Genomic DNA, 115,343 nt, shown 5'->3' with positions numbered 1-115,343 from the left:
TGACATGCTAGTGCCTCCTTAAGAGGTGGATTCAAGTCTTCATTAATCTTATTGATTTCTCTTGTTTTTGTCAATCAAGAATGAATATACCATACAGTGCCAATCTACCATTTGTCAATAATTGTTTAATAAAAACATAAAAATATAAGGTTAATTTAAAATCTCTTCCAAGATATCTTCTGCATTTCTTACTAGTTTTGCTCCTTGCTGAATAAGATGATTCGTTCCCGATGCCCCCTCTATAAATATAGGTCCAGGAAGCGCAAATACCTCTCTACTTTGCTCTAACGCAAGGTCCGCAGTAATAAGTGTTCCACTTCTCGATTTCGCTTCTACAACTAAAACACCTTTACTTATACCACTAATAATCCGGTTTCTTTTTGGAAAATACCATTTTTTCGGTGCATAGTGCGGCGGATACTCTGTCAATAACAATATATATTCCTTCCACATTTCATATAAAGGTCTATTTTCTTTCGGATACATAAAAGACAATCCATGCCCTAATATCGCAATAGTCGGGCAATGATGTCTTACTGTAATCTCATGAGACATTGTATCTATCCCTTTTGCAAACCCACTGACAATAAGCCACTCTCTTTCTAATAAAGGGTGTAAAATAAACTTCAAACTCTCATGACCATATAATGATGGTTCTCTCGTTCCAACAACTGCTAATTTATTTACTTTATTCAGGAAATCTTTCTCTCCTTTTCCATATAAAACGAAGGGAGGGTCTTGTATTTCACGTAATAATTGCGGATAATTTTCATCCCATATCGTTATATAAAAAATACGATTTTTCTCTAAATAAGATATATATTGCGGAAGATTTGAACTTTGAAGAAATTTTACTAGTTCTGAAGATTTTTTCGAGGATATTCCAGTGTAGTGTTCCATTTGTTTTTCGTTAAAATTATATATGTTCTCTAATTCTGGATCGACATATAGTAGCCTCTCCATCGCTTTCCAATAATCTGCTAGCAAGTAATGAAGATGTAATAATCTCTCTCTTTTCATCTTGATTCTCCTTACCCATAATTTTTATTATGTAAACAGAAAAAGTCTAAAAAGACACCCTCAAGTAAGAAGGTGTCTTTCAACAGATTAATAGTTTTTACAAGTCTCAAATAAACCTTTTTCTTTTAAAACAGAGATTAGCGTTTCTCCCATAACTGCTGGAGTTTCAGCTACTTTAATGCCACAAGCTTCCATTGTTTTAATCTTTTCAGCAGCAGTTCCTTTACCGCCAGAAATGATTGCACCAGCATGGCCCATACGTTTGCCAGCAGGCGCTGTTTGACCACCAATGAAGCCTACAACAGGTTTTGTCATATTAGCTTTTACCCATTCAGCTGCCTCTTCTTCTGCTGTACCGCCGATTTCACCAATCATAATTACAGCATGTGTTTCTTCATCTTCATTAAATGCTTTTAAAGCATCAATAAAGTCTGTACCGTTAACAGGGTCTCCGCCGATACCTACAGCAGTAGATTGGCCAATACCTTCTTGTGTTAACTGATGTACAGCTTCATACGTTAATGTACCAGAGCGAGATACGATACCAACATGACCTTTTTTATGAATATATCCTGGCATAATACCAATCTTACATTCATCCGGTGTGATTACACCTGGGCAGTTTGGTCCAAGTAAACGTGTATGTTTACCCGCCATATATCTCTTTACGTTTACCATATCTAATACAGGAATCCCTTCAGTAATACATACTACTAAATCAATTTCTGCATCAACAGCTTCCATAATTGCATCTGCCGCAAAAGCGGGTGGAACGTATACAACTGAAGCGTTTGCGCCTGTTGCTTTCACTGCATCTTCTACTGTATCAAATACTGGTACACCTTCAATATCAGTGCCGCCCTTACCTGGTGTTACACCACCGACAATTTTCGTACCGTATTCAATCATTTGTTTTGTATGGAATAAACCTTGAGAACCTGTAATACCTTGAACAATAACTTTTGTATCTTTATTAACTAATACGCTCATTTTTCTCCCCCGCTTTCTATTAGCCCACTAGTGAAACAATTTTTTGTGCACCGTCTGCCATAGATTCTGCTGCAACAATATTTAAGCCAGACTCATTTAAAATTTTCTTACCTAGTTCTACGTTTGTACCTTCAAGACGTACAACTAAAGGTAACTCAAGACCTACTTGTTTCGTTGCTTCAATAACACCTTCTGCAATAACATCACACTTCATAATGCCACCAAAAATGTTAACAAAGATACCTTTTACATTTTTGTCAGAAAGGATAATTTTGAATGCTTCTGTAACTTTTTCTGCAGTTGCACCGCCACCAACATCTAAGAAGTTAGCTGGGTCACCGTGGTAATGTTTAATGATATCCATTGTAGCCATCGCTAAACCTGCACCATTAACCATACAACCGATATTTCCATCTAAAGGAATGTAGTTTAAGTCGTATTTTGAAGCTTCAATTTCTTTTGAATCCTCTTCATCAAGATCACGAAGCTCTAAAATGTCTTTATGGCGATATAATGCATTAGAATCAAAGTTTAATTTTGCATCTAATGCCATAACTTTACCTTCACCTGTTGTAACAAGTGGGTTAATCTCAGCAATAGAGCAATCTTTTTCGATAAACGCACGGTATAAGCCCATCATAAACTTCACAGCTTGTCCTACAAGCTCTTTTGGAATATTGATGTTAAATGCGATTCGGCGCGCTTGGAAACCTTGTAAGCCTACTGCTGGATCAATATATTCTTTAAAGATTTTTTCAGGTGTTTTTTCTGCTACTTCTTCAATTTCTGTTCCGCCTTCTTCAGACGCCATTAAAACAACTTGAGAAGTTGCACGATCTAAAACTAGACCTACATAATATTCTTTTTTAATATCGCAACCTTCTTCGATAAGTAAGCGTTTTACTTCCTTACCTTCAGGACCTGTTTGATGTGTCACAAGTGTAGTTCCTAAAATGCTTTCTGCATATGTACGAACTTCATCTAAATTTTTTGCAACTTTTACTCCGCCAGCTTTGCCGCGTCCACCAGCGTGAATTTGTGCTTTCACTACACATACATCTGTTCCTAATTCTTTCGCCGCTTCTACAGCTTCTTCTACTGTAAATGCAACCTTCCCGTTCGGAACGCTAACCCCATAGCTTCTAAGGACTGCCTTACCTTGGTACTCATGGATATTCATGGTCCCATCCTCCCCTGTTTTCCTGTTTTACTCGAAAAGTTTTTTAATGTTTAAAAAACATTACATTGCCATTGTATAAGATGATTGGCACGCTGTCTACAATAAAGTGTCAGAAAACTGAAATCGCTTTATTCTTTTTCGGAAATAGTAATGTTTATATGCCAAAATAAAAAAATAAGCTGTATATTTACAACTTATTTTTGAATCATATCTTTAATTGGCGCGAATGACTTTCGGTGTTCATCTAATACTCCATGCACTTGAATTGCCTCTAAATGTTGCTTTGTGCCATATCCCATATGTTGCTCAAATCCATATTGAGGATACTTCTCTCCCAGTTCTTTCATCATACGATCTCTCGTTACTTTTGCGATAATGGATGCGGCTGAAATCGAAACACTTTTCGCATCACCTTTAATAATTGATGTTTGCGGAATTGGTGTAGGAAGTTTCATCGCATCAATTAATAAATGTTGGGGTGTACAAGATAAATTCGCAACTGCATCTAACATCGCTTGTTTCGTTGCTTGGTAAATATTAATGTCATCAATAACTTGCGGCGATACAATTCCTACTCCAATTGCAATTGCTTGTACTTTTATTTCATCATAAAAACGCTCACGTTTCGCTTCACTCAATTTTTTCGAATCATTTAACCCTGGAATATAAAAATCCTCAGGAAGAACGACAGCTGCCGTCACAACAGGCCCAGCCAATGGCCCACGCCCTACTTCATCAATACCCGCGATATATGTGACCCCTTTTTCACGCAAAGCATTTTCATACTTGGACATCTCAAAAAACTTCTCTTTTTCTTTCTGTTCTAACTCTTTTTGTTTATACCACTTCAAAACGAGCTTTTGAACACCTTTTCGATCATCTTTCATTAACAGTTGAAAGCGATCATCTTCTTCATTCATAATTTCTTTCAATACATTTTCTGCTTCTTTTATCGTTATAGTTTGCATTGATACAAGCTCCTTTTTAAACATATCCAAAAAGAAAAGACGCACAAACGCACGTCTTATACTTCTTCTATTTTTTCCACATCTTCTACTTGCTCTGCAAACTCTTCCGGTGTTTCAAACGTCATTTTTCCAAGTTTGCCACCACGAAGCTCCCGAAGCACAAGCTCAGATGTCTTATCATAATCAATCATTCCGCCGCCCATTAAGCAGCCTCTATTTTTTCCAATTGCATCGAATAATTCCACAATATCTTCTGGAATCTCATTTAAATTATAGCGTTCTTTCAAGCGTTCTGGATAATGTTTCTCCATAAAACGTAATGCGTAAACAGCTACATCTTGTAAATTTAAAATTGAATCTTTAATTGCACCCGTTGTCGCTAAGCGAAGACCCACTAATTGATCTTCAAATTTAGGCCACAGAATACCTGGTGTATCTAACAATTCCATTTCCTTCCCAACTTTAATCCATTGTTGAGCTGTTGTCACACCTGGACGATCTCCTGTTTTAGCAATATTTTTCTTTGCCAATTTATTAATCAATGTAGATTTACCAACATTTGGTATACCTACAATTAATGCACGAATCGCTCTCGGTCTAATACCTTTTGCAACCATTTTATCAAATTTTTCTTTAACAAGCACTTTACAAGCTGCTGCAATTTCCTTCATACCTTGTCCAGCTTGCGCGTTAATTGAAATTGCCATATGGCCTTTTTCTTTAAAATATGCGATCCATTGTTTTGTTAAACGATCATCTGCCATATCCGCTTTATTTAAAACAACAAGCCTTGGCTTATGTGTAATGATTTCATCAATCATTGGGTTTCGAGATGATAATGGTAATCGAGCATCTACAAGTTCAATTACAACATCAATTAATTTTAATTTCTCCGTTACTTGGCGTCTAGCCTTCGCCATATGCCCTGGAAACCATTGAATTACCATGTTGCCACCTTCTTTTTCATTTATTTCACAATACGTGCGTCTTCTAACGGCCAATATAACATATTAGCTTTACCAATTACTTGATCCATTGAAATCGTACCGATTGAACGGCTATCTTTACTAAAACGACGATTATCACCTAAAACAAATAATTGATCTTTTGGAACGGTTTTCTTGCCTGTCATTTCTTCAAGATTAAAATCATATGTAAGCGGTCCGTCAGCAATTTGCTTTTTCTGCTTGTCTAAATACGGCTCCTCATAAGCCTTTCCGTTAATATACAGTTTATCATTACGATACTCTATTTCATCGCCTGGCAGGCCTATAATGCGCTTAATGTAATCTTTATCTTCTGTTGCTCGAAATACGATAATATCAAAGCGTTTTGGATCTCCAATGTGATAACCAATTTTATTCACAATCATTCGATCACGATCATGTAAAGTAGGTGCCATCGATACCCCGTCTACGAGAATTGGCGCAAAGAAAAACTGTCTAATAACACCAGCTAATACAACAGCAATCAAAATTGCTTTAATCCATTCCCAAAGTGAACTCTTCTCTTTTTTCATGCATTTCCCCTCCACGGTTATGTAAACTGCTCGTATTATACCAAAATTTCATATAGATTGGAAAAAGGGAGCTTGTGCATTTACAAGCTCCCATACATGTCTTATCGAATTTCTTTAATACGTGCTTTTTTACCGCGAAGGTTACGTAAGTAGTATAACTTAGCACGACGTACTTTACCACGGCGAAGTACTTCGATTTTCGCGATTCTTGGCGTGTGAACTGGGAATGTACGCTCAACACCTACACCGTAAGAAATCTTACGAACTGTGAATGTTTCACTGATTCCGCCACCACGACGTTTAATTACAACACCTTCGAAAAGCTGAATTCTTTCACGAGTTCCCTCAACAACTTTTACGTGTACACGTAAAGTGTCACCAGGACGGAATGAAGGAAGGTCAGTTTTTAATTGGCCTTTTGTAATTTCTGCGATTAATTGTTGCATATTAAATTCTCTCCTTTAAACAGATGCTCTTATAAAGTCTTAATAAATTACAGCGGAACATCGTTAATACGGCTACTGATTTCAGTAGCACAAATGTTATAATAGCATATTACTAGGCCTGTTGCAATAGCAAATATATGAAGTTATTACTGCTCTCGCTTTATTTCCTCAAGCCATTTTTTCTCTTGTTTAGATAGCTCTCTCTCATCTAATAAATCAGGTCTACGCGTATACGTTCGGCGCAAAGATTCCTTATGTCGCCATTCATCAATGTTTTTATGATTCCCTGACATTAATACATCCGGTACCTTCATACCACGAAAATCAGCTGGACGTGTATAATGAGGATGCTCTAATAAACCTGTACTAAACGAATCCTCTACTTGTGAAGCATGATTTCCTAGCACACCTGGCAAGAGACGTACCACACTATCAGTAATAACCATAGAGGCTAATTCTCCGCCCGTTAATACATAGTCACCAATAGAAATCTCATCCGTTACGAGATGCTCACGAATTCGTTCGTCATATCCTTCATAATGCCCACATACGAAGATTAAATGTTCTTCCCCTGCAAGCTCTTCCGCTTTCTTCTGCGTAAATCTTTCGCCCTGCGGACACATTAAGACAACTCTCGGCTTACGCTCTGTCTCTTTCGTCAAATCCTCTACAGCATCAAAAATAGGCTGAGGAGTAAGCACCATACCAGCTCCTCCGCCGTAAGGATAATCGTCTACGCTATTATGCTTACTTGTTGTATAATCACGAAAGTTAACAACACGAAGGTTTACCGCTTCTTTTTCTTGCGCCTTCTTTAATATAGAAGATCCAAATACACCGGTAAACATGTCTGGGAACAACGTTAAAATATCAATTTTCATTATAGCAGCCCTTCCATTACATGAATGGTTACTAATTTATTTTCAATATTAACTTGAAGTACAACATCATCGATATAAGGAATTAAGAGATCTTGACCCTTCGGGCGTTTAATTACCCAAACATCATTTGCACCAGGAGATAGAATCTCTTTGATTGTCCCTAGCGCTTCTCCTTCTTCCGTTACAACACTGCAACCAATAATTTCATGATAGTAGTATTCACCTTCAGCAAGTTCGCCTAACTGCTCTTCTGGTACTTTTATTAAAGAACCTTTAAACTTCTCTACTTCATCTACATTGTTATATCCTTCAAATGTTAATAAATCGAATGTCTTATGTTGGCGATGAGAAGTTACCTTCACCGGAAGATAGTCTGTGCCTTTCTCATTCGATATGTATAGCGTGTTTCCTACTTTATATCGCTCTTCTGGAAAATCAGTACGAGAAATAACACGGATTTCTCCTCTTACGCCATGAGTATTTACAATTTTCCCTACGTTAAACCATTTTGTCATAAATAGTATGTCACCCCTGGTTTCTATATAAATTAAGCATCTCCATTTCGCAGATGGAACATGCAATCTCTATTTAAATGTTAAAAAAGGGAGAGGAATAACTCCTCGCCCTTTTTACGTTTATTGAATTTCCAGTGTTACTTTTTCATCATTATGATGTCCCACTGAATACAAGAGCATTCGAATCGCTTTCGCAACTCTCCCTTGCTTTCCAATGACTTTTCCAACATCCTCAGGATGTACAGTTAATCGATACTTTATCTCTCCGTTGCAAAGTTCCTGTGTAACTTTTACATCTTCAGGATAATCGACAAGAGGCTTGACAATCGTCTCGACTAACTTCTTCATAGTCATTGCCTCAATTACTTACCTTGTTTAGATAAGTGGAATTTCTCCATGATACCTTGGTTAGAGAATAAGTTACGAACTGTATCAGATGGTTTAGCACCATTTCCTAACCATTTTAATGCTGCTTCTTCGTTGATCTTAACTTCAGCTGGTTGAGCAACTGGATTGTAAGTTCCGATTTCCTCAATGAAACGTCCGTCACGAGGAGAACGAGAATCTGCAACAACTACACGATAGAAAGGAGTTTTTTTAGCTCCCATACGTTTTAAACGAATTTTAACTGCCATTTATAAAGCACCTCCGAATTTATTTCACACAGATAATTATATTAGCAAAAAGACTATTGCTTTGTAAAGTATTTTTTCTTAACAGAGCCATCTTTTTTTCCTTACATGAATGGAAACTTCAATCCACCTAGTCCTTTTTTCTTACCTTTTTGCATTCCCGTCATCGTCTTCATCATTTTTTTCATGTCATCGAATTGCTTAATTAGACGATTGATTTCTTGTACAGTTGTACCGCTACCTTTGGCAATGCGCTTTTTGCGACTAGCATTGATTATTTCCGGTTGTTCTCGTTCTAATTTAGTCATAGAACGAATAATTGCCTCAATATGCCCAATTTGTTTTTCATCAACTTGCGCATTTTTCAGCCCTTTAATTTTATTTGCACCAGGAAGCATTCCTAACAATTCATCAAGCGGCCCAAGTTGGCGCACTTGTCCAAGTTGTTCTAGGAAATCGTCAAGCGTAAACGAAAGCGTACGCATTTTTTGCTCAAGTTCTTTTGCTTTCTCTTCATCAACTGTAGCTTGCGCTTTTTCAATTAACGTTAAGACATCGCCCATCCCTAAAATACGGGATGCCATACGCTCTGGATGGAACGCTTCAATTGCATCTAGTTTTTCACCCATACCAGCAAATTTAATCGGCGTGTTTGTTACAGCCTTAATAGATAATGCAGCACCACCGCGCGTATCACCATCTAATTTCGTTAATACAACACCTGTTAAACCTAACTGTTCATGGAAACTTTGTGCAACATTTACCGCGTCTTGCCCCGTCATCGCATCGACAACAAGGAAAATTTCATCCGGTTTCGCAACTTCTTTCACTTTCGCTAATTCATCCATTAATTCTTCATCAATATGCAGGCGACCCGCTGTATCGATTAAAACATAATCGTGATGATCTTCTTTTGCTTTTGCAATCGCTTGTTTCGCAATTTCAACAGGACTTACTTGATCTCCTAAAGAAAATACAGGCATGTCCAATTGCTTCCCTAATGTTTCAAGCTGTTTAATCGCTGCTGGACGGTAAATATCCGCTGCAACAAGCATCGGTTTACGATTATGCTTTTTACGAAGCAAATTCGCAAGCTTACCTGTCGTCGTTGTTTTACCCGCACCTTGCAGACCAACCATCATAATAACAGTCGGTGGCTTATTAGCAACAGCAATTTTGCTTTGCTCTCCGCCCATAAGTTCTGTAAGTTCTTCCTGTACAACTTTAATTACTTGTTGTCCAGGTGTCAAACTTTTCATTACATCTTGTCCGACAGCACGTTCAGACACACGCTTCACAAAATCTTTTACTACTTTAAAGTTAACATCCGCTTCTAAAAGAGCTAGACGAACTTCTCTCATCATTTCTTTCACATCGGCTTCAGAAACTTTTCCTTTGCCGCGGATTTTTTGCATTGTCTGTTGAAGTCGGTCGGCTAATCCTTCAAATGCCATATTGCCGCCCTCCTAATCTAATTTTTCGATAGCTTCAACAACTTGTTTCATTTCTTCATTCACATGCTCTTCTTCGCTGATTAGCTGTTTTAGCTTTGCAACAAGTCGCTGTCGCTCTTGAAACTTTTGAAGTAATACTAATTTTTCTTCATATTCTTCAAGCATCGCTTCAGTCCGTTTAATGTTATCATACACGGCTTGGCGACTTACATCAAATTCTTCCGCAATTTCACCAAGAGATAAATCATCTAGATAATAAAGCGACATATAACTTCTTTGTTTTTGCGTTAACAACGATTGATAAAAATCAAATAAATAGTTCATTCTCGTTGTTTTTTCGAGCATGTTGGATCATCCTTTGTTAAGTGATTTCCCTTTACATGAATTAGTTTACATGTAGTCCAAAAGAGTGTCAAGTTTTTTTCTTAACATCATATATTTTTTATAGAAAAAGAAGCGGAAATACCGCTTCTTTCGCTTATACTTCTTCTGTTTCTACTAAGTTCGCAAATAAACCATACACATATTGTTCTGGATCAAACTGCTGCAAGTCATCCATTTGCTCTCCTAATCCAACAAACTTCACCGGTACATCCATTTCGTTACGAATCGCTAATACAATACCACCTTTAGCAGTTCCATCTAACTTCGTTAAAACAATACCAGTTACATTCGTTGCTTCACGGAATGTTTTCGCTTGGCTTAAACCGTTTTGTCCTGTTGTTGCATCAATAACAAGCAATACTTCATGAGGAGCACCTGGTACTTCACGCTCAATTACACGCTTCACCTTCTCTAACTCTTTCATTAAGTTCACTTTATTTTGCAAGCGTCCTGCTGTGTCACATAGTAATACATCTACCTTACGTGCTTTCGCTGCTTGTACAGCGTCATACATAACCGCCGCTGGATCAGATCCAGATCCTTGTTTAATCACTTCTACACCAACGCGATCGCCCCATACTTCTAATTGTTCAATCGCTCCAGCACGGAATGTGTCTCCTGCCGCCAATAGGACTGACTTACCTTCTGATTTAAACTTATGCGCCAGTTTACCAATTGTCGTCGTTTTTCCTACACCATTAACACCAACAAATAAAACGACCGTTAATTGGTCCTCTTGCATATTAATTTCGTTACTAAAATCGCTGTCACCTTTGTAAATTCCTACTAGTTTTTCTGAAATAACAGCTTGTACTTCTTTTGGATCTTGAATGTTACGACGTTGTACTTCTTCTTTCAATTGGTCAATTAATTCCATTACCGTCGCAACGCCAACGTCTGCACCGATTAAAATTTCTTCTAACTCTTCGAAGAAATCTTCGTCCACTTTACGGTAACGATACACTAAATCATTCACTTTATCCGCAAATGAATTTCTCGTTTTTTCTAATCCTTGTTTAAATTTCTCTGTAACTGTATCCGTTTGTTTTGAAATTTTTTCTTTTAGTTTTTTAAAAAAACTCATACTTTCCCATCCTTCCTATTCACTTGCAATAAGTTCTTCTCCGGCGTCTAAACGAACCGAAACAAGTTTAGATACCCCCGATTCTTGCATTGTTACACCGTACAACACATCAGACTCTTCCATTGTACCTTTTCTATGTGTAATTACAATAAACTGCGTCTCATCACTGAATTTCTTTAAATACTGTGCAAAACGAGCTACATTCGCCTCATCAAGGGCTGCCTCTACCTCATCTAGTACACAGAACGGTACTGGGCGTACTTTTAAAATACCAAATAAAAGCGCAATTGCTGTTAAAGCACGCTCTCCACCTGAAAGTAAACCTAAGTTCTGCAGTTTCTTCCCTGGCGGTTGTGCTACAATATCAATACCCGTATTTAGTAAATCCTCTGGATTAGTCATTACTAAATCCGCTCTACCGCCTCCAAATAATTCAGAGAATACCGATTGAAACTCCATTCTAATGCCTTCAAACGTAGTAGAAAAGCGTTTTTTCATTTCTTCATCCATTTCGGTAATAAGCTGGTGCAATGTCGCTTTCGCTTCTTCTAAGTCGTCTCTCTGCTCTAGTAAGAATGTATGACGCTCCGCTACACGTTCATATTCATCAATTGCCCCTAGGTTCACTGTACCTAACTCTTCTATGGATAATTTGATTAATTTTACTTTCTTACGCGCATCTTCTGCAGGCATTGTCATTGTATATTTTAGTTTTGCCGCTTCAAATGAAATCGTATATGTTTCACGTAAATGTTGTAATCTATTTTCCAACTCTACATCCAGTCGATTTATTCTCACTTCTTGATCTTTCAACATTTCAAGAACATATTTATGTTTACCTGTCGTTTCTTTCAAATTGCGCTCTAAATGTTCTACTCTCTCTTGCAACGATACACGTTGTTCACGACGAGAGCGAATTAATTCTGAAGTTTGATTACGATCATATGCTTTCTTCTCAATCATATTCGTAATTTGCTCTTCACCACTTGAATTAGATGTCATTTCTTGTTTTAAGAACGCTAAATCCTCTTTCGTTTTTACAAGTGTCGCATCCGTTTCTTCTTTTTCCTTCGTCAATCGTTCAACTTTTTCTTTTTGATTAGATAAGCGTTGTTGCTTTTCAGCTGCCAGCACTTTTAACTCAGTCATTTCTTTTTGAACTTTTTCTTTCGAAGAATGTTGCTCACTTTTTTGTTTTGTTAAAGCTACAATTTTACTATCTAACTTAGTGATTTCAGCTTGAAGATTCGTTAAAACCCCTTCTAACTCCTCTTTACGCCCTTGCATTTTTACTCGATCTTGTAAAAACCCTTCAATCTCTAAATCATAAATAGACAACCGATCATTAATACGATGTTCTTCTAATTCTAAACGATTAATCTCTTCTCTTAATTTCTGCTCATCTACACGATCTGCTTCTACAGTTTGCCTTAGTTCGCGTATTTTCACTTCTTTTTCTTGAATCTCTTGTTTTACTGCTTTAACAAAGTTTTCTAACTTCGTTGTTTTTTCTTCCATATCAGTTAACTTGCGAGTCCACTCTTCCAGTTCACGTTGGCGTCCTAATAAAGAAGATTTCGCTTGCTTTACCGCCCCACCAGTCATAGAACCGCCAGGATTCACTACGTCGCCTTCGATTGTTACAATGCGATAACGGTATTGCAGTTGTTTCGCCAACTCATTTGCTCCACGTAAATCTTTCGCAACAATAACAGTACCTAATAAATTTGAAACTACATTTTCATATTTATTGTTGTACTGCACAAGTTCTGCCGCCACACCTACAAACGATGGGTGTTGATTTGCAATGCGTAATTGCTCAAATGATAACGATCTGCTTTTAATAACAGCTTGCGGTAAAAACGTTGCACGTCCATGTTTATTTTGCTTTAGAAATGCAATCGCATTACGAGCATGTTCCTCTGTTTGTACAACAATATGCTGCATCGCTGCACCTAGAGCGATTTCCATTGCAACTTCGTATTCTTTCGGTACCGTTAACAGTTCCGCAACAGCACCCTCGATACCTTGCAACCTATTTTCTCTAGCTTTCAATACTTCACGTACACCTTGATAGAATCCAGAATAATCTTCTTGCATCTCTTCAAGCATTTCTTTTCGAGAACGTGCCTGTTGCACAAATTGATATGCTTGATACAGTTTTGTTTCATTTTCACTATACTGCGTCTTACATTTCCCAAGCGCCGCCTCTGTCTTCTGTATATTTGAGAGAATGCCAGCTACTTTTTCTTTCGCTTGTTCGTAACTTTCTACAAGTTTCGTCTTTTTCGCTGTAATTTCCATACGCATTTCTACATATTTCGCATTCTCTTCATCTAGACGCTCGTTTTTAGACGTTTGCTGTTTCGATTGTTCTTCAATCATAGATAATTCATTACGATGACTAGCTTGTTGATTTAAAAGCTCAATATAGTCACCTTTTAAATTCTCAATCTGTTCCTCTAAATTGTCAGCAAAAGTAGCAAGCAGTTGCTCATTATCATGCAATTTTTGCTCCAACTCTTTTACTTCATTCACAAATTGCATTAAAGATTCTGTACTTGACTCAATCTCACCATCGTAACTTTTAGCTTTCTCAGTTAATTCAACAATTAACTGCTCAAGTTGCGCACAATGCGTCGTAGCATTTTGCTTTCTTTCTTTTAACAACTCACGCTGCCCTTCTAGTTTTTCTAGCTCTTTACTAGAAAGAAGAAGTACTTCTTGCAACGAGTCTACAGACTCGTCTACCGCTTGTAATTGTCCTCGTAATTCCTCAAGCTCTTCTTCACTTTTTTGTAAATTCGTTGACATTTTAGCTTCTTCGTTTTTATTATGCCCAAACTGATTTCGAAGCGCTTCCCATTTCTCATGCAATTCTTCAATTTCATGAACAATAAGCGCAGCTTCTACTTTCTCTAATTCTTCTTTATTCTCAAGATAATCTTTCGCAATAGAAGCTTGTCTTTCTAAAGGTTCTACTTGACTACTTAATTCATGAATTATATCTTGTACACGATTTAAGTTTTCTTGTGTTTCTGCTAGTTTCCCTTCAGCTTTCTTTTTGCGAAGTTTGTATTTTAGTACGCCTGCCGCTTCTTCAAATACACCTCGACGCTCTTCTGACTTACTACTTAAAATCTCTTCCACTTTCCCCTGGCTAATAATTGAAAAAGCTTCTCTTCCCATACCAGAGTCCATAAATAAATCGATAATATCTTTCAATCTACATGATTGTTTATTAATATAAAAATCACTATCACCTGAACGAGATACACGACGTGTTACACACACCTCATTGTATTCAATTGGTAAACGTTGATCTTCATTATTTAAAGTTATTGTTACTTCAGCAACATTAACCGCTCTCCTCGTATCACTGCCTGCAAAAATAATATCCTCCATCTTTGCACCACGTAATGATTTTGCAGATTGTTCACCAAGTACCCAGCGAATTGCATCAGTAATATTACTTTTCCCGCTTCCATTAGGTCCTACTACAGAAGTTACACCTGGGACAAAATCAACAGATACACGCTCAGCAAAAGACTTAAACCCTGCTATTTCTAATCTTTTTAAAAACACGAAAGGCCTTCCTCCTATTCTCCGCCGTTATAAATGTTCTCTATATAAAAACAAGTATTATACGGATTTACCTTCTTTTTCTTTATAAACAAAAAGAAAGTTTCATTCTATGCATAAGGAATCCCCCTCATTCAAAGGGGGATTCCTTATAGTTGTTCTTTTAATTTTTTCAATGCTTCTGCAGCAGCTTGTTGCTCTGCTTCTTTTTTCGACTTACCACTACCAAGACCTAAAGCTACGTTATTTAACGTAACACGTGACACAAATTCTCGATTGTGAGCTGGTCCTTTTTCTTGCAAAATTTGATACTCAACATTGCCACTGCCATCACGCTGAATCAATTCTTGCAACTGACTCTTATAATCCATCACATGAGAAAAAGCACCCTCATTAATTTTCGGATATACAATTTCTTTTAAGAATTCCCAAACTGTTTCTAGCCCTTGATCAAGATAAAGGGCACCAATAAACGCTTCAAAGACATCCGCTAATAAAGCTGGTCGTTCACGTCCACCTGTCATTTCTTCACCTTTTCCTAATAAAACAAGGCTGCCAAATGACAATTCGTTCGCAAAACGAACAAGAGATGGCTCACATACAATAGCTGCACGTAGTTTTGTTAACTCTCCTTCGCTCATTGTCGGATATTTTTGAAACAGATACTGTGATACAGTCAGTTCCAATACTGCATCTCCAAGAAATTCAAGACGCTCATTATCTTCATGCGGTTTTTTTCGATGCTCATTCACATACGATGAATGCGTAAATGCTTGAATCAATAATTTTTCATCTGTAAACGTAATACCTATCTTTTCTTGAAACACTTTAAATGCTTCACGATATTTTGTTTCGTATTTTTTTTCTCTATATTTTCGGTACGGCATAGGTCCCTCCAGATATAAGCCAGAAAGCCCCGCTAAAAAACGGGACTTCACTTAAGCATTATAGATGACTCTCTATGTAAGTCACAGCATCGCCAACAGTAGCAATCTTTTCAGCATCTTCATCAGAAATTTCCATTTCGAATTCATCTTCTAATTGCATTACAAGTTCTACTACATCTAGGGAGTCTGCTCCTAAATCTTCCTTGAAGCTTGCAGCTGGTACTACCTCAGTCTCTTCTACTCCTAAACGATCAACGATGATTTTTGTTACGCGCTCTAAAACATCTGCCATTCCATTCACCTCCCCTCAAATATTATATTAAATATTGACCAAAAAAACTAGGTGAAATCGATTCTTTTATTACATTACCATACCGCCATCAACATTTAACGTTTGACCTGTAACATATTTGCTTTGATCAGAAGCAAAAAACGTTACAGCATTCGCGATATCTTTCGCTTCACCAAATTGAGCAGCTGGAATAACTTTTAACATTTCAGCTTTAATATTCTCATCTAGTACATCCGTCATATCAGTCGCAATAAAGCCCGGCGCAATTGCATTCACAGTAATATTTCGACTTGCTAACTCTTTTGCAGATGTTTTTGTTAATCCAATAACACCCGCTTTAGCAGCAACATAATTAGCTTGCCCTGGGTTTCCTATAACACCCACAACAGAAGCGATATTTATAATTCTACCGTGACGTTGACGCATCATATAACGAGATACTGCTTTTGTACATAAGAATACACCTTTTAAGTTTGTATTAATAACTGTATCCCATTCTTCTTCTTTCATACGCATTAATAAATTATCTTTTGTTACACCAGCATTATTTACAAGAATATCAACTTGTCCAAATGTATCTACTGTTTGTTTCACCATATTTGTAACATCATCAGCATTTGCAACATCTGCTTTTACCGCAATTGCATCAGAACCTAATTTCTTAATTTCATCTACTACTTCATTTGCTTTTTGTTCATTACCTGCATAATTTACTACTACATTTGCCCCTTGTTTCGCTAAATCGATCGCAATCGCGCGACCAATTCCACGTGAAGCGCCAGTTACTAATGCTACCTTCCCTTTTAACATCAGTTTTCTCCTCTCAAATTTGAAATGGTATCTTTTAATGTCTCTTCATCATATATCGCATATGCTTTCGCTGATGAATCAATTGACTTCATAAGTCCAGCAAGTACTTTTCCAGGCCCAATTTCAATAAATGTATCTACTCCCTGCTTCACCATACATTCAATAGACGGGTACCATAATACAGGCGAATAAAGCTGTTCGATTAACTTTTCTTGAATGTCGGCACCACGTGTAATAACATCCGCCGTAACATTTGCAATAACAGGAATGTTCGTATCATGAATTGTAATTTCATTCAAAACACTTTGAAACTTCTCAGCTGCCGGCTTCATAAGTGAAGAATGGAATGGCCCACTTACTTTTAGTGGAATTGCTCTCTTTGCACCATTTTCTTTCGCTCTTTGAGAAGCAACCTCTACGCCTTGCTTCGTTCCAGAAATTACAATTTGCTTCGTACTATTCATATTAGCGATTTGCACTGCATATCCTTCACTTGTTACTTCTTCTGTAACTTGTTTCAGCATATGTGGGTCAGCACCTAATATAGCTGCCATTGCACCTTCCCTGCCCGGAACAGCTTCTTCCATATATTCCCCGCGTTTCCTTACAGCATATACCGCATCTTCAAAAGTTAATGCACCAGCTGCTACAAGAGCGCTATATTCACCTAAACTATGACCAGCGACAAAGTCAGGTGTAATGTCATACTCTTTCAAAGCTGTCAAAATAGCAAAACTCGTTGTTAATAATGCAGGCTGCGCATTTGTTGTTAATGTAAGCTTTTCCTGCGGTCCTTCAAAAATCACTTCTGAAAGTGAATCTTGCAACACCTCATCTGCTTTTGCAAACACTTTTGCAACCTCTTTATTATTCTCTGCTAATTGTTTACCCATTCCAACTGCCTGTGAACCTTGGCCCGGAAAAAGAAATGCTATTTTTCCCATTTCAAATCCTCCTCTTATTGGAGTGACTCTTTCTCCATTACGCTTGAAATCGTAGGAATTACTTCTTTCGCTACCATTTCTCTCGTTTGACGAATCGCACTAAATATCGACTGGTCATTAGAAGAACCGTGAGCCTTAATGACAGGTGCTTTCAATCCAAATAATGCAGCTCCTCCATACTCCGAATAATCCATTTTATCTTTTAATACCATAAGTTTTGGCTTTAATACCGCCGCTGCTAATTTACTCGTAAATGAACTCATTAATTGTTCTTTCAACATAGAGAATAGCGCAAGTGCTGTTCCCTCTAATGATTTCAACGCTACATTCCCTGTAAAACCATCACATACAACAACATCTGCTACACCTTGCAATAAATCTCTTGATTCAATGTTCCCAACGAAATTAATTGGCGCATCTTTAAGCATTGCAAATACTTGCTTTGAAAGCTCGTTTCCTTTTCCATCCTCTGTTCCAACGTTTAATAGTCCAACGCGAGGATTTTCAATTCCTCTTACCTTCTCAGCATAAACAGATCCCATTACTGCATATTGATATAAATGAATTGGTTTTGCATCAACATTTGCTCCAACATCTAACATAACAAAACCTTTTCCATCTACAGTTGGCATTGTAGGCGATAAAGCTGGTCGCTCAATTCCTTCCATACGACCGACAACAAATAATCCAGCTGCCATTAAAGCTCCTGTACTACCTGCGGATATACAAGCGTCTGCTTCTCCATCCTTTACTTGTTGTGCCGCAAGCACCATTGAAGCTTGTTTTTTTCGACGAACCGCTCTTACTGGTTCCTCCGTTGATTCTATTTTTTCGTCTGTATGAAGAATAGTAATTCGTTCATCACTCGTTAAGTATTGACGAATTTCCTCTTCTTTCCCTACTAACGTAATATGTAAATCAGAATATTCCTTAATAGCTTTCATTGCCCCTAATACTACAGCCTTTGGAGCGTGATCTCCGCCCATTGCATCTATTGCGATTTTCATAAGTTGTTACCTTCCTCACTATAATTACTAGATCGATACATTTCAAAAGTGCCTGTAAAAACAAGTTCTTCTCCAACGAAGCTACGCACTTTGACAACCGTCCGTCCCTTATCATTCTCTACATCTTCAACGCGCGCTTTTGCAACAACACGCTCTCCTAATTTTACAGGGCGAATGTATCGAATGGTAGACTTTGCAGTTAAAGCTAATTCTTCATCAATAACTGCAACAGCTAGTGAGTTTGCTTGCGCAAACAGATGATGCCCACGGGCAATTTGATTTCTTTTAAATACATGTTCTACCTTTACTTCAAAGATAGAGATTGCATGTCTATCTAATTCAATATCAATAATTTCTCCAACAACCTCTTCTAACGGTAAAGATTTCACATCTTCTTCATGTTGCTTTGTAGCTACATGTTTAATTCTCTCTCTTAATTCAGGAATAGACAATTCCATACGATCAAGTCGTACTGTTTGTATACTCACTTGAAATTTTTCCGCTAAATCTTCATCCGTAATAAAAGGATTTGATTCGATTGTTTGTTGTAATAACTCTTGTCTTTCTTTTTTACTTCTTCTTTTTTTCATACCGCACCATCCATTTTTATGACCAGGTACTAACAGTAGTATATAATCATTAAAAGTAGAATGCAACAAAAACTTTTGTTGACTCCCTTTAATCGAGCTTCTCTCCTTGGAACACCCCTGTCCCATCAAGATACGTACGCAAGGCAGCGTACTGATCATTGTGCCAAAACGCTTCTGAATCTACTAGTATCGCCGCATCTTGCCTTGCTGTTTCTAACGCTCGATAATCATGTACCATGTCAGCAACCTTAAATTCTGGTAAGCCACTTTGCTTACTCCCAAAGAAATCTCCAGGACCTCGTAATTCTAAATCTTTTTCTGACAATACAAATCCATCATTTGTTTCAGTCATTATGCGCATTCTTTCTTTCCCTGTTTCTGATTTAGGGTCTGCTATTAATAAACAATATGATTGCTCACTACCACGGCCGACACGCCCTCTAAGCTGATGAAGCTGCGATAAACCGAAACGTTCTGCATCATAAATAACCATTACAGTCGCATTCGGTACGTTCACACCTACTTCAACAACTGTTGTCGATACAAGAATTTGCACTTTATTTTCACTAAACTGTCCCATTATCTCTTCTTTTTCCTGAGACGATAATCTCCCATGCATCAATCCAACTTGGCATTTCCCTTGGTAATGATGCGTCAGCATACTATGTAAGTCGATAGCATTTTGCACATCAAGTTTCTCAGATTCTTCAATTAGAGGACAAATAACGTATGCCTGTCTTCCTTTTTTTATCTCCTTTTCAACAAAACCGAGAACGCGATCTAACATATCATGTTTTGCCCAATATGTTTCAATCACCTTTCTACCTGCTGGCATCTCATCGATTATCGAAACATCCATCTCTCCAAATGCAGTAATTGCAAGCGTACGCGGAATTGGTGTCGCTGTCATAAATAATACATCTGGACTTTCACCTTTCTCCCGTAAAACTCGGCGCTGCGCTACACCAAATCGATGCTGTTCATCTGTAATAACGAGACCCAACCTATGAAATATAACTTCATCTTGAATTAAGGCATGCGTTCCAACAAGAATATCTATTTCTCCTTGTTCTAACTTCGCTAAAATTTCTCGACGTCTCGCACCTTTAACAGAACTTGTTAACAGTTCCACCTTCATACCAAAATGCGAAAACGTTTCAGCAAGCGACTGATAATGTTGCTCAGCTAAAATTTCTGTAGGAACCATTAAAGCACCTTGATAATGAGCTAATTTCGATGCATAAAGGCCAATCGCAGCAACAACTGTTTTCCCAGAACCAACGTCACCTTGCAATAGTCGGTTCATCCGATAAGGAGATGTCATATCTTTCAAAATTTCATCTACAACTCGGTGCTGCGCACCCGTTAATGGAAACGGCAGTGCATCGATAAATTCTTGTAATTCTACTGACGGAATCTCTTTCTTCGTCCCTTTTGAATTTTCCCTCTCCATTTTCCGGAGCGTTTGCATTTTCAGCTGAAATAAGAAAAATTCTTCATATACAAAACGGCGACGCGCTTGCTTCAAATCTTCCTGTCCTACCGGAAAATGCAATGCCCTAAGCGCTTCATATCTTGGTAATAATTTATATCGCCCTAACAAACCATCCGGTAACACTTCGACTATAGAATCTCCATATTCCTTTAACGCTTGAGCAATAAAACGACGCATCTGTTTTACTGTAAGTTTCCCCTTTACTGAATAAACAGGTTCCACTTCTTGTTGACGTACAACCGGCCCAAAATGAAGTTCTGATACAGCAATTGTTTGACGATGTTGATCCCATTTACCAGTAATCGTTACCGTTTCATCTAACTTTAATTTTTGCTTATAGTAAGGCCTATTAAAACATACCGCCGTAATTAAATAACGACCGACGAGAACACGAACTGTTAAACGCGATTTCTTCTTACCATAATATTGCAGCAAAGGAGCACTATGAATCTTCCCTTCAACCGTTACACGTTCATCATGCTTTACTTCAGCAAGATCTTTCATCGCATAATCTTCATAACGGTACGGAAAATGTTCTAATAGATGAGAAACTGTATAAATACCCATCTCATGTAGTAACTCAGATGTTTCTCCTCCTATCCCCTTTACATCCGTAACAGGAACTTGTACAACATCATTCAAGATTCTCACACCCCGTCACATTATTTTCTTTATTGCATTTTATTTGAGTACCAATTAGCATCTGTAATCGCTCTCTTTCACCTTATATATTCTATCATAGGCATTCTAAGAGAAACTACTCAAATCCCTTATATAAAACAAGTAAAAAAGAGCCTCACTATTAGCAGCAAGGCTCTTTTCTCTCTTCAATATGCTAGCCTTTTGAATAAAAACTAGTAATAACCTTCATATTACTACTTCTTATCCATTAGCAAGTAAGTAATCCATTTATTTTCAAAACGAATCTTATCTTATTCTACAGAGAAGATGAAAGAATACACTGGTTGGTTTCCAGCATGCACTTCTACTTCTGCATCTTCAAATTTCTCTTCTACAAATTCAACTAACTCCGCTACTTCTTCGTCAGTTGCATCTTCACCTTGTAGAATCGTTACGATTTCAGAATCTTCATCAATAAGCGCTTCTAGTAATTGCTTCGCAGCTCCTACTTTTTCAGCATTTGTAGATACAATTTTCCCATCTGCAATACACATGAAATCATCTTTTTGAATTGCTACACCATCAATTTCCGTATCACGTACAGCATACGTAATTTGACCTGTTTTCACATGAGATAAAGCTTCTTGCATGTTTTCTTCATTCTCTTCTAACGTTCCAACTGGGTTAAATGCTAACATTGCTGCCATACCTTGAGGAACTGTTTTCGAACGAACAACAATAACTTCTTGATCTACAACTGATGCCGCTTGTTCTGCTGCCATTACAATATTTCCGTTATTCGGTAAAATAATGATTTTTTCAGCATTTGCTTCTTCAATTGCCTTCACGATATCCTCCGTACTTGGATTCATCGTTTGACCACCTTCGATAACTTTCGTTGCGCCGATGCTCTCAAATAAAGTTTTAATACCAGACCCCATAGCTACAGTTACGATACCATATGGTTGTTTTTCTTTCGATTGAGCTGGTTGTTCAGGAACCATAGTAGGTTCATCTAATAAAGCAGTATGCTGTTCACGCATATTTTCTACTTTAATCTTAATTAAACTACCGTATTTTTGCCCGTAGTTCATAGCGTCTCCAGGATGTTCTGCATGGATATGAACTTTTACAATTTCATCATCAGACACAACTAGTAGAGAATCACCATATACACTAATATCTTCACGGAATTTTTGTTCAGAGAAATTATGCTCTTTCACCTTTTCAGCCTCTAATTTCACCATGAACTCCGTACAATATCCATACTTAATATCTTCTGTACTCAATTGGCTTTGTACACTACGGTGATGTTCTGCGCGTACCATTTCATTCATAGATGGTTGCGTCGGTGCATCAGAAGAAATCGTTTCTCCTTTTAAGTCAGCTAAAAATCCTTCGTATACCACTACAAGACCTTTACCACCGCTATCTACAACGCCAACTTGTTTTAATACAGGTAATAAATCTGGCGTACGATTTAACGATGCGTTTGCTTCTTTCACAACGTCTTCCATAAACAAAACAAAGTCGCGCTGTTTTTTCGCAACTGTTACTGCATATTTACCCGTTTCTCTTGCAACCGTTAAAATCGTTCCTTCAATCGGTTTCATAACCGCTTTATAAGCCGCCTCTACTCCAGCTTCTAGTGCTGCAGCAAAATCAACTGTTGTTAATTCTTCTTTTTGTTCAATGGATTTAGAGAAACCACGGAACAACTGAGATAAAATAACTCCAGAGTTACCACGAGCTCCCATTAATAATCCTTTGGCTAAACTTACGCCGACTTTACCAGCATGCTGTGAAGGGTTTGCTTTCACTTCACGCGCACCTGAAGTCATAGATAAGTTCATGTTTGTACCGGTATCGCCATCTGGAACTGGAAATACGTTTAATGCATCAACAAGCTGAACATTGTTTGTTAAATTATTCGCTCCTTGCATGATCATTTGTGATAAACGTTTTCCATCAATTTTTTGAATTGACACAGATTTTCCTCCTTAATGCACATTACAAGTTTATTACTTTAACTCCTTGTACGTAGATGTTTACAGAATCTACTGCTAGTCCTACAGTTTGATCTAATGTATATTTCACTTTCGTCTGCACATTATGTGCCACTTCTGAAATTTTCGTACCATAGCTCACAATAATATACATATCAATATGTACTTCATCTTCATCTTTACGAACAATAACACCTCTAGTGAAGTTTTCTTTTCGTAAAATGTCTGTTAATCCATCTTTTAACTGATTTTTTGATGCCATACCTACGATACCGTAGCAATCTACCGCGGCACCTCCAGCAATTGTTGCAATTACATCTGTACTAATATCAATTTGACCGTACTTCGTTTTAATTTCAATTGACATCTCGTTTCCCCCTTCATAAATGGTGAAAGTGAGCTAGACTACTTTAGTTACTATCATATAATCTTTTTAAAGAAAATTCCATCGTTCTTTCTTTTCACTCTCATATTTTATGTTTTAAATTACACTTTTTTATGATGAGCAAAATAGTCCATTGTTATTATACAACATGTACCACTATAATATGTCAAGCAATTTTTATGGATTTCAACTTTTCTTCATTGACATATAGTGTCAAGTAAATTTTCTTGATTTCTTTTTTCTACGGTGTTGCATTCTCTTTTTAGTTGTGTTAAATTATAGTAGTGTTTTTAGCATCGCATAAAAGACTAACATTGAAAAATTACGTATGGTAAGGTATCAAGGGAGGGAAATATAAATGGCTCGTGTTTGTGCTATTACTGGAAGAAAAGCTCGTTCTGGTAACTCTCGTTCTCACGCAATGAACGCTACAAAACGTAAGTGGGGCGCTAACCTTCAAAAAGTTCGCGTACGCATCGACGGAAAAGTTCAACGTGTTTACGTTTCTGCTAGAGCATTAAAATCTGGCAAAATCGAACGTGTTTAATAATAAAAAAAAGAGCCGATAGGCTCTTTTTTTACTATAACAATGGAAAAAGCACCGGTGATAGGTGCTTTTTTTAATCTTTTTTGAAGGTATTTAACATTGCACGAACTATTCCACCAAGAAATTTAGGTAACTTAATTGTATAAAATCTCATGGTTTCCCTCCTAATCCCCATTACTCCACTTGGTCACTATATGATGTAAGGAGCAAAATTGTTTCTTCAATCAGTGCTTCTTATCAACATTAATATGCCAGAAGTAAATGAAAAAGTACCTTTTTCCTCAACGAGTTCGTTACTAATACAAAGTGTTGATCCCCACTCTATTGTTTTATTAGTAAGAGGGTACTTAAAACCAAACAATGTAATCCCTTCCACTATTTCAGTAACTGGTACAAAAGATACATAAGGAAAATTTTTATTTTCTTCAATTATATGTGTACCCATTTTTTTAACTGTTATTTCATTTTTATTGTCCACAATACACATTTCTATCTCTACTTCTAACCCTTTTAAAAGCATCTGTATATTTGCCAAACCGTGATCAAGCCTTCCACCAGTAGCACCAAAAATACGAATTAGTGCCGGCTTCTGTTCTAATGCCCAGTTGATTGCAATTTCTAAATCCGTTTGATCTTTTTCCCGCGGAACAATATGTAATTCGTTCGTTTGCTGTCCCATCCATACTAATTCTTCTTCAGTAACTGAATCGTAATCTCCAAACGCAACAGCCGGGGTAATCCCTTTCTTTAATAGACGGTATACTCCCCTATCAACCGCTGCCCACACTACTTCCTCATTCTCGTATCGAGCAAAATCTGCGCAATATTCCGAAGGTCCTCCTGCCAAAATATGAATAATCATTTTTTCTTCTCCTTCCATTGTAAAAAGGCAATCTGCCATTCGGTAGATTGCCTTTTTACATATTTTTATCCTATCCTATAAATGCCTTACTAGGATAAAAGTTCATCACTACCCACGAATTACGCGAATTGCTTCACCGCGGTCTTTTTGATTGTATACTGCTGACCCAGCTACAAGTACATTTGCTCCTGCTTCCACACAAAGTCTTGCTGTTTCAGCATTTACACCACCATCAACTTCAATTTCCACTTCTAGATTGCGCTCTTTCACCATGTCTGCAACTTGTTTAATTTTCGGTAATACAGAATGGATAAACTTCTGTCCACCAAATCCAGGGTTTACTGTCATAAGTAATACCATATCTATATCTTCTAATACATGCTCAATCACTGAAACTGGCGTATGTGGATTTAATACAACGCCCGCTTTAATACCATGAGATTTAATTAACTGAATTGTACGATGTAGATGCGGACACGCCTCTACGTGAACAGTAATAATATCCGCTCCCGCTTGTGCGAAAGTCGGGATATAGTTATCAGGATTTTCAATCATTAAATGTACATCTAATGGTAATGATGTAATCGGACGGATTGCTTCTACAATTAACGGTCCAATCGTAATATTTGGTACGAAATGTCCATCCATTACGTCAACGTGAATGTAATCCGCTCCGCCCTTTTCTACATCTTTAATCTCTTCCCCTAATTTTGAAAAATCTGCTGATAAAATCGATGGTGCAATTTTAATCATAACTAATACCTCGGCTTTCTCTCTCTAATTTCTTCTACGAATTGTTTATAGTTCTTATAGCGATATTCTGTAATCTTCCCTTCTTCAACCGCAGCTTTCACCGCACATTTCGGTTCAGAAAGATGTGTACACCCTCTAAATTTACAGTATTGGCTCGCTTCTTTCAACTCTGGAAAACAATATGTAAGATCTTCTACTTCTATATCAATGAAATCTAGTGAACTAAAACCCGGTGTATCTGCTACTAGTCCACTCCCAATTGCAATTAATTCTACGTGTCTTGTCGTATGCTTCCCGCGTCCTAAATGGGAAGAAATATCATTTGTTTTCAGCTCTAATTCTGGACGTAGCACATTAAGCATTGAAGATTTCCCAACACCAGATTGGCCCGCAACGACAGAAACACAATTTTCTAAGTATGGTTTTAATATATCAATACTTTCTGAAGTATTAATAGAAGTAAATAAAACATCATAACCCATCTCACGATAATCATTCGCATAAGCTTCAACAGTTGCTTTCATCTTTTCATCTACTAAATCCATCTTGCTAATACAAATAATTGGCTTAATGTTATGATATTCAATCAGCACTAAAAATCGATCTAACAGTCCAGGATTAAAATCTGGTTCTACTGCAGAGAACACAAGGATCGCTTGATCGACATTAGCAATAGGAGGTCTAACAAGTTCATTTTTTCGATCAAACACTTCAAGCACATAACCTTCAGTTGGATTATCTGCCTGAAAAACAACTTGGTCTCCTACAAGTGGTGTAATTTTATTTTTTCTAAATACACCTCGCCCACGACATTGCGTAACCCCTTCTTCATGCTGCACGTAATAAAACCCACTTAAAGCTTTTATAATTTTTCCTTCTGGCATAGAATTCTCCTTTTTTGTATAAGGTGATGCTGAATTTAAAAATGAATGGATTTAAATTTTCCAAATAACGATTTCAAAACCTACCATATATACTTTCGCTAATATACATTGAATTTCCCATTAAATGCAAAAAAATATTTACAGCTGCATCACTTTACTAGCTTTTTGAATCATATATTTTTGCCTGCTATACCGTCCACTTTGTAGACAGCATAACAGGCAATAATAATAAGTAGACTTTCACTATTATTGAGTTGGATATGGTACTTCTTTATCAATAATCGTTACTCCATCCCGTACAATTTTATAGTGTCCCTTTGAACCTTCTTGAATTACAAATTCTAAAGAAATAGTCGCTGATTCAGTAATTGTTCTCGTTTCAACCGGTCTATCCATTTTTTGCTGCATGTCTTCTTTATAAATTTCTATTGTTTGCGGCTTTTTTTCACCTGTTACAGCAGGCTCATATGGGATAGAGATATTGTCCACTTTTACCGTTTTAGTCACTTTAGGCTTTTGACCATCAGAGATAATAATAGTTACTTTATCTCCCTCTTTTAATGGTGTACCTGGTTTTGGAAATTGCGAAATTACAAGTCCTTTTTCGACTGTATCTGAATACTCTCGTTTTATATCTGACGTTAGTTTTCTCTCATTCAAATAACCAGTTACACTATTTTCAGTCCACCCCGAAAAGTCACCTGGTCTAATTTGATAAGGCCCTTTACTTACCCAGATTTTCAGTTCTTGCTCCGCTTCTATAACCATCTGATCAGGCGTCGGAATTTGTTCTACAATTTCACCTTTCGGCTTATCATTTTCAATATAATTTACCGTAACTTGTTTATATTTTTCTTCTAACTCAGCTTTTACACTCTCAAAGTTTTGACCTGTGAAATTTGCCATCTTACTTTTCTTTTTTCCACCTGATTGATAGATAGTAATTTTAGCGTTTTCTTTTACGACTCTTCCTGCTACAGGGTCCGTTTTTATTACATCCCCAACTTCAACATCATCTGTATATACAATATTAGGCTCCGTCACCTCAAAGCCCTTTTCTACTAATGTATTTACAGCTGTCGTGTATTTCATACCAGCCACATCAGGAACTTTCACATCTTTCGGAATAAATAATCCTGGAATAACCGTAAGTGCTAATGTTATTCCTATTGCTAAAAATAAAAATGTTGAAATTAAAACTTTAAGCCACTTGTTACTCCGTTTTTTCTTCTTATCTAACTCAGCTGCTTCTGCTCTTATCGGTTCTTCCACCTTACTCCCTTTTAAAACAATCGTTTCATCACTTACATTTTCAAATAATTGTTCTTGTTGAATAATCGGAATCGCTTTCGTCGCTTCCATATCTTCCGGTATGTAAAATGGTTGCTCATTTATCCTCTCTGGATATAGCGCAGTTTCAATATCTCGCTTCATCGCATTGGCAGATTGATATCGGTGAAACGGATCTTTTGCAGTTGCCTTTAATATAATATTTTCAACACTTTGCGGAATATTTTCATTCCATCTTTTTGGTGATGGGATTTCACTTTGTAAATGTTTTAAAGCTATAGCAACAGCAGATTCGCCAGAAAACGGTTGTCTTCCTGTTAACAATTCAAACATAACTATTCCAAGAGAATAGATATCTGATTGTTTATTTGCTATCCCGCCACGTGCCTGTTCTGGTGATAAATAATGGACTGAACCGAGCACTGAATTTGTATGTGTAATTGTTGTTGCACTTGTAGCTGTCGCAATTCCAAAATCTGTTACTTTTATTATTCCATCAGCTCGAATTAAAATATTGTGCGGCTTTATATCACGATGCACAATTTCAAAATGATGGGCATGTGCCATAGCGGATGTTAACTGCTCCATAATATCAAGAGCTTCTCCTATAGGTAACATCCCTCGCTCAATTATGTATTGCTTCAATGTTTGCCCTGGTACATATTCCATGACAAGATAGTATATACCATCTTCTTCTCCGACATCATACATATTCACAATATTTGGATGCGACAACGTTGTAACAGACTGCGCTTCTCGATGGAAACGTTTAATAAACTCTTCGTTATTTGAGTAGTCGAGTCTTAATATTTTTACCGCTACATCTCGGCCAAGTATATCATCATGAGCTAAATATACATTGGCCATTCCGCCACCACCAATCATTTTCAGCAGCTTATAACGGTCATTTAAGCGTTTTCCAATCAGCACGTTGCACTTCACCTACTTTCGTTTGTCGAACCCGCATAATCAATAAGAACAAGTGTGATATTATCTTCTCCACCGCGATCATTTGCCAATTGAATGAGACACTGCCCTTTACCTTCAAGCTGTTCATTTAACTGTAAAATTTGTCGCATATCATCAATAGAAACTTTGTTTGATAACCCATCAGAGCAAAGAAGTAATTGATCATCTTCCTCAATCACCAACGTTTTAACATCTAACCCAACTTTTTCTTCTGTTCCTAATGCTCTTAATAACACATTCTTTTTCGGATGATACTCTGCGTCTTCCTTTGAAATTTCACCATGTTTCACAAGCTCATTTACAAGTGAATGATCTTCCGTTACTAGCGTCATTTCTCCTTCTGATACCATATAGCAACGACTATCTCCTATATGCCCTATTGTCACAAAGCTTGGTGTACAAACAGCTATTATAAGCGTTGTTCCCATACCATTACATTCTGCATTTTGCTGAGCGTATTCATATATACGCTCATTAATAATCCCAACACTAGTATGTAACCATTGTTCTACTTTTTTCGGCTCATTCATATTATGTGTTTGCTTCCAATAATCATGGAATAATTGAATGGCCATCGAGCTAGCTACATCACCAGCTCGATGACCTCCCATTCCATCTGCTACTACCGCTAATACATTTCCATCTAAATTGTGAAAAACTCCTGCACTATCTTCATTATGTTGACGAACTTTTCCTTTATCCGATAGAAATACGGCTTTCATCTCGTCACCTCGTCTCTTCTTTGCGCTCCTTCGCACGCAACTGACCGCAGGCTGCATCAATATCATGACCTTGTTCACGGCGAATCGTTACATTCACTCCACGATCTTTTAACGTTTTCTCGAACAAGAAAATTTGTTCACGTGGCGTACGTACATAATCACGTTCAGGTACGTAGTTTACCGGAATCAAGTTCACATGACATTTTACACCTTTTAAGAGCGCAGCAAGCTCTTCAGCATGCTCTACTTGGTCATTTTCTCCTCCAAATAATCCATATTCAAAAGTAATACGACGCCCTGTTCTATTTACATAGTATTTAATAGCTTCCATTAAATCTGGTAATTTATAAGCACGGTTAATCGGCATTAATTTTGAACGTAATTCTGAGTTTGGAGCATGCAATGAAATCGCAAAATTAATTTGTAGATCTTCTTCAGCAAACTTATAAATTTTCGGGATAATTCCACTCGTCGAAACAGTCATATGTCTCGCACCAATATGAAGTCCTTTTTCATGGTTAATGATGCGTAAGAATCCCATTAAATTATCATAGTTATCAAATGGTTCTCCAATCCCCATAACAACAAGAGAACTTACACGTTCTTCCGTTTCATCAAGCGCACGCTGAACTTCTACTACTTGCGCTACGATTTCTCCAGCTTCTAGGTTTCGCTTTAATCCACCAAGTGTCGAAGCACAGAACGTACACCCAATACGACAACCAACTTGCGTTGTTACACAAATGGAATTTCCATATTCGTGTCGCATTAATACCGTTTCAATAGAATATCCGTCATATAATTGGAATAAGAATTTAATTGTTCCATCCGAAGACGTTTGTTTTACTAACGTGTTTAAAGTAGTAATATCAAAGGAATTCGACAATTTATCACGCAATCCTTTAGAAAGGTTTGACATATCCTCATAATTTTTTACACGTTTTTTATATAACCAATCAAAAATTTGTCCAGCACGGAACTTCGGTTCTCCTTGTTCCTTTAACCAATCTTGCATTTCATGAAGTTGTAAAGAGTAAATTGATGGTTTCTTCGTTTCTAAATTTTTCTTTTGTTTTCTTACAGTCGTTTCCATGATGCTACACCTTCTTCCTTAAACAAGCAATATAAAAGCCATCCGTCGCAAAATAATGCGGTAAAATTTGTACTTGACCTTCATCAATATACGGAGTTAATTTTTCTGGCATACGCTCTTTAAGCGTAGTATCCCATTCAAATTCAGGATGTTCTTGTAAAAATTTCTCTATTACTTGTTCATTTTCTATTTTCTCAATTGTGCACGTACTATAAACAAGACGACCGCCTTGTTTTAATAATGGTGCTATTTTTTCTAGTATTGCAATTTGAATCGTCGATAATCTTTCACTATCGCCTTTATCTTTTCCTAACTTAATATCAGGCTTACGTCTAATTACACCAAATCCAGAACACGGTGCATCTACCAATATTTTATCAAACGTTTCATTTGCAAAGTGCTCTTGCACTTTTCTAGCATCTAGCGCTTTAGTTTCGACATTTTCTAGACCAAGTCGCTCTGCTTGCTGTTTAATTAAACGTACTTTGTGTGCATGTAAATCAAGGGACATGACCTTACCAGTTCCCTTTAATCGTTCCGCGATATGCGTTGTTTTTCCGCCTGGAGCAGCACAACTATCAAGAACTGCATCTCCCGTATTCGGTTCTAAAGCGCGTGCTACAAGCATAGAACTTTCATCTTGAATAGAAAGAAATCCTTTTTTAAACGCTTCTGTATGCGCTACATTTCCTCTTTCAATCTGAATTGCATCATCTGATAAGTCACCACTTTTTGCTTCTATACCTTCACTTGCCAACAACTCAATCGCTTCTTCTACCGTTACCTTATCAACATTCACACGCGCTGTTGGTACAGGGGGTAACATGTTTACTTCGCACATTTTTTCTGCAGTTTCTAAACCGTATTCTGAAGTCCACTCTTGGACAAGCCAAACTGGATGACTTGTTGTAATTGCAAGACGTTCTACTGGATCCTTGATTTCATCTACAGAAGGTACACCTTCTCTCTGAATCGAACGTAATACACCGTTCACCATACCAGCAATTCCTTTATGCCCGCGACGCTTTGCAATCTCAACCGCTTCATGAATAGCCGCTCTTTCTGGCACTCGGTCTAAATAAATCATTTGATATAAAGATAAGCGAAGCAATACTCTTACCCACGCCTCAACCTTCTTTTTTAAAAAAGGCTGTAAATAATAATCTAATGTGTCACGACGTTGAATCGTTCCATATACAATTTCAGTTAATAAACCAATATCTTTTCTATCAATTGCACTTTTTTCAATTAGATTATTTAAAAGTAAGTTGCTATATGCACCACTTTTTTCCACTTGAATTAAACCATCAAGAGCTAATTCACGAACATTTTGTCTCATGCATTTTCTCCTAACTTCGTTCCAATTTCAGGTTTTGTTCCACGTAAAAATTGTGAACAACTCATACGCTTTTTACCAGAAGGTTGCAATTCAGTAATTTTAACACCTGTTTCATTACTCGTTGCTACAACAAAACCATCTTCTTCGATTGCAACAATCGTACCTGCTTCAGCCGGTTCAGTTATAGGCACTTTTTCTCCCCACCATACTTTAACAACTTGTCCCGCTAAAGTTGTATAAGCAACTGGCCATGGATTCAATCCGCGAATGTGATTGTATACTTCTTCACCTGTTTTTGTCCAATCAATTTTCTCTTGCTCACGTTTTATATTGTACGCAAACGTTACTTCTTCTTCGTTTTGTTTAATCGGTTCTAACTTACCTTGGATTAATAAAGGTACTGTTTTAGATAGAAGGTGTGCTCCTGCTTCACTTAATTTATCAAATAATGAGCCTGTCGTTTCACGCTCTTCAATTTCAACTTCCACTTGCGTTAAGATATCACCAGCATCCAATTTTTCTACCATATACATAATTGTAATACCTGTTTTTTCTTTACCTTCCATAATTGCATAATGAATTGGTGCACCACCACGAAGTTCAGGAAGTAAAGAAGCGTGAACATTAATACATCCATACTTCGGTGCTTCTAAAATTTCATTTGGTACAATCTGCCCAAATGCAGCTGTTACAATTAAATCTGGCTCTAATGCCAATACTTTTTCATATTCATCTTTTTCACGAATTTTTAACGGCTGTAACACAGGGATACCATGTTTTTCCGCTTCAACTTTAACAGGTGTAGGTGTTAATACTTTTTTTCTACCTACTGGACGATCAGGTTGCGTCACAACACCTACTACCTCATAGCCATCTTCAATAAGACGACGAAGCACCGGCACTGAAAAGTCCGGTGTTCCCATAAACACTACTTTTATCATTTAAAAACCGCTCCTTTTAACACCTATTCTAGTTCGTTTTCTTCATAATATCTTGTCACTTTCGATGTAAATAAAACACCGTGTAAATGATCAATTTCATGTTGAATTGCACGCGCTAAAAATCCTTCCGCTTCTAATAAGAATACTTTCCCACGGCGATTTTGCGCTCTTACTTTAATATAATCGGCACGTTCTACTTCACCATAAAGTCCCGGGAAGCTTAAACAGCCTTCGGGACCTACTTGTTCACCACGTTTTTCTAATATTGATGGATTGATTAACTCGATTTTCCCAGTATCATCATCGACATCAACAACCGCTACTTGCAAGCTTACACCTACTTGAGGCGCAGCTAAACCGACTCCGTCCGCAATTAACATTGTTTCATGCATATCTTTCAACAATTTCACTAACTTTTTATCAAAGTTAATTACTCTTTCGCATGGTGTTTCTAACACTTCATTTGGATGCTTTATTATTTCTAAAACTGCCATATTTCCCTCCGCTACATTAACATTGTTGGATTAAAATCAATTGAGATTTGTAGCTCTTTTTGCATTTCTGCTTGATAATGTTCATTTACCATTTTGAGCACGTTCTTTAAGTTTGGTTCCCGTTTGTATTTTATCATGCATTGATAACGATATCTATCTTTTATCCTTGGAATCGCTGAAGCAACTGGTCCTAGCACCATTGTTTGCTGTGAGCAATGCGTTCGTAAATACGAGGCAATTTTTTCCGTCACTTGTACCGCTTTTAATAATTCAGGATGAGATACAGTTACGAGTACAACATAGTAATATGGGGGATATTGTCTTGTTCGTCTCATTTGCATTTCTTGGTCAAAAAACACATCATATTGTTGGTTCTTCGCTAACTCTATACTGTAATGTTCTGGCGTATACGTTTGAATCACAACTTCCCCTGGCAATTCATGTCTACCCGCTCGTCCACTTACTTGCGTCAATAGCTGATATGTCTTTTCACTCGCCCGAAAATCAGGTAAGTGAAGCATCGTATCTGCAGTTAACACCCCAACGAGCGTTACTTTCGGAAAATCTAATCCTTTAGCAATCATTTGTGTTCCGAGTAATATATCTGCTTTTTCTTCCCCGAACGCCTTTAATAATTTTTCATGCATTCCTTTTCGACTTGTCGTATCTACATCCATTCGAATGACTCGTGCCTCTGGAAATAGTTTTGTAATTTCTTCTTCTACCTTTTGTGTACCTGTACCAAAGAAACGAATGTATGTACTTTGACAAGCTGGACACTCAGTTGGCATATTCTCTTCGTAACTACAATAATGACATTTTAAACGATGATTCATTTTATGATATGTCAATGAAATATCACAATGCGGACATTGAACAACATACCCACAATCACGGCACATAACAAATGTAGAATGACCTCTTCTATTTAAAAAGAGTACCATTTGTTCTTTCTTTTCTAATCGATCTGCTATTTTTTCATGCAGCGCCTTAGAAAACATTGATCGATTCCCGTCACGAAGTTCTTCTCGCATGTCAACAATCTCTACCGTTGGTAAAGCTTGTTCATTCATACGTTTTTCCATTGTTAATAGTTCATAAACACCTTTTTTCGCCCTTGCAAACGATTCAAGTGTTGGTGTCGCACTACCAAGAACGATAGGACATTTATGATATTGTCCTCTCCAGACAGCTACATCTCTTGCATGATACCTCGGATTATCTTCTTGTTTGTAACTTGATTCATGCTCTTCATCAATAATAATAATCCCTAAATTCTCAAAAGGCGCAAAAACAGCTGAACGCGCACCAACTACAACTTTCACTTCTTTTCTTAAAATCTTACGCCACTCGTCATACTTTTCTCCAACAGACAACGCACTATGAAGAACTGCAACTTGTGAGCCAAACCTACCTTTAAAACGATCCACCATTTGGGGCGTTAGTGCAATTTCAGGAACAAGAACGATAGCTTCTTTTCCTTTCTTGAGCACTGCTGCTATAGATTGTAAATATACTTCTGTCTTTCCACTTCCTGTAACACCATATAGTAAAAATGGATTATAAGTTTCATTTGTAATTGATGATAAAATCGGTGTAATAACTTGTTTTTGTTCCTCCGTAAGTGGAAATGGTTTTGTTTGTTCAAAATCATCATCGTCATACGGATTTCGGTATACTTCCACATACTTTTCTGAAATGAATCCCTTTTTAACAAGTGCTTTTATTGGAGCATCTGTTATTTGTAACTCTTCTGTAATTACTTTCAACGGTGCACTTTTATAATTTTCCACAAAATAATAAAGTACATCTTGTTGTTTTTTACTTTTCAGTTCAAATGCCGCTAATTCCAATTTATCTTCTGGCAACTCCGGCTGAACCACTCTTTGCTTCTTCTTTTGTACTTTATCTTTCACTTGATAAACGACTTCAACCGTACCATTTTTAATTTCTTGTTGAATAGTTCGGTATAAATGTGGCTGTTGCTCGATTACTTCAAAATCAATTGCTTCTTTATCCTGAAATAAATATAGTATTTCAGGTGCTATTTCTTCCTGTTTACAAAGTTGTAGACGTTTTTTATACGTTGCTTTTATCGCAGTTGGAAGCATCACTTGAAAAGCTGAAATCATGTAGCATAACGTTTCACTTGTAAGCCAATATCCAAGCTTTAATAATTCATCATTTAAAACCGGTGTTACATCTAATATTTCATGGATTGTCTTTAACTTCTTACTTTCTACATCCACCGAATCTTTAATCCCAATAATAAAACCTTGCAATTTTCTTGGGCCAAACGGAACTACTACACGCATTCCTGTCTGTACAATATCTTCCCATTTTTTAGGGATAATGTAATCAAATGGTCGATCTGTCTGACGGGCAGGTACATCAACAATTACACTTGCAAATTTCATAAACGATCATCTTCTAACATCATTTCAATTTGCTTCAATATTTCACGAGCTACCTCTTTTTTCATTAAAATTGGCAACTCAATAACTTTTCCATCTTTTCTATACATTGTTACAATATTCGTATCCGTGCCAAATCCAGCTCCTTGCGCTTTTACATCATTCGCGACAATCATATCTGCATTTTTCTCACGTAGTTTTTTCGTTGCATATTCCTCTACATTTGTCGTTTCAGCAGCAAAACCGATAAGTAACTGTTTATCCTTTTTCTGACCTAACGTTTTTAAAATATCCACCGTTCTTTCAAGTTCAATGACAGCATCACCATTTTGCTTTTTCATTTTATTCTCATGAACATATTTCGGACGATAATCTGCAACTGCTGCTGTTTTAATGACAACGTCTACGTTTTGATAATGTTGAAGAACCGCTTCTAACATATCTTGTGCAGATTCCACTTGCACTGTCGTTACATGTAACGGTGTATTTAATGCTGTCGGTCCTGAAACGAGTATAACATCAGCGCCTAAATTCGCTGCCACTTCCGCAATCGCATACCCCATTTTTCCAGAAGAAAAATTTGTCATAAAACGAACTGGATCAACCTTTTCACGTGTTGGGCCAGCAGTTATTAATATTCTTTTTCCCTGCAATGGTTTGTGTTCTGAGAAAGCTTCCTCTAACCGTGCAATAATTGCTTCAGGTTCTTCTAGTCGTCCCTTCGCCACATATCCACATGCTAAAAAGCCTTCCCCAGGCTCAATAAATGTATATCCTAGCGTTTTCAATGTCATCATATTTTTTTGAACTATTTTATTTTCATACATATGCACATTCATAGCAGGCGCAATCCATACCGGAGCTGTAGTAGCTAACAAAGTAGTTGTAATCATATCATCTGCAATACCACCAGCTAACTTTCCAATACAATTGGCAGTAGCAGGTGCGACAAGTACAACATCCGCCCAATCTGCTAAATCAATATGAGCAATAACAGCTGAGTCTTTCTCATCAAATGTATCCGTATATACATCATGGCGAGAAAGCGCTTGGAATGTAAGAGGCGTAACAAACTTCATTGCCGACTCACTCATCATTACTTTTACAATCGCGCCAGATTGTGTCAATTTACTCGTTAACGCAGCTGCTTTAAAAACCGCAATGCCTCCTGTTACACATAGAAGTATCTTTTTCCCTTTTAGCATATGACTCGTCCTCTTTCTTTTTCAAACTTATAATACTGAAATAGAATTCTCAGCTCGTCAGTACCAATATTTCATTCCTTTCGTAAAAAAATAACAACCTACTTGTAAATAGGTTGTTACCGTTACATAGAAAATTATAAAGTCTATGTTTTATTTTGTCGAAGGCAAAGGCTTATTCAGCTACTTTATCTTCACTTGGTACGTAGCTTAATGCTTCTGCATCGATTTCTTCTAATGCTTTACCTACACATTTATGAGAAACAGGTTTTTCTACAACACAGTTATTAGCAAGTTGCATTTCACGCGCGCGTTTTGCAGCTACTGTTACTAATGTGTACTTAGAATCGATTTTTTGTAGTAATGAGTCAATTGATGGATTTAACATAATTATAGACCCTCCGTCATTTCTTTATAATATTTTGCTACCCTTTCGCGGCGGCAATGTTCGCCAACCACAATTGCTTTAATTCTATCACAAGCTAATTCAACTTGATCGTTTTCTACTACATAGTCGTAAGCGTCCATCATCTCGATTTCTTCTTTCGCTACAGTTAAACGATTTTCAATAACATCTTCAGTCTCTGTACCACGTCCGACAATACGGCTCTTTAGTTCAGATAAACTTGGAGGTGCTAAGAAAATAAATACACCTTCTGGGAAAGCTTTCTTAACTTGAATTGCTCCTTGCACTTCAATTTCTAAGAATACATCTTTTCCTTCTTGTAATGTTTTTTCAACATAGTCAATCGGTGTTCCGTAATAATTACCTACGAACTCAGCCCACTCAAGTAATTTTTCATTACGAATCATTTCCTCGAATTCTTCTCTTTCTTTAAAGAAATAATCCACACCATCTACTTCACCTTCACGCGGCTTACGTGTCGTTACTGAAATAGAGTACTGAAAACGTGTATCCTCATGGCTAAACAGCTCTTTACGAACCGTCCCTTTTCCAACCCCAGAAGGCCCTGAAAGAACGATGAGCAATCCTCTTCTACTTCTCATAAATATGTAAAACCTACCCTTCCTCACTTAAATCTTCTTTATTATTCAAACGATGTGCAATCGTCTCTGGTTGAATTGGACTTAATACAACATGCCCATCATCCATAACAATAACCGCCCTTGTTTTTCTCCCATACGTAGCATCAAGCAAAGCATTATGTTCGCGTGCTTCCTGTACTGTTCGTTTAATAGGAGCTGACTCCGGACTTACAATAGCAATAATTCGATGAGCAGATACAATATTTCCGTATCCAATATTTAAAAACCGCATGGCCATAGTTTGCGCCTCCTAGTAAGTCTATCCGATTTCTCCACCACGTATAACTTTATATATTTTTTGAAAGCTACTCAATATTTTGTACTTGTTCACGAATTTTTTCAAGGTTATTTTTCATTTCTACAACATATTTTGAAATTGTTAAGTCATTTGCCTTAGAACCAATCGTATTAATTTCTCTATGCATCTCTTGCACGATGAAATCCATTTTCCTTCCAACAGGCTCTTCAATCTGCAATGTTTCACGAAATTGCTCTAAATGACTTTGCAAACGAACTAACTCTTCATGAATATCACAACGCTCTGCAAAGATTGCGACTTCTGTTAGCAATCTTTGTTCATCTAGATCTTGATTATGTAATTCTTTTAAGCGATTTTCTAATCGTTCACGATATTTTTGTGTAACAATTGGTGCATGTGGAATAATTGCATTTACACAATTGCTAATCTCTTGTAAACGATACGCTATATCTTTATGTAATCGTTCTCCTTCGCCATCTCTCATCGTTTTCAACATATGAGCAGCTTGACGAACAGCCTCATATAAACTGTTCTCAAAATGCTCATTTACATTTTCTATTTCTTCAATTGCTGTTACTTCTGGCATTGCCATTAATTGCTGAAGTGTAATAGAATCTTGTAATTGAAATTTCCCTTTTATATCTTCCATCATCGATTGGTACTGCTCAAGAAGTGACCAATTCACACTTAATTTTCTTTCAACAAGTCCTTCCCCCGCTATACTAATAGACACTTCAATGCGTCCACGTCGAACTTGCTGTGCAATTATTTTACGAATGTAGAGTAGGAAGCGAGCGCCTTGTCATATTGCTATGATAGGTTTCTCAAAACCCCTCACCGAACCGTACGTACTCCTCTCAGAGTATACGGCTCTCCATCAATTGCTTGTCAAAGTTATTTTTTTCTGTTTTTCGCTATAAGTTCTACTCTCATATCATAGTGAATTTCATTATGGCAATCCTCACATACGGCTAATGTTTTGCGTCTACGGGCAATCATTAATTTTTGCCATTTGGCTTTGCCTTTCTCAACATCTTTCATTTTTCGGACATGGTGCATTACTAAGTTAGAATCGGTTTTACCACAATGTTCACATTTGTTGGCTGACAACCTATCCATAAGACTAGTTGTTGACATATGAACTCTTGAGGCTAACAAGTTGTCGATGTTATTTTCTTGTGTTTTCATCTTAGTTATATCAACCGTTCTAAATCCTTCCCTGTAGAAAGAATGAGAGTGTTGTTTGCCTTTTTTATCTTTGTAATTGACTATGAATACACCGTTTTTGCAATATTTCCCCTTAATTTTTCCGATTGAGCTTTTATATTTATTGGCGAATGTTTTATACATGCTGTATTCTAGAACGTAACTGAATTTTTGGAGTACCGTTGAATTAACTGCATATTTGTAGTAGTTGTACATCCCTCTGATCTGTAATACATAATTATGTAGTATTTCCAAATCATCTAGGTGTGCCATTTCCGGTCTATGCTTTGGTTTCCAAGTTTCTTTCCCATTCACATACTTCATTTCTAAAACATTCAGGGCAAGTAATTTATTTCGCCATGTTTCATGGGGGATTTCAAGTCTTACTTTTAGATTGTGATGTCTTCTTTTTGCACCTTTCACCGAGTATTTGGTAAATAACTCGTTTCTAGTGATATTGACGTTGTACCCAAGAAATGTTGCTTTCTTGCTAGAGTGGGTGATAAGTGTTTTTTCTTCTGATAAAGTTAATTTTAATTCTTCATTGAGAAATTGAGCTATATCAGATTTAATGGCTTTGGCATCATCTTTACTGCCGATTATCATTACAATAAAGTCATCAGCATATCTAACATATTTTAGTGACTTAAATTTATCCGACATTGGATTGTAGTAGGGACGTTGTCCCCTTTCCTTAACCCATTCGTTGACTTGCTCGATTAATTCCTGAGCTTCATTGTGTTTACCTTGTTCTCTTAGTAAGTCTGCTTTCTTACGCCCTCTTTTTATTTTGAGGTGTAAGTATTGATATCTTTTATCAACTTCTCTGTCTTTTGGTTGACCTTTTCCGAACTTTTCAGCGTATTTTTCCATGTATATATCTAGTTCGTTTAGATATATGTTGGCAAGAAGAGGACTGAGAATCCCTCCTTGTGGTGTTCCACTGAATGTTTTGTGGAATTGCCAATCCTCCATGTACCCAGCTCTTAGGAACTTCCATATTAATCCGATGAGTGTTTCGTCATTGATACGTTTTCTTAGTAGGTTAATTAGGATATGGTGGTCGATATTGTCAAAGAAACCTTGAATATCACCTTCAATAAACCATTTAGTTCCATTACCACTCTTTTTAATTTGTTTCAAAGCTGTATGACAACCCCTATTTTTCCTGAATCCATGTGAGTTCTCAGAGAAGTTTGGTTCATAAATTGCTTCTAAGATATACTTTATTACTAATTGGACAAGTTTATCGTCAAATGTCGGTACCCCAAGAGGACGTTTTTTCTTACTCCCTTTTTTATCAATATATACTCGCTTAACAGGAGTAGGTTTATAGTTACCATTTTTAATGTTGTTGATGATTTTAGATACTCTATTTTTTGAGAAGCCATCAACAGTTTTATTTATGGTTCCTCTGGTCATATTACCTGGATTGGCATATATTTCTTGATAACCTTTATAGTAGAATTCTGGATTATAAAGATTTCTATATAATCTTTTGAACTTATAGTTTTCTTTAATAGTATTCTTCGACAAGGTGTTCAATACATAAACTGGATTTCTCATCAGCATCTCGCTTCCTTCCTGTTTATTATCATCATGAACTAATTGACTACCTTCCTTCGCCATCCTGATTTCACAACCATGACCTAACGTAATTTGTCATACGTTAGTGTGATAGGCTTTCCCTATCTCTGACTACTACGAAGGCTCCGTTACCATATGGAATATTCAAGAGCCACATTTCTTGGTTTTTACCTTGAAATCATCCTCTATAGCCATAAATGGCGCTTCCACTTAGGTAATCCCCATTTAGTACCTTGTAAATAGTTTGTAGTAATGTCGGTTGGGACTTTCAATCTTTACTAATGTACTTTAGTTGGTTCTCTAGTGTGAAACACACCTCTCTCCACAAAAAATAGATGAGCTGAACTAGAGACATATCGTTTCAATGTCTATTTCGATATGGTCGTCGATAAGACCCCTTGATTTATCCTTCACGCAGTTTAGCATTCAACCTTGTTTACCACGGTACACCTAGAAATTCAGTCGCACTCATGACATTAGAGTGACTTATCCCGTTGCAGCCATGCTACACTCCCCGCTCACTTTCGATTACGGATAAGGCTACCGGTGTCGGGTTGTTATCTTGTTTCACTTCACCCGCTGATTTACTAAATCAGAGTTTACAAGGCCCTTATGGGCGCACTTTGTCCTCAAATACCATCATTTGCTTAGGAAGTCGAATACTCATCTCTAAAAAACGGTGGTTCACCGATTTCATTTCTACTGTAATTTGAAAAGTATCACTTTCTACTTTCGATCTTCCAAACCCTGTCATACTAGAAATCATTTTTATCACATCCAAGCCATAAAATAACTCAATGAAAAAGGTAATAGAGACAAGGCTCTACTACCTTCTGTAAATTATATCACATTTTCATAACATTGACTATTTCAAGTTTAATCCCTTCTTATATAATATCGGCTTTTTCTTCTTAGCCTTTTTCCCTGTTAATAAAGAACCTACTAGTAAGAAAGTCGGAATTGATGACAAACCTCCAATTAATAACCAATCTCTTGCTTGTATCGGCATTGTGCTAAAGATTGGTTGTAACGGTGGATAATATATAACCACTAGCATGAGTAGTAACGAAATAATAACCGCCCCTACTAAATACACGTTCCCAAATGGATTACGGTGAAAGACAGAATGCTCACTACGACAATCAAATACATGAATAAGCTGAGCAAGTACCAACGTCGCGAACGCTACAGTTTGTGCATATTTCAGTTCATTTGGATGTTGGTTATACGCAATAATAAACGCCACTAACGTCACTGCTCCAATTAAAAACCCTCGACTTATTATTTTCCACGCAAGCCCTCTAGCGAATACCCCTTCTTTCGGGTGACGCGGTGTTCTCTTCATCACATCTCCTTCAGCCTTATCCAAACCTAATGCCATCGCTGGTAAACCATCAGTAACTAAGTTCACCCATAAAATTTGAATAGGAACCATCGGCAGTGGTAATGCAAGTAACATCGCAAATAACATAACTAAAATTTCTCCAACATTTGACGCCAATAAGTAGCGAATGAACTTACGTATGTTCTCATATATATTTCTTCCTTCTTTAATTGCTGATTTAATTGTAGCAAAATTATCGTCTAGTAAAACAAGTGAAGAGGCTTCTTTCGCAACATCTGTCCCTGTAATTCCCATCGCTATCCCAATATCCGCTGTTTTTATCGCTGGAGCATCGTTCACTCCATCACCTGTCATCGCTACTATATGTCCTTGATTTTGCAGTGCCTTAACAATTTTCAATTTATGCTCAGGTGATACACGAGCGAATACATACGTATCTTCTACAACATTTTCTAATTCCTCCACATCCATATTCGCGAGTTCTACTCCTTCAACAACGCGTCCATCTGGTGGTAAAACTCCTAATTGTTCAGCAATCGCCATTGCTGTCACTTTATGATCACCTGTAATCATTACTGTTCGAATACCAGCTTCTTTACACTCTTTTACCGCCTGCGCCACTTCTGGCCTTGGCGGGTCAATCATACCTTGTATTCCAACCAACATAAAATCTTTTTCAACGTCTCTTTCATGTTCAATAGAATCCGTGACTTTTAAAGGTTTAAACGCAACTGCAATTGTTCGAAGCGCTTGACTACCTAAGCTATGAATAGCCGCCTGTACTTCTTTTCTATATAGCTCACTTAACGGCTGCTGCTTATCCCCCCATAAGATTGTTTGACTCAGTTGCAAAAGAACATCCGGTGCTCCTTTCGTAACAATAAACTTTTTCCCCTCTCGATCTCGTACAATAACACTCATCATTTTTCGAGTTGAATCAAAGGGGAATTCACGAATAATTTCAAATTTCCCTTTTAATGCCTCACGTGTTATCCCAGCTTTCATTGCTGCAGCTACAAGCGCTCCCTCTGTCGGATCTCCATCTAATACGTACGCCTTTTTCTTTTGAATAATATTTGCATTGTTACATAGTGAACCAAATGTAAGTAGCTGATAAAGTGATTTTGTCTTAGCTGGATTCACTTCTTTTTCACCTTTCATAAAAGAGCCATTAGGTTCATATCCTTGCCCTGTCACTTTCCACAATTCTCCGCCTGACCACATATGTGTTACCATCATTTTGTTTTGCGTCATTGTTCCCGTTTTATCAGAGCATATAACAGAAGCGCAGCCTAACGTTTCTACGGCCGGTAACTTCCTTACAATTGCTCTCTTTTTTATCATACGCTGTACACCAAGTGATAAAGCTACTGTAACAATTGCTGGCAATCCTTCTGGAATAGCCGCAACAGCTAGCGATACGCCAGCTAAAAACATATGATATACTTCATTCCCTTGATACACACCAGCCAATACAACGAGCGCTGTCAAAATAAGAGCTACAATAATTAATATTTTTCCGAGCTGTTCTAACCTTCTTTGCAGTGGCGTTTCCATTTGCTCTGCATTTTGCAACATATTTGCAATTTGCCCCATCGCTGTATTCATACCAGTTGCTACAACAACTCCTGTACCAGATCCTCGCGTAATCATTGTCCCCATAAAAGCCATATTTTTTTGATCCCCAATTGCAACATCTTGCCCTTGCAATGCTTCTACCTTCTTTTGTACAGGTACGGACTCCCCTGTCAAAGCAGACTCTTCAATATATAAACTTGATGCCTCAACAAGACGCACATCAGCCCCAATACGATCACCACTGGAAAACTTAATAATATCTCCTAAAACAAGTGCTTTAGATGGTGCTTTTACCCACTTTCCATTCCGCATTACAGTAACTTGTGGAGCGGCTAGTTCCTTTAAAGCTTCCAATGATTTTTCAGCTTTTCTTTCTTGAAAAAAGCCGAGAATACCATTGATAATAACAATGGCAACAATAGCAATAGAATCAATGTATTCACCTAAAAACGCAGAAACAATTGTTGCTCCAAACAAAACGAGTACCATGAAATCTTTAAACTGTGCTAAAAATACCATTAGTGCAGAAGGCCTTTTTGCTTCTTCTAATTCATTAGTACCAAATTTCTTTACTCGCCCTTCTGCTTCTTTCTCTGTAAGTCCAACCTTTACATTCGTATTCGTTCTTTCTTCCACTTCATGTGCTCGCATTCCATACCAGTTCATCCTGCTATCGACCTCCTGATTCCAGACATACTCTATTGAAAGCTTATTCAGCCTCGTCCAAAAAAATGCTATAATTAACATTTAGTTAGAAAGGAGTGTTCATTTATGGCATTCGATGGATTATTTACAAGAGCGATTACACATGAAATTGAAAATTCTCTTTACACAGGAAGAATTTCCAAAATATATCAACCTTCAAAATACGAGATTTTATTACATATTCGAGCGAATGGAAAGAACCAAAAACTAATTCTTTCATCTCATCCTACATATGCGCGTATGCACTTAACGAATCAAAACTACGATTCGCCAGCAATACCGCCGATGTTCTGTATGCTTCTTCGCAAACATTTAGAAGGTGGATTTATTGAAAAAATTGAACAAATCGACTTAGAACGCATTATTCAAATTACAGTTCGCAGTCGTAATGAAATCGGAGACGAATCATTAAAAACATTAGTAATTGAAATAATGGGACGACATAGTAACATTATCTTATTAGATACGAAAACAAACGTGATTTTAGATAGCTTAAAACACGTTTCATTAGCCGTAAACCGTCACCGAACTGTATATGCTGGTGCTGAGTACGTCGCGCCACCAGCCCAACATAAAATCAATCCTCTGCAAATTGAAACCGCAGATGATTTTATTAGACCGCTAGACTTTCTATCTGGAAATATGGATAAACAACTCGTCGGTGCTTTCATGGGAATATCCCCATTATTTGCAAAAGAAGTAGTAAAGAAAGCCGGTATGGCAAACGAGAAAGCATTATCAGAAGCATTTTTCTCTATACAAACACCATTACTATCTCATGCATATACACCTACAATGATTACTGCAAATGGAAAAGAATTCTTTTATCTTTTCCCTCTTACACACTTGCAAGGAGAAGAAAAAACATTCTCATCAGTGAGCGAATTGTTAGATCGTTTCTTCTTTGGCAAAGCAGAACGTGATCGTGTAAAACAACAAGCTCATGATTTAGAACGCTTTATGCAAAACGAAAAAAATAAAAACGAGAAAAAACTCATTAAACTCGAAAAAACACTGCAAGATGCTGGAAAAGCAGATAAATATCAACTATTTGGAGAGCTACTTACAGCCAATATGTACGCTTTAAAAAAGGGCGATAAAGATATTGAGGTCGTTAATTATTACGATGAGAATGGTGGAACTGTAAAAATTACATTAGATCCTTTAAAAACACCATCTGAAAATGCACAACGCTATTTCCAAAAGTATCAAAAAGCAAAAAATTCAGTTGTTGTTGTAGAAGAACAAATCGAAAAAACAAATGAAGAAATTCTTTATTTTGATAGCTTACTTCAACAAATGGAAGCTGCTTCTTCAAAAGATATTGAAGAAATTCGTGAGGAATTAGCTGAAGAAGGTTATGTGCGCAATCGCAAAACGAAAAACGCAAAGAAAAAGCCTACTAAACCAGTATTAGATAAATATGTAGCAAGTGATGGCACAGAGATTTTCGTTGGTAAAAACAATAAACAAAATGATTATTTAACAACGAAGTTTGCCCGCCGTGATGAAATTTGGTTACATACGAAAGACATACCTGGCTCTCACGTTGTCATTCGTTCTTTAGAGCCTGCTGAAGAAACTTTACTAGAAGCTGCCAAAATTGCTGCCTATTACAGCAAAGCGAAAGAGTCTAGCTCTGTACCTGTTGATTTCACCAAAATACGCCATGTCAAAAAACCGAGTGGTGCAAAACTTGGTTTTGTTACGTACGACAATCAGCAAACCGTATATGTAACACCAGATGCTGATATTGTAATGAAATTAAAAGCGTAAATAAAAAATGCGTTGCTTGTATGCAGCGCATTTTTTATATGTTTTCAATTTCGTTGCTATATTCATTCAATATTGTCAAAAAAATTGACAGTATCATTTCACATTTGTATAAAATTTTTTACAGCATGTAAATAAAGTACAAGTGTAACTCCAATCATTATTTTTCCCCATCCCCCTGCTATTCATTGAAGCAATCTAGATTTTATGAACAAACCGCCTCCCACAAATTACGGGCTATTTTTTTATCTCCCCTAAAATATATGTTGTCCCTACTATCCTTTCTTCAAATATACATTTTGGCACGCTATTTGCTTTATTCAATACTGTGAATAGGAGGAATTAACATGACTTTAAAAATTAATAAAATCCAAAATCAATTACAAAACTATGAAATTGACGGGTTACTTATTACCAAAAAAGAAAACCGCCAATATGCAACAGGCTTTACAGGTAGTGCTGGCGTCGTCTTAATCTCTGCCGATCAAGCTGTTTTTATCACTGATTTCCGCTATGTAGATCAAGCGAAATCACAAATAAAAGATGCTGAAATTATTATGCATAAAGGAAATTTAGAAAAAGAAATTGCACATCAAGTATCGAAATTAAACATTCAAAAACTTGGAATTGAAGAAAACAACATGACATTGCAACAATATAAAAACTTGCAAAAATACGTACAGGCGGAAATGATTCAAGTGTGCGAAATTATCGAAAATATTCGTATCATTAAAGACACGCCTGAAATAGAAACAATGAAAATTGCAGCTAATATCGCGGACGAAGCATTTCACCACATTCTTACGTTTCTAAAACCAGGAATAAGTGAAAATGCTGTACGAGATGAATTAGAATTTTTCATGCGAAAAAAAGGGGCTACATCTTCTTCATTCCAAATCATTGTAGCCTCAGGCGTTCGTTCTTCACTTCCCCATGGAGTTGCATCAAATAAAATAATCGAACGAGGGGATATCGTTACATTAGACTTCGGTGCACTTTACGACGGATATTGTTCCGATATAACACGTACTGTAGCAATAGGGGAACCATCGGAAGAATTCAAAAAAATATACAATGTTGTACGAGAAGCGTTAAAACGTGGGACTGAAGCGATTAAGCCTGGAGAAACTGCGAAAAGTATCGATGATATAACGAGGGATTACATTACAGAACATGGATACGGTCAATACTTTGGCCACTCTACTGGGCACGGTCTTGGGTTAGAAATACATGAACCGCTTCGCCTATCCCAAGAAAGTAAGGTAACTTTACAAGAAGGTATGGTTGTTACAGTTGAGCCGGGCATTTACATACCGAACTGGGGCGGTTGTAGAATTGAAGACGATATCGTCATTACAAAAGAAGGCTATGAAGTTATTACAAAATCAAATCGGGAACTAATTGTTATTCCTTGTTGAAATCATAGAAAAAAATGCCACCGAATAAGGTGGCATTTTCTTTTATTCATTAACGAATAACTTTTCGTTTACTTTTTTAACGATTACCACTACCGACATTAATATACATATTAAATACAGCATTTTCGCAATAAATAACCACCCTTGAAACATTACAATTCCATCTATTATCTCATTTCCTTTCAATAGAAAAAACGGAATTGTGCTAATAATAATGACAAACTCGATACTGAAAACAAATTTCTTTTTTCGGCTATATGCTTTCCATTCATTCCAACGATACATAGATGCAAAAATCAATACTCCTATACATAATATAGCTGGTACCCAGTCACTGTTAAGGAATTGTCCTGAAATAACTGATAATAGTAAACAAACGAGCACACCATAATATCCTATTTTCTCTCTCATTCGTACTCCCCCATTCTACTTCTCCTTTAATACGTAACTTGCTATGCTTATAATAATTCTTAGAAAAATAACAGCTATAATTACAATATAAAGACCTTTTGCAGACGACATCCATTCTTGAAAAATAGACGTTTTCTCTATTTGTTTCTGCCCTTCTATTAAAATAAACCCTACGAAAAATGAGCAAACAACAATGACACCTATCATAATTCCGATACTTTTCTTACTATATTGTTTCATATCATCCCAGTTATATAACAGTATAAAAACAAAGCCGAAAACAGGTATGATACTGATCCATTCATTGTTTGTAAACAAATTTAAAGTGATTAATAGACTACAAGATATGGTAAATCCCCAAAACCCAATTTTTTTGCGCATAAGTTCTCCTTAAATTCCATTTTTAGGATTATTTGTATTGTAACATCCATTTATCTTTCTTACCATTACAGTACATGAAATTTCATTTTTTCTTTTTCCTATACTCACATACTTTCACTGCTTTCATACAATACACTACACGAATGCCTAAAGGATGTGAATGTTATGGGAGTTGAATTAACGCTATTACACGCTCTCTACATTATTTGTTTACTCACTATTATTACCTTTTTTATTCTCCGAAAAGATACGACTATCATTTGTATCGTTTTTATCTTTTTATTAGCATTAACTGCAACAAGTTCTATCCCTCTTGCCATTAGCGGAATTTTTCAAAGTTTCATTTACGCCATTACTGAGCTATTACCAACTATATTAATCATCTCCATTATCGTATCAATGAGCAATTTACTCGTTCATACTGGCATAAATGATACGATGATTTCACCATTTACAAAAATGATTCGTACACCTACACTCGCCTACTGGATTATCGGCCTTTTAATGATGACCATTTCTTTCTTCTTTTGGCCTTCTCCAGCTGTCGCCTTAATGGGAGCTATTTTATTACCGGTTGCTGTACGTGTCGGCCTTCCTCCAATTGGGGTTGCAATTGCTATGAACTTATTTGGACACGGCATCGCCTTATCTGGAGACTTCGTTATTCAAGGTGCACCGAAATTAACTGCAGACGCGGCTGGTCTCCCTGTTTCCAGCATCGTATCTGCAAGTGTTCCACTCGTTATCGTTATGGGCATTGTGACAACTTCTGTCGCTTTTTTCTTCTTACGAAAAGAGTTTCATACAGGCTTATCTATACAAGAAGCTATTCCATCAACTGAGTCTTCTAAAACGCTCACTTCATTATCTTCTCGCATAAAAAAATGGCTCGCTATTTGTATCCCTATCATATATATCATTGATATCCTTTGCATGATTCAATTTAAATTACAAGGAAGCGACGCAACTGCACTTATCGGCGGAACGACTGTTATTATGATTATCATCATTTCCCTCATCGCCTACAAAGGAAATGGACTGAATAAAACGACCGATTATTTCATAGAAGGGCTCCAATTTGGCTTTAAAATTTTCGGACCAGTTATTCCTATCGCTGCACTCTTTTATTTAGGAGATAGTGGATTTGTAAAAATTATCGGGGACTATTTACCGAAAGGTTCACACGGAATCATTAACGACTTAGGCATCGCTTTATCTCAAACTGTTCCTTTAAATCAATATGTATCGGCAGGGACATTAACCATCGTTGGTGTCATTACCGGCTTAGATGGATCAGGTTTTTCAGGTATATCACTTGCTGGTTCCATTGCCAATCTTTTTGGAACAGCACTTGGCCATGGAACAGCTACATTAACAGCACTCGGGCAAATTGCAGCTATATGGACCGGGGGCGGGACGTTAATTCCTTGGGCACTTATTCCTGCTGCTGCGATTTGTAAAGTCGATCCATTTGAACTTGCACGCCGAAACTTTTTACCGGTTGTTATCGGTTTAATTGTCACCACGATCGTTGCGATGTTTATCCTATAACGTAAGCAAGTGTTCTCTTGCTTACGTTTTTTGCTTGTAAAATTCATCATGAATTATCAGTTTTCAAGAGGGATTCGTTATTACTTAGCGAAATTATATTAGGAGAGTAATTATTTCAAAACGTTTACGAGAAACAGATTACTGCAATTAGAAAAGGGGACATACCTATGAATGAATTGATTTTCGTCTTATTAATTTGTCCATTACTTATCTTTATCGTTTCTGTTATTGGAACGCGCAAGACGAAAACGTATTACGTAATGCCGATTGTAACGTTTGCTAGTTTTTTAATAATAGGTGTTATCGCCTTTACTCCAAAATTTTTCTTTTGGGTTGGCATGTACAGCATCTTCTCATTTATTGTTTCTTATATGACTTTATTGTTTTTAAGAGGATATGAGCTTGCAGAAAGCGCTAAGTAGTTAAGGAGATTGTAATATGATTTTCTTTGATATTGATGGAACTTTACTTGAAGTTTTAACAATGATATAAAAAACGACCGCGTTCCCCCGCGGTCGTCTTTTTTCGTGTTACGCTGTGATCCAAGCTTCGTTAGCTGGATTTTTACGCCACTCTTGTAATTTCTTCGTTTCAGCTTGTCCAATCATACCTTTTTCTGCTGCAACTTCAGTTAATGTACTGTAATCACTTAAAGAATATGATGCTACGTTAGCTGCTTCTAGTTTTTCTTTTCCTGCTTCAAGCTCGTATGTGAAGATTGATACGATCCCTAATACTTCACATCCAGCTTCGCGAAGTGCTTCTACACATGTAATTGCACTACCGCCAGTTGAAATTAAGTCTTCTACTACTACGACTTTTTGACCTTTTTCAGCTTTTCCTTCGATTTGGTTCCCTTTACCGTGACCTTTTGCTTTACTACGTACGTAGCACATTGGTAAATCCATACGATCGCTTACCCATGCAGCGTGCGCAATACCAGCAGTTGCAGTTCCTGCAATAATTTCTACAGTTGGGAAGTGCTCTTTAATTAACTCTTCTAATCCAGCTGCAATCGCTTGACGTACTTTTGGATAAGATAAAGTTAAACGGTTATCACAATAAATTGGCGATTTCATACCTGAAGACCAAGTGAATGGATCATTCGGTTGTAAAAATACTGCTCCAATTTCTAATAAATGCGATGCGATTTCTTTTTTCATACTGTTACACCTTCCCACTGTTGTTTTACTGTTTTATACGCTTCAAGCGGATTTTCTGCTTTTGTAATACTACGTCCAACTACAATGTAGCTTGAGCCAAGTTCCCTCGCACGTTTCGGTGTCGCTACGCGCACTTGGTCATTTACATCATCGCTTGCAAGACGAATCCCCGGTGTTACCGTTACAAATTCATTTCCGCATACTTCACGTAATTTTGGAACTTCAAGTGTTGAACAAACAACGCCATCAAGTCCACTTTCTTTCGTTAGTTTTGCATAATGAGCAACCGCTTCTTCTAACGTTTTCTCAATGCCGATCTCTTTTTTCATCATAGCTTCCGAAGTGCTTGTTAGTTGTGTAACTGCAATACAAATCGGTCTCTCTTTTCCTTCTTGCTTACCTTCCTCTAATCCCTCAATCGCAGCTTTCATCATACTGCTTCCCCCAGCAGCATGAACATTTACCATATCAACATCTAGACTAGCTAGGCTACGCATAGCGCTTTTTACCGTATTTGGAATATCATGAAGTTTTAAATCTAGAAAGATCTTATGCCCTTTTTCTTTTAAGTACGTAATAATCGCAGGGCCTTCTTTGTAAAATAACTCCATACCAACTTTGACAAATAACTCTTCCCCTTCAAAGTGGCGCAAGAATTGTTCTACATCTTGTTTCCCTGGAAAATCTAATGCAACGATTAACGACTGTGACATGTTTGCTTCCAGCTCCTTCCTTGACATTCCGAAATGTGATCAAATCCTAATTCATCTAGTAATGCTGGTAACTCTTCAATAATTGTCGGACATACGAACGGATCAATAAAGTTCGCTGTACCTACTGCAACTGCGCTTGCGCCAGCATAGAAGAATTCAATTACATCTTCCGCTGTCTCAATACCACCCATTCCGATAATCGGAATGTTTACCGCTTGGCTTACTTCATGTACCATACGAATTGCTACTGGCTTAATCGCAGGACCTGATAATCCACCTGTACAGTTTGCTAAAATTGGTTTAGCTGTTTTTAAATCTAGACGCATACCAAGCAATGTATTAATCATCGTTAAACCATCTGCACCTGCATTTTCAATCGCTTTTGCAATTTCCACAATGTTTGCCACGTTCGGTGACAACTTCACGTATACAGGTACTTCAGAAACCTCTTTTACTCGCTTCGTTAAATCAGCAGCAATTTCAGGATTTGTACCAAAGGCGATACCACCTGTTTTTACGTTCGGACAAGAAATATTTAATTCTAGTGCATGGACATTAGGCGCTTTAGAAATTTCCTTCGCAACCGCTACGTAATCCTCAGCTTGTGAGCCTGCAACGTTCGCAATAATTGGAAGGTCAAATTGTTCTAACCATGGTAATTCCGAATTCATTACTTTGTCTAATCCCGGGTTTTGAAGTCCGATTGCATTTAGCATGCCGCCTGGTGTTTCAGCAACACGAGGCGTCGGATTTCCATAACGTGGTTGTTCTGTCGTCGCTTTAATCATGATTGATCCTAGTACACTTAAATCGTAAAACTGTGCATATTCACGACCAAACCCAAAGCATCCAGATGCCGGTATAATTGGATTTTTTAATGATAATCCTGGTAATTCAACTTGCAATCTGTTCATAGTACAACCTCCCCGATTGGAAATACTGGTCCGTCGCTACACACCTTCTTGTAAGAATGTCCACTTGGATCTTCTTGTAAGTGGCATACACATGCGAAACAAGCTCCAATACCACAGCCCATACGTTCTTCTAATGAAATATAGGCTTTTTTCTCTTTGTAACGTCCTTCTAATGCACGAAGCATCGCTAACGGACCACATGAATAAAGAATATCAAAGTCAATTCCGTAATTATCAATTACATCTGTGACAAATCCTTTTGTACCGTGTGTACCGTCTACTGTTGCAACGTACGTATCACCAAGTTCTGCAAATTTTTCTTCATAGAAAACTACATCTTTCGTTTGAAAGCCTAAGATGTGAATAACACGTACACCTTTTGCAACGAGGCGCTGTGATAATTCATAAAGTGGTGGTACACCAATTCCCCCGCCTACTAGTAAAGCTGTTTGACCAGCTTCTGCTTCTTCTACAGGAAAACCGTGTCCTAATGGTCCTAGTACATCTACCATTTCACCTTGTTTTCTAGTTGCTAATGTTTTTGTCCCTTGTCCTTCGGCACGATATAGCATTGTAAATTCGTTCTTCTCTTGATCTACATTACAAATACTAATTGGGCGGCGCAGAAGGGGCGCAATGCCCTCTGCTACCTTAATGTGTACAAACTGCCCTGGTTCGTTCATTTGCTGTACTAACGTTCCTTGAAGCACTAATTCGTAAATATTTTTTGCGATTTCTTTTTGATTAACGACGATCATATTTTGCTTTTGCATCATGCATGTACCACCTCGTGACGCTTTGTTTGCGTAATTTCTTTCATTGAATGAGCTGAGAATGTCATAGATTCTAATACTCGTAAGATTGCTCTCGTTGTATCAAGTGATGTTAAGCAAGCCACACCATTTTCTACTGATTCACGGCGAATGCGGAAACCATCACGCGCTGGTTGTTTACCTTTTGTTAATGTGTTAATTACAAACTGTGCTTTTCCTTGACGGATAATATCTAGTAAGTTGTAGTCTTCAGAATCAATTTTGTTTACAACTTGTACTGGGATATTTTGCTCTTCTAATGATTGTGCTGTTCCAGCTGTTGCTAATAAGTTATAGCCGATTTCGTGGAAACGTTTTGCAATTTCCATCGCTTCTTCTTTATCTTTATCAGCTACAGTAATGATTACTGAGCCGTGCGTTGGGATGTTAATTCCAGAAGCAACTAATCCTTTATATAATGCTTTTTCAAGCGTTAAGTCTTTACCCATTACTTCCCCTGTTGATTTCATTTCAGGTCCTAATGTTGTATCAACTGAGCGTAGTTTCGCGAATGAGAATACCGGAGCTTTTACATATACTTCTTTCTCTTCTGGGTGATAGCCAGTTCCGTATCCTTGCTCTACTAGGTCTTGCCCTAAAATAACTTTCGTTGCAACATTCGCCATCGGTACGCCTGTAATTTTACTTAAGAACGGTACTGTACGGCTTGCACGTGGATTTACTTCAATTACGTACACTTGATCTTTGAATACTACAAACTGGATATTTAGTAATCCAACAATGTTTAATCCTTTTCCAAGTGCAATTGTATGTTCAATGATTTGTTCTTTTAGTTTTTCAGATAAACTTTGTGGTGGATATACTCCAATTGAGTCACCAGAGTGAACTCCAGCGCGTTCAATATGTTCCATAATACCTGGAATGAATACATTCTCACCATCCGAAATTGCATCTACTTCAATTTCTTTACCAACCATGTAACGGTCGATTAATACTGGGTGATCTGCATGAACTTTAACTGCATTTTTCATGTAGTGCAGCAGTTCTTCTTGACGATATACGATTTCCATTGCACGTCCACCTAGTACGTAAGATGGTCTTACTAATACTGGGTAACCAATTTCTTCTGCGATTGCTACCGCTTGTTCTACAGTCGTTGCTGTTTTACCAACTGGTTGCGGGATGCCAAGTTTTGTTAAAGCAGCTTCGAATTTATCACGATCTTCTGCACGGTCTAAGTCTTCAAGTGATGTTCCTAAAATTTTCACACCGTGTTCTTCTAGTTTCGCTGCTAAGTTAATTGCCGTTTGTCCACCGAACTGAACGATAACACCTTCTGGTTTTTCTAAATCGATAATGTGCATTACATCTTCAATCGTTAATGGTTCAAAGTATAATTTGTCAGAAATACTGAAGTCTGTTGAAACTGTTTCTGGGTTGTTGTTAATGATAATTGCTTCATATCCAGCTTCTTTAATTGCCCATACTGAGTGAACTGTTGCGTAATCAAACTCAACACCTTGACCAATTCGGATCGGACCAGATCCTAGAACTACTACACTCTTACGATCTGTTACAATCGATTCATTTTCGTCCGCATATGTGCTGTAGTAATATGGCGTTGCAGATTCAAACTCTGCCGCACAAGTATCTACCATTTTGAATACTGGCATCATATTATTTTCTTTACGCATATCGTAAATTTCACGCTCCGTTTTGTTCCAAGCTGCTGCAATGTAGTGATCGCTGAAGCCCATTTCTTTTGCAGTTTGTAGTACTTCTATATTTCCTACATTCGCTTTTACTTCACATTCCATATTTACGATGTTTTCAACTTTTTGTAAGAAGAAGAAGTCCATTTCACACCATTCATTGATTTCTTCTTTCGTTACACCTTGGCGAATTGCTTCTGCTACAATAAACAGTCGTTCATCATCCGCTTTAATGATACGTTTTTTCATCGTTTCTTTATCAAGTTCTTTTAAGTGGTCTAATTCTAAGTGATAAATGCCAAGCTCTAAAGAACGAACTGCTTTTAGTAATGATTCTTCTAAGTTACGTCCGATTGACATAACTTCACCAGTTGCTTTCATTTGTGTTCCAAGCGTTCTGTTCGCTGATTCAAACTTATCAAACGGCCAACGTGGAATTTTTGAAACAACATAGTCTAACGCTGGCTCGAAGCAAGCGTAAGTTTTTTGTGTTACTGGGTTTACAATTTCATCTAACGTTAAGCCGACTGCAATTTTTGCTGCTAATTTCGCAATTGGATATCCAGTTGCTTTAGATGCTAGTGCAGATGAACGACTTACACGTGGATTTACTTCGATTACATAGTATTGGAAGCTATATGGATCAAGCGCAAGCTGAACGTTACATCCACCTTCAATTCCTAGTGCACGAATAATTCGTAATGAAGTGTTACGTAACATTTGATATTCACGGTCGCTTAGCGTTTGGCTCGGTGCTACTACAATCGAATCACCTGTGTGAACACCAACTGGATCGATGTTTTCCATGTTACATACTACAATCGCGTTATCATTTGAATCACGCATTACTTCATATTCAATTTCCTTACAGCCAGCAATACTTTTCTCTAATAAACATTGTGTTACTGGACTATGTTTTAAACCACTTGTTACGATTTCAATTAGCTCTTCTTCGTTATGGCAAATTCCCCCGCCCGTTCCTCCTAATGTGAACGCTGGTCGAACGATTACTGGATAACCAATTTCATTTACAAATCCATATGCTTCATCAAGGTTATGAATAATTTCACTTGGTGGTGTTGGTTCATTTAAATCTTGCATTAATGTACGGAATAAATCACGATCTTCCGCTTGCTCGATTGCTGATAATTTTGTTCCTAAAATTTCAACTCCGCACTCGTCAAGTACGCCTGATTTTGCAAGTTCAACAGCCATGTTTAAACCTGTTTGACCACCTAATGTTGGTAGGATTGCATCAGGACGTTCTTTACGAATAATACGGCTTACGAATTCTAATGTTAATGGCTCGATGTATACTTTATCTGCTGTTGCAGTATCCGTCATAATTGTTGCTGGGTTAGAGTTAACAAGGATTACTTTGTAACCTTCCTCTTTAAGAGATTGACAAGCTTGTGTACCAGAGTAGTCAAACTCCGCTGCTTGCCCAATTACAATTGGTCCTGATCCGATTACTAAAATTGTGTTAATGTCTAGGCGTTTTGGCATAACTCTTCCCCTTCTTTCTTGAAGTTTTCAATCATTGTTAAGAAATCTTCGAATAAATCATTTGCATCTTCTGGTCCCGCTGAAGCTTCTGGATGGTATTGTACTGTAAATGCTGGGAACTTCTTATGACGAAGACCTTCTACCGTTCCATCGTTTAAAGCAACATGTGTAATTTCAAGATCTGTATTTTCAACTGATTCTTCTTCTACTGCGTATCCGTGATTTTGAGATGTAATTGCTACTTTTCCAGTTGCAAGATTTTTTACTGGATGGTTTAAACCACGGTGACCAAATTTCAACTTACTTGTATTTGCACCTGATGCTAGAGCGAACAATTGATGTCCTAGGCAAATTCCGAATAAAGGAACTTTACCGATAATGTCTTTTAACATTTCAATTGCTTCTGATACATCTTTCGGATCTCCAGGTCCATTACTTAACATAATTCCATCTGGGCTAAGGCGTAAAATTTCTTCTGCTGTTGTGTTGTAAGGAACTACAATTACATCACAGTCACGCTTATTTAATTCTCGTAAAATACCATGTTTCATACCGAAGTCTACTAGTACAACTCGGTGACCACGACCTGGGCTTGGGTATGGATCTTTCGTTGATACGCGTTTTACATGATCTGTAAATACTGTCGCTTTTAATTGACTTACAATGTACTCTACATCTGCATCCATATTACAAAGGCGTCCGCGTAATGTACCGTATTGACGAATTTTTCTCGTTAATTTTCTCGTATCAATCCCTGCTAATCCTGGGATATTTCTTTCTTTCAAGTAATCATTTAACGAAATTTCATTACGGAAGTTTGATGGATGATCACAAATTTCGTTTACGATTAAACCATTTACAGATGGGTGAATGGATTCAAAATCGTCACGGTTAATGCCGTAGTTTCCGATTAATGGGTACGTGAATGTTACGATTTGACCGCAATATGATGGATCAGATAATGTTTCTTGATATCCAGTCATTCCTGTTGTAAATACAACCTCACCTGACTTTTCGATTTCGCCTCCGAAACCTGTTCCAATTAATACTGTTCCATCTTCTAAGATAAGTTGTCTTTTCATACTAATGCACTCTCCTTTTGCCATGCGATCTTACCACCAACGATTGTCATTACCGGCCATCCTTGGCATTTCCAACCTGCGAATGGTGTATTTTTTCCTTTTGATAAGAATGTTGTTGGGTCAATCTCTTCTTCTTGTTCTAAATCAATGATTGTAATATCAGCTGCTCTACCTTCTTTTAGGCGACCTGCTTCTAAGCCGAATGTATCAGCTGGCTTTTCTGTTAAGAATTGAATTAACTGTTCTAGCGTAATAACTCCCTTTTTCACAAGGTTTGTGTATAGAAGCGGGAATGCTGTTTCAAAACCAGTAATTCCAAACGGTGCTCTTTCAATTCCTTGTGCTTTCTCTTCCGCTGTATGCGGTGCATGGTCAGTTGCAATCATATCGATCGTTCCATCTAATAAACCTTCAATTAATGCTGCATGGTCTTCTTTTCCACGAAGCGGTGGGTTCATTTTAAAGTTAGGATCAGCTGATGGGATATCATCTTCACATAACACTAGGTGATGCGGTGTTACTTCTGCTGTTACTTTAATTCCAGCGCGTTTCGCATCACGGATTACACGTACCGAACCTTTCGTACTTACATGACATACGTGATAGTGGCAATCTGCTGCTTCAGCAAGCAGTATATCCCTTGCAATATGTACAGATTCACATACTGATGGGATACCGTTTAATGCGTGTTTCTCAGAAAACTTCCCTTCATGTACACAACCTTTATTAATAAGCGTATTCTCTTCACAGTGCGCAACTACTGCCATATCTAATTTTGCTGCACGTTTCATAGCCGCTAACATCATGCTCGCATCTTGTACGCCTACGCCGTCATCTGTGAAAGCAAATGCTCCAAGTTCTTTTAATGTTTCGAAATCTGTCATTTCAGAACCAGCTTGACGTACTGTAATTGCTCCGTATGGTAGTACGTTAACATGAGCTTTTTCTTCAATACGTTTTTGCAAGTCTTCCATATGTTCTCTGCAATCTGGTACCGGGCGTGTATTTGGCATTGCGCAAATTGTAGTGAATCCACCTTTTGCCGCTGCTAGTGTACCTGTTTCAATTGTTTCTTTATGTTCACCACCTGGTTCACGAAGATGTACGTGTACATCTACTAATCCAGGTGCGATTAACTTTCCGTTCACATCGATTACTTCAGCATTATCTGCCGTAATATTTTCTGCTACCTTAGCGATTTTACCGTCTTGTACGAGAAGATCCGTTGCTACGATTTTTCCTTCTTCATTCATATAACGACCATTTTTAAACAAATAATTCATGTTTCATTCCTCCTAATACATTTGGTAAGGCGCGTTTTAGTACAGCCATTCTTACGTAAACTCCATTTTCCATTTGTTTAAATATGCGTGAACGCTCACACTCAACAAGTTCACTTGCAATTTCAACATCACGGTTTACAGGAGCTGGATGCATAATAATGCTTCCTTCTTTCATACGCTTTTCTCTTTCTACTGTTAATCCGTGTTTCTCATGATATTCTTTCATAATGTCTGTTTCATAATGATCATGACGCTCATGTTGTACACGTAGTAACATCATTACATCAACTTCTGGAACAAGTTCATCTAATGGTTTGTATGTTCCAAATGTGTTGTCTTCATCTTTCCACTCTTCTGGACTTGCAAAGTAAATTGTTGCACCAAGCTTCGTTAATGCTTCTGCATTAGAACGTGCTACTCGGCTATGACGAACATCTCCTACTATTGCAATCTTCAAACCTTCAAATCTTCCAAACTCTTGTTTAATTGTAAGAAGATCGAGTAGGCACTGCGTTGGGTGGTTTCCGCATCCATCTCCAGCGTTTAAGATTGGAATATTCACCTGATCTTTTAGTTCATCGAAGTAGCGATCTTGCTCGTGGCGGATGACCACTGCTTTTGTTCCGATTGATTCTAGTGTTCTTATCGTATCGTATAAAGTTTCTCCTTTTTGTACGCTAGATGCATCAGCTGAAAAGTTTAAAACATCAAGTCCTAATCTCTTCTCAGCAACTTCAAAGCTAAATCTCGTTCTCGTACTATTCTCAAAGAACAAGTTCGCAACAAAAGTTTGCTCTGTCGTTTTGCTCTCTTTTCCATTCGCAAAATCTTCTGCATCTTTTAGGATTTCTGAAATTTCTACTTCCGATAATTCACTCATCGTTAACAAATGGCTCATCGTCATCCCTCATCTTTCTGATTTTTATGTTACCACTTTTGAATTTTTATAACAACCTTTGCATAAAAATACCCTAGTCATGTGAGACTAGGGTGCAAGAAAGAAGCCACCCTTTCCGGTCTCACAGGACTGAATTAAAAGGTTATTATTATGAAGCAATCTGCTTAGATTGTTTTATTTGTTTCGTTTCCGGTAGTAGTAGATTTAACAGTACACCTACAATTGCTGCTAGTGCCATTCCTTCTACTTGGAATGATTCTCCTACGTGAAGTACCGCTCCACCAATACCGATTACTAATATTACTGATGCAATCATTAAGTTTCGTTTGTCACTTAAATCTGTTTTATCATCTACCATCATGCGTAATCCGCTTGATGCGATTACACCGAATAGTAAGATTGATACACCACCCATAACTGGTGTTGGGATCGAATGAATCAGTGCAGAAATCTTACCGATAAACCCGAACATGATTGCGAATACTGCTGAACCGATGAATAAGTATACACTGTATGCTCTCGTAATTGCTAGCACACCGATGTTTTCACCATACGTTGTATTCGGTGGCCCACCGATTAGTGACGCAATTAATGTTGCTACTCCGTCACCGAAGATTGAACGGTGTAAACCTGGTTTTTCAATTAAATCTCTTTTAATAACATTTCCAAGAACAATTTGATGTCCGATATGTTCTGATATTGTTACTAGTGCAACTGGTACCATCAAGAGTACAATCTTCCATGAAAACTCTGGTGTATATGTTACAAATGGTACTGTGAAATCTGGTACAACAAACCATTTTGCCTCAGCTACCGGCTTTAAGTCTACTAGCCCTTGGAAGTAAGCGAAGATATATCCGCCGATAATGCCAAGTAACACTGGTATTATACTGAAAAATCCTTTTCCAAATATCGAGCATATAATTGTAATTGCTAATGTTACTAATGCTACTGAAAAGTGTGTAAAGCTATATTTGCCATCCGCACCGTTCATCGCCATGTTAACTGCTGTATGTGCTAAAGCTAGACCGATTACCATTACTACTGGACCAACTACGATTGGTGGTAGTAATTTCATAATCCACTCTGATCCTGATTTCTTAATTCCGAGTGAGATTAAGATGTACACAAGTCCTGCTAGCAAACCACCAAGCATTGCTGCTCCCGGTCCACCTGCCGTTTTCGCTGTTATAATCGGTGCGATAAAGGCGAATGATGATCCTAGATAGGCAGGTACTTGACCTTTCGTTATAAGAAGGAACGCTAACGTTCCTAATCCACTTGATATTAATGCTACTGATGGATTCAATCCTGTTAAAAACGGAACAAGCACTGTTGATCCAAACATCGCGAACAAATGTTGTATACTTAAAAATAACCATTTTCCCGGTTTCGGTACTTCATTAACGTCTAACACTGGCTTTTGTTCCATTGTTACATCCTCCTTCAGTTTAAATCTTTGCAATAAAAAAACTCTTTGTGCCTGTGCACAAAGAGTCCTACACTTTCGTATGCCAAATTTGACATATGAAAGCCAAGACCCTTTGGCAGCCTCACAGGACTACATTTAAAAGGGCTTTACTTATCGTATATGCTTACTCGATCTTGTTGATCTGTCTCTTGCAAATCAACTTCGATACGCTCTTCACTTGATGTTGGAATGTTCTTCCCTACATAATCAGCGCGAATTGGTAATTCGCGATGACCTCTATCAACAAGAACCGCCAATTGGATTTGAGATGGTCTACCTAAATCCATAAGAGCATCCATTGCTGCTCGAACTGTTCTTCCTGTATATAATACGTCATCCACAAGGATAACTTTCTTCTTCGTAATATCTACAGGGATATCAGAACCTTTTACAAGTGGTTCTTTATTTTTCGATTGTAGTGTTAAATCATCACGATATAACGTAATGTCTAACTCTCCAACTTCCATTTCTTTTCCTTCAATTTGACCAATTCGTTCTGCCAAACGTTGTGCAATAAAAATTCCACGAGTTTTAATTCCGACAAGAACACAATTATCGACACCTTTATTTCGTTCCACGATTTCATGACTAATTCGTGTTAAAGCGCGGCGAATCATTTGGTCATCTAAAACGACAGCTTTCTCTTGCATGCTCTACACCTCCAAGCTTTTTTCTTGCGTGAGAGTAATGGTATAAAAAAAGTCCTCTCAGCGTGTGCGAGAGGACTTTTGAAAAAAGGGTACAACATACCCTAAGTATTTCAAACCGTTACCTTCTCAACCTCACGGGGCTGTGTTAAAGGATCATTATTTAACTGTTGTCAGTATCTCAGTTTTCTTATGATTTGTCAATACTATTTTCGTAAAATATTTAATACGTCTTCAAACACTTCTGGAATCGGTGCCTCAAACTGAATATATTCACCAGTACGAGGATGATCAAAGCCTAAAATACCCGCATGAAGTGCTTGTCCATTCATATCTAACGTTTTCTTCGGACCATACTTCGGATCTCCTGCAAGTGGATAGCCAATATATTTCATATGAACACGAATTTGGTGCGTACGTCCCGTTTCTAAGCGACATTCTACAAGCGTAAAGTCTTTAAAGCGTTCTAACACTTGGAAGTGCGTAACAGCGTTCTTACCATTTTCATCAACTGTCATACTTTGACGCTCTTTCTTATCACGAGCAATCGGAGCATCAATCGTTCCCTTATCATGCGGAATCACACCGTGTACAATCGCTTTGTAACGTCTCGTTACTGTTTTTGCTACAAGCTGATTTACAAGCGATTCATGTGCCATATCATTTTTAGCAACCATTAATAGTCCAGATGTATCTTTATCAATACGATGCACGATACCTGGACGCATTACACCGTTAATGCCTGATAAGTCTGTACAATGGTGCATAAGGCCGTTTACAAGTGTACCACTTGTATGCCCTGGTGCTGGATGTACAACCATACCACGTGGCTTATTTACAACAAGCACATCTGCATCTTCATAATAAATTTCTAAATTTAAATCCTCTGGTTGAATATCTAACTCTTCTGGTTCAGGAATTGTTACTGTAATTTCATCTTCTTCTTTTACTTTATAATTCCCTTTTACCGCTTTTCCGTTTACTGTCACAACGTCATCTTTAATCCATTGCTGCACTTGCGTACGTGACCATTCGTTATTTATCCCTGCAACGAATTTATCAATTCGCTCGTTTTTTTGCTCTGCTGCAACTGTTACTTGTACTACTTCACTCATTCAATTACTCCTTCGCTTTCTTGCCTTCTAATAATGTTTGAATAATAATTAATACAACACCAATACATAATGCTGAATCAGCTATATTGAATACTGGATAGTTGTACGAGAAAATATACACGTGAATGAAATCCACTACTTCTTGTCTAAATACACGATCAATAAAGTTACCAATTGCCCCGCCCAAAATTAGGCTTAACGAAATACCTAGAAGCTTGTCTGTTTTCGCATACTTTTTCATATAAAATACAATAAACACTACAAAAACAACTGTAATAATGTAGAAGAACCACATTTTATTTTCTAAAATACCCCAAGCAGCGCCTCTATTTCGATGTGATGTTATGTATAATACATTGTCGATAATCGGAATACTCGTACCCAATTCCATGTTCTTTACAATTAACCACTTCGATATTTGATCGATAGCAATGACGAATAACGCTATTACATAATATATCATTTTCATTTCCCCCACAAAGACAGTGTACCTCAAAATTTTAGCATAGCTGCTACCTTTTCACAATGAACCTTTATAGAAGAATAAAATAAATTAAAAAAGGTAATATAATATCGTTGTGCGTATTCATACATTTACCTTTTCGTAGAAGAATTCATGAATCGTACGGGCAGTCGGCATTGTCTTCATTTGCTTTGTGGAAATTAATCTCCCCGTCTCTTCACAAATACCATACATGTCTATTTCCATTTTAAATAATGCGCGTTCTACATCCTTTAAATCCTCTTTTATATCATGTAATAGCAATTTTTTCTTTATCTCTTCCTTAATTTCATATCCAAGCTCTTGGCTGAACTCGACATCATATTTGTGCATTACTTCTTTAGCTAGTCTCTCTTGCAACTCTTTTCTCATCAATTGCAATTCTTCTTTTATTTCCATGTAAATTTCATTCACGTGTACATTCCTCCTAGCTGTAATGTACAGTTAGTGTGTCCGAAATTTATTTGCTTACCTCACACACATTTTTCCTTCACAGGAAAGAGTCTGAAAGTGATCTTGATATACCATCAACAAAAAAACTGACCGCATCAATAGCAGTCAGTTTTTTATTATTTTACATAGTTTTCTTTAACAACTGTTGCACAACGCTCACATAATGTTTCATGTTCAGCATCTTTACCAATTGTTTCTGAAACTACCCAACAACGTTCACATGTTTCACCAGTTGCTTGAACAACAACAACCGCTGTATGTTCATACTTCGGTGCATCTGCTGGCGCTTCATCCATCATACCACCAAGTTTATACTCAGAAACGATGAATAATTGCTTTAAGTCTTCGCTAATAGACTCTAACATAGCTTTCATTTCTGCAGTTGGATATAGCGTAATGCTTGCATTTAATGACTTACCGATTACTTTTTCATTACGAGCTACTTCTAGTGCTTTTAACACGTCATCACGTAATGTCATAAATGCATCCCATTTTGTTTTTAACGCTTCCGCGTCATCTAATTGTACAGCTTCTGGCATATCAGTTAATTGTACACTTTCTTCTGTTACGCCTGGAATATATGGCCATACTTCATCAGCTGTGTGCGGTAAGATTGGTGTTACAAGTTTCGTTAACGCAACAAGAACATCATATAATACAGTTTGAATTGCACGACGATCTTCGTGGTTTGCACCTTCAATGTATAAGATGTCTTTTGCAAAGTCTAAGTAGAATGAACTTAAATCAATTGTACAGAAGTTATGAATTGCATGATACACAGCAGCGAAATCGTATGTCTCATATGCTTCTTTAACTTTTGTAATTAAGTCATTTAATTTTACTAACATGTAACGATCTACTTCACGAAGTTCAGCTACAGCTACTGCATTTTCACTTGGCTTAAAGTCGTCTAAGTTTCCTAATAAGAAACGGAATGTGTTACGGATTTTACGATACACTTCTGCTACTTGTTTTAAAATATCATCTGAAATACGTACGTCAGATTGATAGTCAACAGAAGATACCCATAAGCGTAAAATGTCTCCGCCTAATTGATCCATGATTTTCTTCGGTACGACGATGTTTCCAATCGACTTACTCATTTTACGTCCTTCACCATCTAGTACGAAACCGTGGCTTAGTACGCCTTTATATGGAGCTTTACCTGTTACAGCAACTGCTGTTGATAATGAAGAGTTAAACCAACCACGATACTGGTCAGATCCTTCTAAATATAAATCAGCTGGACGCTGTAAATCTTCGCGCTCTTCTAATACCGCTTGGTGAGAAGAACCTGAATCGAACCATACATCCATGATGTCTGTTTCTTTACGGAATTCACCATTTGGACTACCTGGATGTGTAAATCCTTCTGGTAATAGATCTTTCGCTTCACGCTCGAACCATACGTTAGAACCGTGTTCACGGAATAAATCTGCTACATGGTTAATTGTTTCATCCGTAATAATTGGATCACCATTCTCAGCATAGAATACCGGAATTGGCACACCCCATGCACGCTGACGAGAAATACACCAGTCACCACGGTCACGAACCATATTATGAAGACGAGTTTCTCCCCATGCTGGTACCCATTTTGTTTCTGCTACAGCTTCTATTAATTCTTTACGGAATGCTTCAATAGATGCAAACCACTGTGCTGTCGCACGGAAAATAATTGGTTTTTTCGTTCTCCAATCATGTGGGTATGAATGTGTAATGAATGTTAGTTTCAGTAACGCGCCTACTTCTTCTAATTTTTCTGTAATTGGTTTGTTAGCTTTATCATAGAATAAGCCTTCAAATCCAGGTGCCTCATTTGTTAATACACCTTTATCATCGACTGGGCAAAGTACTTCTAATCCATACTTTTTACCAACAACGAAGTCATCTTCCCCGTGTCCTGGTGCTGTATGAACACAACCTGTACCTGCATCTGTTGTTACGTGATCTCCTAGCATAACTAATGAATCACGATCGTAGAATGGATGTTTTGCAACTGTATACTCAAGTTCGCTACCTTTTACTGTTTTCACAACTTCAGCATTTTCCCACTCTAACGTTTTTGCAACTGTCTCAAACAGCTCAGAAGCAATGATATATTTCTCATCATTTACTTTTACAATGCTATATTCAAGCTCTGGATGAACAGAAATACCTAAGTTTGCAGGTAATGTCCAAGGTGTTGTTGTCCAAATGATGTACTTTTCATCACCTTCTAATACGTTCTTTCCATCTTTTACAGGGAATGCTACGTAAATAGATGCTGATTTTTTATCTTGATATTCAATTTCAGCTTCTGCTAAAGCAGATTCACTCGTTGGAGACCAGTAAACTGGTTTTTGACCTTTATAGATATAACCTTTTTTCGCCATGTCACCAAACACTTTAATTTGTTGTGCTTCATAAGCTGGCTCTAAAGTAATATATGGATTATCCCAATCTGCACGTACACCTAGACGCTTAAATTGCTCACGTTGACGTTCTACTTGTTCATATGCATACTCTGCACATAACTTACGGAACTCAGCAACTGTCATTTCTTTACGTTTTACACCTTTATTTGTTAAAGCTTGTTCAATTGGTAAACCGTGCGTATCCCATCCCGGAACATATGGCGCACTAAAACCAGTCATTGATTTATAACGAACAATAAAGTCTTTTAATACTTTATTTAATGCATGTCCCATATGAATGTCACCATTCGCATATGGAGGTCCATCATGCAATACAAATAAAGGACGACCTTTTGTATGTTCTTGTACTTTTTCGTAAATATTCATTTCAGCCCATTTTTCTTGCATTGCAGGCTCACGTTTTGGTAAATTCCCACGCATTGGGAACTCTGTTTTTGGCATCAGTAATGTATTTTTGTACTCCATGCTCAATTCCTCCTTACATGTATAAAAGAAATACTTAAAAAACGGAATAAAAAAGAGACTTTCTCATCCCCAAAAGGGACGAGAAAGTCTCCCGCGGTACCACCCTAGTAGATTCTATACATATGTATAGAATCCTCTTTATATTCTTAACGCGAATACACGCCTACGCTTACTCTATTTGTTCAGCGCGGAACTCCAGGGTGATATTCCCACTATCTCCTTATCCTGAGCTTACACCATCCTCAGTTCGCTATATAAGGTTTGAAAAGGTACTTATCCCTATCTTCGTTTTTCTTAATAAATATGTTGTTTAAAATTATATGTAATAATGAGAAAAACGTCAAGCTTACACTGTTTCTTCTTTTTTCAACAGTTCATCTACTTCGTCTTCTAATTCAATTAGTTTATCCCAATCATCGTTGTTTAACATCTCAAGCTGTGTTTCTAATAACATACGGAAACGAGTTCGGAATACTTTCGCTTGTTTCTTTAGCTCTTCAATATCAAAAGCAACTTTTCTTGATTTTACTAATGCTTCGTTAATAATACGATCAGCATTCTTTTCAGCTTCACGCACAATTAATTTCGCTTCTTTTTGCGCATTACGTTTTACTTCTTCCGCTGCTTCTTGTGCAACAACGATAGATTTGTTTAACGTATCTTCAATATTAGAGAAATGATCTAACTTCCCTTCTAACTGCGCAACTTTTTCTTCTAAAGCTTTTTTCTCACGAATGACCAATTCATAATCTTTGATAATTTGATCAAGAAACTCATTTACTTGATCTTCATCATAGCCACGGAATCCGCGACCAAATTCTTTGTTATGAATATCTAATGGTGTTAACGGCACAACGCCACCTCCAAGTAGTTATCTAAATTTCCTCTTTCAATTATATCTTTTCTTCGACAAAATAGGAGGATTTCCTTCTAAAAAACCAATCATTTTAGTATACCATACAAAATTCTCCATTTGTCGCGTTTTGTTCTACCTTCTACAGAAAATAATTTACTTCGGCCATATCCTCTAACAGAAAAAACATCTCCTGGATAACATTCATAAGAAGTTTGCTCCACTGTTTTCCAATTGACTTTTACTAAACCATTTTTTATGAAAGGTTGTACTTTCTGTCTAGATAAATGTAACATTTCAGCTAACATAACATCTAAACGAAGTGAAGAAACCGTTCCAGATTTCTCTCCCCACGTTTCATGTATCTGTAGAATTTGTTCTCCTTGCACTGACGCTAAAGAGACTTTTACTTTCCCTATTGATTGTAAGTTCATCTCAATATACGATACAATTTCTTTCGCAACTACAATTTGGGCACGATTTTCTTGCAGCAAAATATCACCACATTTTTCTCTTGTTAAACCAAGAGACATAAATGTACCTAATATTTGCCTATGTTCTAGCGTATAAAACTTGGAAGGATAGTCAATTTCTAATACTTCTACTTGAAATTCTTCTTCATTTAATTCTAGATAGTCTGGATAAATAAGTGCTCTTTTACGCTCTGCATTAGGCGTTGCACCACCAAATTGCACAGCAACATCACCTTGTCCTATTACCATAGAAACAATTTGTTGTTGCCTAGGATCAAGAAAATCCGTTAACTTCACTTGATGGTACTCCGCCGCTCGCTTCCACTCTAGCACTTTATCCACAAAGACCTCCTCATCAGGCCTAAAATGTTCGTAGATGCTCATGTATTTACCTTCTTACTATAAGAAATAGCTTAATAAACTGAACAAACCAGTTTTAGCAAGTTTCAACGCAAAGATTGCAACGATTGGAGAAATATCAATCATTCCAAGCGGCGGAATAAAGCGGCGGAATGGTTCTAAATACGGTTCACAAATACGTGCCAGGAACTCTCCAAAAGATGATTCCTTTGCACCAGGAAACCATGATAGGAGAATGTAAATAATAAGTGCCCACGAGTAAATCTCGATAGCATAACTTAACACTATAAAAACTGTTGTCATGGCGTATTACCACCTCTTTATATTTGTTTCTTCTTCTTCACCGAATAACTCTGAAATCGCACCAACAATATCTACATTTTCAGGTGTACACATAAATGTTTTCGGCCCTATTTTTTGAATGTCCCCGCCTATAGCGTATACAGTACCACTTAAAAAGTCAACGATACGTACCGCTTGATCAGTAGACATTCTCTGCAAATTAATTACAACAGCTCGTCTACCTTTTAAGTGGTCCGCAATCCCTTGTGCTTCCGAATATGTGCGTGGTTCTAATAAAACAACTTTTGAAGATTGTTTTGCTGTTTCAATACTCACAACATTTTGCTTCGGTTGCGCTTTCGGAAACGTAACGTCTTGTTGTTCTGGTGGATCTTGCTGCTTTTTCATGTCTGTTTGCTCCTTTTCATAACCATATTGAGCTGCTTCTTTTTCTTCCGGTGTATCAAAAAAAAAGTATTTTACTTTTGACCAACTCATAATAAGATTCTCCTTCCTTTTACGCTTTTCCTACTAAAATCGTTCCCAAACGAATATATGTAGCCCCTTCTTCAATTGCAATCTTGTAATCGTTGGACATTCCCATTGATAATTCTTTACATGGCGCATGTAATAACTCTAGCTCCTGCACCTCTGTTTGCAGCATACGTAATTCCTTAAAACAGCGTCTGATTTCTTCCTCTTCTTCTGTAAATGGAGCCATCGTCATTAGTCCAACCACTTCAATTTTATCGAATTCTTGCAAACTTTGAATAAAAGAAACAACCTCTTCTATTGCCAATCCTTGCTTCGATTCTTCAGATGAGGTTTTCACTTGAATAAAGCATTTCACTTTCTTATCAGCACGTTTCTGAATTTCTTTCGCCAGTGAAAGACGATCTAACGAATGTAAATAATCAATTTCATTAATGATTTCTTTTACTTTTCTCGTTTGTAATGAGCCAATAAAGTGCCAATTAACTTTTGAACCGAAATGCTCGTATTTCTGTAAGAAACCTTCATTTCTATTTTCACCTAAATCGATAACTCCAGCTTCAATTACTTCATTTGTTTTTTCAATCCCTACAGTTTTTGTAACTGCAACAAGTTTAATATCTTGCAACGAACGTCCAGCTCGAGCGCAAGATTCTTTAATAGCTTCGTTTACAATTTCTAAATTTTCTTGTACTGTCACTTGCTTTCTTCCTCCTTAAAACCTATGAAACTCAACATTCTTCCTGTCTTACCTTGATCACGACGATGAGAGAAAAATAGTTGCTCTTCACAGCTTGTACAAAGAGATGACATTACAATATGCTCTTCTTTTATGCCTGCTTGTACACATAATATACGATTAATTTCTTTTAAATTAATTGCGTACTGCCCGTCAGAAATTTTTTGATGAGGAACAGCACCCCTAACTACTTCCTGTGCTGCTGTTAATACACGATCATCCACAACATAACAACAAGATCCGATCGACGGCCCAATTGCAACATGAATTTCATCACTTGAAATACCTTCTGCATTCCACTTTTGAATCATTTCCTTTGCAATCTCTTGTACAGTGCCTTTCCATCCAGCATGCGCAAGTCCTATCATACCATGTGATGGTGCATAAAAATAGAGCGGAACACAATCCGCGTAACAAGACGTTAACAGAACATCTTCATTACTCGTATAAATGCCATCTGTTTTTGAAATGCCGTCCTCATATGAATAGACACCACTTCCCTTTTCCTGTTGCCCTACTTTTTCAACATGATGAGCATGAACTTGTTCAGAGCAAATCCAATTTTCTAATGGTTTTTGTAACTTATTTGCTAAAATGCGTCTGTTTTCATGAACGTTCTCCACGATATCATTCACATGTAATCCTAAATTCATCGCATGAAAGGAGCCCGTACTTATCCCACCATCTTTTGTCGTAAATCCAGCAGTAATGTTTCCAAGTTCTTTCCACGCTTGTAAATACAGTATACCGTCCACATATTTAAATGGTTCTCTCATAATAAAGCGGCTCCTTTTAATTAAAATAACAGAAAAAAGCATGGTACTTCCTGTCTATTTTACCATACTTTTATTTTTTCATAATCCTAACAGAAAAAAAAGAGGAATTTGTAATATTCTTTATGAAATTGTCGGTGTTTGTATTGATTCTGTTACAGAATTAACAGGATTTACTCTTACAAGTATGACATCTTCCCCAATTTTCACAATTTCCTTCCAAGGAATTACAATCTCAACATCTTTTCCAAAAATACCTAGCATACGTGTCTGTTTTGAAATAATAACAGAACAAATTTTCCCTGTGTTCATATCAATTTCAATATCTCCAATATTCCCAATCCTTTTTCCATCTGAAATATTTATAACATCCTTCATCTGTAACTCTGAAATTCGTATCACCATTTTTATCCTCTCCCTTATATGACAAATTGGAAACTGTTTCTCATATTTACAGGAAGCCACCTACACGAAACACCATGCTAGTTTCATTATATGAACACAAATCCCCTACTATGAGCACAAACCATATTACATATAAAAAGGTCTCACCATAATTGGTGAGACCTTATCCTTGAATCGTTTTATTCATTTGTTTAATGGCTGACTTCTCTAAACGTGATACTTGCGCTTGGGAAATCCCAATTTCTTCTGCAACTTCCATCTGTGTCTTTCCTTGGAAGAAACGTTTTCTAATAATCATTTTCTCTCTATCATTTAAACGCTTCATTCCTTCTTTCAATGCTAATTCTTCAACCCACTGCTCGTCCTTTTGTTTTTCATCACTTAACTGATCCATAACAAAGATAGGATCTCCCCCATCATTATAAATCGGTTCAAATAATGAAACTGGATCTTGAATTGCATCTAAAGCAAATACTATCTCTTCATGAGTTACTTCTAGCACTTTTGCAATATCCATTGCTGTTGGTTCTTTTGAATTTTCTGCAATCAACTTTTCTCTTACTTGCAAAGCTTTATACGCAATATCTCGCAATGAGCGCGATACGCGAATCGGATTATTATCACGCAAATATCTGCGTATTTCCCCAATAATCATCGGCACAGCATACGTTGAAAATTTTACATTTTGGCCTAAATCAAAATTATCAATTGATTTCATAAGTCCGATGCAACCAACTTGAAATAAATCGTCAACATATTCTCCTCTGTTATTAAATCTTTGGATGACGCTCAGTACAAGACGTAAGTTTCCATTCACTAATTTTTCTCTTGCGCTTATCTCTCCACTTTGCATTTCACGAAATAATTTACGCATCTCTTCATTTTTTAATACTGGAAGTTTAGCTGTATCAACACCGCAAATTTCTACTTTGTTTCTCGTCAAAGTGTTCCCTCCTATCGGGAGTTGCTGTACAGTGTAAAGTATTTCCTTTGAAGGGGATTTTATGCATGTGGTTTTTTCACGATTTGTTATTTAAATTATCTTTCCTAATACAACTAAATAGAATAAGACCAGCCTACATAACGGCTGGTCTTATTCTTTACACCATTTTATTAAATTCTTTTCGTAATCTTTTTATAATTCTTTTTTCTAAACGCGAAATGTATGACTGTGAAATCCCAAGCATATCAGCCACATCTTTTTGCGTCTTTTCCTCTCCTCCAGCAAGCCCAAACCGAAGTTCCATAATTTGTTTTTCACGATCATTTAATTGGTGTAATGCTTTCATTAAAAGGTGACGATCTACAGTAGCTTCTAAATCTTTTGTAATAATATCATCATCTGTACCTAACACGTCAGACAATAACAGTTCATTCCCATCCCAATCAATGTTTAGTGGTTCATCAAAAGAAACTTCCGAACGATTTTTGTTATTTCGACGTAAATGCATTAAAATTTCATTTTCTATACAACGCGATGCATATGTTGCTAATTTTATTTTCTTTTCTGGATTAAATGTATTTACCGCTTTAATAAGGCCGATTGTTCCTATACTAATCAAATCTTCAATATTTATCCCTGTATTTTCAAACTTTCTTGCTATATATACAACGAGCCTTAAGTTACGTTCAATAAGTAATGACCTTGCTGCCTGATCTCCTTTTGGCAATTTATTCAAAAGAACTTCCTCTTCTTCTTTTGTTAACGGTGGTGGCAACGCTTCACTTCCACCAATATAATAAATTTCATCGGTCTTAATTCCTAATTTCAGCAATACTTTATACCAAAGGTATACTAAATAAAATTTTAATTTCATCATATTATCCCGCCTCTCATTATTAAGCAATTACCATTTTTTGTGAAATCAACATTTTTGGATGCACAATACATTGATACTCCCCATTAGTAGAAAGCTGTTGTGTATTTAATCCAATTAATACTTTGTTTACAACAATAGAACTACCTTCATGGTCAACTTGCACACTGTCAGGCTTAATTGCCCACAAAAATTGACTCTCTACCCCTACTGCACGGAAAGGAATTAAGCGTAATTTTGTCGCCCAACCAGAATCATTTTCTGGTATTTGAGGAATTTCTGTTTTGGAATAAATTTGTTCTGTTAACCAAGATGGTAAGCAATGTTCTAATGATGAAACATGCATAATCATAACGGGTGTTTTTGTTAATGGGTCATAAAGTTGGTTCCCACTGTCAATAAGACCTGCCAGTTCTAGTTCTTCTTCTGCTAATTGAATTTTTACTTTCACAATTTGATCATAGTGTATTTTCGTGACCTCTACGCTTTCAATACGCTTTTTAGAAAAATAATAAATTACTGGAAAACCAAAAATAACAAATAACCAACTAATTGGATCACCGTAAGAAATTGACTGAGATTGAACCAATCCATTTACCATTTCATTCGTTTGCAAAAAGAAATGAGTTCCAATTAATCCTCCGCCAACCATAAAGGTTACAAAGTAAAAAGTAAAAACAGTTTGTGCATAATTTCTAAATGTTGTAAACCCAAATGCTGTATACACAATAAGTAACGAGTACAGTAGTTTCATAATTGGATGTGTCATCATAGAAGCAAAAGGAGTAAAGGCAAAAATAACAATAGTTGAACCTATAAATGCCCCTAACACAAGCCTCCATTTTTTGATTTTCTTTTTTAACACGGTAGCTGTTAATAAAAGCAAAAGAAAATCAATGCAGGCGTTTAACAACCAAACAACGTCGGCGTAAACAACCAAACAATTCACCTCTTTTTTCAAGTTGAGACTAGTATAATGCATATCCAATAGGAAAGTGTGTCAATTTGCGGAGGTGTTTTTTTGTTATTTTGTGATTTCTAGACATAATCTGTCGGTAAAAAATAAAAGTACAAATTCATAGAATGATATACTCTTATTTTCACCAACAAAATATACCAAATAAAAAAAAGACCTGCTTAGCAGGTCTTTTCCATTTAAAAAACAAAAAAGGAGCATGAAAGCTCCTTTTTTTATCGTCTACGACGGTTACGTAAAAATGCTGGAATATCGATATCATCTGAATCTGAATGACGCTCATGTACAACTGGCTCTTCACGCTTCATTTCACGTTTTACTTCACGTTGTTTTGAAGGTTGAGCTACTGGTTGTTGCTGTTGTTGCGTGTGGTTCGCATTCGGGCGAATAATTGGTTTTGGTGGTTGAGTTGCAATGCTATCATCAAAACCAGTTGCAATTACAGTTACAACGATATCATCTTTTAATCCTTCGTTAATAACAGAACCGAAGATCATATTTACTTCTGGATCTGAAGCTGAAGCTACGATATCTGCCGCTTCTTGTACTTCATATAAGCTTAAGTTAGCGCCACCCGTAATGTTCATGATAACACCTTGAGCTCCATCAATAGATGTTTCTAGTAATGGACTAGAAATCGCTTTTTTCGCAGCTTCTGCAGCACGATTTTCCCCGTTACCAGAACCAATACCCATTAAAGCAGAACCTCTATTAGACATAATTGTCTTTACGTCTGCAAAGTCTAAGTTAATTAAACCTGGCGTTGCAATTAAATCCGAAATACCTTGAACACCTTGACGTAATACGTTATCAGCTTCACGGAATGCTTCTAACATTGGCGTATTTTTATCAACAATCTCTAATAAGCGATCGTTTGGAATTACAATAAGAGTATCTACATTTTCTTTAAATGCTGCAATACCAGATGCTGCTTGCGTCGCACGCTTACGTCCTTCAAAAGTAAATGGACGTGTTACAACACCAACTGTTAAAGCACCTAATTCTTTTGCAACTTGAGCAACAACTGGAGCTGCACCAGTTCCAGTTCCACCGCCCATACCGGCAGTTACGAAGACCATATCCGCACCACGAAGTGCTTCTTGGATCTGTTCTTTACTTTCTTCTGCAGCTTTTTTCCCTACTTCAGGGTTTGCGCCTGCACCAAGTCCACGCGTTAATTTTCCACCAATTTGCATTTTTGTTTCAGCTTTTGATAGATTTAATGCTTGTGCATCAGTGTTCACAGCGATAAAGTCTACACCTTGTACACCGTGTTCAATCATACGGTTTACAGCATTGTTTCCGCCACCGCCGACACCGATAACTTTTATATTCGCTAATTGATCTTGAGTAGTATCAAACTCTAACATGTCGAAATCCCCCTAGAACCTCATTTTTCGTGTCCAATTTTAATCCCATAAATAACGGAATACACGTTTTACTTTTGACATCATGCGGTCATCATTTTGATTATTATTGTTTTGATTACGAGTTTTTTGTTTCGCGGGTTGCTGTTGTACCGGCGTTGGTGCTGGTGCTGGTGCTGGTACTGGTTCAAAATGCTCTTGCTTTTCCTGCACATTTTTCCCACGTAATTTAGCTTTTTGATAAGAATGTTTAATTAATCCAACTCCACTTGTATATTGGGGCTCACGCACACCAATATAATCAGGAGTTGCTACACGAACATTTTCATGTAAAATATCATATGCAAGATCAAGAACACCTGGCATAGAAGCAATTCCGCCAGTTAGTACATAACCAGAAGCCACTTGCTTTACTCCTAACTTACGCACTTCATCTTGAACAAACATTAAAATTTCCTCTACACGAGCCTCTATTATATCCGATAATTCCAACTGAGAATATTGTTCTGTTTGATCACTTCCCATAATAGGAACCGTAAACATCTCTTCTTCAGATGCTGTATCATAAAAAGCATGTCCATATTTCAACTTAATTTGATCTGCATTTTCTGTTGAAGTTTTCAACCCAATCGCAATATCTTTCGTTATATGGTCTCCACCTAATGGTAATACGCTCGTCGCTTGTAACTCTCCATCTTTAAAAATAGATAAAGTTGTAGATCCTCCCCCCATATCAACAAGGGCTACTCCTCTATTTTTTTCATCTGAAGATATAGCAACTGTTGCAGCCGCTAAAGGTTGAAGACAAATATCAACAATTTCAAGACCTGCTTTTTCTACACAACGAAGTAGGTTATGTAGTAAAGTTCTCGAGCCTGTAATAAGTGTACCTTCCATTTCTAATCTTACACCGATCATCCCGCGTGGATCGTTAATCTCGTCAAGACCGTCTACGATGAACTGTCGAGGTACCACATCAATAAACTCACGCTCTGGAGCAATTGACACAACTTGTGCTGCATCTAGAACGCGTAAGACATCTTCATTCCCGATTTCACGATCTTCATTTGAAACAGCGACTACTCCGTGACAAGGAAGTAGCTGTACCTGGTTTGCATTGACACCTACTACAACTTGCTCAATGTGGATTCCCACCATGCGCTCAGCTTGTTCAATTGCTTTTTTAATTGATCGAACAGTCTCGTCTATATCAACTATCGATCCCTTCTTTAAACCATTTGATTTTACATTTCCAACACCAATAATGTTTAAGCTGTCATTAACCATTTCACCAATGATGACTTTAACATTGGATGTACCGATGTCAAGACTAACATATATTTCATTGCTGTTCATTCTTTGGCACCTCCTTCTTTATTTATACCATACAACTCAATATATGGAACAACAATCGCAACTTTACTATTTATAAGAAAAATATTCAACGTCTTTATACGTTTCCCTTTTTTAACCCTATATTTTTCTTATTTTTATTTAGCATTCAATTAAGAATATCGCAGTAAACTATGAATAACTGCTTATCTTGAAATAATTCTATTTCCAGTGTAAAGTTTACCGCCAAGTATAAGTCTACACTAAGATGTACTCATAGAAAAGTGAAACTTGTACCAATACTAGTATGAATCTAAGAATTTTTACATATTTTTCATCAAATGAACCATTCTTCTAAATTCGTATACATATAATAGAACATTCGTTTCGTTTTTTCTGCTATAAGCAACGAAAACTACCATTCTATTCTTTTTTGTCTTCCGCACCTAATTCTTTCGTATATGCACCTACTTCTAAGTCAATTAATACCTTCTTACCTGGCTCAATTGTTTTTAAAATAAGTGGATAGGCTTCCATACGTTTTGCGAAATTTTGAATCGTAGTGCTCACTTCATAACCTTCATTCATATATAAAGTAAGATGATCTTCATTCGCATTTGTTGGTGAATAGCGAATCTCCGAAATAGATTTTAAAATAGCTGGTGTTAATTTTTCTAGTTCAGCGATTAACTCCTTCATTTTCTCTTCTTTAAAAGGTTCGAAAATCGGTGCTGCAACAGGAAGTTTTCCATTAGGTAGTACATCAAGCGTTTTTCCATTTTCTAATAACGGTTGTAGTTTTCCCTCTTTATTTATATAACCAATCGTTAAATATTCTTCGATATGAATATCAATCTTGTTTGGAAAACGTTTTTTTACATTTACTGCTTTAATTTCTTTTCGCTTCGTTAAGTTTTCTTCAGCTTTATGTGCTGTCACTCGGAAATAACTTGTATCATATGTCACGCCTGAATCCTTCATTACTTGCTCATCCGTCATATAGTGATTTCCAAACACACTAATCTTTTTTATATTACTAAGCGGAGACCGAAAATAAATTAAAAAGAGCACTAATAAAAATAAAATTGATATGTATAAAATCAATCGATGATTAACATTTTTTTTGTTTTTTTTCTTTTGATTTTTCAATTTTGGTACACGATCTTGTAGTTTAATCACTTTACTATTATTCATGTACGATCCCCCTATGTAACATAAAGAACGGCATGTTCCTCATGCCGTTCTTATCTTCTTATTATAACATAAATGATAATGAGCGGAACGAATAACCGTTATCTTCCAATGATTTCTACTTCTGTGTGCATATCTACATCAAATTTATCCTTAATTGTATGTTTTATTAATTCAATTAAAGACATTACATCTTGCGCTGAAGCTCCCCCGGTATTAACAATAAAATTGCCATGCATTTCAGAAATTTGAGCTCCACCAATCCTATAACCACGAAGCCCTGCTTTTTCTACTAAATCTCCTGCAAAATGTGGGATTGGATTCCGAAATATACTTCCTGCACACGGATGATTCCATGGTTGCGTTTCACGGCGGTAGTCTTTATTATTTTGCATGCTACGTACAATTTCTTCACGTTTTCCCGCCTGTAATTGAAACTCCGCCTCTAAAACAATACCAGGACGTTTCGTTTGCAATACAGATGACCGATAAGAAAACTCCAGTTCTTTATTCGTTAACCAGGCAATTGTACCGTCTTCAAACAGAATGAGAGCCTTCGATAATACACTCGATATATCCGATTTATGTGCACCTGCATTCATATATACTGCACCACCGACACTTCCTGGAATACCGCTCGCAAACTCCAATCCAGCTAACCCTTGACGACTAAGTAAAGTTGACAATTTAATAAGAGGATATCCACTACCAACTCTTACCTTATGTTTTTCGACCTCTAAGTGATCTAATCCTTCTCCTAAACGAATAACAACACCTTCTATGCCTTGATCAGATACAAGAAGGTTTGAACCGCGACCAATTACAGTCCACTTCGTTTTGTATTGCTTTACTAACTGTAATGTTTTTTCAATACCGGCTACATGCTTTGGCACAATTAAAATATCCGCTGGTCCACCTATTTTCATAGTTGTATAACGTGCTAACGGCTCGTTAACTAAAACACGACCAACGTCTGCTTCTATAAGCTCATTTACTAATTGTTCCATAGACAATCTCCCCCATATTAAGTCTCCTTATGACAATAATATGCAGGGCGTTCACCTAACGTTATCCCTCTATTTACGGGCAGTACAGCTCCTAAATCAAAATTCGGCGATAACAAAGAAATTAGGCGGAATCAGGATGTCAGTAAACATCCGATTAGTGAAAGATAATAATCAACGAGAGAGAATCACTCCCCACTAATTAAAGCCTCACTTTATTTTTTTACAAGCTTATTCATTACTTCATACAGCTTATTTGCTGCATCTGGAATACCTAGTTGCTTAGCCGCTAGCTTCATATTTTGTAATGTTTGTGCATTCAATAAAATCTCATCAATATCACGAATAAGCGTTTCAGCTGTTAAATCTTTTTCAAGTAACATTTTTGCCGCTCCTTTATCAACAACTGAACGTGCATTCTTTTCCTGATGATTATTTGTTACATACGGACTCGGTATTAACACACTTGGTTTTCCTAACGCTGTTAATTCTGCAAGTGTTGTTGCCCCAGCCCTTGAAACAACAAGGTCTACACCAGTTAGTACCTCTGGCATATTATGAATGAACGGCTTAATAATAACATTGCTTGGGTTCCCTTTTTGCTTCACGGCTTCCATCACTTTATCATAATGTACTTCACCCGTTACATATAGTATTTCGTAGCTTTTGTTCCCAAACTGTTCAATTGCTTCAACGAAGGCATCGTTAATCGGTCTAGCCCCACGACTTCCACCAAATATAAGTACAGACTTTTTAGGAAGAGAAAGCCCAACTGAACGTTTCCCCTTCATTCCATTTTGATCCATTACCTCTGATGCTCGTGGATTACCTGTCATTACCACTTTTGACTCTGGAAAATGCTCTATAGCTGCTTCAAAACAAACAGCAACTTTATCAACATAACGGCTTAAAAACTTGTTCGTTACACCTGGTACACTATTTTGTTCATGTACAATAGTTGGAATACCTAATTTGGCTGCAGCGTATACAACTGGTCCACATACATATCCACCCGTTCCAATTACGATATCCGGATTAAAACGACGAATGTATCGTTTACTATCCTGTACACCTTTTAGAAAACGCATTACTGTTTTCACATTATCTAATGATATTTTTCGTTTAAATCCACTTATAACAATAGATTGAAATGGTATACCTGCTTTTGGAACGATTGTACTCTCTAGTCCATTTTCCGTACCAATATATAAAAATCTCGCTTCTGGATTTAACTTTTTTATTTCTCTAATTAAAGCAAGAGCTGGATAAATATGACCACCAGTACCCCCACCACTCACTAATACACGCACTACTAACTCCTCCGCTTCTCTTTTCTTATTTCCATTATACTTATTTCTATATACATATTGCATTTTTACACACATACGAAAAACCCTGTCTTATAAACAGGGTTTAGTAGCGAGAATGGCGACTTATATTTAATAATACACCTACTGCCATTAACATTAATGTCAAACTTGATCCACCATAACTTAAAAACGGCAAGGTAATACCCGTAACAGGCATCAGTCCTGTTACAACACCAACATTAATCATTACTTGAATCGCAATCATCGCCACAATACCTACTGCTAAAAACGTACCATATAAATCTGGCGCTCCTAATGCGATACGAATCCCGCGCCATAATAATAGACTAAATAATAATAACACAAATGAACCACCAATAAAACCTAATTCCTCGGATAAGATCGCAAATATAAAGTCAGTTTGTGGTTCAGGTAAATAAAGAAATTTTTGTCTACTTTGTCCAAGTCCAAGCCCAAATAATCCACCAGGTCCAATTGCAAGTAATGATTGGATAATTTGAAATCCACTCCCGAGCGGATCTGACCACGGATCTAAATATGATGTAATGCGTTTCATTCGATACGGTGCTGATGCAATTAACCCTACAAATCCTGCTACACCAATCAAACCAAACATTGCAAAGTGAAAGACCCTCGCTCCCGAAATGAATATCATAATGATACATGTCCCAACCATTACCGTTCCTGTCCCAAGGTCTGGCTGTAACATAATCATCCCAAAAGCAAGAAACACAAAACTAAGGGCCGGTAATAAACCACGTTTAAAAGATGTAATCAATTTTTGCCGTTCTGCTAAAAACTTTGCCAAGAAAATAATCATCGCAAACTTCATAAATTCTGACGGTTGAATCGAAAATGCTCCGATTCCAATCCAACTTCGTGCTCCTCCTCGAACAAGACCTACTCCAGGAATAAGAACGAGAATAAGAAGAATGAAGCAAACTAGCAAAATCACTTTTGAATACGTACGCCACACCCAATAATCAATTTTCATAATAAAAAACATAGCTACTACACCAAGACCCGCAAACAGTAATTGTCTTTTTGCAAAAAAGAATGAGTCCCCCATTTTATAAGAGGCCCAAACTGCACTCGCACTATAAACCATAATCATTCCGATTGTCAACAATGAAAGTGTTACGATGATGAGAATAAAATCAGGCGTTTTCTTCATTACCCACAAACACCACCTCTTTAGGCAGAAACTTTTGCCCTATGTAACAAAACATCAGTAGGTGTTAGCCTACTGATGTTTTGATTTACTTTATATAAGTTTATGCACAGCTTGTATAAAAATGTCTCCTCTTTCTTCAAATGTTTTAAATTGATCCCAGCTTGCACACGCTGGAGAAAGAAGAACGACATCGCCATCTTTAGAATGAGCATAAGCTTTCACCACTGCTTCATCTAAAGTATCGACACTTTCAATTATATCTAATCCCGCTTTTTCTGCCGCTCTTACTAGTTTAGGAGCTGTTTGTCCAAATGTTACAATCGCTTTTACATTTTTGAAATACGGAATTAAATCATCGAATTCATTTCCGCGATCAAGCCCACCTGCTAGTAACACAATCGGTTGTGTAAACGCAGATAGTGCTTTCTCAGTCGCTAACATATTCGTTGCTTTTGAATCATTATAAAACTTACGGTTGTTAATCGTTGTTACATATTCTAAACGATGTTTTACACCCGTAAAACGTTTTAACACGACCGTAATTGCTTCATTAGAAGTACCTAATAATTTCGCAATACTCATCGCAGCTAAAATATTTTCTAAATTATGTTGACCAGGTAAAACGATATCGCTTACTTCAACAACTTTTTCACCTTTGAAATAAAGAGCGTTATCTTTTATACACGCGCCATCTTCAATTTCTTTCGTTGTCGAAAACAGGATTTTTTGACCTTTAGAATACGCAGACAAAGCCATCACATCTGCATCATCTGCATTTATTACACTATAATCATTTTCTGTTTGGTTTTTAAAAATATTTGCTTTCGCTAAACCATATTCTTTCTTCGTCCCATGATAATCTAAGTGGGCCTCAAATAAATTTAAAAACGCAGCAATTTTAGGTTGGAACAATTCTACTCCCATCAATTGAAATGATGAAAGTTCTGTAACTACAACTTCATTTTCTTTTGCATCCTGTGCTACTTCACACGCTACAGTGCCAATGTTCCCTGCAATTACAGGATGCTTTTGTCCTTCTTTTAGCATTTCAAATGTCAGCATTGTCGTCGTCGTTTTACCGTTAGACCCCGTAATCCCAACAAATGGTGCTTCTGAAATACGATATGCTAATTCAACTTCCGTAACAATCGGAATTTGCTTTTCTTTCGCAGCAACTAATATTGGATTAGAATACGGGATTCCTGGATTTTTTACTACAAGAGAAATATTTCTCTCTAATAATTCTAAAGGATGACCACCGCATACAACGTCCATTCCTTTTGCTTGTAATTCTGCAGCAAGTACATTCTCTGCTAAAGGCTTTCCGTCATTTACAATAACATTTGCCCCTAACTTTTGTAACAATGTAGCTGCTGCATAACCACTTTTTGCAATGCCTAATACAAGAATATTCTTATTTTGAAATTCAGTTACAGTTTTCAATTACATCCACACCCCGATATAAATTCCTAACACAGCTAATAAAAATCCTGCAGACCAAAACGTCACAACAACACGCCACTCTGACCAACCACATAATTCATAATGATGGTGTAATGGACTCATTTTAAAGACACGTTTTCCTGTTGTTTTAAATGAAATGACCTGAATGATAACCGATAAAGTTTCCATTACGAATACTCCGCCGATAATTACAAGTAGCAATTCTTGTTTTAATAAAATCGCTACAGCTGCAATGGCTCCACCTAAAGCTAATGAACCTGTATCTCCCATAAACACTTTTGCTGGATTCGCATTGAATACTAAAAATCCAAGTACAGCTCCTACAACTGCCATACAGAATATCGCCACTCCAAATTGCTCTTGTGCCACAGCAATAATACTAAATGCTCCAAATGCAATAGCAGCTGTTCCTGATAATAAACCATCTAAACCGTCAGTTAAGTTAACTGCATTTGATCCACCAATAAGCATAAATAGTACAAGTACGAAATACGCCCAACCTAATTCAAACTTAACATCCGTTCCCGGAATCATGATGTATGTGTGGAACGCTTGCCCTTTTCCAATTAAAAAGAATGCAATAGCAATAACAAGCTGACCTACTAATTTTTGCTTTGATGTTAAACCAAGATTTCTCTTCTTAACCACCTTTATGTAGTCATCTAAAAATCCAATCAAGCCGTAACCAAACGTCACTAATAGTAATAACGAAACCTCTGCACCTAAATAATTAAACTTAATCGCCATAATAAGTGAAGTTACCATCATAGATACGTATATGACGATACCACCCATTGTCGGTGTCCCTGATTTTTTTTGATGTGACTTTGGTCCCTCATCACGAATACTCTGTCCGAACTTTAATTTTCTTAAAAATGGAATAAACAATGGCGAAAGGGCAACAGAAATTAAGAATGCTACCCCAGCCGTTACTAATAAACCTTGCTCAAGCACATGTAGTCCTCCTCTCACGTTGTTACTCTTCGTTGCTTAAACGCCCTTTAATTGCTTCTTTAGCAACTTCACGATCATCAAAATGATGAACTTCTTTACCAATAATTTGATACGTTTCATGACCCTTACCAGCAATAATAATGATATCATCTGCTTTCGCTTTAGTGATTGCATGGTGTATCGCTTCTTTTCTATCAATAATCACTTCATAATTTTTCCCACTTGCACCATGTACCATATCATCTAAAATAGCCGCTGGATCTTCACTTCTTGGATTATCTGATGTGTAAATTGCATGAGTTGCATATTTTGTTGCAACACTTGCCATTATCGGTCTCTTCGTTCGGTCCCTATCGCCGCCACAACCAACGATACAATACACATCACCTTTTGCAAATTGTTTTGCAGTTTTTAATACATTTTCTAAACTATCCGGCGTATGTGCGTAATCAACAATAACTGTATAATTTTGTCCTCCATCAACAACTTCAAAACGCCCTGGAACCCCAGCTAGTTCTTTTATAACAGCAATGATTGTTTCTAATTTCACACCCGAAACAAGTCCTGCTGCTGTTGCTGCAAGTACGTTATATACATTAAATTTACCTATTAATTTCATCGTAACATTTACACTTTCATATGGTGTGACAAGCGTAAATGTAGTCCCGCCACTCGTCATAACGATATTTTTTGCCATAATGTCACTTGTTGTATCAATACCATATGTTACAACTGTTGCTGCAGTACTTCTCATATACTCTTCTGTTACATTATCATCGCTATTCAGCACAGCGTACTTTTCACGATTATGATTATAACTATTGCCAAGCTGTGCAAATAGTAACCCTTTTGCATGTTTATATTCTTCCATCGTTTTATGATAGTCTAAATGATCTTGTGTTAAATTCGTAAACACCGCTACATCGTAATCACATCCGTGTACACGACCAAGATCTAACGCATGTGACGAAACTTCCATTACCGTGCTGTCCACACCTTGTTCAACCATTTTTGAAAACGTCTGTTGAAGTGTTAGTGCATCTGGTGTTGTATTTTTCACCTCAAATGTTTCATCACCGATTTTCATATTAATCGTTCCAATTAGCCCTGTTTTATGACCATGTGCTCGCATAATCTCATCCATAATATGCGATGTTGTTGTCTTTCCATTTGTACCTGTAATTCCGATTAAATGTAACTTGTGTGTCGGTTGACCATAAAAATAATCAGCTAAAACCGCTAACGAACGAAAAGTATTTTTCACAAGTACAACTGGAACGTCAACATCAATTGGTCTTTCCGCAACAATAGCAGCCGCTCCTTGTGCCGCTGCTTGCTTAGCAAAATCATGGCTATCAACCGTATATCCTTTCATACATACAAATAAGCTTCCCTCTTTCACTTTACGTGAATCAGCTTCTATAGATGTGATTTCTGGATTTTCTTTTGGAACAACTGGAAAATCATGCAAACATGATACAAGTGTATGCAACTTCATTTCACTAAACCCTCTCTACATTGTTTATTTATCTTTTTTCAGTAAGCAACACATTACCTCCTATATAAGGAGGTAAGTGCTACTGACCTATTTATGAATGAGACACTTACTGTCTCAAATTAAGTAACTGTTCTATAAAGAACTCACTTCCACCAATTGTACCATAAAACGTACTATGTTACCTTTAATTCCCGAAGTAAATTCTAATTTTTGAGCCTTCTTTTACTTTAGCTCCCGCTTCTGGTGATTGTTTAATTACTTTCTCTCCATCTCCACTTATATCAAGCTTCAAATCGACGAGTTGTGTTTGTAAGTCTTTCTTTTTCATTCCAATTAAATTCGGAACTTCCACAGTTGGTGTATCGCCCCATTTATATTCTTTCTCAACTTGTTCTTTTCTCGGTTTCACTCCCATAACAGGAAGCGCATCTCGAAGGATATTCCCGACAATCGGAGCTGCTACCACTCCACCAAACTGTGTAACCCCTTTTGGATTATCAACAGCTACATACACAACAATCTCTGGATCATCCGCTGGAGCAAATCCGATAAAAGATACTATATAATTATTCTCTAAATATTTACCATCCTTCACCTTTTGAGCAGTACCCGTTTTTCCACCTACGCGATATCCATCAATATAAGCACCTTTACCAGAACCTTTCGCTACAACATTCTCTAATGCATAACGAACTTTTTCTGAAGTTTCCTTGGAAATAACTTTTCTTTTCTCAACAGGTGTCTTTTTACTAACAACTTGATTATTTTTCGGATCAATAAACTCCTTAGCTATATACGGCTGATACAATGTTCCACCATTTACAGCCGCCGCTACAGCTGCTACTTGTTGAATCGGCGTAACAGAAACTCCTTGGCCGAATGAAGTTGTTGCTTGCTCTACTGGACCAACTTTATCTAAATTAAATAAAATCCCACTGCCTTCACCTTGCAAGTCAATTCCAGTCTTCTGCCCAAAACCAAAATTACGAATGTATTTAAATAATCGGTCTTTACCAAGGCGATCACCAAGTTCAATAAATCCCGGGTTACATGAGTTTTGAACGACTTCTAAAAACGTTTGACTGCCATGACCTCCTGCTTTCCAGCATTTCAATCTAGCTCCACCTACTTCAGCTGCTCCATCATCATAAAACGTATCCTTCTCTAAGTCTACTAAATTTTCATTCAATGCTGCAGCTAATGTAATGATCTTAAATGTTGAACCAGGCTCATACGTACTCCATACAGGTAGATTTCTGTTATACACTTCTGGAGAGACACTTTGAAAATCCGCTGGGTCAAAACTCGGTCGACTAGACATCCCTAAAACTTCACCATTTTTAGGGTTCATTGCAATCGCAATCATACCGTCAGGATTATAAGTTGACTCCGCAATATTCATTTCTCTTTCCATAATCCTTGTAATACGCGCATCGATTGTTAATCCTAAATTTAAACCGGCTTCTGGCTTTTTGAAATCATCACCAACATTAGGCATCCTTTGTCCTTTCGCATCTGCAAAAAAACGCACATGACCTTTGTCCCCATTTAGCTCTTTATCATAATATTTTTCTAGTCCCATAAGACCTTGGTTATCGCTACCTGCAAAACCTAATACATGTGATAAAAAGTTTCCAAACGGATAGTACCGGATAGAATCCTCTGCGATATACACGCCCTTCAGACTTAATCCTCGTACTTCTTTCGCTTTGTCATGTGATATTTTCCTTCCGCCTTTATCTAACCTTACAATCGATTCTTTTTTTGTAATCCTTTTATAAATCTCATCTTTTTCCACACCTAATACTGCAGCTAACTTCTCTGCAGTCTCCGCTGGTTTTTCAATTTGCCTCGGTACAACAAAGACAGTTGGAGCACTTTTATTCGTGGCAAGTTCCACACCATTTCGGTCTAAAATTTTCCCACGTTCGGGTTCAAAAGTAATATTACGACTCCATGAATCTTTCGCACGATCCGTTAACATATTCCCAAGAAAAAATTGCACATATCCAAGACGAATATCGATAATCGTGAAAATAAGTATACCTGATATAAGTATAAAAATAAGTCGTTTTCTAACTGTTACATTTGATACACGCATATTGGAACAAGCCTCCCTTACGCCTAGCTTGTTCCAATATATGCTTGTACTTATTTAATTAGAACTTATTCTCTTTTACCATTACGGCTTTTCTGCTTCTTGCTGTGGTTCGAGTGGCGGTACGAGTGTGACACCTAATTCTGTACCAGGTTGTAATAATGTTCCTTCCGCCACACTTTGTTCTGTTACGTATCCTGTACCAGAAGGTTTCAAGTTAAGCTGTAATGTCTTCGCTAAATTCATAACATCACGCAGTGCCCATCCTTGTATATTTGGCATTGTAGGCTTATCTCCTACCAAGAAGACTCGGTCGCCTTTTAATGTTTGTTCAGTCGCTTTTGGTACTTGTTGCTGTACTTTCCCTTCACCTAGTACGATTGGACGAAGTTTTGCTTTATCAATCGCTTTCCCCGCTTCAGCCATCGTTTTACCATTTACATCCGGAACAGTAGTTTGTTGTTCTTTCAGATGTTTTTTCGGATCTTTAACTTCATTTGGCTTAATCTTTAAATACTCTAAACTATTTTTTGTTACATATTTAAAAATATCAGCTAACGGTTGTGCACCGTTCTCATCATCTTTTAATTTAGGCTGTTTAACAGCTACATACACAACAAGTTGTGGATCGTCCATTGGTGCCATACCTAAGAATGAGAATATATAATTCTGTCTCCCTGTCATATAGCCGCCTTTTCCATCCGGAATTTGCGCTGTACCTGTTTTACCACCAACTGAATATCCATCAATTTTATAAGCTGTCCCTGTACCTTTCGGAGATGTAACAACACGTTCTAATAATTGTCTTACTTGCGCTGCTGTTTCCTTTGTAACAGGTTTTCCTACTTCTTCTGGCTTATGTTCTAATTTTACTTTGTCTGTTATCGGATCTACAATTTTATCAATTGCATAAGGTTTCATCATTTTCCCATCATTTGCAATGGCCGTTGCAGCTTGTACAAGCTGAATTGGTGTTACAGTGGAACCTTGTCCAAAAGCTGTTGTCACTTGTTGTATTTGCTGATCAAATAAAATTGTATTCGATCCTTCACCTGATAAATCAATGTTCGTTTTTTCATCTAATCCAAAACTATGAATATATTTTCGGAAACGTTCTGGACCAAGTTTTTGATCTCCTAAAATTGCAAACGCTACGTTTGAAGAACGCTCTACCCCTTCATCAAACGTGATAGAGCCCCAACCAGCACCACCGTTATGATCTTTTATTTTCCTATTTCCGACTTGATATGTCCCGGACTGATAATAATCTTGGCCTTTGTACACACCTTCATTAATAGCTGCCGCTAACGTGAAAATTTTCATTGTTGATCCAGGTTCAAATGCATTGGCAATTGCGTCATTAAAGAAATATTTAATTTGACGATCATTAGGGTCATAACTAGGTTTAGTAGACATCGCTAATATTTTCCCAGTTTTCGGATCTGCAACAATCCCTATTAAACTTTCTGGCTCATATTGCTTACTTGCTGCTTTCATCGCGTCTTCTAAATAACTTTGGACACGTTGATCGATTGTTAAATAAGCGTTATCTCCATTTTTAGGTGCCTTTACATTAACTTTTCCCCCATCAAGGGACACACCTTTACGATCACCTGTATATGCTACTTCTCCGTTCGAGGCACTTAAGTATTTATCCAAGCTTTTCTCTATGCCAAATTGACCTACCGAGGTTCCATTCTCATTTGGTTTTGCATGACCTATAACGTAAGATGCAAAATCACCGTTTGGATACACCCTTGCATTTTCTGTAATAAAAGATATTCCCGGCAACTTCAACGCTTCTATTTGTTCCTTCTTTTCTTTCGTCAAATCCTTGCCTAACGTTCCAAATTCGACTTGACTTCTACCTTCCTTATTTAAAGAAGCTAAAATATCCTCTTCGCCTTTTCCAAGTACTCCTGCAATTTTCTTTGCAGTATCTTCTTTATTCTCAACTGAGTTAGCACCTTTTAGTGCAGCTACCATTTTGTAAGAGTTTGCGTCTTGCGCTAACACATGACCGTTTTGATCATAAATGGTTCCTCGGTTCGCTTCAAGAACTCCTTTTTTACTATGCTTTTGTTTAGCAAGTGCATCTAAATCCTGATTATGAACTGTTCCTGTTGATTGTATGTAAAAAAATCGGGCTAATAACAGCAAAAAGAGCAGGAGGAAAAATATCATAAAATAACCTGCTCCCTTATTGGTATGAAATTTAGTCATATTCTTCTTCATCGTTCCTTCACACCTATTGCCTTATTTGAGGCCTTTCACATTATTCGCATTAATTTCTAGCCCGTGTTTTTTTGCAACTTCAGCGATTCGTTCATAGCGACTTAACTTCTCTACTTCAGCTTGTAATTCTTGATTTTCTTTTTGCTGCTGTACAATTTTTTCTTCTATCGTCGCTGCTTCTACATTAACTTGATAAAGGCCTGCTTTATTTCCAATAAACGCGACACAGGCATACAATAAAAAGCCAATAAACGCTACATACAACAGTTTTTCGATTCTTGTAATTTTCGCTTTAACCTTCGGCTTAGCCATCTGCTGTGGGGGCGTTTGAATTTGCACCTCTTCTTGCGCTTGTTGTTTGTACTTTACAGCTAAATTAGTCATACCTCTCTCTCCCTTTTATCGTTTTTCAGCGATTCTCAACTTCGCAGAACGCGCACGATTATTTTCTTCTAGCTCTATATCAGAAGGTAAAATCGGTTTTCTTGTAATAAGCTTTAATTTCGGCTTAAATTCATCAGGAATAATCGGTAATCCTGGCGGCAATTGTGGCGTTGTACTATTTCGCTTAAACGTTGTTTTACAAATACGATCTTCTAATGAATGGAATGTTATAACACTAACTCTTCCACCTGGCTTAACCATCTCAATAGCAGATTCCAATGCTTCTTCAAATACTTTTAATTCATCATTTACAGCTATACGAATTGCCTGAAACACTCGCTTAGCAGGATGCCCACCCGTTCTACGAGCTGGAGCCGGAATACCTTCTTTAATTAGCTCTACTAATTCTCCTGTCGTTTCAATAGCTTTATTCTCACGATAAGCTTCAATTTTTCTTGCAATTTGTTTTGAAAATTTCTCTTCACCGTATTGGAAGAAAATCCTTACAAGTTGTTCATATGACCAGCTATTTACAACATCATACGCTGTTAATGGGGCATCTTGATCCATCCGCATATCTAGCGGTGCATCATGATGATAACTAAAGCCTCGTTCTGGTGTATCTAATTGTGGGGATGAAACACCTAAATCAAATAAAATACCATCTACTTCTGTTATACCTATTTCCTGCAGTTTTTCAGCTAAATAACGGAAGTTACTCTTTACTGTTATAAACTGTTCACCGTATGAAGAGAACTTTTCTTTCGCGTTTTGAATCGCTATCTCATCTTGATCAAACGCTATTAATTTTCCACCTTCAGTTAATTGGGATAATAAATAAGAACTATGTCCTCCTCCCCCCAGTGTACAATCTACATATGTACCATCTGGCTTTATATCTAAGCCGTCTACTGTTTCCTTTAAAAGCACTGTTACGTGTTTAAACATTGTTGCACCTACTCTTTTTCCAATTAATTATGTTGAATGTATCCCTTCCTCTAAACACATATTTCACGCTTAGAGAATGAAATAATACGAAAGAACGACTCATTTAACTTACCAACAAAGGCAACATACTATACAAATCGCTATTTTCTTTTATTATATACTAAATTTTATCATCTTTTGCGGGAATTTAAATAAAAAACTGTCGAAAAAGCGAATAATACGTTTACATTTTGTGCTATTTTGTCATATATTTAAGTATCCAACACAATTGCCATATCTAACATTTTTTTGATTGATAATTCAGAAAAAAAATCACTTCACAGTAAATTCAACGGAATAAAAATAAAATCCTGCTCCAAAGAGCAAGATTTTATAGTTTTATAACATGATGTTTTCCGTCCCAAGAAAAAGGGTTTTCCATTACACGATCAACGAAATCCAAACCAAACTGATTTAAATAATAACATACATTCCACACACGTTCTTGCGGCGCACCTAATGGACGAAGTGCGAATTGTATACGGCGGAATTTATTTAGCTGAACCTCATACTTTTTCTCAACATTTCTTTTCAACATTCTTTCCAACAGTTCAATTTGTTCATTAATTTTCAATTCGTTTTTCCCTGCAAACGCACCTAACCCTGGCTCTATTTTCTTTACAAATTGCTGTAAAGATGTATGAATATCGGCAATTTCTTTTTTCGCCTTTTCAAAATGATCATCAATCGGTTCCTCTATTTGATTAAACAACCAGTTTTCACGCAGTTTATCGACATCATTTAAAAACGGATCAATTTCTCTCAATTGCAGATCGAATAAATCTGTCGCTATATCTCTCTCCACATAAGTAATTGTAAGACGAGGAACGACAGGTGGCATTTGAAAACCGACAGTATGGAATACTTGCTGTAATTCACTCCAATAAGCTAATTCCCCTGGACCTCCAATAAATGCGAGCGTAGGAAATACATACTCTTGCATAAGAGGACGTGTTACAACATTATTACTAAAACGTGCCGGATTTCTCTCCATCTCTTCAATCAACTCTTCGTATGAAAAGGAATGCGCCCCATCCTTTCCAACAAACTTACCTTGATGCTCTTCAAGCAATACTCGTTCATTATCTATTTCCATGAATATATGCACTGCATGAGACTTCGTTTCAATAATCGGTTTGTATCCTAGTTCTTTAATTACTTCCTGCTGATTACGAAGGCCCTCTTGTACCTCTTTATACTTACTTATAATTCGCTTGAAAAATGGAATTTCTAACTTTCTTAATTCAGGATGATGTGAATCAACAAGGATTAAACCAGAATTAGCAAAGATTTTCGTAATAAGATGAGCAAAGAAATCTACATACGTATTCGATTTTTTCAAAGCATCATCAACAAATTTTAATACATCTTTTGTAAAATTTGTTTCTGGGTATGTTTTAAAAATCTCTTCAATCCAATTTCTACAATCTTCAACAGAAAGTTCAGACTCAGAAGCACTTGCCTTTTTCGGATTACGGTCATAAAAAATAGTTTTTTTCATCTTTTTATTTTTCGCTACAAAAGTATGATTAATCTCATCCATATCATGGTCTTCACCCGCAATCCAGAAGACAGGGACAACTTTAACTCCTAAACTTTCTTCCTTTTCCTTTGCAAGCTGTAAAATTGAAATAACTTTATGAATTGTATAAAGCGGTCCAGTTAATAACCCCGCTTGTTGTCCAGCTATAACAACATATGTATTTTCATCTCCAAGCGCTTTTACATTTTGAAGTGTAGATTCTCCCGCTTGTAATTTTGTATTATATTCTAATAAATGCGCTACTAAATCTTGGCGGAAAAACTCCCTTTCACGCAAATCATGTAAACGTTGTTTAAAAGCATCTTCTGTTAACATATAATCAAAACATGACTGTATCTCTTTTTTACCGTTCATATAGTCCGCTACAATACCTTGTTGCGGAACAGAGATTTCTTTTATCTCCATATAATTCTTCCTTTCGTATCCAGTTCTCTCACCAATCCACATTGTAGTCAATGTTTCACGTAAAAGCAAAGAATAACACTTATACTCTTGTTTCTAAACCTTTTATTGCATCGAACAAAAATTGAAGTGTCGGAACTGGTCGTTGCTGTTTCTTAGCTTCTTCTAATACATATCCAACAATCGCATTAATTTCCGTCTTTCTACTCGCTCTTACATCCGCTAGCATAGAAGATGTATTACGAGACGTTCCTTCACACACATTTCGTACCATTTGCCATACCATTTCTTTTTCTCCTCTAATAAGAAATGCTGCCTCCTGAAACACTTGCTCCATCATTTGATAAAAAAAACGATTCGTGATTAATTCACCATTCTTAACTCCCAATAGTGCTGTCAACGGATTGATACATACATTTACTACTAATTTTTTATGCATAATCTCTTCCCAATCCGTTTCTATTTGAACTGGAAAATAAGCAACAGGAAAATAATTGAATATTTTTTTAAAATGTATAGATTGACCACAAACCACTCCAAATTTTGTTACCCCTATCCCAGTATGATGAACGATATGCCCTCCCTCTTTTTTCGCACCATGTTCTACAATACCAACAGCTATATTTTTACTCCCTATGTTCAGCATCTTTTGAAGATGCGACATTCCGTTTTGCAAAAAGATTAATGATGATGCCCCTTCCACAAACGGTAGTACGTCATCTATATGATATTGCTTCACAGCAATAAATATATAATCTAAATTTTGCGCTACCATACTTTCTATCGGTAAAACAGATGGATATACTTTTTCACATCTTCCATCTCTAATACAAGTTACACCTGTTTCATTTAATTCTTCAGCTTGCTTAGCTGTTCTTGTAAACAACGTAACATCTTGGTTATTTTTTTGTAAATAAAATGTATACAATAGACCAATAGCACCTGGTCCGACAATTCCAATTTTCATTTTCACACAAGGAATTCACACTAAGTGCCCTTGCCTTCCCCCCTTTATATCTTTTTAAAGCACCTGAGCACGCCCTATAATTCCGCTGTCCTCTGCCCAACAAATATACTCTCATTTTTCACTATGTATGTACCACCTATTAATACGCTTCTACTCTTAGTTTAGCAAATCCTCAAAAAAATAAAAAAAGAAATATACTATCTTCTTCATAAAAATAAAAAAATGAGTTATACTATTATTATAAATATTTTTACTTTTCTGCATTCAACGAGACAAGAAAAGGATGTGATGTAATGGGATTCCCAAAAGTTGAGCGCTTGCTCATCAATTATAAAACGTTAGATGAATTCAAAAAATTTAAAGGGTGCGGAGCCCAGGAACTATCTATGCTGGAAGAATTACAAGCAAACATTATTGAAAACGACAGTGAATCTCCATTTTACGGTATTTATTATGGCGGATCACTAATCGCACGTATGAGTCTATATATGAAAAGAAACGGCGGAGAACCATTCGAAATTACAGGTCCCTACCTAGAACTTTATAAACTTGAAGTATTACCAACTTTTCAAAAACAAGGATTCGGGCAAATGCTTGTAAATCATGCGAAACAAATGCAATTTCCTATTAAAACGATAGCACGTATTCATTCAGCTGGTTTTTGGGATAAATTAAATTTCAACCCCGTATCAGTAACTGATGGAGATTTTTATATTTGGCATCCAGAAGCAAATTTGAATGCGGTTACAAACGAAGAATCGGCTTAAGAAATAAAAAAACAGCTGTATAACAGCTGTTTTTTACAGAGTGTTGGGAAACCCTTTAGGGGTTCCCAACACTCTGTAATCATTTTGATTTTAGCGAATAAAAACAACATAAAATAATAGAGTTTCAAAAAAATAGCCCTCCACCAGACCTTTTTTGGTCAGATGGAGGGCTATTTTTTTCATGTTTTGACAAGCTGCGGTGAGATAAGCCTGCATTTGGACAGACTTCAGCCCTCGAAATCGAGCATATCGATAGCCATGTAGTTCTTTGGCGTCTGCAAAGCTTCGCTCTATAGTTGAACAGCGTACTTTGTACAACTTTTTCCCTGTAACTGTTAGTTTGTTTTTTCTAGCGATATCCTTATATTTCTCCCATATATGATGAGTGATAACTTTTTGTTTTTGTTTCTTTGAAAAACATACCTCACGTAGCGGACAAACAGCGCAGTCTTCTGGCTTCGATTTATATTGACGATATCCTTCACGATCCGTTGTCGCATACTCTAAAATACACCCCATCGGACAAGCGAATGCATTCATTTCTTCTACATATTTAAATTGGCTTTTTGGTACTTCTTTATTTCTTTTTCCAAATCGGCGATACCCCATCACCATAAATATATTTCTCTCCGATAATTTCTTACAGATATAGCTCGTAAAATAGCCTGCATCAAGAGCTACAGCTTCTACTTTGAACCCGAATTTATCAATTTGAGCTTGGAGGCGTGCTAAATATGGCTCGGAATCTGCCATATTTCCAGCCGTTACATAGGTATCTGTAATAATATTGTACTTCGCATCAGTCGTACGATGGTCTAAGAAATGAAAACCGTTCGGTTTTCCATCTCTCATTAAAAATCCACTATCTGGATCCGTTGTACTTATACGAGTTTTTTTGGTAGGGGTATCACTTTCCTCTCTAGGTTTTAATTCTTTTTTCCATGTACCTTACGATCTTCGATTACCGCAGCTTCTAGCTCATCTATATAAAACTTTGCTTTTTCTTTTTTATATTTATGTACAAATTTATTTTTATTGGCATTGGCCTTAATGTGCGTAGAATCTGTCATTAGCGCACGTCCTCCCACCATCCGGTGCTCTGTCGCTTGCCTCACGATCTCATCAAAAATTTCTTCGAAAATATTTGTATGAATAAAGCGGGTACGGCGATTCCAACTGATTGTAGAATGATCTGGAATAGTATCTGATAGAGAAAATCCTAAAAACCAACGGTAGGCGATATTCGTTTTAATCTCTTTTTCCAATTGACGCTCCGAACGAATACCGTAAAAATATCCAATAAACATCATTTTAAATAAAACGATAGGATGGATTGACGGACGTCCATTGTTTTCACAGTAATAAGGGCGTAATTTCTCTTCAATAAAATCAAAACTAATTGTCGCTTCAATCGCACGAAGGAAATGATCTTGTGGAACCAACTCTTCTACAGAAACAGATACACGTTCATCACGATGATTTTTTAAAGCACCCATCATAAAAACTCTCTCCTTTTCCTCTTTTTTATCAGTGTTGACACATAAAAAGAGGTTCAGACACAAAAACAGGCTGTGGAGAAGACTTTCTCCACAGCCTGAAAAAAACAGCTGTATAACAGCTGTTTTTTATTTCTTAAGCTTCTCTAACTTCTCATTCGAGCGAGCATTGTTTCTTTCCGCTACCATTACACTTCTTTTTTGATCGATATAATCAAGTAGTGTTCTATACTCTTCTTCATATACTGATAATCGCTCCAGAAGACGCTCTCTTTCTGTTTGTAATGATTCAACTTGTTGTTGCAACACCGTTAAAGAGTTTTCATCTTTATAATTTTGCAAGAAATCAATAACATCATTCAACGTAATTGACGTAGGTTCTAACACCTTTGTCTCTTTCACTTCATAATTTTCTACTTTACGAAGTTGCTTTGCTTCCTCAATACGTTCTTTATATTGCTTTCTTACGTAAGAATTCCATCTAAACCCACATGCTGCTGGTGTACGAGATAAATTTTTCCCCACTTCCTTAAAGGCAGAAAGTTGTGTTCCACCTTCTCGAATATGCCGGAGTACTACTTCTGCCAGAAGCAAATCTTCATCATCAGTCCAAGCATCTTGTCTTGTTGTCGCCATCTCTCTAGTCCTCCCTATGCATTTTTTATTAAGCATATGCAGTTACTAGAAAAGATAGAATACAACAACTAAAGATTAAGACAAAAAAATAAACGCAGAAGATATCTTCTGCGTTTATTTTCCCGCAATTACTTGCTGATTACTTCTTTACCTTTGTAAGTACCGCATGCTTTACATACACGGTGAGCTAATTTCGCTTCACCACAGCTTGGGCACTCTACCATACCAGGTACTGATAATTTGAAATGCGTACGACGCTTTCTTTTTACTGTTTTAGAAGTTCTTCTAAAAGGTACAGCCATTCTTCCCACCTCCTTAAAAGAAATAGTTATTTTCATATGAAGGCCTGAACCAGTCTTCCGATTATTTGTCAAAAAACTTTGCAAGTCCTGCCAATCTTGGATCAACAGTCTTTTCTTTGTCTTCTTCCGAAATCACTTGCCAGTCTTGACCTTGCATCGGTGCTCCACCAGAAACATCATCACTGAAAATTTGCATTGGAATCTCCAAAAGTATATTTTCCTTGATTACGGGCAGTAAGTCAAGTACTTCTCCTTCTAAAGAATGAATTTCAGCTTCAGTTTCAAATTCTTCTTGTGAAGTTTGGAACACCTCAGTTGTTTTAATGTCAAATGGTAATGTCACATCTACTAAAGAGCGAGAACATGGTAAAACCATGCTTCCAGTTATATGTAGATGAAACGTAAACTTACCGGAGCCAAAATCAACTCTTCCCGTTACATGAACAGGATTAATTTCACGAATATCTTTCTCGACCTCTTTTAGCTCACTTACATCTACCATCTCATCCAATGTCAATCCTTTATTTCTCAATTTATTCAATTGATGGATGGACCATTTCATATCATATCACCTCAAGGCAACAAACAAAATTATAGCTAGCCATTTTATATTTGTCAATGTTTTTTCTTTACACCTCTAAAGAAGCATTGTGTCCATTATGTGTTAAAACGTGTGTTTTTGTCCAGCTATATTTTCTATTTTAGACAAAATGGACATAAAGTAAATAATAAATGTGGTACAAGTTGTGGTCAATGTGGTCTGCGTGGTCAAAAGAGAGTGGTCGTTTGCGATCACTCTCTTCTTATATATATTCCCCTATACTTTTCTTGTTATTGCCTACAGAATTAAATTTCTTGGATTACATATACTTTTACAAACACATCATATTTTGCTGCCAGTTGCTCCAACTTCTTTTCTCTATATTTTGTAATGGTGAAGAAATGGATAACTGGCACTTTTCCTTTATATTTTTGCTTATATATTTTAGTAAACTCTTCATAACATTTTAATTTCTCATCATTGACTACCATCTTTTGAGTACGATCTATTTCTACTGCGTGAAGTATCCTATCTTCATCACGAAACTTCACATCTGGAATAATCTTCTTTTTCTTATCATCTTTTATATACCTTATTTCTGTTTCAATCTGCCAATCATCTGGACAAAATAGTTGTAACCATGCTTCATTACGTAAAATAGCATGTGCTACTCTACTATGATGAACTACTTTTCCTTCACCAAATAACTTGTGCCCTGATTGATTTAAATAATAAACATATTCTTTATTGTGAGTTAATTTACTCGTGTAAGAAGAGAGATCCTTCATAATTCGATTTGCATTTCTTATCCCCCCCATTTCATGTACACTCATTAAATGCCTTCTTGTTGCAAACTGTAGCTTCCTAATCGTCGCAAGTATCGCCATTTGACGGTTGATTTGCATATGCGTTTGCATCCTCATGTTTCTCCACCTCATATTGTTTTAAATAATTCCACATCATTTCATTACTAATGTAAGGAACTTGTATTTCGGTAAGCCTATCCGTTTTAAAAATTGCACGTCCAGGAATGCTTTTTATTGATTCTAATCCCGGTTCATCTATAACAACGCTTGAAGCTGTTTGAGTCGGTAATCTAAAACCTAATTTCGCATCACTATTTTGTTTCACTTGACGTGGTAATGTATCTCCTGTCGGATACTGTGTACAGAAAATTAATCTAAATCCTAAAGCTCCACCTATACGCGCTATATGAGAAAGCATTTGTTGACAAGCTCCCAATAATCTTTGTTGCTCCTTTTTCATACTTTTATCAGGGCACAATTCAGCACCTTCGTCTACTATTATGAAATAGCGCTCTTTAATACTTGTTTCTACAACGTTTGTATAATGTCTATCTTTCATGTATTGCATTTTCTCTTCCATCTTCTCAAGAATATCCTTTAATACCATAAAGGCTTCTATAGGCTTCTCAGCAATGGAAACTATTTGTTTTAAATTCTTATATGGCCCGAACTCCAAACCGCCTTTTAAATCAATAATGTATAAATGAATATGCTCTGGTTGCGCTAAAGTAAGTGAAGTAACTACATTCTTTAGAAACACCGTCTTACCCATTCGGGTGAGACCACCTAGTGTCATATGTGGAGTTTTATCAAAATCATGGTAGATAAGCTTTTCTAAACTTTGGCCCATTGGTACACGCCATTTCCCTTGTGTCACTAAATCCGTAGACCATGACCATTTTTTCGGTATATCTCTATGAAAAACACGAATATTTAATTTGTAATTGTCGTAATCAATTCGAACGGGTTTGTTCAATCCTTCAGAAACAACATCCTCAACTTTCTGAATAATTTTACTTGGCATCCCTACCGGTAATCGATATACATAAGTTGTGCTTCGATCATCATTTTTTTGCTCAAGAAAAACCGGATACTGTAATCTCTCCCCAATCCGGATAGCAATTCCACTTACCTCAAAAAATACTTGTATCTTTTTACGGTCATCATCTTTCCTTTTAAGTTTATCACCAAGTATAGCGAATAATAATCCAGCGACCGGTACCGATAATAGCTCCAACATAAAATCACTCCCTATATCCCTCTTATAGAGGGTATATATCCCTGTTTCAAGGAATACGTGCATACAAGCTAAACTCCTTATGACATAAAGAATAATAAAATTCCACATCGCATTCCTTCATAGAAACATAACTAGAACATAACGTAGAAGGTATAGAAACGAGCCTGTAAGCGTTGTGTACAAAGTAATACGTGGAAGCCAATGCGGAACACTCTTCCCCATTTTTTCTGCCACCTTCATTGCAACTACTGACAAACCTGTTGCCGTCCAAATAACTACCGCTTCTCCTGCGAGTGTCATACCTATTCCTCCTCTTCTTTTTCACGAAATATAATACCTTTTCTTGTAAGGACTGCATCATAACAGTCCATTAAAGTTTCCCAATTTAAAATATCTTCTTCCTCACCGTATAGATCCTCTTCAATAACCTGGGATAAACTGAAATATCTTTTATATTCCTTGTTATTAAACACTTCATGATTTTTCATATGATTCATAATTGATTCCGTTTCTGTTCTTGATCTAGATTCATTGTACATCGAGCGTAATTCCTTTGACGGATGAAGATATGGAGTTGTGTTCAGATGATTGTACTGCCAACGCATGTAATCCTCTCCCCTCTTGTTGTCCTTAGTTCCACTTGGTATTCCTCGTGGTCTTGATATAGGTATATGAACTAGAAAACAAAAACTTGTTTGTCCATCTTAAAAAAAGTAAATAGGAATTTTCACTTTGTTATCGAATATACGAAGATGAGGTGAATAGATATGAAATGTAGGCTCAAAGAAATTTTAGATGATCGGATGATAAAACAAGGAGCGTTAGCAAAAAGAGTGCAAATTACACCACAGCAACTAAGTCAAATCGTACATGGTAAAAGTGAGCCTTCTTTACGAAATGCTATTAAAATCGCAAAAACATTAAATTTACATGTAGAAGATATTTGGATTGAAGAAGAATCAAATATTAAATAAATTTCAAGGTGGAGATTACATGAAAGCCATAAGATCTATTTTTAACGCATATCGTATATTCGGTAAAATATTGAAACCTATATTCCGCGCATTAAATAAGAAGTAAATTTTAAAAATCGTAGAAATAACAAAAAGAGCCGTCAACTGACGGCTCTTTTTGTTTACAAAATTATTCTTTTGTATAGTAATACTTTAATCCTTTAGCATCTAACCACGCTGTTGCTTTATCTAGCTCGCTACCTTGACGATAATCCGACTCAAAATAAACAAGCCCTTGACGATCTCCGCGAGAAACAATTTTTGAAGTGTATCCAAGCTTATCCATCATTTGAATCATTTCAGGAATTAAATTCACACCAAATTCGTAAGTAACCACCTTATTATGTTTGTTCACGATAATCTCCACTCCTTCTTCTTTATACGATTTATTTGTAAACCAATCTAACGACTTACTTCCAATTAATTCATTTAAATCACATTTTCCAATACCAGGGACATTTCCTGTTTCAGTGTATTGCCAAATATCACATGGATAAGCTGGTCTATTTCCACCATAACGAGGAATCCACACAAAGTCTGATTTTACATTTGCCATTCCGAATGGAGCATACATATGATGGCCAACATATAAACCAACTTTTTGAGCACCTAATCGGCGTAGTTCATCGATAAACGCTTGCGTGCCCGCTCTCATATCATCCATTGTTTTTACTTCCACGTCAGCGACCCAGACTGTTGCACTCTTGTCTCCACGATTCCAGAAGTCTCGAGCTTCTACACGTGCGTCATTTTCAGAAACGAAACGACAGAATGCATAGTTCCCAAAAGGAATCCCATGTTGTTTCATGGCTTGTACATATCCTTTATATAATGGATCTACATAATTCGAACCATCTTGTACGCGCGCAATTATGAAATCAATGTATTGTTTTGCCACAGGCCAATTAATATCACCATTCCATTTTGAAATATCTACAATGTGTCCCATTATTGAACATCTCCTTTTTTCTCTTCTTGTTTTTGTTTGCCACCTAAAATTTCAACTGCATTTGTTAATGGTTGTGGGAGTGGAATACCCATTCGTCCAGCATTTTCTAAAAGTGAAAGCAATTCATTCCCCATGAAAAAAAAGATTGTCGCTTCACGAATTGCATTGTTACTTCCAAGTACTGTATCGAGCTGGGCGGCCGCACCGACCAAAATAAAAAGCACCACCTTTTTGGCGATGCCTTTGAAACCAACTTTGCTTTTTAATTCTCCGTTATAACCTGCTGCAATCATGCCAGTTAAATAATCAATAACTGCCATCGTCACTAAGACTTTCAATGTTGCATCCCATCCTCCCAAAAAATACCCACAGAAGCCACCAAACGTAGCTATAAATGTTTTCAATAATACATCAATACGATCCATCTTTCCCTCTCCTTTTTAAGCTGCAAAGCAACTTGGGTCCATTCCAAATATCTCTGCAATATCTTCCTCACTTCTATCTTTTAAATAAGATTCAGTTGTGGAAATATCAGAATGGTTAGCGAGTGATTTTAGTTTTTCAAGTGGTACTCCTTGTACTTTCAAATTATCTAATCTGCTATGTCGGAAACAGTGAGGATTCATTTTAAATTCCTTCCCTTCCTTTTCGTTTAGCATCTTAGCAAATATGTCGCACCAATAATTAAATACACTCTTGTTCAATCTTTTTCTCTCCCCATTCTTATAAACACGCACAAACAAATCTGGAATAGTATCCTTACCTCGCTGATTTATATATAAACGAATGCATTTCTGCACCCGGTGATTGTAATATAATCTAAACTTCTTACCGCGTTTTCCTCGTACCACATTTGTATAATATTGTTCTGTCAGCCCTTCTTTTTGAACCTGGTATACCTCATTCTTTCTAGCCGCACTGTAATATGAAAGTGCTAAATACGTTGCCAACATATATTTTTCTTGCTCAAGTAATTCATCGATTAACCAATTAATCTGATCCTCAGTAATAAATGTAATTTCTCTAATCGGGTTCTTAGGTAAACCACGGACCCGTGAACCTACATTAAATTCATAATCATAGTCATCATCATCTGCACAAAACTCAAGTGCTGAACGTAAAGCGCTCATCAATCCATTTACACGCGCATTAGACATTCCCATCTCTTGAAAAATAATAGATAAGTTTCGAATGTCTTTACGTGTTAATTCAACCAGATTTTTATTTTCAAAGTGTTGATGTATTAGAAACAAAATAATTCGCAAATCCCAATTGTATTGCTGTAAAGTGCTTGCCGCTTTCCCTTGTGCTTTCTTTTCAATAAGAAAATCTTTGACTAGGTTTTTATTTTCTTGGCTAACATGCTTTTCATAAATTACTTGATCTACTATTCGTTTCACACTGATCATCTCCTCAAAATAAAAAGAGAAGTGAAATCACTCCTCTTGATTGATGAATTGAATCAAAGCCCTATTTTATACAAAATAAAAAAGCCTGCTTATGCACGCTTAATCTGTAATATCTAAATTAAAAAGCTCATCGCAATATGAATGACATTTCCATTTTGAACACCATTTAAGAAAATTCCACCATCACTTTTAACTGTAACTTCACAAACTGTTGGTCCATTGCCATATGCAAGTGCTGGGAAAGCAATATTTTGTACAGGGCGAAATCCAGCCGGAAGGGTTGCAAATATTGTTGTATTTGCTAGATATTTAACTGATCCAATAACAGATATTTGTTCCCCACTTCTCTTGTACTTCATTATCCTATCAGCAATGGTCTCTACACCAGTTGTAGGAAGGTTAATCCAATCTGTATCGGTTGCTTGTCTAATGGTTCCATCGGTTCGAATTTCAACTCGCTTTGTCCAATCCCACGATTCTTCTTGTTCTTTAGTTGAAGGGGCAATAACAAGTTGTCCTTGTGCGCCTTTATGGAGAACTGTTTTGAATGAACGACTTCCAATGACAATAGCATTATCAGTATTAAAATGAGTTGTTCCCGTATACGCCCCACCTGTTTTAGGTACAACCTCTTTCTCTAATACCATACGAGACCACTCAGACCACTTACCACCGTTATTAATTCGAATGTATGTATCATTCCAATTTCCTAACAGAGTAGCTTTTTGAACAAGAGCTGCATTTGTGGCGGATTCTACAGCAACAAAAAACGTATAGATGGAGGCGTTAGGTGTATTTTTAAGTTGACTTCCAACATAAGTTCCAGTTTTTAAAATGGTATTCAAGTCCGTATTAGCAGCTAAATCAATAGAAGTTCCATCATCATCCGTAACCTTCCATAACTGATACTTCTGTCCTGTAACCGCTGCTGTTAATTCATTTACGCGTTTATTTGCTTCATCAATTTGCTTTTGATACCCTTTAATCATTTCAAGAGCCTTATCAAACTCAGAAATATAGTTTTCTATTTTGATATTACCTTCTTTCACATCTCGCCTTAATGTAATACGAATGTCTGGTGTACTCATTCGTTCTGTACTTTTTTCCATCACAAAATAAGCTGTCCAATCATCCGATATGGAAACAGCTTGCGAGGACAATGTGTATGAAAATACGCCATTCTTTGCATCAACTATTTGAGCATCATCTCGAACAAACAGTCCGACTTGATTAATCGCTTCGTACTTCACTGCATACCCTGTTAAATCAACAATTTGCCCCTTTTCTCTTACGTATACTGTAATTTTCAAGCCGTTTTTATCATTTTGTCTCGAACGAATTGTTTTGGTAAACACAGGATCTGCTAAATCTATAATAATTTCCTCATTTCGCATGACTACACCTCTCTCTAACTATTCCTTTTCACGCGTCTAGGCGGTCTTCTTTGACGTTTTACTTTGTTCCTGTGTTTTATATTTCCTTTAGGCTTTATTGGCTCTAATTCTTCGATTCTAGCATCTGTTTTGGCTACATACTCCTGAAATGCTTTAACAGTCTGCGCAATCATCCCATATAAGCCAACACCATTTTCTTTTGATTCATCCGGAAGCACAACTCCATAATGAGTTGTAATATCATTTGTTGTAAGGATTGGATCTCCTTCTTTACGTTTCATACGCATATCATACAACTCGGCTACTTCTGTCTTAAGGTTGTACTGTTTAATTTCCCAGCCCATTACCTTCTCTAACGCATCAAATTTAATATCACGTATATTTGTTTTATATTTCTTTTTAGAAGATACTTTAAAATCTGCTGCTAAAACACCGTTGAAATAAGTTCCCCCAGCACTTTTCACTTGCACATAGGTATTTTCATAATTTCTGTTGTTCCGTAATAAGATGTTCTGAAATACGATGTCACTATCTCCACCAGGTGTCAACTTCAAATCAACAACTCGATCTCCATTTTGGCGGAAATTAAACCCTTCTTTTGCAGTGAAATAAGCACCACCTGTTCTGCTTTCCAGAAAAAGATTATTTTGGCTTCTCAAAGAAGCATAGGATGCTTTTGACTCTAGTTCTAGGCTTTGATCCGCTCTTAATTCTGCATGTCCATTTTGATTAAACGCAAGGGCCGCTGAAAAATAGACTCTGTTTGGATCACCATTTAGGTATCCATTTGATATTCCGATTCCTCCTGACTTGGGAGAACCTTCGAGTTGGTAAATTAACACTGCACCCTGCGTTGCTGTTATATCATTGTTGCCACCTAATACAATAGTGGGTTGCATGATATTACTTTGATTTATATAATAGCCCATGAAAATCCGAGTGATATACGATTCCATTAACCTAATAAACTGTTTGGAAATAGAGACATAGTTAGAATCATTGGCAGTTCTAAGAGTAGTTCCTGTTATTTCTCCGCCTCGAATCAAATTTCCATTCAATACTCCAGTGGTAATAAAATCCGCAACAATACGCCCATCTTTTGTCATTGCTATTTCATACGGACCATTTACCCCGTTTGATGAATACCCTAATCCGTTTATGTTCCACTGCCACACTTTTGAAGCTGTCATTTCATTTTTGGTATCCATAATTAAAATTCGGTCTGGATATACACGTACATTTCCACCAAATCCCGAATTGATTAATTTTGTGGCATTTTCTTTCGCTGCATCCAGTAAAGATCCTGGCATATTGGATAAATCTTGTTGGATTTGATCTACCTTACCAGCCATATCTGTAAAAGATTCTTTAAAGTTTCCAATGGTTACATTGATATATTCCTTTTTAATCGGATCATATTTATACGCAATAACTTTTGCTTGAATATCAATACCATCTTCCTCATGTTTAACTGTAACAATATCGCCCATCCAGACACGCTGCAAAATTTTATATTCTTTATACTCCTCTGTTTGAGACAACTCTTGAAATTCAACCTTATATGTCGCTTTTGGTTGATCGACCATCTGAATATCAAACATAGCTTTAGCGGCTTGACGTAACCTGTTATACGCTTCTTCTACAGGTAATGCGTCTTCATCATTTGCATTTTTACCAATAGCTGCTTTTATATGATTAAATTCAATAACTCGTATTCTCGGATGTGGATACTTATGAATCAGTGGACTATCTACATATTTTTCTGGTAATAACAATCCGTCAAACCCTTGTGGCATAATTCTGGTAGTAGGGCTTTTCCAGTCCACACTTCCTTCATAACCTAACAAATCTTTTTTATGCCTGATAACTACCCCACGGTTAGCTCCTCGGTTTTTCAACATCTTCACATCAAAGTTATCCCTTTTTAATTCACCACCCCATCGATTTACGAATGAATTATCTTGGCTCGTATCCAACATTGCTTCAACTGGATTCTTTCGAACAATACGCGCGGTGGATATATTGGTTATATCTGAATAAAAAGTAAAAGGATGCTTATATTGACACCCTGATGACAACCTAGCCATAGCTGCACTACCATTTGTGGGCTGAATAAATATATCTTCAATCAAATTTTCTGTTAAATCATAAAAAATATGGTAACAAACCGCTTTGATTTCTCCCATACTCACTTTAGGAGTTACCACGCGAAATAACTGATCCCCATCAGGAGTAGGAACTTTTATGATGCTCATCCCGTCAATTTTCGTTCCATATGGAGCAAATAAAGGATAATTAAAATTAAAAACAAATAAACCGTTGAGTTCCTCCTCAACAGTTGCACTATAAATATGTTTATCTAAAACACCAATTCCATTATGCGTAAAATCTGTTTCATTTGGTTTATATAAAGTAATCATTATTTATATCTCCATCTTGGCTGAATTGAAATAAATTGAATAGCCCCTGACCACTCTATTTTATTTACTCCTATTTGAAATTCTGGAAAATCACCAATCATTTTATCATTCATTGGCACTGTACCACTGTATGCCTCTAATAATTCTGAATCTACTACAACAGAACCATTTACATCTTTAATCTGAAAAGAAACATCATTAATGGAAATTCGAAATGTACCATTACCTGCAACGAACAACATTGGAGCCGATTCCATTGTACCCGGATTATAAATAGATCCAGGAGTACTCAACATTATGTTTACATCTTCTGTATACTCAAAAGGATCAAGCGTAAAGTCGACTTCAAACTCACCGTGTTCTTCAATTTCATTTGCAATATCACCTATTACAACATGTTTAATTTTTCGATACACATCATCATCTGTAAAATATAGTGTCTTGCCATTCATCAACCAAGCCTTCATGCGCCGAACTAGTGGCTTAATATTCTCTTCTTCAAGCATATTGAACTTTATTTTTAAAGGGACGTTTTTAAACGCCCCTTTTTTTGTAAGTGAACCATGTCTACCCGGCACTTCAATATGTTCTACTTCCTGTTCTGCTGTAGGAATAATAGGGCGTTCTACCATACATATTCCATAGTCACTTGCTAACTGATTATCGATACCTATGTCTAGCAATTTAAGTCCTCCCTATTCCTATTTTTACATTACGACCACGCTCAGCAAACCAATCATTTGCTTTTTCAAACATACGATCCACATCACGTTCATTATTAATTGTGTTATAAAAATTAATTTCTACAGGACCACTGTCAATTTGTTGAACAATCGGTTGGACTGCTCTTGTCGCTAGCGTAGACAGATTAGAAGCAATGTTATCTTGTTTATTTATTCCATATAAATTTAACTTTTTAAAAGTATCATCAACCATATTTGAAATGTTATTAAGTGCGGATTGTAACACATTACCTTTGGTTGACTTTTGGTTTGGAGCATTATAAAAATCTTTAAAAATCTGCTCTCTGAAACCAGCTACTTTCTTACCTATCTCCAACCACTTTCCAGACTCTACAAATTCCTCTTCTAATATCTTTTGAAAAGGATCTCCACTCTCTAATACACTACGAATATAACGAGCAACAGGATTATTTTCGCTCATACCACTATTAACATCATAACCTTCAAGCTCTTTACCAACTTGTTTAAGTGCATCCCTCATGTCTACGGGTAAATGGGTAATCCAATCATTAAGATAGTCACCATCTTCCAATATTGCCTCAAAATAACTCCGAAGAGGATTATTATTATTCATGTCGTTTAAAGTGGAGCTATTGAAAGTATTTAACGTAGTTTCTAATACCGTATACACTGAATTTGCTAAGTTTTTAGCTGCCGCAAGAACTGTTGACATTGATTGTTCCATACCAACAGCAAGCCCGGCACCAACTTGTTTACCAACCTGATCCCTCATTTTTCGAGATGGACTATGGATGTCGAAGAAGGAAGTAAAACCGTCAAGAATATCGTTACCAATAGATTTCACCTTATTTAACACTTTACCAGCCATGCTACCTAGACCATCTATCAATCCACTTATGATATCTTTACCTATCTTGAATAAATCAATCTTCTTTAATGTATCAACAATCTTCGGTACAATATCTGTCACGATTGTAGAACCTAATTTTCCAACCATACTCACAATACCTTTTATTAAAGCCCAGATCAGTTGAACACCAGCTTCAAGGATTTTAGGTAGATTCTTAATTAACTCTCCTGCTAAAGTAACAATTAGCTTTAATGCTGCTGCAATTAATTCCGGTATCACCTTTACGATCCCAGCAATCAACATAAGTAAAATTTTCACTCCAGCTTCCAGTATCTTCGGCAAGTTTGCAATTAATGTGGATGCTATTTTGACAATTAAATCTAATGCTGCATTAATAAGCTGTGGTAACACTTGTACGATACCATCAATAATGGCCATTAAAATCTTTACACCGGATTCAATTATTTTAGGTAAGTTTGTTAATAAAGTATCCGCCACTTTGGTGATAAGATTTATCGCTAAATCAATAAGTTGCGGTAGCATTTTAATGATTCCGTCTATCAAGCTAGTTAAAACCTTAACACCAGCTTCAATTATCATAGGTAAATTCGCTGTAATGGCTTCAATTAAAGTTGTAATGACTGTAATAATTGCTAAAGCAATCATAGGTAAAGCTTGTGTGATTCCTGTGATTAATGAAACTAATAAATTTATTCCCATTTCAATTAGCTGGGGTAAAAATGACATAATTCCATTAATAATAGTTTGAATAATCGTTACAGCTATTTGGATTAACTGTGGAAGCATCTGCATAATTCCATTTATTAAAGTTAGAATCAATTGAAGTCCTGTTTCTATCAGAGTAGGTAAGACTTGTACAATCCCAGAAATTAAAGTTTGAATAATTTGTATTCCCGTTTGTATAATCATAGGGAGATAGGTAGCAATCATCTGCGAAATTGTATTTATAATCCCAACAATGGCTTCAAGCACAATTGGAGCCGCTACAACCAAACCATTCACAAGGCTTGAAATCATTTGTGATCCGGCTTCAAGAAATTGCGGTAATGCTGTTGTTACGAAATTGGCTATATTAGTAAAGATATTCGTAATAGTTTCAAGGATAATTCCTGAGTTTGCATTCAAATACTCTGCAATCGCTGGCAAATAACGAGATACAGAGATGAGAACACCAGGAAGCCCACCAATAATCGCTCCCGCTATAGTAGGGCCAATGGTCTTAAAAATTTCACCTAACTGGCTAAAATCTCCCGAAAAAACAGCTTTTACTGCATCAAAAAGATGAAGGCACGCTTCGCGTATCTTACTGACTGCCAATCCTATTATTTCAGCCGCATTTTGAAATCCTTTTGGTAAATGAGTAATCCAATCATTTAAATAATCTCCATCAACAGCCGTATAAAATAGATATTTACCTAGTGAAGATAATGCGTGCCCAAAGTTTTGAACACTTTCAATTACACCATTTATGCTATTTTTGAATCCTTCATTGGTCTGCCACAAATTCCGCATCCAAATAACCAATCCGGTAATAGCTGCGGATGCGGCTATTACTCCCCCAACTACCAATGCAACTGGACCAGCAACAGCCCCCATACTTACGCCAAATATACCAGCTATACTGGATAAGGTGACAAACACTGGGGCTAAAGCCATGCATGCTCCAACAAGTATTCCAAGCGCTGTTACAATTGTTGTAATAGCTGCTGCTAATGCTGGATGTTCTGAAACAAAGCCCGCAAAAGCACTAATTACATCAGCAATGACTCCCAAAACAGGTTCAAGTGCCATTTTCAAGTCGTTCATAGCTTTTTGAAACTTTACAGCTGGGCTGGCATCCATTTTCTTAATCATTTCATTTAGCTGTTCTTGATTCTTGTTCAAATCTATAACTTTATCTTGAGCACCAATAAGTGTATTGGTTATATTCTGGCCTTGATCTTCATACATCGTTCCGAAAAGCTTAACACCAATCTCATTTCGCTTTGTTTCATCTTCAATACTAACTAGCGCTTTCGCAATCTCTGTCATAGCTGCCGAACCTTCTTTACCGCCTTTAGCGACAGATTGCCCCCACTTTTCTAACTGATCAGCCGAAATTTTAGTGCCTTCAAGAGCTTCTTTCATAGACTTGTCGACACCTTGACCAAATTCAGCCGCTTTAATACGCCCTTCTTTCAGTCCATCTAAGAGATTATCAATCATTTGTATTCAACGTGATTCGCAACGTCACGCCCGTTCTTATGAACTGCTATACGTCACCGTATAGATTAGACTATATCTTCAACTACTTGAGTTGCTCCCCGTTTCGAGTGTCATTTGCTTACACCCTACGTCTCTCGACTAGTCGTTGCACGTTCCTTAATTAAAAGGCTTCGCTCAGTATTGTCTCATTTGAGAGTTCCACTGAATTAAAGGAGTTTTTCATTGTATGTCGCCATACAAGGGAACTATAATCTAATTCCAGGTACCTGTATCAACACCAGCCTCCATAATCGCTTGTACTTCTTCAGCATTGTAACCTGCTCGTGTTAGCTGCCCGCCATATTCAGCGATAATGTCCAATTGCTCAGGAGGAAATCCGATTTTTAACAGCCGATTCGTTAACCCTAAGGCCGTATCACTAGTTATCCCTAATTCATTACCAATTTCATTCGCTTCTTGAATTAACTCAGTAAAATCTATTCCTGCATAAGCACTTGCAATGGCTCCTGCTCCTTTTACAATGGAAGCATTAGCCTTATCGCTTACAGTTTGATTTAATGCCCATTGTCTACGTGTACCCTCCAGTGCTTCTTCCACATCAACACCATAAGCTTCTAAACCGCGAACCGCTTCTTCTACTGATTTTTTAGAGGATGCCGGAACTTCAAAAGAGACGTCAATTTTTGTTTTTAACTTAGAGGTATCAAGCGCTTGCTCAATGGCTCCTGAAATACCACCGCCAGCCATTAATCCACCTAGAATATTTTCTAAGCCTATATCTAATTCTTTGAAACTGTGCGACGCTCTCTCTGCTTCTCGTGAAAGGTCTCTCAAATCATTTCGAACTTGTTGTAATGAGTTCCCATCATCTATAGAACGAAGAGATCGCTGTAATTTCTCAATATCTGCTTCTGAACCTAATGCTTCACGACCGATGATTTGAATTGCTTGTTCTAACTGCCTAGCTGTCGCTGTACCGTTTCGTATTGCGTTTGTAAGGTTATTTCCTAATGCATTTGCAAAATGATCTACACTCGTTTCAGTCGCATCAAAGAATGTCTTTAATTGTTTCGTTGCGTTTTCTTGTTCCTGCAAACTTCTATTTGTCGCACTTAATTGATTCTGCAACTGCTGTTCTGCTGTCCGAGCTTGTATAAGCTGCGTTTCATATCTTTGGATTTCACTAGCATTTTCACCATACTGCTGTTTGGCTTGATCTAACTGTTTCTGATAGTTTTGTACTTTACTAGCTGCAACAGTATGTTGCTCTCCAAGATTATCTATTTTTAAACGTAACTTCTCTATTTCTGAAGCATTCTCACCAAGCGTCGCTTTTTGTAACTCGTATTGAGCATTCAACTTAGAAAGAGAAGATTGCAACTGCTCTTCCTGTCCTTTTAGCTCTTTCAGTTTTTGAGCTGCCTTAGCTGTTTCGCTTGTTCTTTCCTGTTCAGCATCTCTCGCCTGTTTTAAACTTTCAGAAGTTTGTTTAATACTATTCGCTAACTGTTGTTCCGTTATTTGCTGACTTCTTAATTTTGATTCTAGCTTTGCTACAACAGTAGAATTTTCTCCGTACAATTCTTTAGCACGTTGTAAATGTTCCGCTGTTGCTTGCGTAGCCCTTTGTGCAACTGCATACTGTTGGGAAAGGTTTTGAAGCTTTGCTTGTAGTTTTTCTGAATCAGTAGCATTTAATTTCATCTGCTCTTCTTGCAATTTCATTTCTTGACGAAGTTTTTTCGTTTCCTGATTCATGCCCTTCATAGCATCATTAAAATCTTTATTTTGCGCTTTAAATATAACTTCAACTTCCGAATTATTTCTTGCCATTATCTCACCTACCTTTACTTGGGATTGTTACGCCATGCTTCAAACGCTGTAATCCCTGCGTAAATACGCTCAACAGACGAAATTGGCTCATGCCAAAAAGTCTCTGGATCTATTCCAGAGACTAGACAATACAAGACGTATTTATCTTCCACACATTCAATTTTAATGTCTGGATTTTTTACTTTTTTTCACCGTTACCGCCGCTATTTGTACTTTTTTTCAGTGCTGCGGCAAATTGATTTGGATCTTGACTAATTACATCAACAACCAGCTTCGTATATAGTTCCATAGATTCTGCTAATGAATCATGATACTTCTGTAAGAAATCATCAAATGTTAACTTTTCTTTTTGGTTTGCGCCTTTAAACGCCATATAAATCACTTTATGAATACTTGTTTGATCGATTTGTTCTAAAGCTGATAAATCTTTATTATCCTCATTCCTTAATCCATCTAATGCTTGGAATTTCACGATATCAGCAATAATTGAACTAGTAATAAGCCCTTCTTCTTGGCCTTTTTTCAAAGCGTAATTGGTTAAAAACGCCGGATAGTTCTGTTTATTAATAAAACGTTTTTCATACTCACCTTCTACTTCTACAAATTCGACTTCTTTTAATGTTATTTTTTGTACTTTCATCTGCTATTTCCTCACTTTCATTTTCTTCTCATTTAAATCCAAAAGAAAAAGCCCTGTATGAAACTAGGGCTTTAAGCTGAAGTTGTTCCTTTAACAAGAGCTGAATTAAATTGTGTATGCCACTTTTGAGCGACTGTTGCATCTGCTAATTCATCCACAAACGCTTCATAATAGAATTTATTTAAATCATCTGGTAAGGCCGAGAATTCTAATTCCATCATAGCCAATTCCTCTTCACCACTCGCAATTGAAAACTTAAAACCAGAAGAATTTGAGCAATTTGGAAACGCAATCAGTTTTACAACATCATCAAAATCGTCTACTACATCTGCTGTAAATACAAAATCATTTCCTTTAGACTCGCTTCCATATGCCCAAACACCTGGTTTTAATCCTACTGTATCAAATCCAAAATAATCCCTTACTACTTTAACAGGAATATGTGCCGAAACAGTTACCTTAATTTCAGTAGTCTTTGATTTCTTTTTTAACGTCACACCACCGCATACCTTTTTCATTTCTTTGATTTCTGGTTCCCCTTCAATTGTCCCTACACATCCGAATTTTGTACCAGGTTCTTGCGTACCTTTCTTCTTAAATTGAATACTTGCATTCGCAATTGACATAGAATTAAATTCTTCAATCGTTTTAGCCATTTATAATTCCTCCTCTAATACTTTATCTACACCTTTGTGTAATTTTTCTAGAATCTTAGGTTTTGCATTCATAATCCCACGTTCTGCAAATCGTTGTTCTAATGGATTATGCGGACCTCTCCCTTCGTTTGGGAAGACTAAATATCCAAACGACCCTTTCTTATTAGCCGCTCCACCCCTAGCTTTTATCTTAAAACCCAAATTCATTTCTTCACTTTTTGACCAGTTACTATGTTTGGCATGTACTTTATTTTGAACGCTCCATTTAGAGCGAGATACTCGAATAAGCTTTGTAATCTCTTCTGTCGCAGTTTGGACACCATCTGTATGAAGAATCTTGTTGATAACAGGTTCCATCTTGTTTGGTAACTGTCGCATCTTTTCTTCGAGTTTTTCTATCGCTGTATAATCAAGATTAAATGCATTCAATCGGAATCACCCTCTTAAACGTAAAAACAACACGATCAATATAACGATCTGTATCTTTCAATTGAAGTCGATCGCTTTTTGTGCCGACAAAAGATACCATTTTCACTTTACCAATCCATGAAATAATATCAATGACCTGTTCATCTAAATTCAATTGATTTTCCGATAAATAACTAATATATATACTTTGAGAAATCGAACGCTCATTTGAAGAGGGTTGAAACTCACCATATTCTAAAATAAAACAATTATATCCCTCTTCTGTTAGCTGCGATTCTTCATCTTCTGCTAGTTCATCCTCAACAACTAAAAGCTTAAATCCGTCTTCAATGGCTTTTTTTATGCCGCTTCTTT

Annotated in this window: 110 protein-coding genes, 2 pseudogenes and 1 other annotated feature (2 of these 113 running past the window's edge); of the genes and pseudogenes, 7 read left to right on the top strand and 105 right to left on the bottom strand. The window is 36.9% G+C overall.

Annotated features, from left to right (window positions below; all coding sequences use genetic code 11):
- The 25 genes from topA to QCI79_RS21520 form a co-directional block, all read right to left on the bottom strand.
- Window positions 1-6: the start of a type I DNA topoisomerase gene (gene topA / locus QCI79_RS21640; protein ID WP_001286963.1), read on the bottom strand. 2,073 nt of this gene lie to the left of the window's left edge; only the first 6 of its 2,079 coding nucleotides appear in the window; its start codon is at window positions 4-6; the stop codon falls past the left edge of the window.
- 144 nt (window positions 7-150) lie between these two features.
- Window positions 151-1,020, bottom strand: coding sequence for a DNA-processing protein DprA (gene dprA, locus QCI79_RS21635; protein ID WP_000818039.1), 870 nt, complete (start codon window positions 1,018-1,020; stop codon window positions 151-153).
- A gap of 87 nt (window positions 1,021-1,107) precedes the next feature.
- Entirely contained in the window at window positions 1,108-2,010 is a 903-nt protein-coding gene (gene sucD, locus QCI79_RS21630) for a succinate--CoA ligase subunit alpha (protein ID WP_000115178.1), read from the bottom strand.
- Window positions 2,011-2,029: 19 nt separating this feature from the next.
- The gene (gene sucC / locus QCI79_RS21625) at window positions 2,030-3,190 is read right to left on the bottom strand and encodes an ADP-forming succinate--CoA ligase subunit beta (protein ID WP_001020791.1); all 1,161 of its coding nucleotides are present in this window, start codon (window positions 3,188-3,190) and stop codon (window positions 2,030-2,032) included.
- Between the two features lie 194 nt (window positions 3,191-3,384).
- Window positions 3,385-4,158, bottom strand: coding sequence for a ribonuclease HII (locus QCI79_RS21620; protein WP_001193513.1), 774 nt, complete (start codon window positions 4,156-4,158; stop codon window positions 3,385-3,387).
- 56 nt (window positions 4,159-4,214) lie between these two features.
- Window positions 4,215-5,105, bottom strand: a complete 891-nt coding sequence (gene ylqF, locus QCI79_RS21615) for a ribosome biogenesis GTPase YlqF (RefSeq protein WP_000236702.1) — start codon at window positions 5,103-5,105, stop codon at window positions 4,215-4,217.
- 20 nt (window positions 5,106-5,125) lie between these two features.
- Window positions 5,126-5,677: a signal peptidase I gene (gene lepB / locus QCI79_RS21610; RefSeq protein WP_000711851.1), complete on the bottom strand. Its 552-nt coding sequence runs from the start codon at window positions 5,675-5,677 to the stop codon at window positions 5,126-5,128.
- Between the two features lie 101 nt (window positions 5,678-5,778).
- The gene (rplS, locus tag QCI79_RS21605; protein ID WP_001186516.1) at window positions 5,779-6,123 is read right to left on the bottom strand and encodes a 50S ribosomal protein L19; all 345 of its coding nucleotides are present in this window, start codon (window positions 6,121-6,123) and stop codon (window positions 5,779-5,781) included.
- 146 nt (window positions 6,124-6,269) lie between these two features.
- The gene (trmD, locus tag QCI79_RS21600; RefSeq protein ID WP_000686903.1) at window positions 6,270-7,004 is read right to left on the bottom strand and encodes a tRNA (guanosine(37)-N1)-methyltransferase TrmD; all 735 of its coding nucleotides are present in this window, start codon (window positions 7,002-7,004) and stop codon (window positions 6,270-6,272) included.
- Complete coding sequence (gene rimM, locus QCI79_RS21595) at window positions 7,004-7,519, bottom strand: ribosome maturation factor RimM (RefSeq protein WP_000170278.1); 516 nt, start codon at window positions 7,517-7,519, stop codon at window positions 7,004-7,006. The genes trmD and rimM overlap by 1 nt, the downstream gene beginning before the upstream one ends.
- A 120-nt stretch (window positions 7,520-7,639) precedes the next feature.
- Window positions 7,640-7,867 carry a KH domain-containing protein gene (locus QCI79_RS21590; RefSeq protein ID WP_000737401.1) on the bottom strand — a complete coding sequence of 76 codons (228 nt, stop codon included), beginning with the start codon at window positions 7,865-7,867 and terminating at the stop codon, window positions 7,640-7,642.
- Window positions 7,868-7,881: 14 nt separating this feature from the next.
- On the bottom strand, window positions 7,882-8,154 hold the full coding sequence (gene rpsP, locus QCI79_RS21585; protein ID WP_000268750.1) for a 30S ribosomal protein S16: 273 nt from the start codon (window positions 8,152-8,154) through the stop codon (window positions 7,882-7,884).
- A gap of 101 nt (window positions 8,155-8,255) precedes the next feature.
- The gene (ffh, locus tag QCI79_RS21580) at window positions 8,256-9,605 is read right to left on the bottom strand and encodes a signal recognition particle protein (RefSeq protein ID WP_000863460.1); all 1,350 of its coding nucleotides are present in this window, start codon (window positions 9,603-9,605) and stop codon (window positions 8,256-8,258) included.
- 12 nt (window positions 9,606-9,617) lie between these two features.
- On the bottom strand, window positions 9,618-9,950 hold the full coding sequence (locus QCI79_RS21575) for a putative DNA-binding protein (protein ID WP_000891062.1): 333 nt from the start codon (window positions 9,948-9,950) through the stop codon (window positions 9,618-9,620).
- A 133-nt stretch (window positions 9,951-10,083) separates the two neighbouring features.
- A complete protein-coding gene (ftsY, locus tag QCI79_RS21570) occupies window positions 10,084-11,073 on the bottom strand; it encodes a signal recognition particle-docking protein FtsY (RefSeq protein ID WP_000007655.1) in 990 nt (329 codons plus the stop codon).
- Window positions 11,074-11,088: 15 nt separating this feature from the next.
- Window positions 11,089-14,658 carry a chromosome segregation protein SMC gene (gene smc / locus QCI79_RS21565; protein ID WP_000478977.1) on the bottom strand — a complete coding sequence of 1,190 codons (3,570 nt, stop codon included), beginning with the start codon at window positions 14,656-14,658 and terminating at the stop codon, window positions 11,089-11,091.
- Between the two features lie 146 nt (window positions 14,659-14,804).
- Window positions 14,805-15,542, bottom strand: coding sequence for a ribonuclease III (rncS, locus tag QCI79_RS21560; RefSeq protein ID WP_001146875.1), 738 nt, complete (start codon window positions 15,540-15,542; stop codon window positions 14,805-14,807).
- A gap of 58 nt (window positions 15,543-15,600) precedes the next feature.
- Window positions 15,601-15,834, bottom strand: coding sequence for an acyl carrier protein (gene acpP, locus QCI79_RS21555; RefSeq protein WP_000786062.1), 234 nt, complete (start codon window positions 15,832-15,834; stop codon window positions 15,601-15,603).
- Window positions 15,835-15,903: 69 nt separating this feature from the next.
- A complete protein-coding gene (gene fabG, locus QCI79_RS21550; protein ID WP_000911768.1) occupies window positions 15,904-16,644 on the bottom strand; it encodes a 3-oxoacyl-[acyl-carrier-protein] reductase in 741 nt (246 codons plus the stop codon).
- Window positions 16,644-17,588, bottom strand: a complete 945-nt coding sequence (fabD, locus tag QCI79_RS21545) for an ACP S-malonyltransferase (protein WP_000515905.1) — start codon at window positions 17,586-17,588, stop codon at window positions 16,644-16,646. Before fabD ends, fabG begins: the two co-directional genes overlap by 1 nt.
- Window positions 17,589-17,602: 14 nt before the next feature.
- Window positions 17,603-18,595, bottom strand: a complete 993-nt coding sequence (gene plsX / locus QCI79_RS21540) for a phosphate acyltransferase PlsX (RefSeq protein ID WP_000684098.1) — start codon at window positions 18,593-18,595, stop codon at window positions 17,603-17,605.
- Window positions 18,592-19,185 carry a transcription factor FapR gene (fapR, locus tag QCI79_RS21535; RefSeq protein ID WP_000747349.1) on the bottom strand — a complete coding sequence of 198 codons (594 nt, stop codon included), beginning with the start codon at window positions 19,183-19,185 and terminating at the stop codon, window positions 18,592-18,594. The genes plsX and fapR overlap by 4 nt, the downstream gene beginning before the upstream one ends.
- An 88-nt stretch (window positions 19,186-19,273) precedes the next feature.
- Window positions 19,274-21,322: an ATP-dependent DNA helicase RecG gene (recG, locus tag QCI79_RS21530; RefSeq protein ID WP_001000811.1), complete on the bottom strand. Its 2,049-nt coding sequence runs from the start codon at window positions 21,320-21,322 to the stop codon at window positions 19,274-19,276.
- A gap of 290 nt (window positions 21,323-21,612) precedes the next feature.
- Window positions 21,613-23,289, bottom strand: a complete 1,677-nt coding sequence (locus QCI79_RS21525) for a DAK2 domain-containing protein (RefSeq protein WP_000027129.1) — start codon at window positions 23,287-23,289, stop codon at window positions 21,613-21,615.
- Window positions 23,290-23,311: 22 nt separating this feature from the next.
- The gene (locus QCI79_RS21520; protein ID WP_000021109.1) at window positions 23,312-23,674 is read right to left on the bottom strand and encodes an Asp23/Gls24 family envelope stress response protein; all 363 of its coding nucleotides are present in this window, start codon (window positions 23,672-23,674) and stop codon (window positions 23,312-23,314) included.
- A gap of 376 nt (window positions 23,675-24,050) precedes the next feature.
- Between QCI79_RS21520 and rpmB the strand changes: the two genes are divergently transcribed.
- Window positions 24,051-24,239 carry a 50S ribosomal protein L28 gene (gene rpmB, locus QCI79_RS21515; protein WP_000124776.1) on the top strand — a complete coding sequence of 63 codons (189 nt, stop codon included), beginning with the start codon at window positions 24,051-24,053 and terminating at the stop codon, window positions 24,237-24,239.
- 73 nt (window positions 24,240-24,312) lie between these two features.
- Here the strand turns inward: rpmB and spoVM are convergent, their stop codons facing one another.
- The 19 genes and pseudogenes from spoVM to QCI79_RS21420 form a co-directional block, all read right to left on the bottom strand.
- On the bottom strand, window positions 24,313-24,393 hold the full coding sequence (gene spoVM, locus QCI79_RS21510) for a stage V sporulation protein SpoVM (RefSeq protein ID WP_001213599.1): 81 nt from the start codon (window positions 24,391-24,393) through the stop codon (window positions 24,313-24,315).
- Window positions 24,394-24,459: 66 nt separating this feature from the next.
- Window positions 24,460-25,140, bottom strand: coding sequence for a thiamine diphosphokinase (locus QCI79_RS21505; RefSeq protein ID WP_000752663.1), 681 nt, complete (start codon window positions 25,138-25,140; stop codon window positions 24,460-24,462).
- 69 nt (window positions 25,141-25,209) lie between these two features.
- Complete coding sequence (gene rpe, locus QCI79_RS21500; RefSeq protein ID WP_000589974.1) at window positions 25,210-25,854, bottom strand: ribulose-phosphate 3-epimerase; 645 nt, start codon at window positions 25,852-25,854, stop codon at window positions 25,210-25,212.
- Window positions 25,855-25,856: 2 nt separating this feature from the next.
- Window positions 25,857-26,738, bottom strand: a complete 882-nt coding sequence (rsgA, locus tag QCI79_RS21495) for a ribosome small subunit-dependent GTPase A (protein WP_001113932.1) — start codon at window positions 26,736-26,738, stop codon at window positions 25,857-25,859.
- 246 nt (window positions 26,739-26,984) lie between these two features.
- Window positions 26,985-28,958, bottom strand: a complete 1,974-nt coding sequence (gene pknB / locus QCI79_RS21490; RefSeq protein WP_000904748.1) for a Stk1 family PASTA domain-containing Ser/Thr kinase — start codon at window positions 28,956-28,958, stop codon at window positions 26,985-26,987.
- Window positions 28,959-28,966: 8 nt separating this feature from the next.
- On the bottom strand, window positions 28,967-29,719 hold the full coding sequence (locus QCI79_RS21485) for a Stp1/IreP family PP2C-type Ser/Thr phosphatase (protein ID WP_000648703.1): 753 nt from the start codon (window positions 29,717-29,719) through the stop codon (window positions 28,967-28,969).
- Between the two features lie 4 nt (window positions 29,720-29,723).
- Window positions 29,724-30,812 carry a dual-specificity RNA methyltransferase RlmN gene (rlmN, locus tag QCI79_RS21480; RefSeq protein WP_000450541.1) on the bottom strand — a complete coding sequence of 363 codons (1,089 nt, stop codon included), beginning with the start codon at window positions 30,810-30,812 and terminating at the stop codon, window positions 29,724-29,726.
- A 4-nt stretch (window positions 30,813-30,816) separates the two neighbouring features.
- Window positions 30,817-32,151, bottom strand: a complete 1,335-nt coding sequence (gene rsmB, locus QCI79_RS21475) for a 16S rRNA (cytosine(967)-C(5))-methyltransferase RsmB (protein WP_001249668.1) — start codon at window positions 32,149-32,151, stop codon at window positions 30,817-30,819.
- Complete coding sequence (gene fmt, locus QCI79_RS21470; protein WP_000598804.1) at window positions 32,148-33,092, bottom strand: methionyl-tRNA formyltransferase; 945 nt, start codon at window positions 33,090-33,092, stop codon at window positions 32,148-32,150. The genes rsmB and fmt overlap by 4 nt, the downstream gene beginning before the upstream one ends.
- Window positions 33,093-33,115: 23 nt before the next feature.
- The gene (def, locus tag QCI79_RS21465) at window positions 33,116-33,586 is read right to left on the bottom strand and encodes a peptide deformylase (RefSeq protein WP_000279455.1); all 471 of its coding nucleotides are present in this window, start codon (window positions 33,584-33,586) and stop codon (window positions 33,116-33,118) included.
- 11 nt (window positions 33,587-33,597) lie between these two features.
- Window positions 33,598-36,003, bottom strand: a complete 2,406-nt coding sequence (priA, locus tag QCI79_RS21460; protein WP_000666715.1) for a primosomal protein N' — start codon at window positions 36,001-36,003, stop codon at window positions 33,598-33,600.
- A complete protein-coding gene (gene coaBC, locus QCI79_RS21455; protein ID WP_000911753.1) occupies window positions 36,000-37,205 on the bottom strand; it encodes a bifunctional phosphopantothenoylcysteine decarboxylase/phosphopantothenate--cysteine ligase CoaBC in 1,206 nt (401 codons plus the stop codon). Before coaBC ends, priA begins: the two co-directional genes overlap by 4 nt.
- A gap of 172 nt (window positions 37,206-37,377) precedes the next feature.
- Window positions 37,378-37,590, bottom strand: a complete 213-nt coding sequence (gene rpoZ, locus QCI79_RS21450) for a DNA-directed RNA polymerase subunit omega (RefSeq protein WP_000933960.1) — start codon at window positions 37,588-37,590, stop codon at window positions 37,378-37,380.
- A gap of 2 nt (window positions 37,591-37,592) precedes the next feature.
- Window positions 37,593-38,210 carry a guanylate kinase gene (gmk, locus tag QCI79_RS21445; RefSeq protein WP_001257741.1) on the bottom strand — a complete coding sequence of 206 codons (618 nt, stop codon included), beginning with the start codon at window positions 38,208-38,210 and terminating at the stop codon, window positions 37,593-37,595.
- Window positions 38,211-38,223: 13 nt separating this feature from the next.
- Window positions 38,224-38,487 carry an extracellular matrix/biofilm regulator RemA gene (remA, locus tag QCI79_RS21440; RefSeq protein ID WP_001251456.1) on the bottom strand — a complete coding sequence of 88 codons (264 nt, stop codon included), beginning with the start codon at window positions 38,485-38,487 and terminating at the stop codon, window positions 38,224-38,226.
- A 67-nt stretch (window positions 38,488-38,554) separates the two neighbouring features.
- Window positions 38,555-39,286, bottom strand: a pseudogene (locus QCI79_RS21435) (YicC/YloC family endoribonuclease); the annotation flags it as partial.
- Window positions 39,287-39,402: 116 nt separating this feature from the next.
- Window positions 39,403-41,280 carry a reverse transcriptase domain-containing protein gene (locus QCI79_RS21430; RefSeq protein ID WP_031310562.1) on the bottom strand — a complete coding sequence of 626 codons (1,878 nt, stop codon included), beginning with the start codon at window positions 41,278-41,280 and terminating at the stop codon, window positions 39,403-39,405.
- Between the two features lie 637 nt (window positions 41,281-41,917).
- Window positions 41,918-42,067: pseudogene (locus QCI79_RS21425) on the bottom strand (YicC/YloC family endoribonuclease); the annotation flags it as partial.
- Window positions 42,068-42,166: 99 nt separating this feature from the next.
- The gene (locus tag QCI79_RS21420) at window positions 42,167-44,890 is read right to left on the bottom strand and encodes a calcium-translocating P-type ATPase, SERCA-type (protein WP_001104775.1); all 2,724 of its coding nucleotides are present in this window, start codon (window positions 44,888-44,890) and stop codon (window positions 42,167-42,169) included.
- 105 nt (window positions 44,891-44,995) lie between these two features.
- Between QCI79_RS21420 and QCI79_RS21415 the strand changes: the two genes are divergently transcribed.
- Both QCI79_RS21415 and QCI79_RS21410 read left to right on the top strand, forming a co-directional pair.
- Window positions 44,996-46,705, top strand: coding sequence for an Rqc2 family fibronectin-binding protein (locus QCI79_RS21415; RefSeq protein WP_000863279.1), 1,710 nt, complete (start codon window positions 44,996-44,998; stop codon window positions 46,703-46,705).
- A gap of 344 nt (window positions 46,706-47,049) precedes the next feature.
- Window positions 47,050-48,120 (top strand): M24 family metallopeptidase, encoded by a 1,071-nt coding sequence (locus QCI79_RS21410; RefSeq protein WP_000172803.1) that lies wholly within the window; start codon window positions 47,050-47,052, stop codon window positions 48,118-48,120.
- 42 nt (window positions 48,121-48,162) lie between these two features.
- On the opposite strand, the gene QCI79_RS21405 is transcribed toward QCI79_RS21410, so the two are convergent.
- Window positions 48,163-48,531: a YoqO family protein gene (locus QCI79_RS21405; RefSeq protein WP_001208270.1), complete on the bottom strand. Its 369-nt coding sequence runs from the start codon at window positions 48,529-48,531 to the stop codon at window positions 48,163-48,165.
- Window positions 48,532-48,546: 15 nt separating this feature from the next.
- Window positions 48,547-48,912 (bottom strand): YoqO family protein, encoded by a 366-nt coding sequence (locus QCI79_RS21400; RefSeq protein WP_001227565.1) that lies wholly within the window; start codon window positions 48,910-48,912, stop codon window positions 48,547-48,549.
- Between the two features lie 165 nt (window positions 48,913-49,077).
- On the opposite strand from QCI79_RS21400, the gene QCI79_RS21395 reads away from it, so the two are divergent.
- Together QCI79_RS21395 and QCI79_RS21390 are read left to right on the top strand one after the other, a co-directional pair.
- On the top strand, window positions 49,078-50,463 hold the full coding sequence (locus QCI79_RS21395; RefSeq protein WP_000537865.1) for a hypothetical protein: 1,386 nt from the start codon (window positions 49,078-49,080) through the stop codon (window positions 50,461-50,463).
- Window positions 50,464-50,630: 167 nt separating this feature from the next.
- Window positions 50,631-50,885 carry a YbeF family protein gene (locus tag QCI79_RS21390; protein WP_001003932.1) on the top strand — a complete coding sequence of 85 codons (255 nt, stop codon included), beginning with the start codon at window positions 50,631-50,633 and terminating at the stop codon, window positions 50,883-50,885.
- Between the two features lie 108 nt (window positions 50,886-50,993).
- Here QCI79_RS21390 and pyrE read toward each other — a convergent pair whose 3' ends face one another.
- The 39 genes from pyrE to panE all read right to left on the bottom strand — a co-directional run bounded on the left by pyrE (window position 50,994) and on the right by panE (window position 94,678).
- Entirely contained in the window at window positions 50,994-51,626 is a 633-nt protein-coding gene (pyrE, locus tag QCI79_RS21385; protein ID WP_000711441.1) for an orotate phosphoribosyltransferase, read from the bottom strand.
- Entirely contained in the window at window positions 51,623-52,339 is a 717-nt protein-coding gene (pyrF, locus tag QCI79_RS21380; protein WP_000083496.1) for an orotidine-5'-phosphate decarboxylase, read from the bottom strand. The genes pyrE and pyrF overlap by 4 nt, the downstream gene beginning before the upstream one ends.
- Entirely contained in the window at window positions 52,324-53,253 is a 930-nt protein-coding gene (pyrD, locus tag QCI79_RS21375; protein WP_001081048.1) for a dihydroorotate oxidase B catalytic subunit, read from the bottom strand. The genes pyrF and pyrD overlap by 16 nt, the downstream gene beginning before the upstream one ends.
- The gene (pyrK, locus tag QCI79_RS21370; protein ID WP_000983359.1) at window positions 53,250-54,029 is read right to left on the bottom strand and encodes a dihydroorotate oxidase B electron transfer subunit; all 780 of its coding nucleotides are present in this window, start codon (window positions 54,027-54,029) and stop codon (window positions 53,250-53,252) included. Before pyrK ends, pyrD begins: the two co-directional genes overlap by 4 nt.
- On the bottom strand, window positions 54,026-57,244 hold the full coding sequence (gene carB / locus QCI79_RS21365; RefSeq protein ID WP_001126096.1) for a carbamoyl-phosphate synthase large subunit: 3,219 nt from the start codon (window positions 57,242-57,244) through the stop codon (window positions 54,026-54,028). The genes pyrK and carB overlap by 4 nt, the downstream gene beginning before the upstream one ends.
- A complete protein-coding gene (locus QCI79_RS21360; RefSeq protein WP_000828684.1) occupies window positions 57,229-58,326 on the bottom strand; it encodes a carbamoyl phosphate synthase small subunit in 1,098 nt (365 codons plus the stop codon). Before QCI79_RS21360 ends, carB begins: the two co-directional genes overlap by 16 nt.
- The gene (pyrC, locus tag QCI79_RS21355) at window positions 58,323-59,609 is read right to left on the bottom strand and encodes a dihydroorotase (protein WP_001108364.1); all 1,287 of its coding nucleotides are present in this window, start codon (window positions 59,607-59,609) and stop codon (window positions 58,323-58,325) included. Before pyrC ends, QCI79_RS21360 begins: the two co-directional genes overlap by 4 nt.
- Window positions 59,593-60,507 (bottom strand): aspartate carbamoyltransferase, encoded by a 915-nt coding sequence (gene pyrB, locus QCI79_RS21350; protein WP_000018849.1) that lies wholly within the window; start codon window positions 60,505-60,507, stop codon window positions 59,593-59,595. Before pyrB ends, pyrC begins: the two co-directional genes overlap by 17 nt.
- 148 nt (window positions 60,508-60,655) lie before the next feature.
- Window positions 60,656-61,939 carry a uracil permease gene (uraA, locus tag QCI79_RS21345; protein WP_000435926.1) on the bottom strand — a complete coding sequence of 428 codons (1,284 nt, stop codon included), beginning with the start codon at window positions 61,937-61,939 and terminating at the stop codon, window positions 60,656-60,658.
- A 146-nt stretch (window positions 61,940-62,085) separates the two neighbouring features.
- Window positions 62,086-62,628 (bottom strand): bifunctional pyrimidine operon transcriptional regulator/uracil phosphoribosyltransferase, encoded by a 543-nt coding sequence (gene pyrR, locus QCI79_RS21340; protein WP_001156491.1) that lies wholly within the window; start codon window positions 62,626-62,628, stop codon window positions 62,086-62,088.
- Window positions 62,629-62,831: 203 nt separating this feature from the next.
- Complete coding sequence (locus tag QCI79_RS21335) at window positions 62,832-63,740, bottom strand: RluA family pseudouridine synthase (protein ID WP_000005830.1); 909 nt, start codon at window positions 63,738-63,740, stop codon at window positions 62,832-62,834.
- A gap of 4 nt (window positions 63,741-63,744) precedes the next feature.
- Window positions 63,745-64,203 carry a lipoprotein signal peptidase LspA gene (gene lspA, locus QCI79_RS21330; RefSeq protein WP_000642184.1) on the bottom strand — a complete coding sequence of 153 codons (459 nt, stop codon included), beginning with the start codon at window positions 64,201-64,203 and terminating at the stop codon, window positions 63,745-63,747.
- Window positions 64,204-64,326: 123 nt separating this feature from the next.
- Window positions 64,327-64,656: a TraR/DksA C4-type zinc finger protein gene (locus tag QCI79_RS21325; protein WP_001002956.1), complete on the bottom strand. Its 330-nt coding sequence runs from the start codon at window positions 64,654-64,656 to the stop codon at window positions 64,327-64,329.
- 155 nt (window positions 64,657-64,811) lie between these two features.
- A complete protein-coding gene (gene ileS2 / locus QCI79_RS21320) occupies window positions 64,812-67,577 on the bottom strand; it encodes an isoleucine--tRNA ligase (RefSeq protein ID WP_000455952.1) in 2,766 nt (921 codons plus the stop codon).
- A gap of 71 nt (window positions 67,578-67,648) precedes the next feature.
- Window positions 67,649-67,872, bottom strand: a binding site (T-box leader).
- Between the two features lie 51 nt (window positions 67,873-67,923).
- Window positions 67,924-68,430, bottom strand: a complete 507-nt coding sequence (gene divIVA / locus QCI79_RS21315; RefSeq protein ID WP_001131611.1) for a septum site-determining protein DivIVA — start codon at window positions 68,428-68,430, stop codon at window positions 67,924-67,926.
- An 89-nt stretch (window positions 68,431-68,519) separates the two neighbouring features.
- Window positions 68,520-69,287 (bottom strand): YlmH family RNA-binding protein, encoded by a 768-nt coding sequence (locus QCI79_RS21310; RefSeq protein ID WP_002098127.1) that lies wholly within the window; start codon window positions 69,285-69,287, stop codon window positions 68,520-68,522.
- Window positions 69,288-69,302: 15 nt separating this feature from the next.
- Window positions 69,303-69,566 carry a YggT family protein gene (locus tag QCI79_RS21305; protein ID WP_000214233.1) on the bottom strand — a complete coding sequence of 88 codons (264 nt, stop codon included), beginning with the start codon at window positions 69,564-69,566 and terminating at the stop codon, window positions 69,303-69,305.
- A gap of 6 nt (window positions 69,567-69,572) precedes the next feature.
- Window positions 69,573-70,043 (bottom strand): cell division protein SepF, encoded by a 471-nt coding sequence (locus tag QCI79_RS21300; RefSeq protein WP_000119129.1) that lies wholly within the window; start codon window positions 70,041-70,043, stop codon window positions 69,573-69,575.
- A gap of 19 nt (window positions 70,044-70,062) precedes the next feature.
- Window positions 70,063-70,737 carry a YggS family pyridoxal phosphate-dependent enzyme gene (locus tag QCI79_RS21295; RefSeq protein ID WP_000218000.1) on the bottom strand — a complete coding sequence of 225 codons (675 nt, stop codon included), beginning with the start codon at window positions 70,735-70,737 and terminating at the stop codon, window positions 70,063-70,065.
- On the bottom strand, window positions 70,734-71,552 hold the full coding sequence (pgeF, locus tag QCI79_RS21290) for a peptidoglycan editing factor PgeF (protein ID WP_001209006.1): 819 nt from the start codon (window positions 71,550-71,552) through the stop codon (window positions 70,734-70,736). The genes QCI79_RS21295 and pgeF overlap by 4 nt, the downstream gene beginning before the upstream one ends.
- Window positions 71,553-71,672: 120 nt before the next feature.
- On the bottom strand, window positions 71,673-71,954 hold the full coding sequence (locus tag QCI79_RS21285) for a YlmC/YmxH family sporulation protein (RefSeq protein ID WP_000236745.1): 282 nt from the start codon (window positions 71,952-71,954) through the stop codon (window positions 71,673-71,675).
- Between the two features lie 163 nt (window positions 71,955-72,117).
- Window positions 72,118-72,897: an RNA polymerase sporulation sigma factor SigG gene (gene sigG, locus QCI79_RS21280; protein WP_000197755.1), complete on the bottom strand. Its 780-nt coding sequence runs from the start codon at window positions 72,895-72,897 to the stop codon at window positions 72,118-72,120.
- 157 nt (window positions 72,898-73,054) lie between these two features.
- Window positions 73,055-73,774 (bottom strand): RNA polymerase sporulation sigma factor SigE, encoded by a 720-nt coding sequence (gene sigE, locus QCI79_RS21275; protein WP_000976948.1) that lies wholly within the window; start codon window positions 73,772-73,774, stop codon window positions 73,055-73,057.
- A gap of 19 nt (window positions 73,775-73,793) precedes the next feature.
- On the bottom strand, window positions 73,794-74,711 hold the full coding sequence (gene spoIIGA / locus QCI79_RS21270) for a sigma-E processing peptidase SpoIIGA (protein WP_000261970.1): 918 nt from the start codon (window positions 74,709-74,711) through the stop codon (window positions 73,794-73,796).
- 251 nt (window positions 74,712-74,962) lie between these two features.
- Window positions 74,963-76,117 carry a cell division protein FtsZ gene (gene ftsZ / locus QCI79_RS21265; RefSeq protein ID WP_000888984.1) on the bottom strand — a complete coding sequence of 385 codons (1,155 nt, stop codon included), beginning with the start codon at window positions 76,115-76,117 and terminating at the stop codon, window positions 74,963-74,965.
- A 39-nt stretch (window positions 76,118-76,156) separates the two neighbouring features.
- Window positions 76,157-77,470: a cell division protein FtsA gene (gene ftsA, locus QCI79_RS21260; RefSeq protein ID WP_021728037.1), complete on the bottom strand. Its 1,314-nt coding sequence runs from the start codon at window positions 77,468-77,470 to the stop codon at window positions 76,157-76,159.
- Between the two features lie 399 nt (window positions 77,471-77,869).
- The gene (divIB, locus tag QCI79_RS21255; RefSeq protein ID WP_001065788.1) at window positions 77,870-78,640 is read right to left on the bottom strand and encodes a cell division protein DivIB; all 771 of its coding nucleotides are present in this window, start codon (window positions 78,638-78,640) and stop codon (window positions 77,870-77,872) included.
- 98 nt (window positions 78,641-78,738) lie between these two features.
- Complete coding sequence (murB, locus tag QCI79_RS21250) at window positions 78,739-79,644, bottom strand: UDP-N-acetylmuramate dehydrogenase (protein ID WP_000437022.1); 906 nt, start codon at window positions 79,642-79,644, stop codon at window positions 78,739-78,741.
- Window positions 79,645-79,856: 212 nt separating this feature from the next.
- Window positions 79,857-80,951 (bottom strand): undecaprenyldiphospho-muramoylpentapeptide beta-N-acetylglucosaminyltransferase, encoded by a 1,095-nt coding sequence (murG, locus tag QCI79_RS21245; protein WP_021728036.1) that lies wholly within the window; start codon window positions 80,949-80,951, stop codon window positions 79,857-79,859.
- Window positions 80,952-81,054: 103 nt separating this feature from the next.
- On the bottom strand, window positions 81,055-82,146 hold the full coding sequence (gene spoVE / locus QCI79_RS21240) for a stage V sporulation protein E (RefSeq protein WP_000753520.1): 1,092 nt from the start codon (window positions 82,144-82,146) through the stop codon (window positions 81,055-81,057).
- 90 nt (window positions 82,147-82,236) lie between these two features.
- On the bottom strand, window positions 82,237-83,589 hold the full coding sequence (murD, locus tag QCI79_RS21235; RefSeq protein ID WP_000860116.1) for a UDP-N-acetylmuramoyl-L-alanine--D-glutamate ligase: 1,353 nt from the start codon (window positions 83,587-83,589) through the stop codon (window positions 82,237-82,239).
- Complete coding sequence (mraY, locus tag QCI79_RS21230; protein ID WP_000893060.1) at window positions 83,590-84,564, bottom strand: phospho-N-acetylmuramoyl-pentapeptide-transferase; 975 nt, start codon at window positions 84,562-84,564, stop codon at window positions 83,590-83,592. It lies immediately after the preceding gene.
- Window positions 84,565-84,586: 22 nt separating this feature from the next.
- The gene (gene murE, locus QCI79_RS21225; protein ID WP_000766316.1) at window positions 84,587-86,062 is read right to left on the bottom strand and encodes a UDP-N-acetylmuramoyl-L-alanyl-D-glutamate--2,6-diaminopimelate ligase; all 1,476 of its coding nucleotides are present in this window, start codon (window positions 86,060-86,062) and stop codon (window positions 84,587-84,589) included.
- A gap of 184 nt (window positions 86,063-86,246) precedes the next feature.
- Window positions 86,247-88,163: a stage V sporulation protein D gene (locus tag QCI79_RS21220; protein WP_001266237.1), complete on the bottom strand. Its 1,917-nt coding sequence runs from the start codon at window positions 88,161-88,163 to the stop codon at window positions 86,247-86,249.
- Window positions 88,164-88,244: 81 nt separating this feature from the next.
- A complete protein-coding gene (locus QCI79_RS21215) occupies window positions 88,245-90,395 on the bottom strand; it encodes a penicillin-binding protein (RefSeq protein WP_000739958.1) in 2,151 nt (716 codons plus the stop codon).
- Window positions 90,396-90,416: 21 nt separating this feature from the next.
- Complete coding sequence (gene ftsL, locus QCI79_RS21210) at window positions 90,417-90,779, bottom strand: cell division protein FtsL (protein ID WP_000182804.1); 363 nt, start codon at window positions 90,777-90,779, stop codon at window positions 90,417-90,419.
- 15 nt (window positions 90,780-90,794) lie between these two features.
- Entirely contained in the window at window positions 90,795-91,727 is a 933-nt protein-coding gene (gene rsmH / locus QCI79_RS21205) for a 16S rRNA (cytosine(1402)-N(4))-methyltransferase RsmH (protein WP_000472508.1), read from the bottom strand.
- 370 nt (window positions 91,728-92,097) lie between these two features.
- Window positions 92,098-93,714, bottom strand: a complete 1,617-nt coding sequence (gene bshC, locus QCI79_RS21200; RefSeq protein WP_000403026.1) for a bacillithiol biosynthesis cysteine-adding enzyme BshC — start codon at window positions 93,712-93,714, stop codon at window positions 92,098-92,100.
- 79 nt (window positions 93,715-93,793) lie between these two features.
- A complete protein-coding gene (gene panE, locus QCI79_RS21195) occupies window positions 93,794-94,678 on the bottom strand; it encodes a 2-dehydropantoate 2-reductase (RefSeq protein WP_031303168.1) in 885 nt (294 codons plus the stop codon).
- A gap of 293 nt (window positions 94,679-94,971) precedes the next feature.
- Here panE and QCI79_RS21190 point away from each other — a divergent pair, with 293 nt between their 5' ends.
- Window positions 94,972-95,445: an N-acetyltransferase gene (locus tag QCI79_RS21190; protein ID WP_000506692.1), complete on the top strand. Its 474-nt coding sequence runs from the start codon at window positions 94,972-94,974 to the stop codon at window positions 95,443-95,445.
- Window positions 95,446-95,535: 90 nt separating this feature from the next.
- Here the strand turns inward: QCI79_RS21190 and QCI79_RS21185 are convergent.
- The 8 genes from QCI79_RS21185 to QCI79_RS21150 all read right to left on the bottom strand — a co-directional run bounded on the left by QCI79_RS21185 (window position 95,536) and on the right by QCI79_RS21150 (window position 101,071).
- Window positions 95,536-96,944 (bottom strand): IS1182 family transposase gene (locus tag QCI79_RS21185; RefSeq protein ID WP_097914644.1). Its coding sequence is split into 2 segments (ribosomal slippage): window positions 95,536-96,383 and window positions 96,383-96,944, totalling 1,410 coding nucleotides; the frame shifts between segments, so codons are not numbered across the junction.
- A 126-nt stretch (window positions 96,945-97,070) separates the two neighbouring features.
- The gene (locus QCI79_RS21180; RefSeq protein ID WP_000246468.1) at window positions 97,071-97,577 is read right to left on the bottom strand and encodes an RsfA family transcriptional regulator; all 507 of its coding nucleotides are present in this window, start codon (window positions 97,575-97,577) and stop codon (window positions 97,071-97,073) included.
- A gap of 128 nt (window positions 97,578-97,705) precedes the next feature.
- The gene (rpmF, locus tag QCI79_RS21175; protein ID WP_001984764.1) at window positions 97,706-97,879 is read right to left on the bottom strand and encodes a 50S ribosomal protein L32; all 174 of its coding nucleotides are present in this window, start codon (window positions 97,877-97,879) and stop codon (window positions 97,706-97,708) included.
- A gap of 61 nt (window positions 97,880-97,940) precedes the next feature.
- On the bottom strand, window positions 97,941-98,441 hold the full coding sequence (locus QCI79_RS21170) for a YceD family protein (protein WP_000872147.1): 501 nt from the start codon (window positions 98,439-98,441) through the stop codon (window positions 97,941-97,943).
- A 284-nt stretch (window positions 98,442-98,725) separates the two neighbouring features.
- Window positions 98,726-99,343 (bottom strand): replication-relaxation family protein, encoded by a 618-nt coding sequence (locus tag QCI79_RS21165; protein WP_031303055.1) that lies wholly within the window; start codon window positions 99,341-99,343, stop codon window positions 98,726-98,728.
- Window positions 99,285-100,466: an FtsK/SpoIIIE domain-containing protein gene (locus tag QCI79_RS21160; RefSeq protein WP_021728014.1), complete on the bottom strand. Its 1,182-nt coding sequence runs from the start codon at window positions 100,464-100,466 to the stop codon at window positions 99,285-99,287. The genes QCI79_RS21165 and QCI79_RS21160 overlap by 59 nt, the downstream gene beginning before the upstream one ends.
- 117 nt (window positions 100,467-100,583) lie before the next feature.
- On the bottom strand, window positions 100,584-100,766 hold the full coding sequence (locus QCI79_RS21155) for a hypothetical protein (protein WP_016099698.1): 183 nt from the start codon (window positions 100,764-100,766) through the stop codon (window positions 100,584-100,586).
- Between the two features lie 2 nt (window positions 100,767-100,768).
- Window positions 100,769-101,071, bottom strand: coding sequence for a hypothetical protein (locus QCI79_RS21150; RefSeq protein WP_021728013.1), 303 nt, complete (start codon window positions 101,069-101,071; stop codon window positions 100,769-100,771).
- Window positions 101,072-101,233: 162 nt separating this feature from the next.
- Here QCI79_RS21150 and QCI79_RS21145 point away from each other — a divergent pair, with 162 nt between their 5' ends.
- Window positions 101,234-101,440, top strand: coding sequence for a helix-turn-helix transcriptional regulator (locus QCI79_RS21145; protein WP_021728012.1), 207 nt, complete (start codon window positions 101,234-101,236; stop codon window positions 101,438-101,440).
- A gap of 169 nt (window positions 101,441-101,609) precedes the next feature.
- On the opposite strand, the gene QCI79_RS21140 is transcribed toward QCI79_RS21145, so the two are convergent.
- From QCI79_RS21140 to QCI79_RS21085, 12 genes are all read right to left on the bottom strand, one after another.
- Entirely contained in the window at window positions 101,610-102,428 is an 819-nt protein-coding gene (locus QCI79_RS21140) for a GH25 family lysozyme (protein WP_021728191.1), read from the bottom strand.
- Window positions 102,428-102,853: a phage holin family protein gene (locus QCI79_RS21135; RefSeq protein ID WP_000373895.1), complete on the bottom strand. Its 426-nt coding sequence runs from the start codon at window positions 102,851-102,853 to the stop codon at window positions 102,428-102,430. The genes QCI79_RS21140 and QCI79_RS21135 overlap by 1 nt, the downstream gene beginning before the upstream one ends.
- Window positions 102,854-102,868: 15 nt before the next feature.
- Complete coding sequence (locus tag QCI79_RS21130) at window positions 102,869-103,828, bottom strand: tyrosine-type recombinase/integrase (RefSeq protein ID WP_021728192.1); 960 nt, start codon at window positions 103,826-103,828, stop codon at window positions 102,869-102,871.
- A 122-nt stretch (window positions 103,829-103,950) separates the two neighbouring features.
- Window positions 103,951-105,231 carry a BppU family phage baseplate upper protein gene (locus tag QCI79_RS21125; RefSeq protein WP_021728193.1) on the bottom strand — a complete coding sequence of 427 codons (1,281 nt, stop codon included), beginning with the start codon at window positions 105,229-105,231 and terminating at the stop codon, window positions 103,951-103,953.
- Between the two features lie 14 nt (window positions 105,232-105,245).
- Window positions 105,246-107,651, bottom strand: a complete 2,406-nt coding sequence (locus QCI79_RS21120) for a phage tail spike protein (RefSeq protein ID WP_021728194.1) — start codon at window positions 107,649-107,651, stop codon at window positions 105,246-105,248.
- On the bottom strand, window positions 107,651-108,334 hold the full coding sequence (locus QCI79_RS21115; protein ID WP_023901438.1) for a phage tail domain-containing protein: 684 nt from the start codon (window positions 108,332-108,334) through the stop codon (window positions 107,651-107,653). Before QCI79_RS21115 ends, QCI79_RS21120 begins: the two co-directional genes overlap by 1 nt.
- 1 nt (window position 108,335) lies before the next feature.
- Complete coding sequence (locus QCI79_RS21110) at window positions 108,336-111,176, bottom strand: hypothetical protein (RefSeq protein ID WP_228220127.1); 2,841 nt, start codon at window positions 111,174-111,176, stop codon at window positions 108,336-108,338.
- Window positions 111,177-111,683: 507 nt separating this feature from the next.
- Window positions 111,684-113,264 carry a coiled-coil domain-containing protein gene (locus QCI79_RS21105; protein WP_021727576.1) on the bottom strand — a complete coding sequence of 527 codons (1,581 nt, stop codon included), beginning with the start codon at window positions 113,262-113,264 and terminating at the stop codon, window positions 111,684-111,686.
- Between the two features lie 178 nt (window positions 113,265-113,442).
- Window positions 113,443-113,904 (bottom strand): hypothetical protein, encoded by a 462-nt coding sequence (locus QCI79_RS21100; RefSeq protein ID WP_021727577.1) that lies wholly within the window; start codon window positions 113,902-113,904, stop codon window positions 113,443-113,445.
- A gap of 71 nt (window positions 113,905-113,975) precedes the next feature.
- Entirely contained in the window at window positions 113,976-114,560 is a 585-nt protein-coding gene (locus QCI79_RS21095; protein WP_021727578.1) for a major tail protein B, read from the bottom strand.
- On the bottom strand, window positions 114,561-114,989 hold the full coding sequence (locus tag QCI79_RS21090; RefSeq protein ID WP_021727579.1) for a hypothetical protein: 429 nt from the start codon (window positions 114,987-114,989) through the stop codon (window positions 114,561-114,563).
- Window positions 114,976-115,343, bottom strand: the 3' portion of a protein-coding gene (locus QCI79_RS21085) for a hypothetical protein (protein ID WP_021727580.1). The gene runs 34 nt beyond the window's last position; only the last 368 of its 402 coding nucleotides appear in the window; the start codon falls outside the window, past its right edge — the gene reads right to left on this strand; it ends in the stop codon at window positions 114,976-114,978. Before QCI79_RS21085 ends, QCI79_RS21090 begins: the two co-directional genes overlap by 14 nt.

The sequence above is a fragment of the Bacillus cereus group sp. MG1 genome, assembly GCF_040460035.1.
In the GTDB taxonomy this organism is placed as follows: domain Bacteria; phylum Bacillota; class Bacilli; order Bacillales; family Bacillaceae_G; genus Bacillus_A; species Bacillus_A cereus.
Note: the sequence above shows the minus strand (reverse complement) of the source record. Positions and strands in the feature narration are given on the sequence as shown.

Coding starts and splice junctions, on each gene's coding strand:
- dprA (WP_000818039.1), bottom strand. CDS start 1,020: ATGAAAAGAGAGAGATTATTACATCTTCATTACTTGCTAGCAGATTAT.
- sucD (WP_000115178.1), bottom strand. CDS start 2,010: ATGAGCGTATTAGTTAATAAAGATACAAAAGTTATTGTTCAAGGTATT.
- sucC (WP_001020791.1), bottom strand. CDS start 3,190: ATGAATATCCATGAGTACCAAGGTAAGGCAGTCCTTAGAAGCTATGGG.
- QCI79_RS21620 (WP_001193513.1), bottom strand. CDS start 4,158: ATGCAAACTATAACGATAAAAGAAGCAGAAAATGTATTGAAAGAAATT.
- ylqF (WP_000236702.1), bottom strand. CDS start 5,105: ATGGTAATTCAATGGTTTCCAGGGCATATGGCGAAGGCTAGACGCCAA.
- lepB (WP_000711851.1), bottom strand. CDS start 5,677: ATGAAAAAAGAGAAGAGTTCACTTTGGGAATGGATTAAAGCAATTTTG.
- rplS (WP_001186516.1), bottom strand. CDS start 6,123: ATGCAACAATTAATCGCAGAAATTACAAAAGGCCAATTAAAAACTGAC.
- trmD (WP_000686903.1), bottom strand. CDS start 7,004: ATGAAAATTGATATTTTAACGTTGTTCCCAGACATGTTTACCGGTGTA.
- rimM (WP_000170278.1), bottom strand. CDS start 7,519: ATGACAAAATGGTTTAACGTAGGGAAAATTGTAAATACTCATGGCGTA.
- QCI79_RS21590 (WP_000737401.1), bottom strand. CDS start 7,867: ATGAAGAAGTTAGTCGAGACGATTGTCAAGCCTCTTGTCGATTATCCT.
- rpsP (WP_000268750.1), bottom strand. CDS start 8,154: ATGGCAGTTAAAATTCGTTTAAAACGTATGGGAGCTAAAAAAACTCCT.
- ffh (WP_000863460.1), bottom strand. CDS start 9,605: ATGGCATTTGAAGGATTAGCCGACCGACTTCAACAGACAATGCAAAAA.
- QCI79_RS21575 (WP_000891062.1), bottom strand. CDS start 9,950: ATGCTCGAAAAAACAACGAGAATGAACTATTTATTTGATTTTTATCAA.
- ftsY (WP_000007655.1), bottom strand. CDS start 11,073: ATGAGTTTTTTTAAAAAACTAAAAGAAAAAATTTCAAAACAAACGGAT.
- rncS (WP_001146875.1), bottom strand. CDS start 15,542: ATGCCGTACCGAAAATATAGAGAAAAAAAATACGAAACAAAATATCGT.
- acpP (WP_000786062.1), bottom strand. CDS start 15,834: ATGGCAGATGTTTTAGAGCGCGTAACAAAAATCATCGTTGATCGTTTA.
- fabG (WP_000911768.1), bottom strand. CDS start 16,644: ATGTTAAAAGGGAAGGTAGCATTAGTAACTGGCGCTTCACGTGGAATT.
- fabD (WP_000515905.1), bottom strand. CDS start 17,588: ATGGGAAAAATAGCATTTCTTTTTCCGGGCCAAGGTTCACAGGCAGTT.
- plsX (WP_000684098.1), bottom strand. CDS start 18,595: ATGAAAATCGCAATAGATGCAATGGGCGGAGATCACGCTCCAAAGGCT.
- fapR (WP_000747349.1), bottom strand. CDS start 19,185: ATGAAAAAAAGAAGAAGTAAAAAAGAAAGACAAGAGTTATTACAACAA.
- QCI79_RS21520 (WP_000021109.1), bottom strand. CDS start 23,674: ATGTCAATTGAAATTAAAACGAAGTACGGTCAAATTGATATTAGTACA.
- rpmB (WP_000124776.1), top strand. CDS start 24,051: ATGGCTCGTGTTTGTGCTATTACTGGAAGAAAAGCTCGTTCTGGTAAC.
- spoVM (WP_001213599.1), bottom strand. CDS start 24,393: ATGAGATTTTATACAATTAAGTTACCTAAATTTCTTGGTGGAATAGTT.
- QCI79_RS21505 (WP_000752663.1), bottom strand. CDS start 25,140: ATGGCAGATTGCCTTTTTACAATGGAAGGAGAAGAAAAAATGATTATT.
- rpe (WP_000589974.1), bottom strand. CDS start 25,854: ATGATTAAAATTGCACCATCGATTTTATCAGCAGATTTTTCAAAATTA.
- rsgA (WP_001113932.1), bottom strand. CDS start 26,738: ATGCCAGAAGGAAAAATTATAAAAGCTTTAAGTGGGTTTTATTACGTG.
- QCI79_RS21485 (WP_000648703.1), bottom strand. CDS start 29,719: ATGAAAGCCGTATTTCTATCGGATAAAGGAAAAGTTCGTCAACATAAT.
- rlmN (WP_000450541.1), bottom strand. CDS start 30,812: ATGGAAACGACTGTAAGAAAACAAAAGAAAAATTTAGAAACGAAGAAA.
- rsmB (WP_001249668.1), bottom strand. CDS start 32,151: ATGAGACAAAATGTTCGTGAATTAGCTCTTGATGGTTTAATTCAAGTG.
- fmt (WP_000598804.1), bottom strand. CDS start 33,092: ATGATAAAAGTAGTGTTTATGGGAACACCGGACTTTTCAGTGCCGGTG.
- def (WP_000279455.1), bottom strand. CDS start 33,586: ATGGCAGTTTTAGAAATAATAAAGCATCCAAATGAAGTGTTAGAAACA.
- priA (WP_000666715.1), bottom strand. CDS start 36,003: ATGAAATTTGCAAGTGTAATTGTTGATGTACCTGCCCGTCAGACAGAT.
- coaBC (WP_000911753.1), bottom strand. CDS start 37,205: ATGCTAAAAGGGAAAAAGATACTTCTATGTGTAACAGGAGGCATTGCG.
- rpoZ (WP_000933960.1), bottom strand. CDS start 37,590: ATGTTAAATCCATCAATTGACTCATTACTACAAAAAATCGATTCTAAG.
- gmk (WP_001257741.1), bottom strand. CDS start 38,210: ATGAGAAGTAGAAGAGGATTGCTCATCGTTCTTTCAGGGCCTTCTGGG.
- remA (WP_001251456.1), bottom strand. CDS start 38,487: ATGGCCATGCGGTTTTTAAATATTGGATACGGAAATATTGTATCTGCT.
- QCI79_RS21430 (WP_031310562.1), bottom strand. CDS start 41,280: ATGAGAAATCCAGTTTATGTATTGAACACCTTGTCGAAGAATACTATT.
- QCI79_RS21420 (WP_001104775.1), bottom strand. CDS start 44,890: ATGAACTGGTATGGAATGCGAGCACATGAAGTGGAAGAAAGAACGAAT.
- QCI79_RS21415 (WP_000863279.1), top strand. CDS start 44,996: ATGGCATTCGATGGATTATTTACAAGAGCGATTACACATGAAATTGAA.
- QCI79_RS21410 (WP_000172803.1), top strand. CDS start 47,050: ATGACTTTAAAAATTAATAAAATCCAAAATCAATTACAAAACTATGAA.
- QCI79_RS21405 (WP_001208270.1), bottom strand. CDS start 48,531: ATGAGAGAGAAAATAGGATATTATGGTGTGCTCGTTTGTTTACTATTA.
- QCI79_RS21400 (WP_001227565.1), bottom strand. CDS start 48,912: ATGCGCAAAAAAATTGGGTTTTGGGGATTTACCATATCTTGTAGTCTA.
- QCI79_RS21395 (WP_000537865.1), top strand. CDS start 49,078: ATGGGAGTTGAATTAACGCTATTACACGCTCTCTACATTATTTGTTTA.
- QCI79_RS21390 (WP_001003932.1), top strand. CDS start 50,631: ATGAATGAATTGATTTTCGTCTTATTAATTTGTCCATTACTTATCTTT.
- pyrE (WP_000711441.1), bottom strand. CDS start 51,626: ATGAAAAAAGAAATCGCATCGCATTTATTAGAAATTGGAGCAGTATTT.
- pyrF (WP_000083496.1), bottom strand. CDS start 52,339: ATGTCACAGTCGTTAATCGTTGCATTAGATTTTCCAGGGAAACAAGAT.
- pyrD (WP_001081048.1), bottom strand. CDS start 53,253: ATGAACAGATTGCAAGTTGAATTACCAGGATTATCATTAAAAAATCCA.
- pyrK (WP_000983359.1), bottom strand. CDS start 54,029: ATGATGCAAAAGCAAAATATGATCGTCGTTAATCAAAAAGAAATCGCA.
- carB (WP_001126096.1), bottom strand. CDS start 57,244: ATGCCAAAACGCCTAGACATTAACACAATTTTAGTAATCGGATCAGGA.
- QCI79_RS21360 (WP_000828684.1), bottom strand. CDS start 58,326: ATGAAAAGACAACTTATCTTAGAAGATGGAACAGTATTAATTGGAACA.
- pyrC (WP_001108364.1), bottom strand. CDS start 59,609: ATGAATTATTTGTTTAAAAATGGTCGTTATATGAATGAAGAAGGAAAA.
- pyrB (WP_000018849.1), bottom strand. CDS start 60,507: ATGAGCCATTTGTTAACGATGAGTGAATTATCGGAAGTAGAAATTTCA.
- uraA (WP_000435926.1), bottom strand. CDS start 61,939: ATGGAACAAAAGCCAGTGTTAGACGTTAATGAAGTACCGAAACCGGGA.
- pyrR (WP_001156491.1), bottom strand. CDS start 62,628: ATGCAAGAGAAAGCTGTCGTTTTAGATGACCAAATGATTCGCCGCGCT.
- QCI79_RS21335 (WP_000005830.1), bottom strand. CDS start 63,740: ATGAGTGAAGTAGTACAAGTAACAGTTGCAGCAGAGCAAAAAAACGAG.
- lspA (WP_000642184.1), bottom strand. CDS start 64,203: ATGATATATTATGTAATAGCGTTATTCGTCATTGCTATCGATCAAATA.
- ileS2 (WP_000455952.1), bottom strand. CDS start 67,577: ATGGAGTACAAAAATACATTACTGATGCCAAAAACAGAGTTCCCAATG.
- QCI79_RS21310 (WP_002098127.1), bottom strand. CDS start 69,287: ATGAGCATCTACGAACATTTTAGGCCTGATGAGGAGGTCTTTGTGGAT.
- QCI79_RS21305 (WP_000214233.1), bottom strand. CDS start 69,566: ATGACAACAGTTTTTATAGTGTTAAGTTATGCTATCGAGATTTACTCG.
- QCI79_RS21300 (WP_000119129.1), bottom strand. CDS start 70,043: ATGAGTTGGTCAAAAGTAAAATACTTTTTTTTTGATACACCGGAAGAA.
- pgeF (WP_001209006.1), bottom strand. CDS start 71,552: ATGAGAGAACCATTTAAATATGTGGACGGTATACTGTATTTACAAGCG.
- QCI79_RS21285 (WP_000236745.1), bottom strand. CDS start 71,954: ATGGTGATACGAATTTCAGAGTTACAGATGAAGGATGTTATAAATATT.
- sigE (WP_000976948.1), bottom strand. CDS start 73,774: ATGATGAAATTAAAATTTTATTTAGTATACCTTTGGTATAAAGTATTG.
- ftsZ (WP_000888984.1), bottom strand. CDS start 76,117: ATGTTAGAGTTTGATACTACTCAAGATCAATTAGCGAATATAAAAGTT.
- ftsA (WP_021728037.1), bottom strand. CDS start 77,470: ATGAACAGCAATGAAATATATGTTAGTCTTGACATCGGTACATCCAAT.
- divIB (WP_001065788.1), bottom strand. CDS start 78,640: ATGAATAATAGTAAAGTGATTAAACTACAAGATCGTGTACCAAAATTG.
- murB (WP_000437022.1), bottom strand. CDS start 79,644: ATGGAACAATTAGTAAATGAGCTTATAGAAGCAGACGTTGGTCGTGTT.
- spoVE (WP_000753520.1), bottom strand. CDS start 82,146: ATGAAGAAAACGCCTGATTTTATTCTCATCATCGTAACACTTTCATTG.
- murE (WP_000766316.1), bottom strand. CDS start 86,062: ATGAAGTTGCATACACTTGTATCATGTTTGCATGATTTTCCAGTTGTT.
- QCI79_RS21220 (WP_001266237.1), bottom strand. CDS start 88,163: ATGCGTGTATCAAATGTAACAGTTAGAAAACGACTTATTTTTATACTT.
- QCI79_RS21215 (WP_000739958.1), bottom strand. CDS start 90,395: ATGAAGAAGAATATGACTAAATTTCATACCAATAAGGGAGCAGGTTAT.
- ftsL (WP_000182804.1), bottom strand. CDS start 90,779: ATGACTAATTTAGCTGTAAAGTACAAACAACAAGCGCAAGAAGAGGTG.
- rsmH (WP_000472508.1), bottom strand. CDS start 91,727: ATGTTTAAACACGTAACAGTGCTTTTAAAGGAAACAGTAGACGGCTTA.
- bshC (WP_000403026.1), bottom strand. CDS start 93,714: ATGGAGATAAAAGAAATCTCTGTTCCGCAACAAGGTATTGTAGCGGAC.
- panE (WP_031303168.1), bottom strand. CDS start 94,678: ATGAAAATTGGAATTGTCGGACCAGGTGCTATTGGTCTATTGTATACA.
- QCI79_RS21190 (WP_000506692.1), top strand. CDS start 94,972: ATGGGATTCCCAAAAGTTGAGCGCTTGCTCATCAATTATAAAACGTTA.
- QCI79_RS21180 (WP_000246468.1), bottom strand. CDS start 97,577: ATGGCGACAACAAGACAAGATGCTTGGACTGATGATGAAGATTTGCTT.
- rpmF (WP_001984764.1), bottom strand. CDS start 97,879: ATGGCTGTACCTTTTAGAAGAACTTCTAAAACAGTAAAAAGAAAGCGT.
- QCI79_RS21170 (WP_000872147.1), bottom strand. CDS start 98,441: ATGAAATGGTCCATCCATCAATTGAATAAATTGAGAAATAAAGGATTG.
- QCI79_RS21165 (WP_031303055.1), bottom strand. CDS start 99,343: ATGAGGATGCAAACGCATATGCAAATCAACCGTCAAATGGCGATACTT.
- QCI79_RS21160 (WP_021728014.1), bottom strand. CDS start 100,466: ATGTTGGAGCTATTATCGGTACCGGTCGCTGGATTATTATTCGCTATA.
- QCI79_RS21155 (WP_016099698.1), bottom strand. CDS start 100,766: ATGACACTCGCAGGAGAAGCGGTAGTTATTTGGACGGCAACAGGTTTG.
- QCI79_RS21150 (WP_021728013.1), bottom strand. CDS start 101,071: ATGCGTTGGCAGTACAATCATCTGAACACAACTCCATATCTTCATCCG.
- QCI79_RS21145 (WP_021728012.1), top strand. CDS start 101,234: ATGAAATGTAGGCTCAAAGAAATTTTAGATGATCGGATGATAAAACAA.
- QCI79_RS21140 (WP_021728191.1), bottom strand. CDS start 102,428: ATGGGACACATTGTAGATATTTCAAAATGGAATGGTGATATTAATTGG.
- QCI79_RS21135 (WP_000373895.1), bottom strand. CDS start 102,853: ATGGATCGTATTGATGTATTATTGAAAACATTTATAGCTACGTTTGGT.
- QCI79_RS21125 (WP_021728193.1), bottom strand. CDS start 105,231: ATGCGAAATGAGGAAATTATTATAGATTTAGCAGATCCTGTGTTTACC.
- QCI79_RS21120 (WP_021728194.1), bottom strand. CDS start 107,651: ATGATTACTTTATATAAACCAAATGAAACAGATTTTACGCATAATGGA.
- QCI79_RS21110 (WP_228220127.1), bottom strand. CDS start 111,176: ATGTATGAAGATCAAGGCCAGAATATAACCAATACACTTATTGGTGCT.
- QCI79_RS21105 (WP_021727576.1), bottom strand. CDS start 113,264: ATGGCAAGAAATAATTCGGAAGTTGAAGTTATATTTAAAGCGCAAAAT.
- QCI79_RS21100 (WP_021727577.1), bottom strand. CDS start 113,904: ATGAAAGTACAAAAAATAACATTAAAAGAAGTCGAATTTGTAGAAGTA.
- QCI79_RS21095 (WP_021727578.1), bottom strand. CDS start 114,560: ATGGCTAAAACGATTGAAGAATTTAATTCTATGTCAATTGCGAATGCA.